We start from the raw sequence: 115,343 nt of genomic DNA, 5'->3' as shown, positions 1-115,343 counted from the left end.
TATTTTTATATTATTATATATAATTTTTAGATAACCATAATAGAACAAAAAGAGAACTTACTCTATCTAAAAGAGAAGTTGACTACTCTATTTATAGAAAGACCGCTGGTCTACCCTAACATCTATATAGCCTGACGATTGACCATTCTTATCTAAATATCCCAGAGTTACTATTGCCTGCCTTACCTGAGAGCGGGCAGATCTATCAACAGTCATTCTTATCTGGGATTCCCTACCCTCAACCTTAAACCAAACTTGGCGTACGGTATTTGCTGGCAAAATAGCTTCCGACACCTTAAGCTTATGTTGCGAGAATTCAGAAACGGCTTGCCCTAGAAAACTTAAAAATTGCCGATTTATGACCTCCTGTCCACCCCGAGTAGGTAATCCACTTTCGTCGCGAACCGCAACCGTAGGCGGGTTAAAATAATTCTGCTCAAACGTAACACCACTATCATCAACAAAATAAACTTTATTTCCAGAAGACCACTGAGCTACTGGCTGACGAAAAGTTAACTTAGCGGCTGAACGCGCCAAGAAATCGCCCTCTACACGAATAGTTTTTACTTCAGGAGCTTTCTGTAAGAAAAACTGCCTCAAATCATTATTGTTCAGAAAAAACCTAAACCGCTCAGCTGGATGGGCATTATAATATTCGTTAAGAACGCTGGCGTATTTACCAGAATTGCTAGAACTTTTAGTGTCAGGAGTCTGGACAGATACACTAATCGTCAGCTGGAACAATAAAAATACCACGACGGACAGACATACCGCAGTTATAAATAATTTCTGCATCATATGACGACGTTTTTTTACTAGATTATGCGCCTCAAGACGTTCAGAGGCCTCTAACGGTGAGATAGTCTGGCGACTATTAAGAGTTCTGTTTCGGCGGTATGACTGCGTCGGTAGATTATCGTAATTCTCAGCCTGCCGACGAGCAGCAATCTCTCGACGGCTTAAATTTTTATCAGATTTTTTTCGAGAAAAAGATAATTTCACCTTCGCCTACCCTGTCTTCGTATAGTAGTCAGAATAATCTTCACCATATCTTTGGCCGCATCAGGCTTAGCAAACTTGCCAAAATTATCACCTAAACCCTTAAGGATCTTCTGCGATTTCAACACGCCAATAATCTTCCGCGCCAAAATTCGATTATCCTTATCTAGCTCGTCCTCTGAGACTATCAAGGCAGCCAACGCATCCTGATACACCTTGGCATTCTTTAGCTGATGACCACCTGTCAGACGGCCGTTAGGGATAATCACAGTAGGTTTATGAAGCGCGGCCAACTCCAGAAGAGTAGTCGCCCCCGCCCTAGTTACAACTATATCTGCTGCTGCGAAAACTTCAGCCATACCATTATGAACAAAGGCTTGAAGGTGCCATCCACTGCGCTCATCAGTCTGCTTAAGAATTTCTTCGTATTGCTGATTGCCAGATATTAAAAACACCGAAGTCTCAGCCAAGAGATCTTCTCTGATCGCTAAAATTGCAGAATTAATACGCCTAGCACCCAGCCCACCACCGGTGACGACAACCAGTGGCTTATTGGAATCAAAGCCTAATTTCGCCTTCAATTTTTGCCGCTCGGCCTCAGAATAAGGACGAAATTCTGGCGCCACTGGTATACCAACATACGACGCTTTTTCAGGAGGATAATTGTAATATTCGAGGGGCGCACCAGTACCAATAGCTTTTGCAAATGGACTAAGTAGGCGATTAGTTAACCCCGGATGAGCATCAGAATCGTGCAAGACTAACGGGATTCGCAATAATCTCGCGGCATACCCTACAGGCAAACAAACGTAACCACCTTTTATGAAAATAACATCCGGCCGCCAGGCTATTAGCTTAAATAAGCTCTGGAAAAATCCGACAACTACCTTAAAGCCGTCACGAAGATTTGGTAGTAATATTGATGGGTGTAAATGGAACGACAGACTCTTACCATGATATCGCCGCAGTTTTCCAGCAGTAATCAGCTCAACTGGAATAGTGTCATCAAATTTAGCAAAAATCCCACGTGCGCTGGCGCCAAACTTTTTGTCGCACCAAAAACGGAGCTCGTGATCACCAGTCTTTTGTAATTCCCTAAATACGGCTACCACTGGCGTAACGTGTCCGCCTGAGCCGCCGCCGACCGCTAAGATCTTGGCCACCTTCACCCTCCTCTAATACTTTATGTGACGTATACTTGGAAATTTGAAAAACTAAACCGAGCGCCGCAGCAATGAACAGCATACTTGTACCACCATAACTTAATAATGGCAACGGAATTCCTGTTAGCGGCATTAGTCCTGTCATTGCAGCAATATTTAAAACTACATGTGAAGCAATCCAGCCAAAGATCCCAGCCACAATCAACCTCAAAGTCGTATCTGGCAGCCGTGCCGCTACGTGTAAAATCGATAATAGCAGCGCAGTAAATAACGCCAATATAGCCATCAGACCAACAAAGCCAAATGTCTCTCCCATAACAGCGAAGATTGAGTCATTAATCGCTTCTGGTAGATATCCGGTCGCCTGAACACTTTTGCCAATACCAAGCCCCAGAAGACCCCCCGAACCAATTGCAATTCTAGCCTGCTGGATGTGATAATTTTTGTCCTCTTGGCCACTCGCGTTTTTATGACTATCGCCCTGAATAAATGTCATGACCCGTTCAATTCGGTGTGGTGAGGTAAATATCAACACTATTCCGCAGAATGCCACCACTCCTAAAATCTTACCAATTATCTTCCAATCCACACCAGATACTATTATCATTGACAGCACTATGGCTATTAAAGACACGCCAGTACCCAAGTCTTTCTGCAAAACCACAATCATCAGCAGTGAAAGTGCAGAAATAATCCCAACCGGAACGAGTGTTTCATGAATATTATTTATCTTCCCTTGAGAAGCACGCCGCCCCAAAAAGCCCGCCAAGAATAATAGAATGCCATATTTCAATAATTCTGACGGCTGAAAACTACCCAGTCCACCCAAATAAAACCATCTATAAGCGCCATTAGTTTCTTTGGCCAATGACAAATGCAGCAGCGAGCCCAGCAAAAACAGCAAGACGCACGACAAGAATCCCGCCCAAAGAACATATTTTGAACGCTCACCCGTAAACCACTTATATGGTACAAAATAAAATACCGAAAACGCCACAACAGCTATAACAACACTAGTTAACTGCTTACCAAAAAAATAAGTATCACTATAATTCGTGCCATAAGCGTAATTCATCACATTGGCGCGTTGTGGCCCCAGTGCATACATAACGATTAGTCCGAGCAGCAATAAAAGACCCATATACAGCACAATCTGGTACATCGGTCGGTGACTGCGAACCGATTGCGTGGAAGTCTGGTGTTTTCTAGCGACTGAATTACGCAATGTGCCCCCCCGCTAGCGCCAGCATAACCCCAACAAACGCCATCACACAGCCAATCACCCAAAACCGCATCGTTACTTTAGTTTCCGGCCAGCCAATTGCTTCCAGATGATGATGAATTGGTGCAGATAAGAAAATTTTTCGCTTAAAAATCTTTTTACTAGCAATTTGCGTCAAACTCGAGCCTGCCTCTACTACAAATAACAATCCAATTACAGGCAACAATAGCAGCGAATCCGTCAGCATAGCTACTACCCCCAAACTCACTCCATAGGCGAAACTACCAACATCGCCCATGAAAAAACGCGCTGGATAAATATTAAACCACAAATAGCTAAGAAGTGCGCCAACTACCGTAAAACAGAACCCTGCCAACAGTACCTGTTGCTGCAACAAAGCAATCACCCCAAAAGCACCAAAGCTAGTACCCAGCAGACCACCAGCCAATCCATCCATGCCGTCAGAAATATTCACCGCGTTACCTGTTGCCACTACCGCAAATGCAAACAGCGGAATAATCAACCAGCCAATATTTACATCACCCATAAACGGCACATGAAAACTCATCACGCCTAATTTGGCGAAGAAGAACCAGCCAAGAACCACGCCGATAAGCGTAATTAGCGCAAACTTTACCGGACTACGTAAACCCGCCGCCCCGCCGCCTAGCCCACGTAGATTAATAACATCGTCAATCAGCCCAACCGCCCCGCCACCGACCAGCGCCGCCAATGGTAGCCATGTCTGAGCTCGGTCCAAGTTAAATAAAAACGTCACAATAAAAATAGAAATCACACCAATCACACCCGCCATTGTTGGAATATTTCGCCGTAGTTTTGCCGCTTGAAACTTAGCAAAAACCTTTAATTTTTTGCCATCAGTACTCTCTGATCTTTGCTTCTTCCAGAACCGATACCTATAAGCAAAAAACGTATAAACTGGCGTCAAAAACATCGCCAATAAAAACGCCCCAACGCTCAGTAAAAACACATGAGTTAATTCATTAGTGACTGTCTGTAAGGCTACTCCCATATCTATTCCTTCGGTGCTATTTTCATATAATCAATCATCCAATTGGATATATCCGTAAAAATTGGCCCGGCATGGAAATTTCCTTGTAGGTTAATCCCCTTACCTGGCGCCGCTACACGTACCATTATGACATATTCGGCACCATTTTTACCACCGCCATAACCAATATAAGTAGCAATCGTTTCCCTCTGAGTGTAAGAACCGTTAACCACCGCCTCGGACGTACCAGTTTTTCCACCGATTTCATAGCCAGGCTTGTCACTTTTTGACAAGAAAGAAGATTGGCGAGCAGTCGCTAACATCGTCCTCATTTGCGACGAGGTATCGCCGCTTACCGTCTGACGAATCGACTTACTTTCTGACGATTTTAGATTACCATAACCATCAATTACCCCTCTAAGGACAGTTGGCTTATAATACTGGCCGCCATTTACCAGCGACGAAAATCCAGCCGCTACTTGCACCATCGTCAGGTTCATACTCTGACCGTAAGTCATTGCTGAATAGCGTACTTCGTTACCTTCAACGCTATCTGGCGGATAAATATACCCTGACGCCTCACCCAGTTCAATTCCTGTCTTCTGACCGAACCCAAATTTATCATGATAATATTCATATAAAACTTGACGAGCAGCAAGATTAATCTGCGAACCATTCCCCAGCCTACGGATTGCTGTAATCGTACCAACGTTAAGAGAATTATTAAACGCTCCTTGAACCGTAGTGGTACCATTTAGACCCCTTAAAGCGTTACACATCGTCCGATCAGCAACCTTAATACAGTCCGTGTTATTATATGTACTAGACGGAGTAACAGCCCCTTTATCTATAGCTGTAGCAAAGCTAAATGACTTGATAATTGAACCCGGCTCAAATGGCACCATTGAAGCACTATTCATAAACACCGCCGCATTCTTTTGCTTATTAAACTCCGCTGGATTATATGTCGGGTAGTTTGCCAATGATAATATTTGACCATTTTTGGGATTCATAATAACCGCACTACCTTCAGTGGCATTTGCCGCTTCAATCCCCTTTTTAAGCGCCAACTCCGCCTGACTTTGAACATTTCGATCAACCGTCAACGCTAAATTATCGCCAGACTTTGCCTCAATTCGCATATTATTTTTTCCAACAGTGAGCGGCACATTTCTCACGTCAGTCACAGACTGCAATAGACCATCGCGTCCCTTCAGTCGGTTATTAAGCGAGCCTTCCACGCCATATTGACCTTCGCCCGCTACATTTACGAAACCCAAAACGTGCGCGCCTAGTCCACCCTCAGGATAGCTCCTGACGGAACCCTGCTGATATAGCACCCCAGCAAAATTTTTCTCTTTTAATTTTTCCGCCTGAGTTCTGGTGATATTTTTTGCCAAAACCTCATATCGTGATTTTTTATTAGCCAAACGTTCAGCCGCCCCATCAGTCATCTCCCCGCCAGCAATCTCCCTCAGGCTCGTAATAATCTGATTCCGCTCCTTATCGTCAACTGCCTGAGGATCCGCAATCACCGTGTAAGTCGCTTGGTTTAGAACTACTGGCACTGGAGTTTTTCCGTCCATCATATAGATTTTTCCACGCTCTGCAGGAATAACAAACTGACGCTGCTGACTAGCACGAGCCAGCTCTGTGTATTTACCATATTGGAGAATCTGCAATTGGAATAATCGCAACACAAAAGCCGCCATCGCTACAAGTAAAACGATGGCCAAATAACCAGTTCTTGAACGAATAATAAGCCGCTGCATACTGCTTATTTTATTATATCACTTATTGAGCATAACGCGTTTCGGTTGTAGTCATGGCTGAAGCAACATTGCTGCTCTTCACCTTTTCTAACGCTGTCAAGCGCGCATTCTGAACTTCCAGTTCTGATTTTTTTGCGCTAAGTTCAGTAATCTTTGAATCTAAATTTTGAGCTTCATAGCCATAGGCTGTTAATCGTGTTGCCTGGGTTAAATAAATCAAGCCCAGTACTGTAATCATCAATGCCACTAACACTGTATGAGCGACAGGACCAAGTTTGACCTGAGACTGAAAGCGTGTCGAATTCTGATTGCGGCGCATTTGACCGTGTGAGCGTCGTGAAGTAAATGTGGTGGTGTTTGTCATTTGTCTCTATCTTTTTATTTTTATCTGTTTTATATTAACATAATAAACCAGCCCGCCCGCTACAGACAGGCTGGTTTTCTAAGGTATATTCCGGAATACGCTTTAGTTTAGCCGCGGCGTACTGAAACAGTCTCTGCCTTGTCTGTATTCTGGAATTCTACTTTGATGTGGATTGGCATATTGCCTCCTTCTTTTTGTTTTATTTTTTCACGGCGTATCGAAACTTGGCACTTCGACTACGCGGATTGTGAACATCTTCAGTTCCAGACACTGGTTTTTTCTCTCGGACAATTAGCTCAGCTTCATATCCAGCCGTCGCCTGCTCCGAAAAGTAACGCTTAATCAATCGATCCTCCAAGCTATGAAAGCTAATTATTCCTACTCGCCCACCCTTATTAAGTAAACGTGGCAAAAGTGGCAATAATTCCTCAATTAGCCGAAGCTCGCGATTGACCTCAATGCGCAATGCCTGAAAAGTACGAGTCGCCGGATGATGCTTCATCCCGCCGCGACCAACGGTTTGCTTGATCAAATCAGCCAGCTCGGTCGTCCCCTGAATTGGTCTGGCGCTAACAATTGCCTGAGCAATCCGCCTGGCCCGCCCCAGGTTCTCCTCACCGTAACGAGTAATCAGCCGCGTCAGCTCATCAACCGAATACGAATTGACGATATCCGCTGCCGTAGTTTCCATCCGATTGTCCATCCGCATATCCAGCGGCCCATCAAACCGAAACGAAAAACCTCTCTCTGCTCTGTCAAGCTGTGGTGACGACACCCCCAAATCAGCCAAAATCACGTCAAATGTACGCCCCTGCTTGACCAAATCCTGCGCTGCGCTCACAAAATCCTTATGAATCAACGTCGCGCCTTTCTCGGCCAAATCACCCAGCGTTTTAATCGCGTTTTCATCGCGATCAACCAACACTGAGTCCAAGTAATTATCCGTCCTTCTCAAAAAAGCCCTGGCGTGGCCGCCGTAGCCAGCTGTCAGGTCAAGATAGCTCTCGCCTCTGGCTGGCTGCAACCTGTCCAAGGTTACCTCAAGAAGTACGGGAACATGAATCGGTTCGCCTGTCTGAGGCTCTTCCGACTGTGGTGGATGTTCTTTAATACTCATCATTATTCCATTATACAGAAATAACGCTCGAGATCACCTAACTGGATATTTAATTCTGGCTTTTTTGTATTTGTGTTTTGTTTGTTTTTGTTGTCTTAGAGTGGAAATTTATTGATTGTCAGTAACAACCATGTTTTCCAAAGAGACTTATGTGTGAGGTGGAGTTTTTTGGGAGGTGTTTTAAGGAATGTGCGTTGCCGTTTTTAATGTGGAGCAAATTGCCACACACCATCTTCAAATACCCAGATAGTTGATCTCGAGAGGTTTTAATTGTTAAGGTACTTAGCTAATCTACTATTCCGCATTTTCAGCCGCTATTAACCGAAAATATTCCCCTGCTCGCACAGCAACGACTTCTCTGTCAATTCCAGCGTAGTCGAGCAAATGCTGCTCAATCGTCACTCGTCCTTGTTTTTGATCGAGCGCCGATGCGGTTTTGCCACGGCGGAATTTAACGTTTAGGTCAGCCACGCGTTCGTCCAGGATACTTCCAGTTAAAGCGCTCTCCACTTCCCGATCCCAAATTTGCTGTGGATATAAGTGAAGATATCTGCCGAACCCGCGAGTTAGTACGACTCCTGATGCAAACTCTGCTCTGAGTTCGGCTGGAATCGTCAAGCGCCGCTTGTCATCCAACTTTCGCTCAAAGTAATCTGTCTGCACGTCGTCCTTCCTCCGTGGTAGATTAGTTGTTTTTATAGTGGATGTTTGTTTTTCGTTGGTGATTGCCATCAACTTTCGTTCCACTGACTCCACTATACTACCCACAACTACCCACTTGCAAGCCCTTTTTATGACTTTTTACCCATTTTTGCGTCAACTAAAAACTTTTCCACATTTTTGTGGAAAAGTCTAGTGTTGATACAAGTTGAAGCTACGCTACGGTATCTTCCCCAAAATGTTTCTGTAACCGTATCCTAATCGAGCCTTCGTGACGTCCAAGTTTTTTACTAAGCTGCTCAATAGTTGCACCTTGTATAAAGTCTTGCTTGAGAATGTTATCGTCGGCTTTTTCCCACGGCATGTATGCTTTCGGGTGGGTTTCGCGCATTTTGGCAATTTTTTGCTGCCAGCTGCCGGATTTGGCAGATTTTTTCGACGCTGACTGCTTTCGCTTCATTTTCTCCAACATCGGACGATAGTGGTTGGCCGCTTCACTACTTGCTCGCTGCAACACCTCGTCAATTGCCAGCGCATCCGGCGAAATTTCCAACGCCTTACGGTTAATTCCATATAGATACAAATTATCCAAATCCCGCACACGACTCAGGGCCACATAGCCCATACCTTCAACAAAGGCCTTTCTCAGGTCAATTTTTGCCGCGTCCAGTGTCATGCCTTGGCTTTTATGCACAGTAATAGCCCACGCCAGCCGCAGTGGCACCTGCGAGATACTGGCGCGCTTGCGCTCACCGTCACGTAGTTCCCAGACATCTGGCACCATGGTTACCTGCTGACCACTGCGAAACTCCACGATCGGATAATCCGTCAGCGGCTCAAAATCCACCACCGTGCCGATGCTACCATTGGCGTACAATTTCTGCGGCGAATTTTTCACGGCCATGACCAACGCGCCCAATTTTAACACGAGTTCACTCGGCGCCAGCACCGACCGCTGCAGACTCTCGACGTACACCTTTGAACCAGTCGTCGTCTGCTGATACGTCCGCTCCTCGCCCGCCAACTCCGCCAGCTTCTGGCTATTGATGGCATCAACATCAACATTGACGGTGTGTAGTTCGGTGATGTCACCATCCGGCACCTGAACTTCCGTTCGCGCCAGCAACATCTCAGCGTGATGCCGCCTAATATCGTCATGTCTCAGCGCCGTCAAAATCTCGAGGAGCTGCTCGTCATTTTGCCGATATTGCCGCTCCAGATACAGCACCGCCGGCTGTAACTCCTGCCACGCTTCCGAATACACCACGAAGCCACCGCCCTGCTCGCCCGGACGATTGATCGGCGGTAATTGAAAAAAGTCGCCGCTCATCACTAGCTGAATACCGCCAAACGGCTGGTCATTTTCCCTGACACCACGCAGCACCCGATCGACCATGTCCAGTCGAAAATCATGCAACATGGAAATCTCGTCAATCACCAGCACATCAGTCTTCGTAATCACCTCACGCCGCGTTTTTGACAGCCGATCAAAAAAGTTGTTCGCCAAATAATCACTGACGCCAATGCCGCTCCAGCTATGAATGGTATTGCCGCCTAAATGCGTCGCCGCCAAGCCCGTCGTCGCCGTTACTGACACCTTTTTACCCTGGTCACGCGCCTGTGCAATAAACGTGTTCAACAAGTGCGTCTTACCAGTACCAGCCGCACCCGTCAGCAGCGCCGACCGACCGCTCATCAAAATCGCCAGCGCCAATTCTTGATCCATACTTAACATCGCGGCGGTTCGCCCTCAGGCTCGCCCAGCAGTTTTTTCGATTTAATTTCGTAGCGCTTGCCGGTAATTTTACTCTCAATGTAATCCTCGTTAATCAAGTTCACGAACATATCCAGATCGTTGCCGTCCATGATGATAATCGCACCGTTATCATCACTCATCAGCTCCAACTGCATCTCGTCAGCATAGTCCAGCACCTGCTCTTGTTTAACCTCGCCGATCTCCAATTTCTGCAATTTATTGATGGTCCTTTTGCGCTCCTTGACCAGCGCATTGAGATCCAGACCTTCAGGAAAACTCAGCTTATATTGCTTTTCAATTTCCGACACTTTCTTATCGGCAATCACCTGCTTCTTGTACTCATAGCCAAACATCCGCTCAAATTTCGAAGGATTAAAGGCAAAAATATCCTGACCGATGATCAGTACCTGGTTATCATCTGGCACCTTAAACCCGACTTCCGCCTTAAACGCACCGAACTTGCCGTCAGAAAACTCCCACGCCAGCGCGCTTTTCAGCGTCTGTCCCTGCTGAATTAGCTTCACCGTGTAAAAGACTTTTTCTGGATCGTTCGGATCGGTGAACCGCGCTATCAGCCCTTTCATCCGCTTGAACTCGTGCTCGGTTTCCGAAAATTCTACGATGTTGTCACGCTCGTGCTCAATCAAATGAATTAAGGTTTCCGCTCGGCCAACCTGACCGAGATCCGTCCGCAGTAGCACATTGTCTTCCGCTTCGCTCAGTTCATAATCCCGCACACTAAGACCAGTGCCCGCGCCCAAATTAACTTGATTGATATAGCCAAACAAAAATAACGGCCGCAGCTGCTGCTCAACGTCGCCCTTCAAGGGCATGAAATACGGCGTGTAATTTTTATTAAATAAAAACAGCTCAATCTGTAGATCATTCTTTTTCGCATCAGTTTGATTCGCCCACAAAAAAATATCAGTCGTTTCCCTCACTTCTTCCATTTTCCTAGTATAGCAATTTTTATCAGATGTCGCCAGCTGTTATTTCGTCAATCTTTTGCCTTCACGCGCTCGATTAGCCCACTCATCCGCCAGCTCATTCCCTTCATCGCCCTCGTGACCGCGCACCCAACGCAGTTCCGCCTGCGAATTTGAATACAGCTCATATAATTCTTGGACGATGTCCAGATTTTTGATCTCACCGCCCTTCTTTGTCCAGCCACGCTGCTGCCAGCCGGGTGCCCACTTGGTCACCACATTGATCCAAAACTCGCTGTCAGTATAAATCACACACGGTGCACCGTCCGCGTCCTGCAGCGCCGCAATCAGCGCCTTACCCTCCATGCGAATATTCGTCGTCTCGCCATCCTCCGAACCCAAAATCCACGGCTGGAGATCACGAATAACCGCAAAACCCCCCGGACCAGGATTTGGTGAAGCAGAACCGTCAGTATAGTAAGTTGTCATTAGTATGATTATATCACGCTCAGGTCGTTAATTTATCAGGGCAAAGCTCAATAAGACTCTCGATAAATTTGTCTTCATTAGACAGAGACTTCGGATTAATACCAAGTTTACCCGTAATCTTACTATTTATCATATCGTAGCGTCGCTTGTGTAGCGCGCCTAAGACCTCTTTCGCAAGACTGACTATTTTCATTCTCTCGACACGTTGACGAGTCGTCTCTTTCCCTAGGTTGTCTTCGCTAAAACCCAGAGACTGTAGATATTTATAGACAAGATGAGACACTTCTTCTGTACGCGCACGACGCCGTTCGTCTTTTGTGATAAACTGTATTTCAACTGGAATCTCAACATCGTCAATATCCACAGCAAATGTTACTTTAGATACTTCATAGATAGAATATCCTCGTTGTTCGCACTTTTCATCGGTATCAATTTTTACCAAATACTCATCCGAACCAACACCCAGTTCACGAAGATTCTGCTCCACGGCATCAACATATTCTTTAGTTCCCTGGATATATACAGGTCTGTTTTTACTCCGAGCACATACTGGTCTAAACTCCTTCAACCTATCAGCAATAAAATGCGCAAAATCACAAGTTGTCGTTTCACGATCTCTAGATATCACCATCATACCGACAATATCCATAATTCCGTCACCGCCCTTAAGTTTATCCGCAAGCGATCCTACAGTTTTAATACGCCAGTTTCCAGCAACCATATTGCCATATTCGGTATCAGCCGCAAATTCCCCCATATGGGTAGAATATTCGCCAGAACCTTTATCTTTAAGAATAGCATAACTGATAGTACCGTCATTCACGCCAAATATCTTGTCTGCAATTTTCTCCATGCCAACTTGGAGAACTCTGTCTTGCGTTTCTTTAGCGTTTTTGACAAGATCTTCCTTGCCTTGACCTATTAAACGTCTAATCTTAGCTACGCTGCGCAATTCTGCAGCAAACGCCTCATATCCCATCGCCTCAAGAATTGGAGCATAAAACGACTCCGCCTCCAAAACATCTTGTAGAATCGCAGACTCTCTCTTTGATGATGGATGCTGTAAGTTATCCATTATTTCAGCACATTTTATTATGAATGCCTCAATATTAATCTTATCCATCTCCAACCTCATATGATCAAGGTCCAGAAGTGGCTGAGCAATCGCCCACTGCTCAGGAGAAACCTTGCCCATATGTCGCTCGGCAACCAAGGGGTATATTTCTCGACAATCTTCATTAGACTCTTCTTCGGCAATTTTAGCCATCAGCCTGCGATGATGAGCCGCACTTTGTTCAATTTTGGCTACATCAGCCAATAAACACCCCGTATAGTTAAGCTGATCATGGCTAGTAGTATTATCATTGTCAAATAAATCATACAATACCTTCGCAGATACTCTAGCCCAATCGTTATTATATTTCATACTCTTCTTATTAAACAACCTGTCCGCTACGTCATGAAGTAGTGACAATGAAACAGCCTCTGAGGGTAAATCATCACCAGTATATTTCTTCACGAGGTCTCGCACTCTATATGCATGCTCTACGAAATCTTCGCGTTCACCCTCTACACTACCAACATATTCAACTAAAGCTCTTTGGCAAGAGTATTCAAACATCTCTTCTGCGGGTATTATTTCTTTTTCGTCCGTTAGGATACATTCTTTACTTGACACAACTTTCACATTATACCATATACTATGGTAATTTGCAAGTGTCAATCAGTTTACGCAAAATAAATCCGCATCAATTCACGCGCCACTCTGTCGGCATCATGGCGAATGAGGCTACGCTGAGCCTCCAATGGGTCGCTGCCAGAGTTTTTATTAACCCAAACAGTGTCAGCAATTAGCCGCTTGCCCGAGGCATAATAATGCTTCTTTTTCAACAAATCCTTATCCCACTCCACTAAATATTCGCCATCATGAGCATATTTTTTAATCAAATCTTCTGGCGGACGATGATCGTTATATAAAACATAGTCCATATTCACTCCTGAAAATCGCTCAATTTCATCCGCAAAATCCGCCACCGTAAAACCATCAGTCTGTGTTGGCTTAGTCACTAAATTACAAACATAGACCTTCTTCGCCTTCGTCTCCGCCAGCGCCCTAGTTACGCCGCGCACCAACAACGCTGGCGCCAAACTGCCATACAGCAAACCCGGTGCAATCACCACCAAATCTGCGTCTAAAATCGCCTGACGCGCCCTTGGGTTGATGCCGGCTGGCGGTTTCAATTCCAGCCACGGACGCTCACCGCGCGGGATTTGCAATGACTCAGCTGCGTGCTGTCCGTTAACAATTGTACCGTCTTTTAGCTTAATCGACATAGTTGTGTCATCTAGAGTAATCGGATATACTCGCCCGTTAACACCCAAAACTTCACTCGCCAGTTCCACTGCCTCGGCAAAGCTCCCCGTCATCTTCTCCAGGGCTGCCATGAACAAGTTGCCAAATGCATGTCCCTTCATACTGCCTTCGTCAAATCGATAATTAAACAAGTCGCGCACCTTTGGCGAAGTACTCAGCGCCACCAAGCACTGCCGGACATCACCCGCTGGCAGCACGCCCAGTTCGTCGCGCAGCTGCCCAGTCGAGCCGCCGTCGTCAACCATATTAACCAACGCCGTAATACTATGCGTGTACTTTTTCAAACCCGACAGCAGTGTAAAACTCCCGGTTCCGCCACCAATAACCACAACTTTTACCCCAAAGTGTTCACTATTCACATCATCAGTCATCATGACTTGAATTATAACACCTTGATGCAATTACACCAATGTACCTTTTGGTAATGCCCATTCTAAAAATGGTTGCTGCTGACAATTGACAGCATTAATTATATGTGTAGCAATTTTAGCTGGGTCATTGAAAAATACATAATCATTCGGCAAATCCCGACCATTCCAAAACGGTGTTTTCATAGCGCCTGGCAGAAATAGCGCAACTTTTACTGGCAATTTCTGCTCATCCGCCTGCATTCCCAAACTGCGCGCCAGCCCCGCCTGAGCATGTTTGGTGGCCACATATACAGCCTCATCAGATCGAGCCTTGACACTACTAGTCGACCCAATGACCGTTAAGACTGATTTGCGGTTCTGAGTCAACATCTTACGCCAAGCCCACTGTACTAGTGGCAAAGCCCCTGAAAAATTCACCTCTGCCATGGAGCGAGCGTCTGGCTGATCTTCAAAATTTCCGCGCCAGCCATAACCTGCCGCCCAGACAAATTGCTCAATATCATCACCATTTAAAATCTGCTCAATTCGCAAAAAAGACGCCTCCACTTGATCTGCATAATAAACGTCCAGAGGAAAACCTTCACCATGTTTTTGCGAGTCGTGAGTTTTGCCTAACACCAATACTCGCTCGCCACGTTTACGCAATTGCTTGGCCATCTCCAGACCAAGCCCGCTCGTCCCACCAAGAATAATATGCATATGGTTATTATAACAACGACAATATTAAATGTAAATTGAGCCTTTGAATCTTGGCCAGGCTTCTTCCAATTCTTCGGCTGAAAATTCCATAGCAGAATCAAGTTTTGGCAAGGGAATTTCCAAGCAAAGTCCGACAGCAACCCCCCAGCAGAAGATATACCAAGCTCATCTCGCCAACTGCGCAACTCAGAGTCCTATCGTAAGGGAATTCATATGGTGATTCTATAGACGTGGATCGACTAGCAAGATGCTTCTCAGCCAACGCCTCGTGTCCTGTACATTTACTACTACGACTAGCCAATAATATACGCATATCAAAAACACCATCCCTGATTTTTAAATCCGTCAATAGAGTAAAAAGTGAATTATTATCAACCTCACCATTAATAAGACTATCAATTTCAACTCTGGCACCGTAATTCTTAGATTTTTTCATACATTAAACCTTAGAGATATGCTACGGTCCTGTAACTACCCTCTTAATATCTCCCCATTCTCTGCCAAAATCCACATTGCCATTAAAACGAGAAACCAATTCGTCTACTTCACCCGAGGGAAAATGCTTAGCGGGAGACTTCCTGAGTTCTTCTAATGATAATCCCGAACAATGCAAAGCTACAGCCCCAACACGCAGAGCGACTCTAACAACCTCCAACTTCTGATCATTTTCAAGAGAATCAGGAACAAAAAGCTTGGTTGGCATCACTCTATGCAAGAAAGAAATTCTGCCGCATAGTATAATAGGATCAACTAACAGCCAACCACTCAACTCCACACTCTCGTCTTCGATATCCAGACATTCTGAAATAGATACTCGCGCCTCAGTCTCACCAACTCCACGGACCTTCTCTATCAAATTGCTGTGACTACGGACACCACCCGCCCTCCTGGCAAACGTCATAGACGCATTTACAGTACCGTCATCCCCCAAAGACCAATCGCCATCATAAATTCCTATCAGGCGCTGACTTTCGCCAGAAGAATTTCCCGGATTATCGCCAGAATTAATAAAATTAACCTTAAAAGATACACCGCCTTTAAGACTTTCCATGATTTATATTCTATACTATTATAGTATAAAAGTCAATGCTACTCTACTGGCTAACTCTTTAAGCTGCACAGCTCCTGCCATTTCATATGCGCCCCATAGGCTCGAGCTGGCGCATCCACTTCGCTTTTCTGAAGCAATAACTCCTCAGGGTTAATAAACATTACTTCATCACCCTCTTCACCTGGCGCAAAGTCAAAATTCTCCGGCCAGACACGGCAATAAAAACAGATTTGATTAGCATCAATCCGCTCAATATACATCTCATCCGACGCGTCAAAAAGCTGATAACGCAAACCGCCCTTGTAGCCAACCTCTTCGTACAACTCACGTTTCAGCGACGACTCAATCGTCTCGCCAAAATCCATACCACCACCCGGCAAATCCCAATACGTCCGATCAATTTCCTTGACGACCAAAATCTGCCCAGCATCGTTATAAATCAAGGCTTTGAGCGAAATGCGATACAAACAATCCAGATGGTCCGTTCCATCTAGATTCTGCGTAATGATATGTCCTTTGGTGATTTTTGTCATGAGAGTTATTATACTACACCCGAACGCCAGATAGCTGATACCATTTCACCTACAGTATATTCTGTCTTTCCAATATCCATGATTAACTACTCATTGGGTGTTAACACGTTGGGGATTATCTAATTGTGATACTCTTTTATTTTACCGGCATATTCAGTCAAAAGACTCTTTGAATAAATCTTTTCATTTCTTGAATTTCTAACTTCTTTCCAAAGAATGGAAGCTATTTTTAATTTGTTTAAATAGTTGCGACTATTTTCGTCTGCACAGAAATCCTTTAAAAATTGATTCCATTGACAAACCGAATTATCATACTTGGCATAATCTGATTTCCCATAATAAACTTTTAGCATATCTTGAATGGTAAAACTCAAATCATTTTCTCTCTTTACTTTTCTCCAAGCGGCAGCCATATCAGCAGTAAATTTAAATGGTGAGATACCTGTTAAAGCAGAAAAATATTCTCTAAATTTTGCGTTAAAGGAAAACTCACATTCAAGTAATGGCGTATCTAAAGTAATATTTTCAACTTGCTTCTTTTCATTTTTTATTAGTGATTTTTTAATCAGATTACCCTTAAAGTACTGCTCAATAATGTGATTGAGTTCTTGTTTTGTACCTCTATATTCTAATCCTAATGACTTGCAAATCTGTGAAAGTTCTTCACGATACCAATAATATTTATTAAACTCGTCAAACGATGTAATTTTATCAAACTCAGGTCTACTTTCTATCAATATTTTAGCTCCTCAAAACTAATTTATTTTTTCATGTCTAGTATCTACAGCTCTCCGACCCTCACCCGCCGCTGCTCCGTCGTATCCCGCTCGCGCACGGTGACGGTGTCGTCCTCCAGCGTCTGGAAATCGATCACCACGCAGTGCGGCGTGCCGATTTCGTCTTGGCGGCGGTAGCGTTTACCGATATTGCCGTTGTCATCCCACATCACCCGTCCGGGGTTGGCTTTGGCAAGTGCGGCGTAGACGTCGCGGGCTTTTTCTACCAATTCTGACTTATTTTTCAGCAGTGGCGAAACGGCAAATTTGACCGGCGCCAAATGCTCTGGCAGCGCCAAATACACCCGCTTTTCACCGTTTTGCTCGTCCTCGCGGTACGCGCCCGACAGCACCGCCATCAGTGCCCGCTCGACACCAAACGACGGCTCAATAACGTGCGGAACAAATTTTGTGTTCGTCCCCTTGACGGTGTATTCCATGCTCTTGCCACTGGCGCGCTGGATGTTCATTAGGTCAAAATCAGTGCGATACGCGATACCCATCAACTCTTCGCGGCCAATTGGATAATCGTACTCAATGTCGATCGTCTTTTTGCTGTAGTGCGCTCGATCCTCCGCTGGCACGTCCAGCTCGTGGATATGCTCTGGTTTCAAGCCCAGTTCTGCCAAAAAATCATGTGTCGCCGCCAGCAGCTCGTCAAACGCCTCCTGCCAATGCTCAGGGTCGACGAAATATTCAATCTCCATCTGCTCAAATTCCCGAGAGCGAAAGACAAAGTCGCGCGGCGCAATTTCATTACGAAAGGCCTTACCCTGTTGAGCGATACCAAATGGCAGATTAGGATAAAAACTATCAACAACGTTCTTAAAATTAGTGAAGATGCCCTGGGCGGTTTCTGGGCGGAGGTAAGAAATGCTATCCTCGCTCTCAGTCGCGCCAACGTGCGTTTTGAACATCATGTTAAACGTTCGTGATTTGCTCAGTGGATTACCATCCGGGCTTTTGATGCCCTGTTCTACAATCGCCGCATCCATCTGCGCCATGGTCATACCGTCCGCGTCGACACCATTATCTTTGAGAATATGATCGGTGCGGTAACGGCGGTGATTGACCGTGTCTTCGCACAGCGGATCGACAAAGGTATCCACATGCCCGCTCGCCTGCCAGACCTTCTGATTCATCAAAATCGCCGCATCGACGCCGTACATATCATCGCGCTCGTCAACAAACCTGCGCCACCACAAATTTATGATATTACGCTTCAGCTGCACGCCCAGCGGGCCGTAATCCCACGTGCCAGAAAGACCGCCATACACATCCGAACCCTGATAAATAAAGCCGCGGCGCTTACACAGGCTGATAATTGCTTCCATTTTTGATTGACCCATCACACAACCTTTCTCCATGTTGGCAACATGGCGATTCATAATTATTAATTAAAGTATACCATTTTTATGGGTAATTTTACACCGCCGCGTGCTGCCGCACTGCCAGCCAGCAATCATTGATCACCTCAGTTATCCCGCCAATTTGTGCCACATTCGCCAGCGGCTTCGCTTGAATAAGTCGAAGCAGCTTAATGGCGTCCGCCGACAAATCGCCCTGCTCCGCCAGCCGCAGACCCTTTTCCGCGCTATCGTACATATATTTTTTATCGGGCGCCAACATCTGAGCTGCCACATCGGTGCGCAAATTCAGCTCATCACCCAGCAAGCTAGCGTATTGCATATAAAACCACGTTTCAATCAGCTTTTGGTCAACCTCTGGATTATTTAATTGCTCTAGCACCTGACTTAGCACAAAATACCATTCCGGCTCGTCAATGTTTTCGCTCGCCGTTGATACCAGCTTCATCGCTGAGTAAGCGAATTGCATTCGCTCGTAATCTTCCAAAATATGCCGATAAAACGCCGCCAGTCGCGCCGAGGTCAATAGCCCCAAATCGCCGCGACCGGAACGAATCACCACGTCACAAATTGCAAATAATTCAATGCCGCCCGCCAATTTCGACCGCTCGCGACGCACACCCTTAGCGATAACGCTGCGCCGACCTTTCGGTGTCAGTAGTTGCAATACCCGATCCGCCTCGGCGTAATTCGTCCGCCTCAGTACAATCGCTTTTAACCGCTCACTCTGCCCCATCCAAAACCTCGCTAAAAACTGCCCGCGCTTCATCTGGTCGCATTGATGCCTTATCTAACAGCGCCGTCACACCAAACGGTCGCAAATCCTCCAGATTAATATCAGAATTACTACAAACCGCGACCGGCAACCTCGCCAAATCCGCATGCGACCTCAGTTCATTCAGCAGCGCCACCGCCGTTTCGCCCGCCAGCAGCATGTCCAGGACAATCGCGTCCGGCTGCCAATCGTCAATCATTTCCATCGCCTGGCCGCCAGAAATTACCACCCGCGTATCCGCACCAACCGCTGCCGCATAGCTGCATAAAATATCCGCCCAATTTTTATCATCCTCAACAATCAGCAACTTTTTCATAGCAAACTCAGCTGCCGGCTAATCGGCATATCCACATAAAATGTTAAACCGTCCCGATGCCTGATTAGCCCGATTTGACCATTCATCGCCTGGGCAAATTGACTAGCCACATAAATCCCCAAACCACTGCTTTCCGGCCGCGTCCGCACCGTTTTTCGTGCGTCCATCTCATCAAGCAGCCGCCGATACTCCTTCAAACCCATCATCGGCCCAAAATCGCGAACGCTTAACCTCACTGCGCCACCAACAGCCGTAACCGACACTTTTATCTCTGAGCCATCCTCAGTATATTTCAAAGCATTGTTTAAGAAATTTGCCAAAATCCGCCCCAGCAACGTCCGATTTGCCAAAATCAATCGACTATTTCGCCCGCTCCGAGGCCAGCTAATTTTCCGCCCATAAAGCACTGCATTAAATCGCGTTTCCGCGGCCATTTGCTGACATATTGCCAACGGATTAACTGGCTCCAGAGGAAATAATGACGGCGTCAAATTTGCCGAATTCGCTAAGTCGACTGTTAACTGCAGCGCCTGTTCGGACGTCTGGACGATACGCTGCTGAATCTGCTTTTTATCAGCTTCACTCGTCAAATCATCGCCGAGCATTAACGTCAATTGCCGTATTAAAGACAGCGGCGTTTTTAGTTCATGTGCCGCCACCAAGACGCTCGGCAACCCTCCAAAATCAGCATCACTCCACTCTCTACCTGCCATACATTTCTAGTATAGCAAAACTTGAGCCGGTTTTTCTATTCAGCAATTTTTACAGTGCCTAATATCGTCTGGAAATCTGGCTTGAATGTGTCTGCATCAGTTGAGAAGCGAATGGTCTTATCACGAACCTTCATCAACACGACAGATCCACGTAGCTCCTTCTCGAACGTACCATCAATGCGCGTAGCAGAGATTCCGTTAAACTCAGTGCTACTTGAGGTCAATTCACCCTTCTTCAGGCGAGACTGATAGTCATTAAGCACTGTATCTAGATTTTTATTTATAATCTCTAGCCTCAAGGCAAATCGACTCGCTTTATTAGATGCTGACGGAACGGCTACTGGATTAAGATATGCTTTATAATCACCCCTGTTACTGCCGTCATTTTCTATATAGACACTCCAAGTTTTTGGATACATAAATGATACGCGTCCATATTCGCTAGGACCAACAAACTCAATCCGCGGATTCTTCGCTTCTTCTGAAAATTTCTTCTGGTCTGATTCAGCCTGCTCGCTCTTACCCTTGGCAACCTCAATCGCTACCTTACTATCAACATTACTTTTTTCATGGGAATATTGCATATACGCCCAAATAGCCAGTGAGCCAGCAATTAAAAATAATATCAAACAGCCGATTGTACCGACCATCCAGCCGTTAACTGAGCCGCGCTCTTTTTTATCTCTTTTCATCATATTTTAGAGTATAGCTTATGCTTTAAGTGATGTAAAGCACTCTATTCTACACTAAAGTCTTCCCCAAGCACTTCAATATCATGTCGCATATCTTCTAACGTAGACGTAATTTTCTTTGACAGCTCTCGTGCTTCGATAAACTTCCGCTTAGCCTCATCCAAATTAAAATCATCGCCTTGAAACCACGCAATTCGCTCGTTTAACTCTGTCATCATCTGCTCAATTGTTATTTCGTCGTTCACTGCTTTCAATCCTCGCTTTCATAATTATATCCTTTGTTGTAATCTTAACAATACTACCAACCTGTAAATCACCGCTAATCATAGCGTAGCCACGCCGTAACGCCATTTCTGGATCGTACTCAGCAATAATCTTTTGTTGCGACAATGTTGCATTTATAGCATCTCTGGCCTGACTTGACCACTGCTCAAGCGCGTCTTTTTGCAACATTGTTGCTCTAAGTATCTGCTCATCAATAGCTCTCTGAATTTCATCTTTTACACCAATTAACCGAAAATGTAGATGCCTGACTAATTCATGTTTATCTGGAAATAGCAGCTGAGCAACATTACTAGGTGTTGCAGCTCGCACATCCGCCGCCAGATCACATAGACTCTCATCAACCTCGTGCCCAATGCCGGTTATTATGGGCACGCGACTACCTGCCACCGCCCGAATCAGCTGTTCGTCATTAAAGCTTGCCAAATCCTCAGCACTACCGCCACCACGAATTAAAGCAATCACCTCTGGCGGTTCTGCCATTTGATTGAAATATGAAATTGCCCGTATAATCTGATCTGCCGCGCCGTCACCCTGAACATTAACATTAGCAACAATAAATTTCGCACCACCCCAACGATCTCTAGAGATTTTCATAAAGTCGGCGTAACCTGCCGCCTTTGTACTAGAAATAACAGCCACCCGCTGTGGATACCGCGGTAATGACCGTTTACGATCAACGTCAAATAGCCCTTCGGTAGCCAATTTCTGCTTCAGAATGTCGAAACTCCGTTTTAGATTACCCTCGCCTAGCGGAAAAACTTTCTGAACTTGCAAATTAAACTTACCGTCGTCCCTCAGGCTTGGTGCCGCCCGGACCACCACTTTCATACCATCCTCGATTGGCGTTCGCAAATTACTAAAGCCCACAAAACAATTAACCGATCCATCCTCATCCTTCAGAGTAAAAAAGGCATATTTTGGCGGATACGACTTAAAGCTGACAACCTCACCCTCCACCTCAATCGCACCAGCAAAAGCCACATCAAAAGTCTGATTAACGACCGCTATAAAATTACTAACGCTAAACCTGGGAGTCATTTGGCTTGCCATATTTAATCAATGCGTGCTGGTAAAAAATATAGCCAAAGACAATGGTGCCGGTTAGTAAAATTGCCCTCGTTAAGATAATTCCAGCAATTGCTAAGTCCGGTGGCGTGCCTGCCATACTTAAGAATATGATCATGATTGTCTCATAAACCCCCGTACCACCGGGCGTAAATACAAAAAGTGCCGCTAATCCTGCAACTCCATAGCCCACCATCAAGATTGCTGGATTAACAAAAACCCCCAACGACATAAACGCTACCGTAAACATTGCCACGTCAAAGGCTGTATAGACAATTCCCCAAATCATGGGCTTCTTTAGCAGCTTTGGATGATTCGCCAAATCCTGAAAATCATCTTGCATGTCAACAAAGAAATCCTCCACCTTCTGAGCATTCATAATCCGTCGTTTTTTACCGAAAGTCACATATTTTACTAGTGTATTAATAAACTTCGAGACACCTGCAGCCGTCGTCTGCATACGCCGCTTGGATGAAAATATAAATATCAATCCAAAAGTCAGCGCCAACACCACTATGATTAACAAAAAGCTCGCCGCTACAATATATCTATTGACTTTACCATCAATAGCCAGAGCCAGCACGGCAATCACCAATAGGATCAAGAGAGATAAAAATCCTGTCACATAACGAATCACCTGGGCAAATGTCGAACGCGCCGAACTCACACCAAGCTTGTGCATTCGCCACGTCGTATACGAAATTCCACTAACTCCGCCTGACGGAAAAATGTGATTGACCAAATTAAGCTCCAGCGCAATCCTTGTCTGTTCTAATCTGGAAATATGGTGGATCAGATTCTTATCCCTAAGATAAGAGAAGATCATTTCGCCGCCAGCAAAATACACGATAATCTGAAATGGTAGCAATAAGAATAGTAGCCATAAATCTGCATTTAAAAATAGTCCCCACGCCTTTACCAGCTCATGTCGCGACAGGAAAATGACAATTGCTAAAACTACCAACGTCAAAACGCTCATAATAGTTCGCGGCGACTTAAATAATTGCAAGACCTTAGGTAGCATAACCTTCATTATACCACGATAAATGGTATAATTACGATATGTTCATAGCTATCCTTGGCCGACAACCAGAAATCTCTATCGCCGAGTTAGAGGCGGTTTATGGCGCTGAAAGAGTTAAAAAAATCTCTAGTCAAGCTGCTACAATCGACTCCGATAACTTTTCTATTGATAACCTGGGCGGAACAATCAAATGTGGCTACATAGTAAGTCGCGTAAGATCACAAAAATCCGACCATCACACCCTACTCCAGGCATCTAAAATTATCACTGAAAAGTACGCAAAAAATCTTTCACATAGCCAGAAAAAAATAACTTTTGGAATTAGCTTTTACGGCAATAAAGTAGATCCCCGAAATATTCAAAAAATCGGAATTATTTTGAAAAATTCCCTAAAAAAATCTGGCGTTAGCCTACGTCTAATTCCCAATAAAACCGCCGCCCTCTCCACAGCCACCTCTCATAATAATAAACTTGGCAGGTCTGAAACAAAGATTGAGATTATCATAGTCAGGGCTATAAATGGAGATTTTTTGATAGCCGAAAGTCGTGGCACTCAAAATATCAATTCATACACCCAACGCGATCGCGAGCGCCCAAAGCGTGATGCCTTTGTCGGAATGCTCCCGCCTAAGCTAGCGCAAATTATGATCAATTTATCCGGCGCTCAATCTAGAAGCTACCTTTGGGATCCGTTTTGTGGTACGGGAACCGTTCTCCAAGAAGCCACTCTACTCAGCATCAACGCCTACGGGAGCGACCTCAGCGATAAAATGGTCGATTATACATCAGAAAACATGCGCTGGCTGGAAAAAACTTTTTCCACAAACACCGCCTGGCAAGTTTTTCAAGCTGATGCCACCCCTGTCAAACTAACCTCCGAGCAAAAACAGCAAATTACCCATATTGTCTGCGAAACATACCTAGGTCAACCCTTCTCCGCCCCACCCAGCCCCGCAAAGCTTAAAGAGGTGGTTGGAAATTGTAATCATATTATTAGTGAGTTTTTGAAGAACATACATGATCAAATTCGCCCAGAATCGACACTGTGTATAGCCGTTCCTGCCTGGCAAAATCAACATGGACAATTTACACATTTGCCCCTGATAAAAAGCCTAAGCAAACTTGGATATCAGCCAATTACTGGTAAAAAGCTCCTATATCATCGTCCAGATCAGGTAGTTGCCAGAGAAATTATGGTATTAAAGCCCATAGACATGACTAAAACCGCTTGACAACTGGCTTTATTTTCGATAAACTAGAACAGATTGTTTTTAGAAAACTATAAGGAGTAAAGAATGTCAAAGGTTAAAGCTGGCGGCTCTAGTAAGAACATCCACAACAATGCTGGTCAACGTCTTGGCGTGAAGCGATTTGGTGGCCAAAAAGTTACTGCTGGACAGGTCTTAGTCCGCCAAACTGGCGCTACAAAGATTGCTGGTGACGGTACATACATTAGCCGCAATTTTACCATTCACGCTGCAAAAGACGGTGTGGTTGGCTTTAAGCAGGTTAAAAAAACCAAGTTTACTGGTAAAACAGAGCGCCGAACACAAGTTGTTGTTCTCTAATCGGTAAAAATTTTGCTTAAAATAACTCCGTTTGCGCGGAGTTATTTTAATTACATCTAACTTTTATCATCTCCCCAAACAGACTTGATCTTATTGACAGCGTCCAAAATATCCCAACGATCTCCACTGACTGTAGATAAATCCACAATAATTTCATCAATCGCTTGCACTAAACTGTCCCTATCAGAATGCCCCGCATACACGCCTCCCAGTATTTTGCCTAAACCCGCAAGCTTGCTCACTAAAATGCCGGTCGCCTCAGCTGGATCTTTTTCACTATCGACAAACATCTCTTTACTAAAACCTTCATCAATGAGACTATTCAAAATCTCAACCCTAGAAGCTTCAAGATTAACAATTATAGATGATGCAGTTGTTACGAATTCTGTAATTCTAGAGTCCTTTAGCGCCGCAGGGTTCCTTTTAATTAACTCCCTAAGCTCGCTAAGGCTGCCCGTTAAACTCCTAGCCACACCACCAAACTGATTATTATTACGTTTAAAACTATTAATCGCATCCTTAAAGCCCTCGGGTAATATGTCGGCATTGGCTTCATTCGTCTCCACTGGGTTTTTAGCCGACTCAACCGCTGGCAAATCTACTAAATCAGCGCTTGCTTTATCCGCCTCTACCGGCTTTTTAACTGGTCCGGCTGCCACCAAATCCGCTGGGTTAGCACCTGCCTTATCTATCTCCGCTGGCTTTTTAGCTGGCTTAACCGCTGGCAAACCTACTGAGTCATTGACTTTAATCGCCCCAATCGACTCCATGGCCTCTTTAGTCATGACCAAGACTGGTGAATCAGTACTTACCTTACTCGTCTCCGCTGGCTTTTCAATTCCAGCAGCCTTAACCGCAGTGCTTCCTGTCTTAGGGCTGACTTCACTAATTGAAGGTCTCTCGTGATCAGAATCGTCCTTTTTCACGACCGAACTATTACTGGAATTTTCCGGATGCTTCTTTGCGACTAAAGGCTCAATCCTCCCACTATCCGGATGCCTCTGTTGCCAAATCCGCCCAGCAGCCTCAACTCCTTCTTTAAGCATTTCCTTAGTAGATTTTCCGTAACGCGCCTGAATATGGGATTCCGAAAAACCTCCATTCACATTTAAGGACTGAAGGCTATCTAGTGCCACAAACCCAGTTATAGGATTATACTCTCCATTAATTTTAATTATCTTATGAACCTCAACAAATAATTTAGGTACACCGACACCTTTCCTAGAATCAGTGTCACATAGACATAGCATATCACCAGGAGTCCACCCTCCATCATGCCTGATACCTCCTCCGTCTTTGCCACTACGAATAACAGTTAACGGACGTATCGTAACGTCTAAGTCAGCAGGAAAAGTCTTAACTGCATAGTCTTCCAATGTTTTTGGTCGTTCTTGTTCGTGGTTTTGTGTTGGTTTTAAGTTTTCCATATATGTTTATTTTATATCAAAAAACTAACAAAAAGTCAACCCCCCAACAGAGGTTGACTTGCTTTTACTGAAATAATTTCTATTTAACACCTAAATGGTGCTTTACGCGCGCTACCACGTCACCAATAACAACCTGAGACTTCACTAAATAGTCATCAACGCCCAAACTCTCAGCCCGTTCCTTATCCTTCGGCTGACTAAGTGCCGTTAGCATAATTATCCTTACATTGGCGGTTTCTGGAGTATTACGTAGGATATCCAGAACGTCAAATCCACTAATCTTTGGCATCATCACATCCAATAAAATTAAGTCCGGGCGATATTCTACAGTTGCAGACAGTGCATCCTCACCGTTATTCGCCTCCCTAACATCAAAACCTTCAATTTCTAGCCGAGACCTATATACCGCAGATAGTGCAATGTCATCCTCAACTAGTAAAATCTTCTTTTTCTGCTCGTTCATCCTACCTCCATTTTATGTCGTATCTCATAAAAACACAAGCTCTATAGCAATTTTGCCCTATCCATCTGTGGATCACGATTATTATTAATGTCATCCGCCGATAAATCAACCTTCACATCAGGCTCTATACCTGTCTTATCTATGTTACTACCCTTTGGCGTGTACCAACGAGCCTCTGTAACTTTCATCTGTGATCCGCCAGGCAGCCCTATTACTATCTGAACACTACCTTTACCGTAGCTCTTTTGTCCGACCAACTTTGCTTTATCATAATCACGGAGCGCCCCAGCAACAATCTCACTGGCACTGGCACTACCGCCATTAATCAGCACCACGGTATTCATGCTACCCAGAATTGGCGAGCCAGTTGTATTAATAGTCTTAACAATTTCAGAACCGCGCCGCTCAGTCATCGCCACTTGCTTATCTAGCCAAAGACCCAACAATCCTTGTGCCGCACTAACTGTACCACCCGGATTATTACGCAGGTCTAGAATAACCTTCTTAACGCCTTTTTCAATAAATTCAGAAGTATATTTTCGAGCCAAGCTTGCTGTATCATCACCAAACCGACTCACCTTCAATATGCCAATTTCCCCATCAATTTTTGCTTCGACAGCAGGCGAAGTTATGTTTTGGCGTACAACCGACACTTCACGAGTCTGGCCATTGCTTAACAAAGTTAGCTTTACAGAGGTACCGACTTCACCACGAATTTTACTAACAACCTTATCAACATCCCAGTCAGAAACGTTTTCATCATTAACTTTGACAATAACTTCACCCGCCTTAATACCAGACTTTTGAGCTGGGCTGTCCTCAAGAGGTCTTATGATAGTCGGCCTACCGTTCCTTGAACCAATTTCCGCACCGATACCACCACCGATAGCACCGCTGAGCGATTTTTGAAACTCCTTTGCCTCATCCGGATCCATATATGCAGTATGTTGGTCTCCAGCTGCCGCCACTAGTCCTCGACTGGCGCCATGGATAAGCTTCTCGGTGTCTAGTTTACCGTCATAATTTGCGAGTAGCTGCCGATACGTCTCCTGAACACTTGATAAGTCAATCTTTTCTCTCGACGTTCTAACGCCAAACAATGGCGCTACTGAAGCAGAAAATTGATCAAAGCGCGTCCCAGCAACAAAACTAATAGTTGCTACAATCATTAGCGTTAAAAACCAACCCAGGCGCTGTTTATTTTCTCCCGTAACCATATACTTCTTTTATTATACTACAAAACGCCCGCCTAGCACGAGCGTTTTATGGATATATAAGATTTTAGAAGTAGACGTAAGTCAATCCTGAAGCCGAACGCGTGTAATATCGATACAGGCCGTCCCACTTCAAATTATAGTCGCTAACAGTAATCGTGCCGTCACCATTGACAGATTCGACATACATGACATGACCGTATTCCCCCTCCATAAACACCGCTGCCGAACCTGCTTTTGGCGTCGAGCCGTTGGAGATACCATGACGGGCTGCTGTTGATGGCCACTGGTTAGCATCACCTGCACCACCAAAGTGAGGCACATACCGACCAGTGCTGTGAATCTTCCAAGCCACATAACTCACACACTCACGGGTGTACAGACCCCACGGGTCAACGTACGCATCCAATGGGGCGCTCGCCCAAGCACCTGGATAACCGCCACCGCCTGGAATGCCGCCCGGGATTGATACACCACTTCTACCAAGAGCCTTTAGGTTGACCGCCGCCTGCTCTTCACGTAATTTAGCGACTTCAGCGTTGCGCTTTTGTGCTAATGCGGCATAATTATTCTGATCATTCTTAGTATCAGCAATAAGCTTTGCTTTCTCGGATTGCTTAGAAGCCATAGCGTTGCGTTGTAATTCTTGATCGCGTAACGTATTCTCGACAGATTTCTTATTTTCTTCCAACTTTTTCTGCAAAGATTTAATCTCTTTAATTTTATCGTTAAGAGAAGATTTTAATGAACTTCGCTGCTCCTGCTTATCGATATAATCACTAATATTCTTTGAGCTGGCTAACATCTCCAGCGGAGAAATCTGATCATCAACATATAGGTCTGCTAAAATCCGACCCATAGCCTTCCGATTTTGTTTAATAGACGCTTCGTTCTTTTTTATCTGGTCATTTAGATTATTAATCTTTGTCTGGCTATCAGAAATTTGCGCCTGAATAGCCGCAATCTGACCATTAATCTTGTCTAATTCTGACTGCAGACTGTCAGCCATCTGCCCCAGGCGTGAAGCCTCGGAGTTATAACTTTCTGCTTCCTTTTGCTTTGCTTGGATTTCGGCATTATAATCACGCGCCAATACGTGCGATGCCAAGCCAAAAACGCCCGACCCAGCGAGCAATACAGACATCGCCACCAGAGACGCTCTGCTGACTAGTGATACCGAAACTGGTGTGGTGGACCGTAGTTTCATACACCTATATTAGCATAAGCGTAATCCGACTGTCAAGGATATTTTATAGTTTAAGATATTTACGTGTTGCCACCCAAGACGAGGCTACGCCAATTGTTGCTCCGACCAAAATCATACCTAAGAAAACCAACCCACCATAAACTGTTAAATGCCCTAAAAGATTATCAACTGGAATACCGTACTTCGTCATTGGGTCGTGAGCAAAAAACAGTAAACTATAGCCAGCCACTGTGGCGATAATTGCTGCAATGAACCCATACATTATTGCCTCAACAATAAACGGACCCCTAATAAAACTACGTTCAGCACCAATTAACTTCATCATTTCAATCTCATCTTTGCGGTTGAAGATTGCCATGCGGATAGTGTTAAAGACCACCAGTGAAGATATCACCACAAACACGACTGTAGCAATCGAACCGCCGATGCTAGCCAGACGCACCCAATTGCCAACTGTCTTAATTGCCTGCTGACGCTCACCTGAGAATGACGGCTCCCTGCGAGGATCTTTATATTTTTTATACAAATCGTCGGTTTTAACAAAATTATTTAATGACTGTTGATTATTCAACTCTTTAACAGAAACACGAAGCGTCGCCGACATTTCGTTGCTAGATTCGCGAATTGCCTCTAATGTATCTGGGTCATCCTTATTTTGCTCAGCCTGCTTTTCTCTAGCCTCCGCGGCGGATACATATTTTACACCATCTACGTTATCTAATCTTTCAACACGAGATTTTATATCTTTAATCACCTTCTCTGGTGTATCTCCCTTGAGATAAATTGACATATCAGCACGTTTAGAGACATTTGAGACGGTATCAACCAGAATCTGTCGCGCCGACAATGTCATAAATACAATTATTAGCGTCACACTCATCACCGCAGTGGCGGCAATAGTTAGCCAGGCATTACGACTAAAGTTATTAATACCATACCGACACATCCGCACAAAAGTCAACCAGCCCCGTCGGCGTTGACGTATACGAATATTATCCTTACTTTTACTGGATTTAGATGATTTCATTATTGCTTGTAACTCCCCCTCGCCTGATCAGAGGTGATTTTACCATGATCAATTGTAATAACGCGCCGCTTCAATTTGTTAACAATCTCCACGTTGTGAGTCGTCAAAATAACAGTTGTGCCATATTTATTAATTTTTTCCAACAAGCGCACGATATCCCAGCTGTGCTTTGGGTCCAAGTTTCCAGTCGGCTCATCGGCAATTAGAATCTTCGGCTGCCGCACCACCGCCCTGGCAATTGCCACGCGCTGACGCTCTCCGCCAGAAAGCTGATGTGGAAATTGCTTCTCCTTACCCTTAAGGCCAACCAGCTCAATCACCTTCGGCACGGTTGATTTAATCTCTCGATTAGTCATCCCGGCAATCTCCAGCGCAAACGCGATATTCTCAAACACTGTCCGATTCGGAAGCAACTTAAAATCCTGAAACACCACACCAATCTTACGACGCAACAACGGAATGTGCTTATCCTTCAAATTATCATAATCAATTCCACCAACCACAATTTTTCCAGAGCTCGGCTTTTCTTCCCTGGTCAAAAGCTTCAATAGTGTTGATTTACCAGCACCCGACGTACCAACAATAATCACAAATTCGCCAGCACCAACATGAATGCTAGCTCGATTCAGTGCCGGCTTATTACTTTTACCATAATTCTTCGTTACTCTATCTAACAGAATCATCAATAGTATTATACCATAAGCTAAATATTTTTAGAATTAGCGTTCTGCTCTAAATATGCCGTGATAAATTCATCAATATCACCATCCAATACTCCCTGGGCATTGCGGTTTTTATGCTTAGTGCGAGTATCTTTGACTAATGTATACGGATGCAAAACATAATTTCTAATCTGGCTACCCCAGTTGGCTGACTCGCCCGCCCTCAGATCAGACAAAGCCTCAGCGTGCTGCTCTAATTTCATGGCTAGCAATTTGGAATGCAAAATCTTTAATGCCGTCTCTTTATTTTGGATCTGCGAACGCTCATTCTGAATCGCCACGGTAATACCCGTCGGCTGATGTGTTACTCGTACCGCCGAGTCGGTCGTGTTCACCCCTTGACCGCCCTTACCCCCCGAGCGGTAAACATCAATCCTCAAGTCATTCGGATCAATCGCAATTTCATCTGGCGTATCGATCTTCGGCAACACCTCCACCAACGCGAAGCTGGTCTGACGCAAATTATCAGCATTAAACGGACTCAACCGCACCAACCGATGCACACCGTTCTCTGAACGCATTTTTCCGTAAGCAAACGGCCCAGAAATTTCCAGCACCACCGTCTTTATCCCGGCATCATCATTGGTCGAACGCTCCAGCGTGTCAGCTTTCATACCCGACTTTTCTACCCAGCGTAAATACATTCGCTCCAGCATCGCCGCAAAATCCTGAGCATCCAAACCGCCCACTCCAGCGGAAATCCGCACAATTGCCGAGCGATTATCGTATTCCCCAGAAAACAACAAATCCGTTTTATGAATTTCAAACGCCTTTTCAATTGCTTCCACTTGCGCCTGAAACTCTGGCAACAGATCGTCATCGCTCAGCTCCATCAATTCAACCATATCGCCCACCTGCACTGTCAACGTCTGCCACGGCTCAACCGTCTGGCGAAGATTGGCGGCCTGCTTGGTCAGTTCTTGAGCGTGATCAGGATTATTCCAAATCTCTGGCTGGTTAAGCTGCTCATCCAACTCTGCCAACTTCTGCTCCAGCTCAGAAAACTTCAGTGCCTCCTTAGCCTGCTCAATTTCCTTTTCCAGCTCTCCAATTTTCTTTTTTAGCGGTTGCATATATATTATTGTATCACGACGGAAGGTCACCGAATGATACGATAACCCATACGAGATCTCGCCCGATCTCGCTGCGACCACGCATCTACGATAATCGGTCGCACCTGCTCATACCATGACCTAATAGATTCTGTCTTCTCTGGGCTAAGATTTTTCACCGCAGCCTCAATCATACGATCTGTAGCATATTGACTAAGACTTTCAATACCTTCTCCCCTAAGCCTAACTGCACCTTCTTGAATTTTATTAGCAATACCATGTCGACTTATATTGAGTTTAACTTCACGCTCGCCGTAATATTGTAAACACTCTACCCTATCAATCCCACCGTCTTCATCAAAATAAGCAGTTGGCGTCTGACGTTCAATATCCGCCGTTCTATAATCCTCTAAATTTGGTTCGCTTCAGCTTCAGCTTCACCTATCTCTCCTGTCCTTAAGGCAAAACCTACAGCAGCTTCAAATTTTTCTGGCGAAGGAAAGTGCCATTTCAATGTATCACCCTCGACAACGCGAAACCCTAACCTCCCCTTCGATTTCGGTGCGCAATAACACATACCGCCTAAGAATATTCTTAGCTCCTCTCTTCGACTAGAGTCCATGTATGTATATCGAACAACTTTGTTCTCTTCTCTGCTAGAATATGAGAATGGATAACGACATTGAAAAGATTTTATTTACCAGCGAAGACATTAAAGCAGCTGTTCAAAAACTTGGGCGAAAATTAACCGCGGATTACCAGGATAAAAACCCAGTCGTTGTAGGGATTTTACGCGGTGCGGCACCGTTTATGATTGATCTGATACGAGCGATGGATTGCTACATGGAAATTGATTTTATGGCAGTTTCCAGTTACGGCGACGACACGGAATCTTCTGGCACGGTGAAGATTATTAAGGATCTGGACACTGACGTTACTGATCGGCACGTGTTGATAGTTGAGGACATCATTGACAGTGGTCGAACCGCCCAAGCGTTGAGGAAATTGTTCGCTGCCAAGAATGCTACCTCGGTAAAAATATGCTCATTACTAGACAAGCCTGAGAGGCGTGAGGTTGAGGCACAGGCGGACTACGTCGGTATCAATACACCGAATGAATTCGTTGTTGGTTATGGTCTGGATTTTCGCCAGCAATACCGAAACTTACCATACATTGGCGCATTAAAGCCAGAGGTTCACCAAAGTTAAAGCTTTTCTACTGCCGCCACGAACTGCTCGCCGCGGTCATTATAACTCTTAAACATGTCAAAACTGGCGGCGGCTGGGCTGAGAATTACCACGTCGCCAGGCTGGGCTTGATTTTTTGCTGTCTCAACCACCTCTGACATCACTGCCATTTTTAAGCCTACAACTCGGCAAGAAACTTTTTCCTCATTTAAAGCCTTGGCGATTTCACTAGCATTTTCACCGTTAATAATCACTGCTCGCATTTGCTGAACTACAATCTCACTAGCCAATTCTCTATAATCCGCCCCCTTATCAGAACCACCCAAAATCAAAACCTTTGGCTCAGCGAAGGCTCTTAACGCAGCAACGGCACTACCAGGCGTAGTCGAAATGCTGTCGTCATAATATTTCACGCCATTTTTCTCGGCGACAAACTTTAAGCGATGCGGCAAACCTGTAAAATTGCTCAGCCCAGCTTTTATGTCATCATCAGAAATATCAGGGATAATCGCACTTGCTGCCAAAATTGCGGCGCAGGCATTATCGATATTATGCTTTCCTGGCAGGTGAATTGCCGAAATTATATCGCCCGAAAGAGTAAACGGATATTCTTTTTTCTGCGCCAAACTGCCATCAGCAATTGACAAGCTAAACTCATTTTTAGAATTGTAAATTAAATAGTCATCTGAGGTCTGGAATCTGGCGATATTCGACTTCGCAGCCAAATAATCATCAAAATCAGTGTGAACATTCAAATGATCTGGCTCAATCATCAGCACCACAGCTACATGCGGCGACTTTTCCAGATCCCACAGCTGAAAACTCGACAGTTCATAAACGACGATGTCATTTTTCTCAATCTCGGGCAAAATATCCAACGCTGGCACGCCGATATTCCCCACCAGATGTACCGTTTTTCCAGCCGCCCGCAAAATACTAGCAACCAGACTACACGTCGTTCCCTTACCCTTCGTCCCAGTTACACCGATAATCGTGGCTGGACATTCTGTAAAAAACTCATTCGTCGCCGACCAAATTTGACCGCTGGTTTTTATTTTTTCTGGCGAAAGACTGGGAGATCTTATGATCAAATCCGCGTCGCCCAAACCAGCAAATCCCGTTTGAAGAGAAACGCCATCTGGCAAATTATCGACGGACTCTCGCTCGTCAGCCACCAAAAAACTGGCACTCGGAAACTTTTTCTGGAAATAACGCAGATTAGATTGACCTTCAACACCATAGCCAGCGATGACAATTCTCATAGAATAATTATATCACGGTCAATCTATCTAATATCTTTAGAAAAGCCTACTTAGCTTATCATGTAGCTTCGTCAGCAGCTCTTTTTCTTCTGAACTTACCGCTGCCAGTGTCCATGTATTTGACGCAAAGAATTGACGAGCCGTTTCAATCATCTGCTCTGAAGTGACTGCCAAAATCGAAGCTGGCACCCCGTCATAATCTCTAACGAAATCATCAGCAAAATACCGGCCTACGTAAAAATTACTAATCTGACCAACCGTCTGAGCGCCCATCTGATAACGGCCCAGCGAGTATGATTTAACACTTTCTAAATCTTCAGCAGAAATAGAGCCAGATAGCACTTTCTTTAACTCTCTGACGATGATATCAAATAGCTTTTCGGCCGTATCAATATTCACTTGCCCGCCAAAATCCCAGGCCGAATCATAAAAACCGACTGAAGTGTCGCTAAATATACTATAAGCTAAGCCTTTTTTACGCGCCGAACCAAAAATCCTTGAACTCATCGTGCCGGTAAGTATATGATTTAAGGCACTCATAGCGTCAGCCTCTTCATCTGTTAATTCACGCGGCACGACCATTGACCAGCCAAATGTCAGATTTGTTGCTTCTTTGCGTCGAATCAGAACCGGATTTGCCCTACGAGGCTCATCATGCGGAATCGCAAACCTCTCACCAGTCTCCAATTGCCACCCCTCCAAATGCTCCTTAATAGCAGACTTTCGCCCTGTCAATTTTCCAGCCACCACAAACCGCATGTTCTTCAAAGTGTGCGTACGCTTATGGTGATTTTTTATATCTTTAAGCTCAATATTAGCAATCGTCTTTAATCGCTGATTATAGGTCAATATATCCTCACCCAGTGCCTGCTGGATGCGTGGCCACATCACACGGTTATGATTATTAAGATAGCCCGTTAATTCAGAACGAACATTGCCCTTTTCTGCCTCCAGCTCATCAGTATTGAAGCGCGGCGTTGTAATTGCTAACCGCTGGAGTTCCAATATCCTATCCCATTCAAAATCAGCGCAGATTGCCTCGTAAACCATCGAATAGTCTGATGTATAGGCATTATGATAAGCGCCATTTTTAGTGAATTCTTGCTCATAATTATGTTCTGAACGGAATTTTTCATTAGCACCAAACGCCATATGCTCCATGATATGCGCCGTTTCATAGATATTTTTATCTAGGACGTAACGATTGCCCGCCCTAAATTGCACCTGAAAACTCATCACTGTAGCGTCTGGGACATCAATCAGCAGACCACGCGCACCATTTTTCAGCCTAACTTCTTCAACTGTATGTTTCATCGCCTAACTTTCTGACTACTTACGATTCTTTTTGCGGTTTTGGCGCTGCGCTTTTTTCTTCTTGCGGGCTTGATTTTTAGCACGATTAGATTCCGCGCTAGTCTTCCCCTTTTTCACCGAAAAGTCATCATCACGATTTTCTTCACCAGAACCAATTTCGTTCACGCCACGCTCGACAGCATTCTCCGCCAAGCGCGTCAGTTCTGTGTCATACTCATCATCCTGTGATTGATGAACCACAGCATCAGCTTTACGAATATTAAATATCGTCGCCAGAACTTCATTGCGTAAATTAGCCTGCAAGCTCTCAAATAACTTCTGAGATTCTGAGCGATATTCAACCAACGGATCGCGCTGACCAACACTACGCCAGTGAATTCCTTCACGCAAATGTTGCATATTTTCCAAATGTTGCATCCACAATGTATCCAGCACAGCCATATAAACCTCGCGCTCAACACCACGCAAATCATCAGAACTAATCTCAGATTCTTTAGCTGCGTAAGCTTCTTCTGCTAGTTTCAACGCCTTTTCGTAGCGAAGCTTATCTTTCTTTTCCTTACCAATTTTTGAAAGTTTGCCCTCATCAACCGGGAAAGTCGCCACAAATTCTTCAACAAACTTTGGATTATTTTTAATTGGTAATGTCGTCAATTCACTAACTTTCGCTCTCAACAAGCGCTCAATTTCTGGCTTAATGTTGTCACCTTCCAAAATCTTGCGGCGCATGACATACACCACGCGGCGGTGACGGTTGATGACGTTGTCGTACTGAACAACATTTTTGCGCGTATCAAAGTTATAGCCTTCGACACGCTTTTGGGCTGCCTCCAGCGTCTTAGACACGGCGCGATTTTGAATCGGCGTTTCTTCATCGACGCCCAGCCGATCCATCAACGCCGCGATACGCTCGCCCTGGAAAATTCGCATCAAATCATCTTCGGTCGATACATAAAACTGCGTTTCACCTGGGTCGCCCTGACGACCACCACGACCGCGCAGCTGATTGTCAATACGTCGTGATTCGTGCCGCTCTGAACCGATCACCACCAGACCACCTAACTCCTTAACGCCCTTGCCGAGCTTAATGTCGGTACCGCGTCCGGCAATGTTTGTCGCTAGGGTAATCGCGCCCTTTTTACCAGCCTTCTCGATGATAGCCGCCTCGCGCTCATTATTCTTGGCGTTCAAAATCTCAAACTTGATGCCTTCTTTTTCCAGATATTTGGCAATCTGTTCGTTCTTAGCGATTGAACCAGAACCAACCAGCACTGGCCGGCCTTGCTTGTGATAATCCTTGATAGCTTCAGCCACTGCCTTCAGTTTGCCTTTTTCGGTCTTGAAGATCAGGTCTTCTTTGTCTTCGCGAATCACTGGTTTGTTCGGTGGAATCTGGATGACGTCCAGTGAATAAATTTGTTGGAACTCTTCGGCCTCGGTGAACGCCGTACCAGTCATACCGGAAAGTTTATTGTACAAACGGAAATAATTCTGGAACGAAATAGTCGCCAGCGTCATGCTTTCTTCCAGCACTGGCACGCCTTCTTTGGCCTCAATTGCCTGATGCAAACCTTCGTTGTAACGGCGTCCTTGCATCAAACGACCGGTGTGTTCATCGACGATGATCACTTCGCCATCATTAGTCACCACATAGTCTTTGTCGCGCTTGAACAAGGTTTGTGCTCGCAGCGCCTGGTCCATATGGTAAACGCTGCGCACGTGGTCTGGCGTGTAAAAATTTTTTATACCCAGCAGTTTTTGGACTTTCTCCACGCCCTCGTCGGTCAAGGCCACACTGCGGCGCTTTTCGTCCAGAACATAGTCATCTGGCACTAATTTACTGGCAACTTTGGCGAAAGTATAGTAATTATCTGGGTTTTCCGCTGCTGGCGCCGAGATAATCAGTGGCGTCCTCGCTTCGTCGATCAAAATTGAGTCCACCTCGTCAACAATGGCAAAGTTCAGCTCGCGCTGCCTGAGCAGATCCATGTCGTTAACCATGTTGTCGCGCAGATAGTCAAAGCCAAACTCGTTATTTGTGCCGTAGGTAATATCCGCCGCATAGGCTTCTTTACGCGTAACCGGGCGGAGCTTGCGCATGCGCGGATCGTCGTGGTGCTCATTATCGTACTCTTTGTCATAGACAAATGATGCTTCGTTAATGATCACACCAGTCGTCAAGCCCAAAAAATCATACACCTGGCCCATCCAGCCCGCGTCACGCTGTGCCAGATAGTCGTTGACAGTCACCACGTGAACACCCTTGCCTTCCAGCGCGTTGAGATATGTCGGCAGTGTCGCCACCAGAGTCTTACCCTCACCAGTCTTCATCTCGGCCACATTACCCTCATGCAGCACCATACCACCGATTAACTGCACGTCATACGGACGCTCGCCGATGACACGCTTGGCTGCCTCACGCGCCACCGCAAAGGCATCCGGCAAAATCGTATCCAAGGTTACGTTTTTCTTATCCAAACGCTTTTTCAGAGCCTCCGTCTGCTCTCGAAGCTCTTTGTCTGACATTTTTTCATATTTGTCATTTAGACCATTGATAACGTCAACTTGTTTTCGCAGTCGTTTCAGAATCTTCTTCTGCGGATCGCCAAAAATCTTACTCAGCGCCTTTTGTTGTGTAATTGCCATAAAACTTAAAACTCCCTCACTTTCAGGCATTTTCAAAAAACTTCTTTTATTATAACGTTTTTAGGTCAATTTGAAAAGAAAAAGCGCCCAGAATATGAGCGCTTCATGCCAACTTCAGCTAATAATTATCTTCTACCCAAGCCTCTCTTCAACTTAGCCAAAATTCCGCGGCTACTACCAACGTGCGCCAACACTTCATCCTTATACTTTCTCACCTGACCGTTCAACTTTGCCTCAACGATGTCCACTGCCGCCAAAACGTTCATGGTTGAATCTTTAGCGGTAATTTTCTTATCTGGCACGTTGATAATAACTTCAACTTCGTATTTATTACCACCAGGATTATCGATTTGCTTAATCTTTACATCAGCGGTCGCGCTCTTACGGGCATGCCGTGGTAAATATTTGCCCAAACCACCAATTTTTCGCTCAACATATTTCTTAGTCGTATCGTTTAACTCGTACTTAACGCCAGTAATAGTAATATTTTTAATCATTTTTCCTCCTACTAACTAATATGTCTTTCATTATATCACGTCACGTCCATTCATATACGGTCGCAATACCTCTGGCACCGTTAAGCTGCCATCTTCGTTCTGGAAATTCTCCAAAATCACCACCAATGACCGCGCCAGCGAAACCGCCGTACCGTTCAGAGTATGAACCGACTCGATACTACCATCCGCGCGCCGCACGCGAATATTCAAGCCACGCGCTTGATAGTCCGTACAATTCGAACAGCTGGTCAACTCACGGAAAGTGCCGTCAACTGGCGACCAATATTCGATGTCGTATTTTTTAGCGGCTGGTGCGCCCAAATCTCCTGCGGCAATATTCACCACATGGTACGAAATGCCGATTTGCTGCCACAACGCTTCCTCGACGCTGAGGATTTTTTCATGGATCTCCTTGGACTGTTCTGGCAAACAAAACGCGTACATTTCCAATTTGTTAAATTGGTGCACTCGGAACAACCCACGCGTATGCTTGCCGTATGTTCCCGCCTCTTTACGGTAGCATGGGCTATACCCTGCATATAGTAGCGGTAAATCTTTATCGTCCAAAATTTCATCAGCGTGATAGCCCGTCAGAGGCATTTCTGCCGTCCCGATTAAGGTCAAATCTTCGCCCTCAACCACGTATTCATTACTACCCTCGCCTTTTGGAGTAAAGCCTGCACCTTCGGCGGTACGTAAATTGACCATATGAGGCACGGTCATGAAAGTAAATCCTTGTTTCGTCACATAGTCCAGCGCGAACTGCGTCACAGCATTTTCCAGTAGCGCCAAGTCGCCCTTAAGGTAATAAAACTTCGCACCAGCCACTTTTGCACCACGCTCAAAATCCACCCAGCCACGCTTAACAGCATAATCCAGATGATCCACGGCACCAGTTTTCTGCTCGCCCCAACGCTTAACCTCGACGCTATCCTCCTCGCCACCGAGCGGCACGTCATCAAAAGTTACATTTGGCACATTTTTCAGAATTGCGGCTATTTTTTCTTCAGTGGCTTTCAAGTAGCCTTCACGCTCTGCTAGCTCAATTTTCAGCTGTTTCCCCCGATCAATCAATTCCTGATCTGGACGACCACCCTTCATCTGTGTCGAAATCACATTACGTCGCTCACGCAAAGCGTCAACTTGTTTTTGCAGATCGCGACGCTCATCATCCAGCTGCAATAATGCCGCAATATCGACCTTATAACCCTTATCATTCGCCGACCTTTGCACAAGATCGACATTATCTCGAATAAACTTGATGTCTAACATGCCTTCATTATATAACAATTTTTGCCTAAACGTGAGAGATAAGCCCGACACCAAGCAGTATCAATAGAAATAGCCCCATCGTAAATCGATAAATTATAAATGGACGGAAATTATTACTCTGGATAAACTTCAGCAGCCATGATACCGCCACATAACCCACGCCAAACGAAACTACGGTAGCAATAATGGTCGATGTCCAACCAACGCCGCCGGAAATGTGTTTATATTTGGTAACAACCTCCAGTAGTCCCGCCGCCATTAAAGCTGGAATGCCCAAGAAGAAGCTCAACTTCGTAACCGAAACACGGTCAAAGCCGCGGAACAGACCAATGGAGATTGTTGCACCAGAACGGCTGATTCCTGGAATTAACGACAGACACTGCCCTACGCCGATGATCAGCGTATCTTTCCAGCTGGTCTCTGCTTCATTGCGCTTATTTTTTATCGCCCGATTATCCGCCAGCCACATCACCAAGCTCCAGCCGACCAGCCCAATCGCCACAAACCACAAACTCCTTAGCACCGTTTCAACTTCGTGCTTGAACAGAAGGCCAACGACGGCAATAGGAATTGAGCCAATGATGATCGCCCAGCCATATTTATAATCAAACTTCCGGCGCGCTCGCTTCCACCACAGGCCGCACCACCAAGCTTGCAGAATGCGCCAAATATCGCTCCAGAAATAAATTACTGCCGCCAAAATTGCCCCAATTTGGATCACCGCCGTAAACGCCACCACGCTAGGATCGTCGATTTTCATCCCCATCAGTTTCTCAGCAATCGTCAAATGTCCGGTTGAAGAAATCGGCAAGAATTCCGTAATTCCTTCAATTACACCAAGAATAATTGCTTGCCACCAAGCCACGCTTAAAAATTACCTTTCATCTTTCAAGTGTAGCATTAGCGGTAAAATCATTCAAATTAATTCTTATCTTAGGCGTCAGAGTGATCTACACTATCAGTGCCATAATACGCTGGACCATCCACATTTACGCCAGCAGGCGCATAAATCTTAAGCCCAATTGGCGTATAGAACATTTGGCAACCGCTGAAAAATATCGTTCGCGGACATTTTTCAGCAATAGACACCATCAATCGATCGCCCTCGCGTCGTACATTGACGTCCGGCTTCTTCATGTTCGGTAATTCTATGTACTCAGCCTCGATTTTCAGCTTATCAGAGTTGGTTCGTTTTACACTTCCCATTGCGCCGTTGATGGAAATTGTTTTTACATTATCTGCGTCTGGAATTTCGACATTCATTCTCTTTGTCAGGTACTGCGACTCATATATAAATTCTGAGCTAGCTTTCATGCCAAATACAATTGAGCTGGCCATACCCATAGATATAACGACCGTAGCAATAATCATCGAGAATGCAGACACACGACTCATCGTCCAAGTAAAAACGCTACGCGACAACATCATACCCAAAACCGCCGCCGAAATGCCGCAAATCACTAGTGAAATCCATAGACCCCAAGCCCATATTTGTGCATTTAATCCACTCAGCAGATCAATCACCGACAAACCAACCGCACCACCTACAATCAGCCCAATCACTACCCCAAGAGTCATCAGAAAAATTATAATTCCAGCAGAATAGCGAAGAATTTTAGAGGCCAAATCCCTACTCTCATTAGCTATTACTGAGCCACCCTCAACGGCTGCTTTTTTAAGGGCCGCCAGAGTTACTGGCTTGCCGCGCATTCTTAATTTATCTGACGCCGTACTCGCCGGAGGCATCGATAGCCACATCACCACGTAAATTAATACAGCCGTACCAAAAGTTGCGAACGACGAGACAATTGCAATTAGCCGTACCCATAGCGGATTGATGTTAAAATATGCCGCCACGCCCGCACAAACACCACCAATAATAGCATTATCAGTATCACGCATTAGTTGCCTTTCTGGCTTTGACTCTGAACCATCACCATCCAGATCATCATCTACTGGGCCATCGCCATCAGCAAAATCACGCGACTCACCCATTTGCTTTTGAATCGCTAAAACATCGTCAACGCTAATGACTCCTTCCTTCATTACGCCGCGCTCTGCCAAAATCTCAACCATCCGTGCCTCGATTTCGCGCATAGCTTCCGGCTCAGCGTGCATGTTTTTTTGAATTGAATTAAGATATTTTTCTAGCGAACTTTTAGCTTCAATTTCTATACTAAAAGCCGTTTTTGCTAGATGAATTCTAGTTATCTCTTTCATTAATTCACACCTTTCTCAAGATCCTTAAGCGAACTATTCAACATTTTTATGCGATGCTTCAACTCATCAACTAGCTGAAACCCGCTATCTGTTAGTGAGTAATATTTTCTGGGCGGCCCCTGCTCACTTTCCCGCCATTCATGCAGTAAATACCCATACTTCTGCAGTCTGTTTAGTAGCGGATAAATTGTGCCCTCAACAACCATTAACTCTGAATCACTTAATCGCCTAACAATGTCACCGGCATACTGCTCCTGCTTAGCACAGGAAAGCAGCACACAGTACACCAAAAAACCTTTACGCAGCTGAATGGTTAGGCTTTCAGCATAATCACTGGGATTCATACCTTTCCTCTTGTGGAATATTAGTACCTTCAATTTGCCCGTCTTTTATACGGATTTGGTAATCGCATTTTTTAGCCAAATCATCATCATGAGTCACCACTATCAACGTCGCGCCTTTTTGTTTGTTATAGTTAAACAGTAGCTCTTCTATCTTAGCGCCAGTTTCGCTGTCTAGATTACCCGTTGGCTCATCAGCGAAGATAATCTGCGGATCACCAACAATCGCCCTGGCAATCGCCAAACGTTGCTTTTGACCACCAGATAAATCTTTTGCGCGGCTTTTACGCTTCTCATACAAATCCACCGCCATCAGAGCCTCGTTGATTTTCGCTTCACGCATTTTTTGCGGCATCTGTGCGATTTCTAGCGGCAAACTAACATTGTCCTCAACACTTTCGTTACCTTGAACGAAAAAGCTCTGGAAAATAAAACCTATTTTTTTAGCCCGGAATTCATCAACTTGCTTCTGCTTCAGTTGCAAAATATCTTGACCATCAATAATCACTCGACCCTGCTGCGGACGGTCAAGTCCAGAAATCGCGTGCATCAATGTCGACTTTCCTGAGCCAGATTTACCAAGAATCGCCACACTAACGCCCGTTGGAATTTTCAAACTGACATCATTTAACGCTACAAATTGATTTTTCTTTTTGCCGTAAATTTTCGTTACGTTCTTAAGTTCAATCATGATATTTCTCCTATTCTGTCCTTAACGCCTCAATTGGGTCTAACTTTGTTGCTTTACGGCTTGGCAACCAACCAGCCAGCACCGCCATCACCATTAGACTGACTATCAATAAAATAATTTGTATTGGATTAATAACCAGAAGATTAGTACCCGCCCCCAGTTTTAGCGCACTAGCAATTACCGGATTAAACAGTGTTATCAAGCTCGCAAAACCAACACCGATTAGTCCGCCCAATAAACCAACCCAAGCTGCTTCATATCTAAATAACCTACCGATATCGCGGCCACTCGTGCCCAACGCCTTCATCAAACCAATTTGACTAGTTCGCTCCAGAACTGAAATATACATAGTATTAATGATTCCAAACACGCTTGCTAATAATGCCAGTCCACCAAAACCTATCAAAGCCATCTGAGCTACATTAACCATTGTCAGAAGCGCCTTGCGAGCATCTTGAATTGACGACGCAGTATAGCTTTTACTGATTTCATCCTTTACAGCGTCAACATTCTTTACGTCATCAACAGACACAATCACCAATGAGTATTCGTTAGATAACCCCTTATAATGACTATATTCGTAAATATCCTTAGCGTCGTCTGATGAGATTCTCACGGCAGGCTGATAGAAGATTGTTGTATCCGACTGTTTATCAACAGCTACAATTTTTAGAGAGATCTCTTTAGAAGCACTAGCACTCCATGACGATCCGCCACGGATACCTAGTGTAATAGTTTTACCGATAGCCGACTTAGCGCTAGCGAAGCCCATTTTTCCTACATAAGACTCTGGAATAATAGCTTCACCCGACTTCAATATAAAATCGTCCAAACTACCAGCCGCCAATTCCGCCCGAGTCCGGTCCGCCTTAACTGCTATGTCTGGAGTAAATTTCTTACCATTCCCCGAACTTTTAACATACACGATTCCAGATGTAGAGTAGGATGGTGTCACTTTTTCTACGTGCGGAATACTTCGTAATTTTGTGAGGTCTTCATCGCCCATTGAATACTTGCTACGCAATGAAGAACGATCCTTTACCTCGCTACTTTTATTTTTATCTTTTGAGTCGCTATATTCTGGTAAAGCCTCCTCCTCTGCTGATGATGAAACAGCTTTTTTATATACTGTAATCACCTTCTTATCGCCAGCAGAATCAACTATGTTATTGGTATATAGCCGACCACCCTCACCCGCCATCATCGCTAGCCCAATCGTAAATGCCCCGACTGAAATCGCCAGTGCCGTTAAAATCGTCCGACCTTTCGACTGGCGAAGGTTGCGCCCGGCTCGCTTAATAATATCTATTCTTCTCATACTACGCTCCTTATAGTTTTGCTATACATAGTACTATGTTATACAAGGTACTGTAAATAGTCAAGTACTTTAACTAATTTTAATTGACACATCGCAAACTAGTCCTGCTGCGAATCCCTCGTTCTTAACCTTAGCTGACTAGTACCATCCTCTTTTTCAGAAACCTCCGAAATCGCAGTACGGTCGCGACCACTAACCGCTTCGTCCACCACCCTTGCCATGTGTATTGCAGCATCATAAAGATCTGGATCACCCCAAACCCCAATTTTCCCATCATCTATATTGTCAATTACCGCAGAAACTATAACCCGATGTTGTATATAGTCAATCTCACCCCAAGCGGTTTCCTGGTCGGTAAAGTCAACTTCCGAATCATTGCCAATCAAGTCAAATTGATCATCACAATATCGGCAATCCGCAATAATATATTCGCGCAATTCCCCTTTACTGTCCTGAGCCCACACCTTCATCAATACAACCATCTCATCCAACGAATCGTCCGACTTGACCAATCTTAGATCCTGCCTACCATCGACAACCAACCTACCCAAACCACTAGCTTGATTTTTATCAATATAAAATATCTCATTCATGTCTGTAAAAGAATCGACAGCCGGCACGTAAAGTGCGTCGGGAAACATCGTTTCAATAGTCTTATTTTGTAGGTGATCAGGAACACCCTCGCCTTCATAGCCTATCCTAGACATATATAATCTCCCTACCCACCACCTTTATTATTAAAATTATCTTTTAGTATACCACGAAACAGAATCCGAACGTCCTACTCCTCGTCATATTCATCCTCAATCTCCTGATCCAAAATCTCTTCAATCACATCCTCCAGCGTGATGATGCCCAGCTCCTTATCATCATCCATCACCACAAACAAATGATTGCGGGTTTGGATAAATCGGCTCAGCACCGTGTCCAGCCGCGACCGCGCGTCAATGTCATGAATCTTGTCACGGTACAATTGGCTAATCGGCAGCGGCAGCTCGCGCCCCACCACATCCTTCACATACAAAATTCCCGCCAACCGGCCGTCATTACAGACGGGGATCCGCGAATGTCCAGCGTGCTTGATCTGCGCCAGCAGCGTCGCATCCAGCTCATCATCCAACTCCACCGTAAATACCTCACTCATCGGCGTTACCAAATCGCCAGCTGTCTTTTTACTAAATTGCAGCGCACCCGTCGCGATCCGGCTTTCGTCATAATCAACCGGGCTATCCGACCGCTCAGCATGTTCGTGAATAATCTGTTCCAGTTCTTGGTGTGAGTATAGCTGTGGCGCTTCCTTACCAACCCAACGGTTCAGTAGCTTTGACATTGGATGAGCCAGTGGCCAAAATAATACATAAATCACATCCAGCAGCCAGAAGAAATAACGCGTGATCTGATAGCCGCGCTGCGTAAAAATCGCCTGCGGCAAAATCTCGCCAAACATCGTGATCAGCAGCGTGGCAATCAACCCACCAATCACGCCGTTCGTCATATTACCTAGCAAAATTGACATCGCCGTATTGACGCCGACATTGCCCAATAAAATACAAAAGATCAGATAATAACCATCCTTGCGGTAGCGATACACCCGCGCAGCGATCACATCGCCCTGTCTGGCTTTGCGCCTCAAATCATCCGGCCGCGCCATCATCAGCCCAATGTTCAAGCCCGAGTACGAGCCCGATAATACCAGCAGAACCGCCGCCAATGCTAACAATAGAACGTCAGGCATAGTGATTACCAGCCGCCACCTCCGCCGCCACCTCCGCCGCCACCAGCGAAGCCGCCGCCAGTTGAGCCACCAGAGGTCGATGAGTAATCACTGGCGCTACTGGCCACGCTCGACAGGCTATTCATCCCAGCCGCAAATGCCGCCGCATTGAACGCGCCCTGACCACTGTACCAATCTGGCTGCTCACCAACCTGCTCATAGTACCGACCCAGCTGCTTACTCCACTCTTTTTCCTGTCCAAACAGCACCGCATACGGCAATACCCGCTCGTACAATTTCACCAATTGCTTCTCATCAGTCGCATCAACCTTCACTTTTTCTGCACCCTCAGGACTCTGAAGCATCTGTAAACGCTCCATCTCAGCTACGCCAATATACAACTTCAGCCCCGCCAAATATCGCCGGAGTGCCAAACCCTCGTCAGTCAGCGACCAGCCAAATGACAAGGCAAATACTATCCCCGCCACGATCAGTAACATCGGCGACAGCAACAATACACTGATAACAAAAACCCACAAAGCCCACTTCTGCACGATCCGCTTATTCGCCAGTTTTTGCTCACACAAGGCATAGTTACCACGGGCCAAATTCTTCAAATTTGTATCATCATCTCGTGTCCGCGCCGCATATGACAAATTATTTTGCAGCTTTTTCAGATTTAGCCGCTGGCCTGGCTTTGGCATTGACGAGCCAAACATATCCCGAACAACTTCGGATTCCTCAGGTCTCAATTCTTTCAAATCTTTAACAATTTCAATTTCGTACTGTGCCGACCGCAAAAACGACGCCTTTTTCACTTCATACAGCTTGATGTAGTGCCGCACTGCCAAATCCAACAACTGCGCCACCTTGGCTGACCCTTTGACCGCCAGAGCCTCGTAATTTTTCAAAATATACGCTGAGATCAGCACACTCGCTTGTTTCGGCGGCAAATACTCTGGCGTGATCGGCTTCAGCTCATTATGTCTGCCAAATAAGCGCTTGTAACGCCAGACCAACAACAGCATCAATATAACCGCCAAACTACTTGCTATCGTCTGCACCGTTGCCCAAATTTTTATCAACTTTTCACCCAACGTCTCTTGATACCCAGTAAACGTACCGCTATTAAAGCCGACTGCCATCGTTATGCCTTCACGGCGATTCAGGCGGCTCACATTTGTAACAATTTCACCCTTATCACCGCTGATATTACACCGCTTAGTTGAACCATGCGCACCAACATAACAAAACGCCTCACTCGCCCGTGCTGCTTGAAGCGACTCATCAAGTTTCACGGACACGCGTACATTTTCCATCGGCACGCGCCACTCATTGCCGATGACGTCCCAGTAGAACTCATCACGCCCCGTATTGTCATAATGCCTGGTCACATCACGCTGGGTGAACTTGATGACGTAGGTTTTTTCACCCTGAACGTAAACGTCTTTCTTGCCAATTCGTAACTCATCGCCATTCCACGTATGCTCCAGCGACACACCCTGTCCATCAGTCACCGATTGCAACGAAAAATTCGTCGGATGATTATCATATTTCTTCACAAATATCGGTACAATTCCACGGTTTTGGTTAGGCGGAAACTGAGCAGTAATTCGCCACGTTGCCGCCAAGGTCGAACGATTTTCGCTGTCACGACCTAGCGAGTACTCTGCGTCAAATTTAGTGATGGTAAAATTGTCTGTCTGCGACGCAAATACCGCTTGGCCAGATCCAACTAACAAAGATCCAACGATTAGTATCCCCAATATAAATCGCTTCATACTCTAATTATAACAAACTATAATCATGCTACAATTACAACTTCACCTGCGGATAGATCGCCCGCGTCGTCTCGTCGATGTCACTTCTTAGCTGTGGGAATGGCACGCCCTCACGCGCCGTTACGCCTTCAAAAATCCAAAATACCCGCTCAGAGTATCCCCAGCCACAAGCTGGCGGCATACCGTACTCCAGCATCTCCACAAAGTCGATATCCAGCATCATCGCTTCTTCGTCTCCAGCATCGCGCATCTGTTGCTGCTCAACAAAACGATTCAACTGATCAATCGGGTCATTCAGCTCAGAGAAGCCATTGCCCAGCTCCGACCCAGCGATTACTGGCTGGAAACGCTCCACCGTCTGCGGATTCTCGGGGTTAGTCTTAGACAGCGGACTGATAAACTTCGGCGTATTCACCAACCACACCGGCCCCGCTACATCTTTACGAATATTCTTCCATAATTTATCGATACTGCGCGGAATGGAATCAGTCTTTTCAACCTCTAAACCATGCTCCTTCAACTTGGCGGCCACCTCGTCAATCGTTGTATTATATACATCAATTCCATAACGCTTTTGAATCACCTCGGCATAATCCCAGACTTCCCATTCGCCGCTCATGTCAACATTAAATTTACCTAGCTGAAATTGCAGCGTACCAAACGTCTTTTGAAGTACGTCTTTATACATCGCCTCCATAAAGCGTATACCCTGCTTCCAATCCCAATACGCAGCATACCACTCCATGGCAATGTGTTCTGGCAAGTGCTCATCGGAATAATTCTCATTGCGGAAACGCGGCCCGAGATCATACACCTTCTCAAACCCAGCACCGATCAGGCGCTTCAGCGGCAACTCGTGAGAAATGCGCAAGTAAAACTGCTGGTCGTCCAGCGCGTCCATATGGGTCACAAATGGATTAGCGTCAGCGCCGCCAGTCGTATGCTCCAATACTGGCACATTAACCTCGGTAAAGCCGTGCTGATTCAGATAATCGCGCGTCGCCTGCCAAAACTTGCTGCGGCGAACAAACCGCTTGCGCACCTCTGGATTGACGTTCATGTCAACGTAGCGGCGGCGAAAACGCTCTTCTTTGTTCTCCAACTTTTCAGGCATCGGTCTGAGCGACTTGGTTAGTAGCCTTAGCTCACGCACGCCAACCGACTTTTCGCCAGTCTGTGTTGTCGTCATTACTCCGCGCGCCTCGACAAAATCACCCGTATCCAAAAGTTTCAGCTGTTTCATGCCCAATACGCCGCGGCTAGCGTCCAATTCCGCCACGTCATCGCGCTGCAAATATAACTGCACCTCACCAGACTGATCGCGCAGTTTGATGAACGCCAGCTTACCAAAACTGCGGATTGAAGCGATGCGACCTGCCACGACCACTTCCCGGCCTGCCAGCTCATCATAATGCGCTAAAACCTCGCCGCAGCCATGCGTCCGCTCCGACCGCGCTGGATACGGATCAACGCCTAGTTCACGCAGGGTTTCTAATTTTCGTAACCGTTCATTTCGATAATCTTGCAGTGTAGCCATAACAGAGATAATTATAGCACATTATCTGTAAATTATTTTAGAGGGCTTAAGAGATGGACTTAACAACGTAAGTGATTTCCGCTTTCGGCGTTTTAATCGTCACTTCATCACCAATTTTCTTACCAATTAGCTCTTTACCAATTGGTGATTGGTCAGAAATTCTTCCCGCCAACGGATCGGCCTCAACCGGCCCAACCACCGTATAGGACACGGTTCTTTCCGGACATTGCAATTCAACTGTACTGCCCAGACCAACACTTGAGGTGCCGCTTGATTTAATGATTTCAGCATTCTGCAAAATATCCTCAATCTCTAAAATCCGTGTCTCCACCAAGCCCTGCTCTTCACGCGCAGCGTCATATTCTGCGTTCTCGCTTAAATCACCAAAATCTCGCGCTACCGCAATTTTTTCAGCAATTTCACCACGCCTGCCTTTTAACTCCGCCAACTCGACTTCCAAGTCAGCTTTTCCAGCTTCGGTAATCTGGTAAGTTTTTTTCATAAAAATCTCCTCCTCTATTACATATAGCGGTATTAGTCTTATAACCTACACTAAATATAGTGTTCTATCTAGTCTTGATAAAGTCTATCTGAGTATAACAACCGCTATTTATTATGTCAATATAGCTAAGCTTAACGACTTAGACAAAACTCAAGTAGTTGCTGATAGTTCATCTTTTTCGTCTCGCCAGTTACTCGCTCAGTTAATTCAAATAATCCATCGCCATCAATTGCCCGATCACCAATCGTAATCCGCCACGGTAGACCCATTAATTCTGCATCAGCAAATTTCACGCCCGGCCGCTCATCACGATCATCAAGCAATACATCCACGCCACTATCCGCTAGTTCACCATAAAGCTTACCCGCTAGCTCTTTGCCCTTTTCACCGATTGCGACAATATGGACCTTAAACGGCGCAATATTTTCTGGCCAAACTAGCCCTTTCTCATCAGCAAATTTCTCAACAATCACCCCCATCACTCGCGTAATGCCGATACCATAGCTACCCATATATGCATACTGCTCTTTGCCATCAGCATCAGTGAACACCAGCTTCATCTCCTCTGATTTCTGTGTACCAAAGTTAAAGATATTGCCAACCTCAGCTGTCTTCACTTTTTCCAACTCACTACGGTCAACGCCAAGCTCCGCAACCGCCTCATCCAAGACTTCTTCATTCACCGCAATATTTTTAGCACGATGTAAATAAATATAGTCCTCACCAGCATCACAAATCGTCTGGAACTCGTGACTAAATTTAGTAAAGGCACCGCCAGAAGCAAAAGTCACATATGTCTCATCACCGATACCAAAACGATCATAACAGCGCTTATACGCCTCAATGACGGTATTATAGTAATTATCTAGGTCCTCTTTGCTAGCATGCACCGAGTACATATCCTTCATGACAAATTCACGACCACGCATAATTCCGCTCTTGGCGCGCAGCTCGTTACGCAATTTGTTCTGAAATTGATAAACACTAATTGGCAAATCTTTGTAGCTTTTTAGATAATTACGCAATAAATCAACAATCGGCTCTTCATGTGTCCAGCCAAAACCGACATCGGTGCCGTCTTGCAATTTAGACTTGAACCAGACGTCAACAACTTCATCGCTCCAACGACCGGTTTCCTGCCATAACTCTTTACGCTGCAAAGTGCTCATTGTTAGCTCTTGGCTATCAACCTTATCCATTTCCTCACGAACAATCTGCTTAATATTCTCAAGCACCCGCAGGCCAAGCGGCAAGAAAGAATAGACGCCTGCCATCGTCTTATGCACATAACCAGCACGGATTAGCAGCTGAGCGTTACGAGCCACCTCACCTGCTGGCGCCTGCTTCAAAGTTCTGGTAAAAAGTTGTGTCATTCGCATATTTTTCCTCCTTTATATAAATGGCAATAAAGCACCTATTTGGTCGACGGCGTTTGTATTGATAAACAGAAAATAAAAAGCTATACCGTTTTTCATCATATGCATCATCATCGGCACCCAAATTGCCCCAGTATACTCCCTGGCGGCACACATGACCAAACTTAAAGTAAATGTGTCAACTGCCACCGCCCACTGCAAAGGCGCGCTCGGGCCAACCCAAAGATGCGCCAAACCAAACGTTATGCTCGTCATAAGAACCGACAACCAAATTGAAAATGAATTGCGTAGTTTACCGTAAAGATACCCACGATATAACAATTCCTCAACAATCGGACCCAATACTACCATTACCGTAAATGCCATTAAGAGCTGCCAGTGCGACGCAAGTATGCTCTGGCTAAACGGTATCTCCTGTCGCTGCTGCATATCAACCGAGAAAACGCCACTAGCGATACTCATCGTGACTATCGTCAAGAGAAAATAAGCCACAAAAGCCAATGGTGAAATAAATATCTCCAGAAACGTCGGCCAGTCATTTACCCCTAAATCCTGAAGAGACGTTCGCCGTTTTTTAATGTATATTGGTACACCAATAACTACAGCCAATGATATACCATAAATAAAAACTGAAATCGCAGTATTAAAAATAACTGGGTTTATCGATTTTAGAGGAACACCAAGCCCGACTAGCTGATTAATCAGAAGCGAAATAATTAGTTCCACTATTAAGAACGCCCCATAAACCCAAATTGGCAGTGCCACCAATAGCCACCACTTTCGGCCTTTTAATTTCTTATAAAAGCTTCCCAACATCGCTCACAGTCACCAAAATTGTTAATATTAATAAAATCAACATGCCGGTAGCTTGAATATTTTCTTCACGCTCTTTCGTCAGCTCTTTCTTAAACAGACGGAATATCGCCATCGTAAACCAACGCCCACCATCAAGTGCTGGAATCGGCAATATGTTCATTACCGCCAGCGTCAGTGAAATCAACGCCGCCACAAAAATAACTTGGGCTATTCCAGAATTAACCACCGACGGAAACAGTACGCCCAATATACCAATTGGTCCGGCCACACTATCGCCAACAGACGACAAATCAGCACGTGCTGACTGCTTTGACTGTTCAGAGCCAAAAATCTGCCCGAATAAACCATGAGTGGTTTTCGCCAGCAGTACACCAACGCCTTTTATCGTCTCATAAGACAACTGACAGGTCGTTGCTATTCCCATAATAGGCGCCGACCAAGTGCTGTATATTTTTTCCGATTGACTAGGAACAACCCCCAAATATCCACCAGTTTTGGCAGCCTGTTCAGAATTTAACTGCACATCAATCAACGACTCTTTGCCATCACGACTATACTTAATCGGCACTTTTTTGCCAGCGTTCTGCTTAGTTATAATTGGCAATTTTTCCGCCTCAGTAAGTGGTTGGTTATTTATGTCAATCAATTGATCACCCACTTTAATCCCCGCTCTATCAGCTGGCGAGTCGGGAGTAATTTTTACCACCGATACCGGCGAACGACGTACTTCAGTGTCAAATGGCAACTGGACCTGATTCGACAACACCTTCGGCAGTCCAATTACCGCCAGAACCGTAAACAAAATAATTGCCGTCAACCAGTTCATCATAACGCCGGCTAGCAAAATCTTGGTTTTCACCCAAAATGTCGAACCACCATACGTACCTTTGCCCTTCGCTGAATCATACTCGCCTTTTAGGCGAACAAATCCACCAAGTGGCAACCAGTTTAGACTGAAAGTCACGTTTTCACCTAAAAAGCTCCGCTTAACTTTCCACTTTTTTGCGACTGGCGGAAATCCAATCCCAAACTCCTCAACCTTAACACCGTTTCGCTTAGCCGCCAGTGCGTGACCCAACTCGTGCAAGACCACCAGCGATATAAGCACAAATAGACCTAAAAGAATCCCCCAAACAATCATTTACCAAACCGCCTATTCCGATTAGCATACTCCTCTAAAATCACCGCCACATCGTCAGTAGTCATGTCTGGCCAATTTTTCTCCACAAACATCAGCTCGCTATAAGCCGAACGCCACAACATAAAGTTACTGAGACGCTGCTCACTAGAAGTCCTAACAATCAAATCACAGGGCGGCACATCTGGTGCGTATATATTTTGCGCCACCAACTCCGGTGTAACATTCTCAGCAGGAACCCCAGATTGAACAATCTTTTTAACCGCATCAGCGATCTCCAAATGTCCTCCATAATTTAGACATAAGACCAATTCACCACTATCTAAATTAGCTGTCTTTGCTTCAGCATCGTCAATTGCCTCAACTAGCGCGTCCGACAACTCATCCCTAGATCCAATCACCCTCAAGCGTATATTGTTCTCAATAAATGCCGGTAAATCAGCCTTTAGCATCTTTAACAGTAATTTCATCAAGTGGCCAACTTCGTCCTCTGACCGTTTCCAATTTTCCGTACTAAAAACATAAGCACTGACATATTTTACGCCACTCTGAAGCGTTTCTAAAGCCACATCTTTCAGTGCATTATAGCCCGCCAAGTGACCTTCGTACGCCGGTAAACCATGCTGCTTGGCCCATCGCCGATTGCCATCCACGATAAAACCAATATGTTGCGGCAACTCTGATTTTCTATTCATTTTTTGCCCTCCACTCATCAATTAATTCAACATCTCGGATATCTTTTTCTCGCCCACGCCAATTTTTCCATCGTCGTAGAAATTCCAGATTAACGAACCTAACGTCATCATATACCACTGAATGGCCCAATAAATCGTCATAGCCAACAACCTGACCATCAAACTCCCAACCGTCCCACAACTCAGCCGAGCCATCAATCTTTACAAAATACGGACGCTGATTACCATCAAGCTTTTTGGTCCAATCGCCATAATCTTTAGAAAGTTTTTTTATCAACTCAGAGCTCGCTGCAATATCAACATCTTCAGCCCGACGAATTCCTAATTGGTCTAAAATACCACTGCCAATAACAATAATCTGCTCAAAAGGCAGCCCCAACTCTTTTACTCTATCAGCAAAAGTTTCGCTCATTAAACAGTCAAGACGTCCTTTTCCTTCGCCTTAAACGCCTCATCAATTTGCGCCTGCATTTTACTCATTAAGCTATCAACTTCCTTCTCGACCAACTTCAAGTCATCTTCGCTTAGCTCTTTTGCGTCCTTCATTCGCTTGGCGTCCTTTAATGCATCCTGACGAATATTTCGCATCGCAATTCGGGCTTCCTCAACCTTCTCGCTCACCTGTTTTACTAGCTGACGACGACGCTCTTCAGTTAAGGCGGGGACTGGCACGTGCACCACTCGCCCATCGTCAGACGGATTAAATCCTAAGCTCTGGTTGTCGCGAATTGCAGAAGTAATTGCAGTAATATTTCCTGGATCAAATGGCGTCACCAGCAGCATCTGAGATTCTGGTGCAGTAATATTAGCCACTTGATTAAGCGGCATTTTTGTACCATAAGCCTCAACCATAACACCATCCAACATTCCAGCATGCGCTCGGCCCGTTCGAACTTTCTTCAATTCATCTTGGAAAAAGCCAAATGCGGCATTCATTTTCTCTTCATAAGGGTTTGTGTCAAACATATATTCCTCCAATTTATCTACCGCTATTATACCAAACTTCAGGCGCCTTGTCTGCTAATTTCACCTATTGACCCGTGATATAATAACAGAGTGATTTCTAAGATTAAGCTATATAATTTCCGATCTTACAGCCTACATGAAGCAACTTTTAGTGATTCTGGCACAGTTATCGTTGGGCCAAACGGCACCGGCAAAACAAATCTACTTGAAGCGGTTTACGTAGCCTTACGCGGTAGCAGTTTTCGTGGCAGTCTTAGTGATTGCATGACATTCAACACCCCTCAAACAATTATTCACTTAGAGGGAGACTTTGGCGCAAGGCGAATTAAATTAAACGCAGCATCAGGAAAAATTAGCAAAGAATTCATCATTAACGATAATAAATCAAAAGCCTTGACCAGAAAAAATCGTTTACCTGTAGTCCTGTTTGAGCCAAGTGAGCTACGTTTAATTTCCTCCTCTCCTTCCCGCAGGCGCGATTTTCTAGACGGGCTAATTGCTCGACTTGACTCCAAATATGACACTGACTTGCGAGCCTTCAATCGCACGCTATTACAGCGCAACGAGCTCCTAAAATCCCATCAAGAAGATTCGCAAATCTGGCGCGATAACCTGTTTGCGTGGGATATAAAATTTGTTCAATACGCAACCAACATCACCCAAAAAAGAGCTAAATTTCTCCAAGCTAACGAGCCTCATATAAAAAATTTATACGAATCACTAGCGGGAAAAAATACACAATTATCAATAGAGTATAGCACCACTGCACCACTAGAAAACTACGACCAATCTTTGCTTAACCGCCTAGAGAAAGCTCGCGAATATGAAATTGCTACAGGCTTCACTTCTGTCGGCCCACACCGTGAAGATTTCACAATTTTTCTCCATGACCAGCCGGCCATTAAGGTTGCCTCACGTGGCGAAATGCGCACCATTATGCTAGCCTTTAAACTACTAGAATTGGAACTCCAAACAGAAATCAGCCAATCGCGACCATTAATTCTACTAGACGACGTTTTCTCGGAGCTAGACGCCACCCGCGAAAAACTCCTCCAGGAAACCATTCAACATCATCAATTTATCGTCACCACAACAGATGCACGACACCAAAAAGATGGCTGCCTCATTATTTCCACGCAATAAAAATCCGCCCTCTCGCGTGAAGGCGGATTTATTTTTCCTAGGCTTATTTATGCTTGAATCGCATCGGAATTTTCTACCAGTTCCCCTAAAACAATCGCCACATTATCTTCGATGATCTCATCATATTCTGGAATTCGCTCACGAATCCATGCGTCAATTTCTTCAGCCGACACATTGCTATCTTGCATTTTTACCAGCTCCGCCAGCTGTTCGTCAGTCAAAGATTCAACGACTTCCTCGCTGATCCGCTCGTTGATTGTCTCTTCTACGTGCTGGATCAACGCCTGCATCTGGTCATCTGGTAAATTGACACCGATTGAATTCAGCTGTGCCTTGGTGACTATTGTTGCTCGAATGTTTAATTGGGTTTGATCGTTATTCATGATTTTATGATATCCTTTTTATTTTTTATTATCAATTATGCTTATTTGTTACTATCTGACTCTACTGGATCAAGCCTGTCTGCCACCCTTCTGGCAGCCCTACCAGCTCCTGATGAAATAATCTTGCCGAGTCGTTTCATCCAGTCAGCACCTTTGCCAGCAACTCGCGCAATTTTCTCTTTGGCAGATTCCCACTTATCACCAAGATACTCCCTACGAGCATCTCTTCGTTTATCCTTACGCTCCTTGGCAGCTGCAGCACGACCTCTTATCTGCTCCCTGGTTTTTCCTATGGAAGCATCAAGCTTATCAATCGTTGAATTAGTCAACCTAACCTCTTTTTGAGCATTTGCAGTATTGACCATTGCAATCTTCAACTCAGTAATCTTCAGCGAGCGATCCAAAGCAGCCCTTTCGACCGTTAGTTTAGACAACTCCGTAGGATTTTCTTCCGCCTCTCTCTCGGCCTTGGCATAATTCTCCTCAGCTTCCTTGAGTTCTTGGCGAGCCTTTGCTTCTGCTTCTCCAGCCTCTATTAACTCTTGCTTTCTCTCTTCTAGCTCTTGCTCCGCCTCAGAGACTTTCTTCTCTTCTTCTTTAATTATTGACTTATCTGTCGCATTATCTTGCTTATCCTGTTCTCGTGCTTGGCGATATTGTTGCCTATCAGTCTCACGCTGAGCACGACCCTCCAGCCTCTTAGCTTTACGCTCACGAGCCTCTGATGCCTTTTGAGAAATAAACTCACGACCACCCGTAAATAATTCCGTAGCCTTATTTTTTGCTACAGTATAGGTGTCGCTGATTTTTTCCTTAGCCTGACCAACCCTTTCTGCAGCCTGTCCGGGCAGCTCAGAACCACGACTCACTCCAATATAAAAGCTCTCGGACAATTTTTTCCACGTCTTAGAAAGACCTTCCTTCACCTTAGCCTTTAATACAGCCACCTTTTCTTTACCATCAGCAATTCGCTCATCACGCGACTTTGGTATATTCCTAAGCTCATATGTCTCTGTATCAGGCACTTCAGCGTTTGGACTAAATTTTACTATTTCTTCGCTCATATTATTCCTTCTTGTTTTTCAATAATTATCCGTGGCTTTACTTTTGATATATAGACATACTAGCATAGATTTGCTATTTTGTCAATATACTTATGGTAAATATTGACAAAATCAAAAATCGGCTACATTGCTGTAACCGATTTCCTTTCTGTATATAGAGGTTATTCGCTGACGCCCAGCTCAATTCGCTTAAATTGGCGAACCACAATGTTCTCACCCAATTTAGCAATCGCTTCCTTGATGTGCTGCTCAACAGTTTTGGAATCGTCCAAGATGTACGCCTGACTCATCAACACTTGCTCAGCAAAGTGCTTGTTCAGCTGACCAGCCACAATCTTCTCGCGCATCTCTTCAGGCTTGCTTGCTAATGCCTCGCTCGCCATCAACTCAGCCTTCACCCGCTCCATTTCCTCAGCTGGAATATCCTCTGTAGAAGCATACTTTGGGTTCATCGCTGCAATCTGCATAGCGATTTCGTGCGCCAATGTCTTAAAATCATCCAAACGTGCCACAAAGTCAGTCTCACAGTTAACTTCGACAATCACACCAATTCGACCAGAGTGAACATAGCTTTCGATCAAGCCTTCACGTGCTTCACGGTCGCCTTTTTTCTCAGCCTTGGTCAAGCCTTTTTTGCGCATCTCTTCCAGCGCCTTATCAAAGTCACCGTCAGCCTCAACCAATGCTTTCTTTGCGTCGGTCAAACCTACACCTGTCAATTCGCGCAGTTTTTTAATGTCGTCAACAGAAACGCCCATCCTATTTCTCCTCTTTTTTCACTGGTTTTTCTTCAGGTTTCACACTACCCGCACCTTCAGCAACAGCTTCGGTGAAGTAGTCTAATAGCAATTGAATACCCTTGATGGCGTCGTCGTTACCTGGGATAACGTAGTCAATACCAGTTGGGTTGACATTCGTATCAACGATAGCAAATACTGGCACACCCAAAGTCTGAGCTTCACGCACTGCATTTGCGTCAGTCAAAGCATCAACCACGACCACCGCACCTGGCTTACCCATCAAGTCTTTGATACCGCCATATTTAACGTTCAAGCTATCGATTTCCTCTTGGAAACGCTGCACTTCCAATTTGTTGTAGCGCTTTTCGAGGTCACCTGACGCCATGCGCTTTTCCAAGTTCTTCAGCTTCTTGATCTGCTGAGCAATCGTTGAGTTGTTGGTCAACATACCGCCAATCCAGCGTTCAACCACATATGGCTGATTGATCTTTTCAGCAGCCTGACGCACCACGTCTTTGGCTTGCTTTTTCGTACCAACAAACAATACTTTGCGGCCTGATGCTGCAATTTTTGTTAATTCTGGCAATGCCTTGTCCAATGCCTCAACCGTCTTGACCAAGTCAATGATGTGACTGTCCTGACGCTTACTGTGAATATATGGCGCCATCTTTGGGTGCCAGCGGCTGGTTTTGTGTCCAAAATGAACACCTGACTCCAGCAAAGCCTTAATGTCTACCTTTACAGACATTCTCTTCTCCTTTTGCCTCATCCGCCCACGATTTGGAGTGTGAAACGGATTGTGTCATTAAAATTAGTTACCTGATGATTATACCACTAATCCCCATCAGAGGCAACCATCCCTTGACGAGATTGAACGAATTTTTCCAATTCCTCGCTAAGCTCTATTCTTTCTAAACTAGTATCTAGAGGTGAATATATAGAAGATACCTTTTTAACATCACAATCTTTAGTAAACTCAAAATACTCAATTCCACTATCCGAAACGACAGCGCCATAAGTACTAGTCTTACGGTTCAAATCTTCCACAGTCATAGGCGGAGTTGGTTCGCCAGATACGTTTGCCGATAGCTTAAAGAATAGCAATGAAACTTTTTCTCCCGAAGGAATTTCATCTTCTACGCATATACGACGCGCATCAAAGGCTACAACCGAAGTATGGATATCTAGCGACACTTCTCTATATGAATCTTGAATCGTCTCATGCGGCCTAAATAATTTTGCAGTTACCTCTTTAGGCTTACCTGGCGTCTGGTCGACTCTAACCCCAAACTCACCACCAACTAGCGCCACCATACGCTCTGGCTCCCCCGAATTATATAGTTCAAAAGATTCGGTTTTATCGGAATTTTCTAATATCATTCCTAACTCTTTTGCTATTGCCAATTCCTTAGAGCGACAAAAAGCCTCTCCCGCTAAACTGCTCAAGCCAGTACTCTTACTCTTATCATATATCAAAGAGCCATTTTCCATAACACATGCTCCTCCTAAATTAGCTTATCTTATCTGTAATTATGCGCTACTTTTTACGTATACGTCAAGGCGTCCGCACGCCCTTTCGGTAAATATTGCAATACCTGCGGTTTTTTGCTAAAATACCAAGGTTATGAAAAGCAGTATTCACCCACAGAACTATCGCCCTGTCGTATTTAGCGACGATCAAGCAGGCTTTGCGTTCTTGACTCAGTCAACAGCGCCAACAACGGAGACTATTAAATGGGAAGACGGCAACGAATATCCGTTAGTCAAAGTTCATATTTCATCAGCTTCACATCCATTCTTTACTGGTGAGGAGAAGATTATCGACACCGAAGGTCGAGTTGATCGCTTTAAGGCGCGTCAGGCAGCAGCTGAAGCTCGCCGTGCCGCATTGGCAAATAAAGCCAAGAAAGCTAACGCCAATAAAGCCACAAAAGCTGATTCTCCAAAATCAGATAAAAAGGCTAAGAAATCTAGCAAATAGTAAGGTGTAGCGCCTTAAAAACCACCCAATAGTTGGGTGGTTTTTTATTCATAAGTAGTGTAATACCACATAAAACTATTCTTCATCAATCAAGGCAAACGCCAGTCAATTTCCCCGCGACCCTGTCGCACCAGAAACTCATTAGCACGCGAGAACGGCCGACTACCAAAGAACCCGCGATGCGCCGAAAACGGCGACGGATGCGCACTAGATATTTTCAAATGTTTCGGATTAGTAATCACCTGTCCGACTTTTTGAGCGTGCGCACCCCAAAGTATAAACACCAGCGGCTGATCATAATTATTCAGCATTTTTAATAAATTTTCGGAAAATTCCATCCAACCATATCCGGCATGACTACCCGCCTGGCCACGACGAACGCTCCAACTGGTGTTCATCATCAGCACGCCCTGCTTACCCCACGGTTCCAAAAAACCACTAGTCGGCATATCACCGCCGATATCATCCACAAGCTCTTTGAATATATTTTGCAAACTTGGTGGCAATTTCACCCCGCTCCGAACCGAAAAACTCATACCATGCGCCTGCCCTGGCCCATGATACGGGTCTTGACCAATGATTACTACTTTTACTCTGTCCAGCGGGCAAGCAGCGAAACATGAAAACATATCCTGACGTGGCGGATAAATATCAAATCTATCACGCTCCGCATCAACCCGATTCATCAATGCCCGAAAATAAGGCTGCTCAGCCTGATCCTCAACAAACTCCCGCCAGGTTGCAAACTTCATATTCTCATTAAACCACGGCTAATCCAACGTGACAATCGTTACGCCGCGACACATTATATCGCGATCTCCGCGCATCTTTGCAGCGCATAAGCCAGCCTACCTGTGGTATAATTTTATAGTATGACTAAAATCGCACTAGATATAGAAGCATTAAACGCTGAGCGATCCGAGCTGGGCGATTTTTTAGCACGACCAGACGCTTATAATGCACCAGATTTTACAGCGAAAAATAAGCGATTTTCAGAGCTGGAAACCTTGATTGCAAAAGCAACTGAGCGTCAGCAGTTAACTAGCAATTTAGCGGAAGCCAAAGAACTCGCTACTGGCGGTGATGAATTGGCGGAGCTAGCAAAAGTGGAAATTGCCGAAACTGAGACAAGATTGACAGAACTTGAAGAAGAGTTATTCATCTTACTCACCCCCAAAGACCCTAATGACGAAAAGAACATCATCATGGAAATACGTGCCGGTGCAGGCGGCGACGAAGCGTCATTATTCGCGGCGGAACTATACCGCATGTATTTACGCTGGTGCGAGGCACACAATTACCGAACTGAGCTGATCGACCAATCACCCAACGATTCTGGCGGCTATAAAGAAGTAATCTTTAGTATTAAGGGAGACTCACCATACGCTCAATTAAAATTTGAGGGCGGCGTGCATCGAGTTCAACGTGTGCCAGTTACCGAAAGTCAAGGACGAGTTCACACTTCAACCGCCACGGTTGCGGTATTGCCAGAAGCTGAAGAGGCTGATGTCGAGATAAATGCGAACGACCTCCGAGTCGACGTATTCCGCTCAGGCGGACATGGTGGTCAGAGCGTCAACACCACCGACTCAGCAGTGCGTATCACCCACCTACCGACCGGTATTGTCGTTACCAACCAAGACGAGAAATCTCAGATTAAAAATAAAGAAAAGGCGCTAAGCGTGCTACGTTCACGACTATTACAGATGAAAATTGACGAGGAAAACGCCAAATTAACCGCCGAGCGTCGCTCTCTGGTTGGAACTGGCGACCGCTCAGAGAAGATCCGCACCTACAACTTCCCGCAAGATCGCATCACAGACCACCGCATTCACTACAGCCGTAGCAATATCCCCGCTGCAATGAACGGGGATATCGACGATTTAATTGAGAATCTACAGAGATATGAACGTGAACTAAAAGCGAAGAACGCTAATCATTAAAGAGATCTAGATGTTTATACTCTAGATCACGTGCAGCATTAGCCCATTTTTCTCGATGCTCCGGACTCAAAGATTTATCACCTGCGCGCTTCATATACTTTTCATATAGACCCCGGATAGCAGCTTCATCAGCAGTTCTCTGTTCTTCAGGAGTCATATTTCTACGCGCCTCTTCCCACCGACTCAACAACCTTTCAGTATCGCTCTCTGCTGCTGTCCCTTCGGTTATTGTATCCATAGGCCTTATTCCACCTCCATCACTCCCCAGACCAAGGCCTATTCCCATAATCACATTACTGGTGGTGGGAAGTTCATACTTTCTTTCTACCATACTATTTAATATCGTCCATTTTTTTCGCTTAATAATACAAACAATATAATACTATCTTTGGCTTTATTTGTCAATATCTTCTACAATCTTAGCCCTTAATTTTGCAAGCATTTTACTTTTTACATTCCATAGATATATGTTATAATTAACAATATGACTATCTCTGATTGGCTAAAGGTGGCCACCAAGTCCTTAAAGAATATCGGTATTTCATCCGCCAGATTAGACGCCGAATTGATATTAGCCAACACTTTGCGGAAAAACCGCACTTACCTACACGCTCACCTGGACGAAAAAATCGATCCCAGGCGACTTGACATCGCCAATGCCAGACTAGATCTGAGGTTAGACCGCGTGCCAATCGCTTATATTCTGGGCTATAAAGAATTTTATGGCCGCAGATTTACCGTATCGCCATCAGTTCTAATTCCCCGCCCAGAGTCCGAAGATTTGATTTATTTATTCTTAGAATTGACCGCTAGTGAGATTACTGAAAAAACCCTCATTGACGTAGGTACTGGTTCTGGCTGTCTGGGAATAACCGCCAAACTAGAGAGGAACAACCTGTCTGTTATTTTGTCCGATGTTAGCAAACCAGCTCTGAAAATTGCCAAAAAAAATGCCGACGCACTGAAAGCAGACGTCACAATTCAGCAGCAGTCTTTACTTAATGGGCAAATTAGACCAGTTGACTATATTTTTGCTAATCTACCTTATGTTGATAAGGATTGGGACGTTTCACCAGAGCTCAAATACGAGCCAGAACTCGCCCTCTTTGCTGAGGACGAAGGGCTTAAACTTATCTTAGAATTAATCTCACAGGTACCAAGGTGTCTCACTTCAGGTGGACTACTATTCATTGAGGCCGACCCTTGCCAGCACAATAGAATTATCGATACTGCTATAAAAAACGGGTTCAACGAAGAAAAAAGACTTAACTATATTCTAGCTCTGCGGCTTATACGCGCCCAAAACCAAATCTAAAACCAGCTCTTTATTACCGCGCAAAACCGTAACTTTAACTGTCTCTCCTGGCAAAAACTCAGACACTAAAGTCGATAAGCTACCATCATCACCGACATTTTTATCATTAATCTTAGTGATAATATCACCACTTTTTATACCAGCTTTATCAGCTGGACCATCTTTTTCTATAGTGGACTCCGACCCTCCAGTGATGTAAGCGCCAGATTTTACCGGCAGCTTATATTCCGACTGAATGTCTGGCGTAATAGATGCGTAACGGACACCCAGATAAGCCTTCTGGACACCATTGCCGCTTATAACACCTCTCACCATGCCTTTTACGGCGTTAATTGGAATAGCAAAACCGATGCTTTGTGCGTCAGAGGCAATAGCTGTATTGATGCCAATCACCTGTCCTGCCATATTAATAAGTGGCCCACCAGAGTTACCAAGATTAATCGGCGCGTCAGTCTGCAACAGGTCAGTCAAGCTTTCTGTTTTAGCCCCCCTAGAGTCAGAACTTGCTACAACTGGTCGTCCTTTACCGGAAATTATGCCGCTAGACACAGTATTCTGATATTGCCCCAGAGAATTCCCGATGGCAACAACTTTTTGCCCAACTTTTACCGTGCCAGAATTACCAAGCTCCGCCACTGGCAGCTTCTTAGCATCTTTAATTTTTAAAAACGCAATGTCATTAAGTGGATCGACACCGACTAATGAAACATCAGTAAATTGGTCTCCATTATGTGTAACTACTCTAATTTTTTGAGAATTTTTAACAACATGCTTATTTGTCAAAACATAACCATCAGCGCTAATAATAACGCCAGTCCCGGCGCCCATCTTCTCAGAATCCTCACTAGAGACAACTATAGAAACGACACTAGGTGAAACTTTATCAACAACTTTTGAGACGTCGCCATCGCTGACTGTTATTGAATTACCGTCATGCTTTACGTCTTGAGATAGACGATTAGCCAGCTGAAGCGTTATCCAACTCGTTAAGAATATTATACTAACCAGTGTGGCAGCGCCCACCACACCACCAACCAACCATAAGGCTAATCTCTTCTGTTTGCCAGAATTTTGCATATATTTTCACCTCCCTATCAATTAAATAGTCACCGAATTGAGAAACGCAAACATCACGAATATAATAGCAATTGTAAGAATTACCGGCCCAGATATATCTGAAAAACGAACAATTTTATGCTTTTTATACGACTGATAGGCCTTGCTGGTAACGAGCGATAGTAGCAGTAAAATTATGGTAATTTGCGGAACGCCACCAAACAACAAGCCACCGTAGACAAACGTCCAATGATAAGCCAACCAGCCCAATTCAGCAAAGACGACCCCCCAAATTGCAGACAATAGTACAGTTTGCCTCTCGTCATAGCTGTGTAGGAAATGACGCGCCGCGCTATAGCCGATTAAGAACATCAAGAAAACGACCACAGAAACTGGCCAATCATAAGACACGGCCATTAGCGCGGTAACTCCAATAAAAATAGCGACAGCCGACTGCAAAGCCACTTGCCAACGCTTCGACATTGGCTTAATTACAATCAGCCAAATAGCGTAGAGTATTGCCAAGAAAGCTCGGAAATATAAACTTGACGTAGACAGATACATCAAGCCAACCACGCCGACACCAACAGTTAGATCAACCAAATTAGCCTGCATGTTTGCCCACCAAAAACGTGGCCGTACAGCGATTATGCGCCATTTACTCAGGACAACAAGCGCTAATGCTGGATATGGCGACTGAATAGTTTGGGCGATAGCAAATAGTACCGCCGCCAAGCCAATATTTAAGACATAGTAAACCAGTTCACTCCAAAATGTCCTGCGTTTAACTGTTTTTAGTAACTCCATAACTCCTTCTATTATACCAAACTACGATCCAGATCCCACCACAACGATAAACTGGGCGTCAACGCTTAGGTTATATTTTGGAGAGTCAGACGAAACTGAACCATACATTTCCTCAAACTTCGATTTTGTAGCAGATTTTTCTTTACCGGCTGGCAATTGATAGACGCGAGTTTTTGTCGACTTCTCGTTGCCCGGGGCGTTGCCAACATGAACTACTTTTAGACCTAACTCCGACAGTCTATCCGCCTCTTTCTGCGCAGCGCCACTTATGCCGCTACCGTTCAAGACAGCAACCGTCGCCTTTTCCTTGGATAGCGGCGTGGAGTAAATTTCTGACTTTATATAAGCACGAATATCGCTATAATCATACAGTCCTGCGGCTGGTTGAACTATACTTGCACCACCTGCTGTACCAGTTGTCATCAATGTATTATCTGACTCCACAAAGCTCAACCGATGAATATCGGATTCTTTGATTTCTGACGCCAGGTTCATAATAGTCCGAATCTCTTTCGTATCTATATTGGTACGCAAATTCTTACCCATAGCATCCATTAGTGAAGTCACTTTACCAAAGTTTGTTAAAGTACCAGTAGAGGTTGCCTTACTCTTAAGAGCCATCAATACCAACTGCTGGTTCTTCTCACGGTCAAAGTTAGACTGTTCCAGGCCGTATGTCGGCGCCACTAATCCACGAGCTCTAGAAAACCACATAGCCTTTTCACCGTCCATCTCATGGCTACCATTAGCCAGCTGCATATAATGTCCAGTTGGGCAACGCGCACGACGCTGCTGAGCATTTAATTCCTTAGCGCGACACATCCAGTCCATGCTTGGATCGAGAATTCCTCGCGGATCACGACTCTGCACATTGACCGTAACGCCACCAACCGCATTAACCGCGTCACGAATCACTGCTGTATTGATATGTGCCACATATTGAATATCCATGCCAAAAATATCACCAATAAATTTCTTTGTTTTGTCCATCCGCTCAGTCTCGGCCTCTGGACTATTGCTATTATTCACACAGCCAAAATATTCGTTAATTTTACCAGCATAGCCGGAATTACATGCCATGCCAAACTTAACGTATAGGTCCCGTGGAATACTAAACATGTAAGCATCCTTTTTCGTCTGATTAACACTAAGGACCATCATCGAGTCAGTGAGTGTTGCACCCGGATGATCTGGATCGTCATCAGTTGTACCGAGAATCAGCACATTACTTCGTCCATAAGAATCCTCTTTTAATTTCTGCTGCGAGAATAGATCGAAGATATTACCATTACCAAATACACTGTGCATTGTTTGCCATACCTTCAAGAGCAACCAGCCAGCAACAATCGCTATTATAATCCCAATAATTGCAAGAATAACCCTCACGATAAGCTTTTTCTTACGTTTTTGCTTCCGCTCCTGTCGATGTGATGGCTTGGTGCTCTCATCAATAGCTGCCAATGATTCGCTAATATTCTGCTTTAATTTATTGGCAGCAGAAGCTGGACGTTGAACATTACCTTGAATATTACTCAAAGCACGTGGCTTGTCCTGGGTATCACTAACACGCCCGATTGTGGTCGTTTTCTTACTAGAAATTTCCCCCAACGAAGCTCGCTGCGGCCGTCCGGTGACAAAACCGTCCATCGACTGTTTGCGTGATTTCATATCTATTGATTATAGCACACGAAACGCTTATAATTAAAGCAATGGACGCTACTTTTATGGATCGTCATCCAAAGTTACAAGATGGCCTAGGGATGGTCATTTTCGTTGTAGGAGTGGTGATTGGCACTATTTTATTGAACACATTTGTGTTTCAAACATTTAACGTCGAAGGCGCCAGCATGGAAACTACCATGTATACTGGCGACCGATTAATCGTCAATCGCTTGCCAGTTACATCTTCAAAATTACAGAATAAGAACTACATTCCCAAACGCGGCGAGATTATTGTTTTTAAGAACCCTAATTTTAACGCCTCGACCGGTAAGGATGAATACATCGTCAAGCGTGTAATCGCCTTTGCCAGCGAACGCGTTACTGTAAAAAACGGTACAGTGACAGTCTACAATAAAGAAAACCCTAATGGCTTCAATCCAGACACTTCTGTTAATAAAAATGAGCCAGGTCAACCAACTTCTGGCGATGTTGATTCAACCGTGCCCGACGGCACCGTGTTCGTTATGGGCGACCACCGACAGGGTAGCTATTCATGCGATTCCCGAAACTGCATGGGACCAATACCCCTATATGACATAGTTGGTCCCGTTAGTTTGCGGATATTCCCCTTCAATAAAATTCGCTCTTTCTAATACCAATAAGAACTATCTTTCAAGCAATTCTCGTATTCGTTCAAACTCAAGACCATCCTTAAATTTGATACTAATCTGGCCCGCTCCACGTCCGTTAGTACGGATCTTCACACCTGTACCAAACCTCTTAGATAGGCTCGCCACCGCGTCCGCATGCGGCATATCCGCCGGACGACGTTTATTCTCAATTGGACTATCCTTAGCCTGCTTCCACAGCGTCACCACCTGCTCAACCCGACGCGCCGACCATTCTTCACGAATCGCCCGCTCCATAATGTCTTCCGCCGCTTCTTCAGGTAGACCAATAAGCGGCCTAGCCTGGCCCTCATTCAGCCTTCCTTCAAATAGTGCTTTCTGTACAGACTTTGGTAATTTCAGCAGTCTCAGCGTGTTACTGACGGCGCTAATGGACTTACCGCCCAAACGCTTGCCGATCTCCTCTAAAGTCATGTTAAACTGGTCACGTAATTTCTGATAAGCTGTAGCCGTCTCCAGAGCATTCAAATCGTGCCGCTGCAAATTCTCAATCAAAGAAATCTCCAGACGATTCTGGTCGTTCATGCTCCTAACAATACAAGGCACCTCTGTTAATCCGGCCTTATTAGCAGCACGCCAGCGCCTTTCTCCCGCCACAATCAAATATTTATCGCCCTTTGGCGTCACCACAATTGGCTGGACCACACCGTGCTCACGCACCGACTCTGCCAGCTCATTCAGGGCAGTCTCATCAAAAAAGCGACGCGGCTGATCTGGATCTGGAACAACTTTATCAATTGCAATATCTCTTAAGCGCGATACCTTCTCGTCCTGCTGTGCTGTCGGATCAAATGTTTCGTCAATCAAATTAGTTGGGATCAACGACTCGAAACCCCTACCTAAACCTTTTTTCATCGCTCCACCCTCTCTATAATTTCCTTCGTTAATGCTTTATAGGCGCGAGAACCCTTTGAAAATCGATCATATGCTCCGACTGGCGCGCCGTGGCTAGGCGCCTCTGCCAAACGAATATTTCGCGGAATGTTATTCTTAAAAATTTTATCTGGAAAATACTTCTTAATTTCCGCGTGAACCTGCCCAGATAGTGTAGTCCTGGAGTCCATCATCGTCAGCAAAACACCCAATAATTCCAAAGGTGGATTAAGCCCCTTCTTTATCAATTTCATACTTTCAAGTAGTTGCCCCAAGCCCTCCAGCGCATAAAACTCCGCCTGAACTGGCAGCAGTACGTAATTAGCGGCAATCATGCCATTAACGGTTAACAGGCTCAGACTCGGCGGACTATCAATAATGATATAATCATAGTCTGTTGCTTTTTTCAGCGCCTCACGCAAACGAATAAACCTACCTTCCGCCTGGGCCAGTTCAACTTCTGTATTTGCCAGGTGAGGCGTGGCTGGTGCAATCGACAGATTTTTATATTCGGTCGGCAGGACAATATTCGCCAAATCAATTTGCCGCATAATCACCTCAGATATCGTTGCGCCCAGATTCTGCTTATCAATCCCCAGACCACTGGTTGCATTGCCCTGAGGGTCAAAATCCACTAACAGAGTCTTCTTACCAGCTTTTGCCAAAAAATATGCTACGTTAATCGACGTCGTTGTTTTACCGACGCCACCTTTTTGATTTGTCACCGCAATGATTTTTGTCATTCGTTCCCCTTTTTACCTGCCCTAATTATAGCATGAGCAAAACAGAAATAACAGACACCAAAAAACCGCTTCTCTGATGGAAGCGGCTCTTTCAATTATTTGATTGACGTAATCTGAATCTTGGTGTACTTCTGGCGATGACCAGTTTCTTTGTGAACGCGTTTTTTGCTCTTGTAGCGGATAACGCGAATCTTGTCGCCCTTAACTTCCGCCTCAACGACCTTCGCCTTCACTACCGCGCCCTTCACCGTTGGCGTACCGACTTTTGTTTTATCACCATCAATCACTAAAAGTGCGTCGAGAGTGAGTTCTTTTGTGCCTTCAGGGAGGAGATCCACCAAGAGGGACTCTTTTTCGCTGACAATATACTGTTTGCCAGAGATTTTTACGACTGCTTTCATTTCGTTCCTTAATATATATTTACTATCAGTGACCAATTATAACAGAGACAGACGATACATGCAACTAGTTTTTCTGCAGCTCAGCCATGGCGTTATTGGCGCGCAGCCAGCCGCTGGGCGAACCGCACTCCATATAGTCACCCTTAGCCTCGCCCACCGCGATGACGCCACCACTGGCAATATACGCGTTGATGGCGTCAGTCAGCTCAAACTCGCCGCGCTGTGGATTGGCAGGCAATGTCCGTGCCAGTTCGAAAATTTCTTTGTTGAGAACGTAAAAGCTTGAATTGCTGAGGTTACTTGGCGCTTCTTCTAGCTTTGGCTTCTCAATGATGCGGACAAAATTGCCCTGCTCGTCAGTTTTGATGATACCCGTCTGCGGGATAAACGCCTCCTCAACAGGATTACCCAACAAACCAGCCGACAAGCTGCGAGCCTCCACCAATTCCGCCAGATCGGCCGCATTTGAACCGCCATCACTGCGCCAAAAGAATTGGTCACCCATAACCACAAATGCCGACTCACCCGGTTCAATAAATTCACTCGCCAATCCCACCGGGATGCTCGTGCCATAACCCCCAGTACTTGGCTGGGTTAAAAAATGTATTCGCACGTCACGGAGCGGCGCTACCAGAGCTAATTTGTCCTGTTTACCAGCGCGCCGCAAATAATCGTTCAGCTGAATATTTGACCGATAATAACTCTGCACCTGAGTGCTCTGCTCACCGACCACGAAATAAATATCCTTCACGCCCGCCCGAACAATATCTTGCACGATATAATCAACCACCGGTCGCGTCCCCACCGGTAGCATACACTTTTCGATTGATTTGGTAATCGGCAGCATCCGCGTACCCCAACCGGCAACTGGAATGATAGCTTTAGTGATCACACTTACCTCCCATATCTTCAACTCTTTATAAGTATACTCATCATCTATAGGCTAATTATAAACCATAGTCATCATAACCACTACCAACACGAGACCAGAATTGACGAATATCCTCTATATCATCGACATCCAAATGAATTGCCTGCGGCTCCTGCTGCTCCTTGATAATTTCCTCGGCAAGACCATCAGCAAGTGGATCAACCGGCAAAAATCCTACTTTACGACCAAATAATTTATTAAATAAATTTTGCATAATTTTTATCTTTACTTATAACTGATTACAATATTAACATAAATATTATAAAAAGTCAATAAAGTAGCCTCTTACGCTAAGGAGGCTACTTATTTCAATTGACAGACTTAAGCTTATTTAGCCTTTTGCAATGATATTGCTACCATTTTATCGTCAATTTTAACGTCATATTTTTCCGCATCATTTACCGTAGAGTCTAATTTTACAGCCAATGTCTCGGCAGTAATAACTTCGGCAAGCATGTTGATGGCTTGAGTAATTTCTGTATCCGCACTAAAAATAGCAAGCTCAATCCGATCGTCTACCTGCAGCCCCGCTTTCTTACGCGCGCTCTGGACGTGGCGAATAATCTCACGTACCAATCCTTCACGCTTCAGTTCAGGAGTAATGACGAAATCATAGACAACACTTGGCTGTGCTGATGGTTCATTAAACTCAAACTCTGATCTGGTGGAAACTTCTACTGATTTAACGTTCAATTCGTCTCGCGCAATATCAACAAAGAACTGAACAACTTCCTCTGGCGTATTCTGAGAAATAGTGCTGACAAGTTTAGCGGAAGCCAGTGGCTGACGAACCTTAATTCCAGCTGCGGCGCGCTTCGACAAACCGTCATTGACGGCAACGCGCAAGGCATTCATGTCACGCAATATCGCCCTATTGATTTCACCTGCTGGCAACCAATCCTTCAAATGAATCGATTCGTCATCACCTGTCAAATTGTGATACAACTCCTCGGCCAAAAACGGTGTAAATGGCGCCAAAATGTAGCTCAAGCGCACCAGCACGTAGTGCAGCGTCCGGTAAGCATCGTTCTTATCGCCATCATCCTCCGACTTCCAGAAGCGGCGGCGACTACGACGAACATACCAGTTGCTGGCATCATCAAGGAATGGCAAAATCGGGCTCAGCGCATCAGGAATATTGTAGGTATCCATGTGACACTCAACTTCTGCCACCAGCTGATGCAACCGACTGATGATCCAGATATCAAGCGGATTAGTCAACTCGCTCAGCGGATCTTTCAATTCGCCATTAAATTCCCAGCCATCAACCTCCGCGTACATGGTGAAGAAATCATACATATTCCAAATCATACTGAGTTTACGTGCCACGTCACCAACGTCTTTGTCGTGCAAAGCAAAGTCTTCGCCGTTGAGTAGCGGACTACTCAGCAGCAGGAAGCGCAAGGAATCAGCACTGAACTTATTCATCAGCTCGTTCGGATCAGTAAAGTTACCAAGCGACTTACTCATCTTACGGCCATCATTGCCCGCAACCACACCAGTGGTGATGACATTGCTGTAGGCATTTTTATGCTGCACGCCTGCCTCACCAAAGGCACCGATTTCTGCCAAGGCAGCATTGACAGCGTGCACGTAGTAGAACCACGCTCGCACCTGACCGATGTACTCAACGATGAAATCCGCCGGGTAATTCTGCTCAAACTTGGCCTGGTTTTCAAACGGATAATGTAGCTGGGCAAACGGCATACTACCGCTCTCAAACCAACAGTCCAGTACCTTATCAATGCGGGTAAACGTTTCGCCGTCGATTTCAAAAGTAATGTCATCCACCCACGGGCGATGGTAATCATCCAGCTCCACGCCGCTCAGCTCCTTCAACTCTGCATAAGAGCCAACCACCTTGACCGTGCCGCGGTCACCCTTCCACACTGGCATAGCCGTCGCCCAGAAGCGGTCACGGCTCAGGTTCCAGTCTGGTGCCTGCTCGATATTTTTGGCAAAACGACCGTGCTTCAGGTGGCTCGGGAACCAATTGATATGCTCGTTCTGCTCCAGCATCAGCGGCTTTTGCCCCTGGATGTCGAAAAACCATGACGGAATCGCCCGATACATGATGCGCTGCTTGCTGCGCGGGTTGAACGGGTATTCGTGACGAATGTACTCAATCTTCCACACCACGCCCTTTTCTTTCAGGTCTTTGGCGATGAACTTGTTATTGTCCCACACCTCGAGGCCTTTGTAATTGGTATCGGTGTAGTAGCCGTTATCATCGATGATGTGGAAGGCGCTAATGCCGTGGCGCTTGGCCAGCTCAAAGTCGTCCTCACCATAAGCCGGTGCGATGTGCACGATACCCGTACCCGACTCGTGCGACACGAAATCCGCCGCGTAGATGGTGTGAATCTTGTCATTCTCTGGCCAATTCGAGCCCGTATCGAGCGGCTGGTAGGTTTTACCCACCAATTCGCTACCGGGGAATTTGCGCAATACTTTGTAATCAAGCGGCTGGTGTTTTTCGTCCTGCAAGACACGCCCCAAGGCCTCCTCGGCGATGATGAGCTTCTCACCCCCCACCAACACTTCGCAATACGTCATCTCTGGATTGACGGCCAACATCAAGTTAGCTGGCAGCGTCCATGGCGTAGTCGTCCAAGCCAAAACAGCAACATCTTCATCAGGCAACTTAAACTTCACATACACACTCGGGTCGGTCACCGTTTGGTAGGCGTCGTTGTCCATGGTCACTTCGGCCTTGCTGACAGGGGTAGCAAACTTGGTGTCGTACATCAGCACCTTTTCGCCTTCATAGATTTTGCCAGCCTCGTATAGCTGCTTGAAGGCCCACCAGACGCTCTCCATAAAGTCCTTGTCCATAGTGCGGTAGGCACCCGTAAAGTCTACCCAACGGCCGATTCGATCGATCACGCCCTGCCAGGTTTCGCTGTTCGCTACCATGCTTTCGCGCGCCTTGGTGATGTATTTTTCCAGGCTGATGGTCGGCAGTGGCTGACCGTCTTTATCCAGCGGTGCTGGCTGGTCGCTACTCGTCACAATCTGCCGCCGATCCACGATATTCAGCTGCTTTTCGACGAAATTCTCCGCCGGCAGCCCATGACAGTCCCAGCCCCAGCGGCGCTCCACACGCTTGCCTTTCATCGTCCAGTAGCGCGGCACGGCGTCCTTGACGATTGAGCTTAGTAGCGTGCCGTGGTGTGGCACACCAGTGATAAACGGCGGACCGTCATAAAAGACATAGGCGTTATCCGCTGGCCGCTGCGCCACCGACTTATCAAACACCTGGTTATCTTTCCAGCGCTGCACCCAATCCTTCTCGTATTCTGCCGCTCGGCGGCGTGTGCCATGTTTGAATTTCATTGTATCTCCTTATTTAAATATAAAAATCACCTCTTTTGACTTCGAGAATCCGCTGGAGGTGTTTCAAACGGACGGTACCATCTCGATTCCAAAAGAAGTGACTCTTTCAGCTCTTTCTTATGCTATTTACGCAAGCTCGCGGCGGGGTCTAATTTCAGCTGATCCAAAATCACACTGATTTCTTCCCGCAGACTTCGCGGTTGATAGCCGCTCATTTCGCCGCGCCGCCACAGCAGCTAGCACACGCAAAAACGCCCTACTCACATTGTAGCGCGTTTTTACCAAAATCCCAAGATATTTTTATTTCCAACCCTGCTAAAATACTAACGATTACCAAATTTAACTGATTTTTTACGGCGCTTAATTGTGACAATAAGACCAATCAATAGCAGAATAACCAACAACAAGGCGCCACCAATTATCGCCAAAGCCATAATTGACGGCCAGAAAAACAGTTCTTTAGGCTCAATATCCTTCGTTATTAGTTCACTCTTATTCTGACCAATCCCCCATTCGCCAGCCTTTTTCTTGTAAGAAATCGAGAGCTCTGCTTTATATTTACCCCCCCAGAAAGGCGCCAGCTTACTTTCATAGCGGAATTGACGTGTTTCATTAGCAATCGTTGCATTTACGCCACCATTCTTATAAACAACATTACCTGCCGCATCCTTGACTACCAATTTAATATCGACATCAGCAGATACATTACCAGAATTCTTCAGTGCAATTTCATACAACTGACTACCGTTTTCATTCTTGATATCAAATTTATCAATTGTCACATCGCGATGAATATCTCCAGGAACAACTATTGCCATGCGAATCGCCTGGCGGGTTTGTATCTGGACTCCGCCCGTTGCTACAGGTTGAGTATTTTTACGCTGTACGACAATGCAGGCGTTATGCTCACCAACATCCACCTTACTAGGGACCTTAACCGTAAAATCGACTAGTTTATTCTCCTTTGCCTCAAGCGTTATCTCCTGCTTAGGGATGTTAACCCATTTACCAGCATCAACCTTATCCTCTACTTTTTGCTTGCAGGTCATATCACCAGTCGCCGTTACCGTGCCATCAACCACATAAACCTCAACCGTTGCTTTTTCATCTAGTCCATTCTGAAGATGTAGTTGATCGGATTTTGCGGCGCCGCCAGATAGATTGTATATAAAAATTGATTGGGTTCTCGGGTTGTTTGGATCTGGATTAGCTGGCCGACCACCAATTCCCGCAGCAGATACTGACGCGGGTAAAATCAGCCCTACAATAATAGCTGCTCCAACTATTTTACGCCACAATAAACTATTCATAACCCTCCTTACAAACTATACTACCTATTATACCAAGATAATCTGCTTATGACTACTGTCTTACGCAAATTAAAAACGGACATCCGCAGTGGTGCCCGTTTTTATAAATGTCTTAACTATTTAGATAGCAGCAACAGTTTGTGTCATTGGCAAGGTGTATGTACCTGCTTTCTGACCAGCTGGAATATCTTGTTTCAAGCTAACCCCTGTGATGTAGCCATTCCAGACAGTATCAGCATCCGCTGAAGCACTCATTAGCGTAACTGGGTTGCTACCAGAAAAAGACATTGGCCCACCTTTAGTGATACGAAAAGCCGTACCAATTACCGGAGTAACTGTGCCAGTTGATGGATCAACCGTTAGACGACCATCAGCGGCAGTGCCGTTATATTTGTAGCTTTTGCCACCGTCTGTCCATTTGCCAGTACCTGGAGTGGTTGCGTTCAAAGTCAGCGTCCAGCCGTTATTAGCACCACCAGGGTTATCAACAGAAATACGCTTGTCATTTTCACCAAACGTGCCTGTTGAGGTCTGAGCTGACGTAGACAATGTCACAGCACCCATCGCAAATGTTGGGTTACTGACAACCGCATTGCTTGAATTACGGATATCAGTACTTAATGCGCCGGCATTAATTGTTTGAGTCAAAGTAGAGTTAGCGGTATTCGCCGCATAAACAGCAGAGCCAGCCAATCCGGCAAGACTAACTGCTCCAAATCCGACAGCTGCCAATAATTTTAATTTCTTCATTTTCCCTCCTTGTTTTGTGAATTTAATTTGTTTATCGTAAATTATTACGCTTATTTCTTCATCCATCCCGCTCCTTTTCTTTTTTATGAATCAACAGCAGGATAGATGCTACAAAAATTGCGGTGACACTAATGGCAATCATCAGCCACATACTAACGCCCGTACTTGCTAAAATTCGGCCAACTTTTTTAACTATATTTGGAACGGCGAAGATCTCTCCAATGCTTTGTTTTGGAATAGTGACTGAAAAATCAGCAAACTGAGTTACCTCTGGTGATAAAGGGTTAGCCCTCATTTTGGCCGTAGCTCGCCCATTATAAGTATGGCCTGGGGCTAGTGGCGTAAAATTATCCCCCGGATGGTCGTTTTGCCAATTTGAGAAATCTAATGTCCAAACGTTACCATTCACCCGAAGTTCGCTATCTCGCCCTAATACAAACGTCCGCCCATTAAACTCCACCACCAGATCATGTTGGCCTGTTGCGGGATTAGTGATTGTATGGACCGCGTCATATACACCATATAAAACTGGATGTTTCTTATCCACCAAATCAAGCTTCATAAACTTTGGTGCAAAGATTTGACAATCAGGATGATTTAATTGATTACCACTCTCCAGCGTAGTGTGCGTACAATCAATATCCCGAATCACCTGCGACAACGTCGAATCTGCAGTCGCAAAAACCGGCGAAGAAATACTCATTGCAACAAGTAGTGTGATAGTAGTGAATATTTTTTTTACTCTGCTCATCATACCCCTACTGCGCCGTCACCGTTAATGTCATTGGTAAATTATACACGCCAGGACTCTGATATGCCGGAATAGTCTGGTTCAGCCTAACATTACGCAATAAAAATGCACAGCCCAGCTGATCGGTTGAGCTACTGCTACTCATCAGCGTAATACTATTTGCATTTGCTCCTCCTGCTTGGAATTGCAAATCAGAACCCTTTTGTACACCACTAGTGTTACACCACGACCCACTCAATGAACGACCCGACGCCGACGTGACGACATAGGCCGCCGCAAACTTAACCGACAAGAACCCTTGGGTGTCACTATTGCCATTGAACATGTAGGACTTCGTGCCACCTGATTGCTGCCAGCGAGCAGTCGACCCATTAGAAGCTGATAATACCACACTCCATCCAGCATCAGTCTGCGTATTAACCACCTCAATTTGCTTTGAACTAGTGTCAGACAGATAAGCGCCCGTGATTACACTGTTTCTACTCGTGGTCGCATTAGTAAATCTCGCAGTTGGATTAACCACTGTTGTTCCCGCACTGTTTGCAAAACGAAGATCCAACGACCCAGGAGCCGTCTTAAACTCTGGATACACCTCATATGTATCAACACTGGTACCCGGCGCAGCGGTAGTGTCTGTGACTAAGCGAACACAATAATTTTCATTCCTATCAAGACCCCTATCAACCAGCATCAAATCCCAAACCCCTACTTCGCCGGCAGCTATATCTTGGGTATTCGCAAACGTTGTCCAAGGACTATTCTTTCTGACAATCGTCTGCGGGCGCGTACCGACAGTATCTTCCGGTAACGTCGGATCATCTGAAATCTTAGTTATAGCTGTACCATCTGCTGGACCGCTTGTGGCGTACCTAAGTTTTGCCGCTCCATTAATCGGCTGCCAAGCCGCACCATTAACTGCCGAACATGTTACCGCACTACCTTTTTTTGCATATTCGGCACGTAATTTAATTGCTGAGTCCCCGATGGTTCGCCCTGGAGTTGATAACGACGTAGGCGTTAGCGCATTAGACGACAAGCTATTACCCAATTGATAATGTGAGTTCTCGCCCCAACAGTAAACATAGCCTCTAGTCGTTAAAGCACAAGAGTAATTACTACCACTAGCTATATCACTTATAGTATTGTCAGCGGTTATTGATGGCATGTTGACTTTTACCGGTGACGTCGAATCTGAGGTTGACCCATTGCCTAACTGTCCCTTGTCGCCGGCTCCCCAACAGTAAACATCTCCGTTGCTAATCAATACACAAGTATGCTCGTAGTTAGCTTTTACCCGTCTAATCGTCTTTCCGCCACCAAGAATTCCACTTACCGAGGCAGGTGAAGGAGCATGGCTGTCCGTAGTTGACCCATTGCCAATCTGTCCCCTATTATTTTTTCCCCAGCAATACAATCCTTGGGAACCCGAAATTACAGCACAAGCATGAGTGGCATGTCCAGAAATTGACTCAACCTTCTTGCCGCCAAAGCTTATCTGTACCGGCCGCGCAGAATAGCCGCTAGTTTGACCGGTACCAATCCGACCATTTTCAGTAGTACCCCAACAAAATACCGAGCCGTCAGTCGTTAAGGCGCACGAGTAGAAAAATCCCGCAATAATCTGCTTAACTCGTCGCCCTCCAAAATCATTCATGGAAGTAGCTACTGGCACATTAGATATGGTCGTTGAATTATTACCTAGCTCACCATAAGCATTCTGCCCCCAGCAATAGATTTTACCATCGGAGTCTAGTGCACAGTTATGATTAAATCCTGTGGCAATTTGCGTAATATTTTTACCTGACATCACCCCCGAAGTACTAACGGCCACCGGTGCATTAGCCTGGTTATAAGTCCCATTTCCTAGCTCTCCATTGCTTCCATAACCCCAGCAATACACTCTGTTATCAGAAGCAATTGCACAAGAATGCCAATCTCCAGTAGCAATCTGCTTAATAGCTTTACCACTTAAGTCGCCGTCAGTATAAATAGGCGTCGGAGTGCTCGAATCGGAAGTTGAGTTAGTGCCAAGCGCCCCCCAAGCATCCTCTCCCCAACAATAAGCCTTATTATCTGACAAGATAGCACAACCGTGGTTATGTCCTTCGCCAACCGCTGCCAGGCTTTTTGTAAACAGTCCTTTATTTTGCACGCCAACTCTCAAACGAAAATCAGCACCAGGCTTTGACAATATGGCCTGAGTATTAGTACCAGCTAATGGAGCTCCTGGATTAGCTGAATTTGACGGACTGTAAAAGCGATATGAGACTTGACCAATTTCATTCTGTTTACCGCCCGCTGGAATTGTCGCATGGCTCTGCTGCGATGTCACAAAAATGAAGCTCATGACCGCAAAAACGGCAATAATACCACCAAAAGTAAAATAATATCCCGTTCGGCGCCTATTTTTAATTAATAATGACTTCTTATTTTTTATCATGCTCTATTGTTCTTAATTGAGCCCTACCCTATGATTACTCATCATCAAGTATAACATAAGCTTTTTAGATAAAACAATGACTCTTTAGAACAGCTGTCCGCCAAACTTAGCGATTATTGCTACAACGACTAAAACAATTACAGATACAGCAATAAGCGCATCATATCCACCACTAACAAATTTCTGCGCACCCCGCCAAGAAATATTTTTCCGCAAAATATTATAACGTGTTAATCCGAAGAAGATTAGCGTCATCCCCACGTCAAGCGTCAAACACCATGGACACAGCGCGCCAATTTCAATGTAGCTCATATAAAACATCCAGGCAGCAAAAACCATCCCCGCTATCGCTCCAGCTTGCGCCGCCTGCATGAACCACTTCGGGAACTTCGCGCCCGCAAGTAACGCCACGGCAATCGTCACCATAACAGGCAGAGTCATCACACCAATGAAGCTGTTTGGAAATCCTAAAATAGTTGCCGACCAATGGCTGGCTACCGTTGAACAGCTTAATACTGAGTTAAGGTCACAGCTCAGCACTGCATGAGAATTCTTTGCTAATATAAGTGCCTCGATAGACAACATAAAAGACGCCAGCAGCCCCAAAGCACTACCTATAAGCATGATAAACGCTGCCAAATTTTGTCGTTTTAAATCCTCGTGAAAAAACCAATTTCGAATTTTATTGAACATAAAAACTCACCTCGCTGATTGTCGGTAAAGGCCGACCACGCCACATATTTTGCATCTGTCCGCTATTACTCAGCGCAATAATCGTTGGGTACTCCACAATATCATATACTTCACAAAAATTATTACCCTCCCTAGAATCAGGATTCATCTCCTCTAAAACCTCGCCTGTCTGTCGGCTAAAATCACGCAAAAAGTCAGTGACTTCACGCGCATGATCGCTCTCTGATCGGTAAACCACAACTATACGCATCTATAAACCCTGCTTATCTTTCTCTCGGCGCTTGGCTAAGATCTCCACGAAATCATCCAATGTCTTAAACTCATAAAAAACACTGGCAAAACGAATATACGCCACTTCATTACGAACAGCTAATTCATCAAGGACTTGATCACCAATCTGCTTTGAAGTAACTTCCGACTCGCCTAGGGCATATAGAGAATCCTCAACTGCCGTAATAATATTGTCGACTTCCTCATCTGACTTGAAAAATTTTCCAACTGAACGACGTGTTGAATTTGCCAATTTTACTCGATCGAACAACTCACGATCGCCATTTTTCTTAATAACGGCCAGGTTTGGTTTTTCAATTCTTTCATACGTTGTAAATCGCTTACCGTCCGGAGCTTCTCGGCGCCGCCGAATTGCCGCACCATCAGAAACTTCCCGCGACTCAATAACGCGACTATTGCCAATGTTAAACACCATTTTATTTACTCCTTATTCTTCTTTCGTCGTCTCAGGAAAGCTGGGGTGTCATCTTCTTCGTCTTCAACTTCAGTAGCTGGTGCGTCCCACATATTCGTCTCTGGCTCAGCCGCAAACTTTTCAGCCGCTTCTTCCTTATCTAATTCCAGATCAATATTCTTAACCATCTCTTCATCAACTTCTTCCTCGGCATGCGACGTAGTTTCACCAACCGTCAAACTGACGTCCTGCTGATGAAATGTATCACTGTCAAATCCCGTAGCAATTACCGTAATCACCAATTCATCTTCCATCTCTGGCTTCAATGTCGCACCAAAGATGATGTTGGCATTTGGACTAACAGCACTAGTAATAATTTCTGCTGCTTCTTGGATTTCTGCCATACTCATATCATAGCCACCCGTCACATTGAACAGCACACCCTTAGCGCCATCAATTGACACCTCGATCAGTGGACTCTCGATTGCCTGTTGCGCCGCCTGGACTGCCCTATCATCACCACTTGCCCGCCCAATTCCCATTAGGGCTGAACCAGCGTTGCTCATAATCGCTTTCACGTCAGCAAAGTCTAGGTTAATTAAACCGTGCTCGGTAATCAATTCAGAAATACCCTGCACACCCTGCCTCAAGACGTCATCAGCAATTTTAAACGTCTCCAAAAGCGGCGTTCGGCGGTCAATTGTTTGCAACAGCCTGTCATTTGGAATAGTAATCAAGGTATCGACTTCTCGACCCAAGTGAGAAATTGCCCAATCAGCATTTACCCGGCGTTTTTCGCCCTCAAAACTAAATGGTCGCGTCGCCACACCAACCACCAAAATACCCAGCTCTCGAGCTACTTCCGCCACAACATAACCAGCACCGGAACCAGTTCCACCACCAGCACCGATAGTCACAAACACCATGTCGGCACCCTCTAGGGACTTTTTAATTTCCTCACGAGATTCATTAGCGGCCGCCTCACCGACAGTCGGGTCAGCACCAGCACCCAGACCATTAGTTACGTCATGACCAAGATGAATTTTTATGTCAGCTTTTGAATTATGCAGCGCCTGAGCATCAGTGTTCATGGCAATAAATTGCACGCCATTCAAACCAGCATCTTTCATTCGATTGATAGCTGAACCACCAGCGCCGCCAACACCGACGACTTTTATACTGGCAAATGTTTGAACTTCACTTGGTTGTATTTGCGGCATATATCCCCTCTCTTAATCCTTACACTCAGTATACCATTTATTTAAATCTGGCAAAAATATTTTTCAAAAAACCACCAGCTTTCTTAGTGACGTCACGCGCACCAGCTAATGATTTTGCGTATTGTGACACGTCCATAGAATCAAGTAGCATTAGTCCGACAGCCGCTGAGAATTCTGTGCCCTTTACCTCATCGCTAGCGCCACTATAGCCCGAAGGCTTACCCAGGCACGCCGCCACACTCAACTGATCCTTTGCAAAATCTACCAAGCCCTTAACCTTTGCTGCACCACCAACCAGGACAACACCGCTCGGTAGTTTCCCTAGTCGTCCAGCACGCTTCAGTTCTTTGGCAATTGCTTCAAAAATCTCCTCATAACGCGCCTGAATAATCTCATCAATCTCTTCTTGATTGAATTTATAATTCTGCTTTGCAATCTTAATCTCAATTTCGCCCAAAGCTTCACCACCAAATCGAGCATGCGCCAATTTGACAACCTCCGCTACCTCTGGGTCTGTCCGCAGCCCAATAGCCAAATCATTAGTTACATTCTGTCCACCCATCGGGATTACCGCCAAATGTTGTAAATCTCCCTCTTCATAAATAGCAACACCAGTAGTTGCCGCACCAAAATCTATTACCGCAACACCATTTTCACGCTGACTCTCTGTCAATACAGCCTGAGCTGCCGCCAACACCGACGGGACAACCGACGACAAATCAACCTTCGCCATTTCTGCAGATTTCTGTAAATTTGTAATATGAGGTACCAAACCAGACACCACATTAGCTTTAATTTCTAATCGCGCACCGGTCATGCCAACAGGATCTTTGATATTATCCTGCCCATCAAGCCTATATGAGTGCGCAACAATCTCTAAAATTTCTCGATTTTGCGGTACTTTTCCTGTTGTCGCCACCTCCTCTAGGCGTAAAACATCATCTGTCGTAACCTCATTACTAACCGTACCGACAGTAATCATACCATCGGCCTTGGTGCTCAATAAATGAGAGCCATTGATACTTACGGTCGCTGCATCAACCTGGTGTCCACTCATCCGTTCGGCCGACTCCAAAGCCTTGTCTATTGCTTCAGCCGGACCAGCTAAATTAGTCACCACACCTTTTCGCATGCCACTATTTGGTGCCTCACTAACGCCAACAATTTTTGGCACGCCGCTCTCTGCATCAGCATAGCCCACAACACAGCGCACATTTTTCGTACCAATATCAATTCCTACCACATATCGAGATTGCTCCTGCATGAGCTTCATTATACAGGTTATGGCTATAGTTTGGCAAGCCAATTACCGCGTTGCTCATAAAAAATATTTTTGCTACAATAGCTTCGATGAAAAGCACAAGCGGTTTTACTATCGTTGAGATTATTATGGCGATCTGTATTATTGGCATCGTCTCGGTCATTTCTGTCGTTTCATACTCCAAATTAAGGGAAAACGCTTACGATGCTACGGCCAAGGAAACACTTCATCAAGTTGAAACTGCCTTTAAAGCATATGTCGCTGGCGGTAATAAAGTCCCACTGAGACATTATAAAAGCACTAGATTTTATGACAGCCCAGGTGGCGGATGGGACGACCTGGGAGTAAAAGCATACAGTGGTGGCGGAATTGGCCTAGCCATGCATAAAGCCAATTATCTCCCTAACGACCTATTAAACTCCCTGAAAAACGGCCCCAAAAAAGACACCGACTTAAAAAATAACATCGGCTATAAAGAGTGCGGTAAGAATAAAGTTTTTTTCTACGTTGAAGTATATAGTGGCGGCATTGAGCAGCGCGAACTAAGAAATAAGATGGATGCGCTGAATTGCACCCAAAAAACTGACAATGACTGGCTAGCTGAGCACGGATTAGTCCGACACGCCGGCGGTTGGGGCGGCGGAGATTTCCGTATTCAGCCACATTATTTGGTTGCTGAAATAGACTTTGACAATGAACCTTTAGAGTCAGATTAACAATTAAAGTTTCGTGATAATCTCCGCACCCGTTTCCGTAATCAGTACGGTGTGCTCGAAGTGTGCCCCCAGACTACCGTCCTTCATGCTAATCGTCCAACCATCAGTATCAGTAACAATTTTCTCACCGCCAAGGCTGGCCATCGGCTCGATAGCGATTGTATCACCAGCGTGCAACACCGGACCAGTACCGCGCTGACCATAATTTGGAATTTCTGGATCCATATGCATACTCAGTCCCACGCCGTGACCAACCAGCTCGCGAATGATGCCCAATTTGGCCTTCTTTAACACCGCTTCAATAGCTGCTGAGATATCACCAACTCGTGTCCCATTGCCAGAAATCGCATCAATTCCCGCGTACAAACTCTGTTCCGTTGCGTGCAGTAAATGCTTTTTAGCACCACGCGGCTCTTCGTCAACTACCATAGTAAACGCACTATCGGTTTTCATACCGTGGTAGCCGATCACCAAGTCAAAACTCACCACGTCACCTTTCTCAAACACATAGTCTGTCGGGAATGAGTGCACCAATTGCTCATTGGTCGACACGCAGATCACCCCTGGGAACTTCACTCCATCTGTCAAATACGTCGCTTCCGCACCAAAATCCTTGATTCGCCTAGCCACAAACTCATTGACATCCAACTCGCTCATGCCAGCCGTTACCCGCTGATGCAGTTCATCATAAATCGTCGCCAGCATCCGCCCACATTCGTGCATATCCTTCATCTGTTGTGGTGTTTTTTCACCAGTGATCAATTGGCTCATTTGGCGCCCTCAACGATTCCGCGACTAACCAGCTCTTTTTCAATTTCATCATGAACCTGTCCTACTGTACCCACACCGCTCATATGGATGATTGGGATATTATTGTCGTTCAAATAGTCCAAGATTGGATAAATTTCGCCCCGGTAAATACTGAGTCGCTTATCAATTGCCTCTGGCGTATCATCAACACGACCACGCACTCGCAAGCGCTCCAGGATCTCATCTCGCGGCACTTCCAGCACGATCACTAATTTGACGTCCTGACCGTGATGCGGCCGCGACTCAATCAGCCACTTCGCCTGCTCCAACTGACGTGGATAACCGTCCAAAATGACACCGTTGATGTCCTTGGCCTTATTTAAAGCCTCGCCCATCAGACCATTGATAATCTCCACCGGCACTAATTCACCAGATTGCATACGATGAATCAATTCGCCATCGTGCGTGTCACGCAGTAGTTGCCCCGCGCTCAGCCAGCGCCAACCGTGTCGCGCCGCTAAAATCTGCCCCTGCACACTCTTACCAGCACCAGCCGGCCCAAAAAAGATAATCATATTTCCTCCTATTTTGTCAGTTTTTCTTTAACAATTTTTGCGATCAACGCACCATCAGCAGCATTGCCAACCTTCTGTTTCACTGCGCCAATAACTTGGCCCATCTTTTGCATGGAAACGTCATCCATACTTGCCACAGCATCTTCAACGATCGCCACAAGCTCTGCTTCGCTCAACTGTTCTGGCAAAAATTCTCGCAAAATTTCCGCTTCTTGTTCCTCAGGCTCCGCCAATTCCGCACGACCATTACTGCGGTAAAGTTCCGCGCTCTCAATGCGTTTTTTCACTTCACGAGCCAGAACTTTTTCAACTTCGGCGTCATTCAGGCCCTCGTCACGCTTGCCTAGTGACACTTCCTCGTTCAAAATTGCTGCTTTGACATTGCGCAACACATCCCCACGAAAACGATGCCGCCCTAGAAGAGCGGCTTTCATTTCATCAGTGATGCGCGCTTTTAGCGCTGACATTAACGCACTCCCAGGCGCATTTTTGCTGTTTTCTCAGCTCGGCGTTCGCGACGAACGATTGCCTTTTTACGGCGCTCGGCCTTTGAAATTGGTTTCTCAAAGCGCATAACATTTTTAGCGCGAGCCAAAACGCCGCTCTGTAAAACCCTACGGTTGAAACGACGAATGATGTTTTCGTTCGCTTCCTTCTGATCTTTACGTGTTACTTGTACCATACTGCAAACATTATAACAGATAAGAAAGTATTTGCCAACTAGGTTTAGTTAAGACCGCCTTGAATAATCTTGAAATCCACTTCTTGGCTACCGTTGGCATCTATTGCCGATATAACATACACCTCGCGTATTGGGTAGAGCTCTCCAGATGGATATTTCTTAAGTGCTGGGCACGTGAATTTATACGACTTATGACTTCTATCCGCATCCACAACACACCTCGTTCTTGACAAGTTTATAAACACCTCCTCAGGTACGGAATTCTCTTCTACAGACATCTCTCCTCTATCATCTAGAAATGCTGTTGCTATAAGCCTTTTTGTATTAATTTTAACTGGAATAGGCTCATAACTATATCCAGCCATTTCTTGTACAGCTTTTGCGAATTCGTCCCAAGAATCAAATGGAACGTCCCCTAATAAGACAGCCTCTTTCCTAATGGTAGTTTTTTTAAGCTCTTCAGTCGCTTTCATGGCTAACGTGCCCATTGTTCGCAACTCACCTTCCGTCAAACCTTCTCCACGCCCAACTTCAGTAAAATTTTCACAGTTTCTCATATTACTACAACTCCTAAAATCACCCTCTACTTAAAAAGTATTACTACACTATAATAATAAACTATTCTATAAGTAACGGCAACTATTACGCCTAAGCCAAATGTAGCAACCGCCCTTCAACCGTCCGCACGCCTTGCCATTCATTTACGGTTGGTTGGAACCACGCCGCCATCTCGTCGCCTGGCTCGCGGAAAAACTCCTCTGGCGCGTTGAACGCCAGCATCTGCAAAACCTTACCGTTTTTATCACGCAGCGATAATTTAACATGTTGTCCATCCGCACCAATTCGCCGCACGCTCAACACGCTGGCTCTAGTAATTTTTAATATTGGCTCTGGGTTGCCATTGCCAAACGGCTCCATTTTCGCCAAATTCTCCACCAATTCCTCATTAATTTCCGAAAAATCATCGATTTCCACATCAGCTTTCGGCAATAAATATCGCTCTTGATTTGTTAGCTGCAGCGAATCATAAAACTCATTCACGCGACGACGAAAATAACCAATTTTTTCAGTCTCCAGCGTCACGCCCGCCGCCGCTCCGTGACCACCACCTTTAATAATGATGTCGTCAGCTGCGCGAACCGCGTCAGCCGCGGAAAAATCACCAAAACTTCGTGCCGAACCCGTAGCCTCGTCACCACGCTCACCGATGATAAACACCGGCTTTTTATATTTCTCCACCAACTTTGACGCCACGATGCCGATAACTCCGTGATTCCAATTGCCGCTATTCACCACCAAAACTCGATCATCAGCCATATTGTCCGCCTGCTGGCAAGCTTCGTCAAAAATCTCATCCTGAATACTACGGCGTTTGATATTTAATTCTTCCAATTTTTCACTAGCTTCCAATGCTTCTAAACCATCACTCGCCGTCAGCATATCCAGAGCATATTGCGCCGTCTCCAATCTGCCCGCTGCATTCATCCGCGGCCCCAGACCGAACCCCAGATGCCTGGCATTAACCTGCCCCGGTTCAATACCTGCCACCGCCATCAACGCTTTCAATCCTGGACGTTGTTGTTTTTTCAACACTTCTAAGCCCCAATAGACATTCGCCCGATTTTCATCTACCAGCGTCACAATGTCGCACACCGTCCCCAGCGCCACCAAATCGAGCAGCCATTTTTCATAGCCATCAGGCAAACCATCCAGCTCAGTCTGCAGTGCCTGCACCAACTTGAACGCCACGCCCGCACCGCACAAATCGCGGAATGGGTATGTATGACCCGAAAACTTTGGATTCACCGCTGCCACGCTCGGCGGCGGCGTCTCGGCCACGTTATGATGATCCGTCACCACCGTATCAATACCCAAGCTGGCGGCATAGGCAATTTCCGCATGACACAAGCTGCCGGTATCCACCGTCACAATCAAATCTGCGCCCATATCGCACACCTTGTCCACCGCACCCATGGTCATACCATAGCCCTCAACAAACCGGTTCGGGATAAAAGCGTCAACATCCTTAAAACCAAACTTACCAAACGCGTCCAGCAGCAGTGCCGTGGCACTCAGTCCGTCAATGTCATAATCACCGTAAATGACGACTTTTTCGCCCCGCTGCCGCGCCTGTTTCAACCGCGCCACCGCCTTTTCCATATCCGGCAGCAAAAACGGATCATGTTTCACCGCCGCATAATCCGGCCGCAAAAAAGCTTCGCGCGCTACCCGCGTCGTCAAGCCCCGAGCTACTAAGATCTTCTCAAATAAATTCATTAGTCCCTATCAGCCATACCGCGCTTTGAGCGTGCCGAATATTGCTGAGACTTGATTACCATACTTTGTAACTCTTTGAAAATTGGAAATTGTTTATTAGTGAAATACGTGCGCGAGTTACCCTGTTTTTCACTTTGCAAAAACCCAACTTTTTCCAGCCGCTTCAATTCTCGTTGGATATTACCAGGATCCTCTTTGATTAGCTTTGCCAAACCACGAACATGTGTATGAAAATCAGGATACTTAGCGTATACTACTACGATTTTTCGCCGCACCCTAGATGTAATAAAAACGTCTAACATAACCTCCCTAACGCATCTTTCTTACTTCAAGTTTATCACAATTTTACAACACCCGACAAGCATTTTACCGCCAATTCAAAATTACCTGATTAATTTTCGCTATAGTCTCCTCTTTTGACGGCAATGTATTGTCTTCATAGTAATGATTTAAGCCCATAAAATTCTCTTTCACATCCAAAATATGCATCTCATCAACCGTCATATGTAATTTATCCACCGCCGCCACGCCACAGAACGGCACTGCAATCACCAATTTCTCAATTCGAACTGATTTTAGAAAACTCAAAGCTACATCCAAAACCGATAAATCATCCCCAAATCCATCACTCGCCAAAATCACCACCCTATCTTTTAACATATCCTTATCAATAATTCCACCATCGCCCAAAAGCCTGTTCATCTTCTGATGTGCCTCACGTTTTTTCTCCTCCAAATAGCCATGAAATTCACTTGTATATTCATGAATCTCCCCGTCAGAGAATTGGCTATTATAAGTGAATTGTCCCGATTGCGACATCCCACCAATGCTCAAACTTTCTCCAGGAATTTCAATACCTTCGCTAAGCAGCATCATTAGTACGCAGTGGAGTTTTACCGCAATTTGCTCGCCAACCAATACGCCACCCTCGCCAATTGCAACCACCGCACAGTTCTCGTAGCGGTATTTTTCCAGCACCTTATCCGCCAGGATTGCCCCAGCCTGCGAACGACTCTCAAAATACATATGCTTATTTTAGCATTTTTTTCGCGATATAATATGAACATGCATTATTATTTGGTTTCACCAACAAGAATTGTCCGTAGTGACGCTGATTCGTTTACTTATTCTTCTGAAGATAGACTACCCACCGGAACAATTGTTGCCATAGAAATCGGTAAAATTAACGCTGTCGGTATAGTTTTACAAGAAGTCCGTAAACCCGATTTTGATGTCAAGCCCATTAGAAGAATCATCGAAGACTATCCTTTACCGATTGAGCTAGTTCAAACAGCATCCTGGATGAGTAAATATTACGCCACCCATCAGGCAACAGTTTGGCAAGCCATTTTACCTAGTGGTTTATCTAAAAAACGTCGCCCAATCAATCTCACCGTCTCAGTTAATTTAACAGAAAATCGAATAAAAAATGTGTTCACTGACGAGCAAAAGGCAGCCCTCAAGACTATTGATAAATTAAGCTCTGGAACTATTCTTTTACACGGAGTAACTGGTTCGGGCAAAACACTAGTGTATATAGAGGCCGTAAAACGAACCCTGGAAGAAGAAAGGTCATCGATAATCCTCGTACCGGAAATAGCTCTCACCTCACAATTGGTCGCAGAATTCTCCGCACACCTACCAAACGTAATCGTCACCCACTCCAAACAAACCGAAGCGCAGCGATATGCAGTTTGGAAAAGAATTATCGGCTCCAATGATCCAGTGGTGATAATAGGACCAAGGTCTGCACTTTTTGCGCCGGTGCAGCAGCTTGGACTAGTGGTGATAGACGAGTGTCACGAACCCAGTTTTAAACAAGAACAGTCACCACGATATTCAGCCCTACGAGTTGCCTCAATTCTTACCAACCAACACCGTGGTAAATTAATTTTAGGCAGCGCCACACCCGCAGTTGCCGACTATTATATTGCCAAAAAATCAAATACTCCCATAGCAACCATGACAAAGCCGGCTCGACCGAACACAGTTCGCCCCCATATTACACTGATTGATATGACAAAGCGCAATAATTTTACTCAACACCATTTCTTATCGGATGCCCTGATAGAATCATTGTCTAAAACCTTGTCCAAGAATAAACAGGCTCTGATTTTTCACAATAGACGAGGTACTGCAGCTACTACTCTCTGTGAAAATTGTGGCTGGCAAGCTGGCTGTCCACGGTGCTTTGTGCCATTAACTCTTCACGCTGACCATCATAAATTATCATGTCATATTTGTAATTTTTCAACTAAAGTCCCTACTAGTTGCCCGGAGTGTAAAAACGCAAACATTATCCACAAGGGCATAGGCACCAAACGTATTGAGAGCGAATTGCAGAGGTTATTTCCGAACAAAAAAATTGCTCGATTTGACAGAGATACCGATACAAAATCTACGGTCGAGGAGCGCTATGATGAGCTAAAAAATGGTGAGATAGATATTATTATTGGCACGCAAGTTATCGCCAAAGGGCTTGATCTACCGCATCTTAGGATAGTTGGAGTCATCCAAGCTGACGCCGGACTAGCCCTGCCCGACTATTCATCAGCTGAGCGAACTTTCCAGCTGCTAGCTCAGGTGATTGGTCGTGTAGGCAGATCGAACGTTTCTACGGAAGTTGTTGTTCAGTCATACCAGCCAAATCATCCATCTATCACAAATGGCCTATCTCAAGATTACTCAGAGTTTTACGATAGGACTATCGGCCAACGGCAAAAAACTAATTTTCCACCCTTTGCATACTTACTAAAATTAACCTGTATTTATAAAACCGAAGCCGCCGCTATTAAAAATAGCAAGAAACTAGCAGACCTATTAAAGGCCAAATCTAACAATATTGAGATACTAGGGCCGACGCCCGCTTTTTACGAGCGACTTCGCGATACATATCGCTGGCAAATCGTCATTAAAAGCCGCCGCCGCCAGGAGCTGCTTAATATTCTAGAGTTTCTACCCTCAACTCATTGGCAATACGAACTGGATCCTGTCAGTCTGTTGTAATTTCTGTTATAATTACAATAATGACTAGAGACGATATTATTACACTACCAAATCCACATCTTCGCCAAAAATCATCAAAAATTCACGTTGTCACAGACGATGTCACAAAATTAGCAGACGACATGACTGCAGCGGCACTTGACTGGGAAGACTCACGACCACACGAAATCAGTGCGGCCCTGGCAGCCGTACAAGTGGATAAACTAGAAAGAGTCGTAATTGTCCGTGCGGATTTTGAAAAAAAATCAACTCGGGAGTTTATAACGCTTATCAACCCAGAAATTGTAAAGTATGAGGGTGAGATTGTTGAAGATTTCGAGGGTTGCCTTAGTGTTAAAAGCATTTATGGCAGAGTTCCCCGCTACAGTAAGGTTCGTGTAAAAGCAATGACCCTGGAGGGTGAGGAAATTCGCATTAAGGCAGAAGGTTTCTTAGCGCGGGTCTTGCAGCATGAAATTGATCACTGTAATGGCCTGGTTTTTATTGATCACATTAAAGATAAAAAAGACGCTTTTTATACGCTCGATAAGAAAGGCGAGCTGCAGCCGCTAGATTATGACAAAGATATCGCCGAAAATAGTATTCTTTGGGACTGAGAATTATAGCCTAATTACCCTAAAAGCTCTTGTTGACAATGGGTTTAATGTTGTTTGCGTTGTTACCAAACCTGACACCAGGCGTGGTCGAGGCCATAAGCTTGCCGAGCCTCCAGTTAAAACATTTGCTAAATCGCATAATATCCCTGTTTTACAGCCAAACAAAGTAAGCGAAATCACCGAACATATAAAGCGGCTTCAGCCAGTAACGGGTATATTAGTCGCTTACGGAAAAATCATTCCGCAATCAATTATTGATTTATTTACGCCAGGAATTATTAATGTTCACCCCTCCTTATTGCCAAAATATCGCGGACCTTCACCAATTGAAGCAGCCATAGCTAACAGAGATCATGAAACCGGAGTGTCAATTATGCAGCTTGATAGCAAAATGGATGCCGGGCCAATATATTCGCAAATTACCCAACCTCTCACAAGAAAAGAAACAAAGCCAGAATTATACGATAAATTATTCCACGACGGAACTGCTCTATTAATAAACAATCTACCAGATATTATCGACAACACCGTCGTCACTCCGACACCACAAAACGAAAGCGACGCAACATACTGCCAGCTATTAACCAAGGAAGATTCACGGATTAACCCAGAACGTATGACAGCCGTAGAGGCCGAAGCTCACGTTCGAGCACATCTGGGATTCCCTCGCAGCCGAATGACTATTAATAACCGAGATATTATCATTACAAAATCTCACTGCAACAATACTCCAAAATCCCCTCTTGATCAAAAATTCTCCGACGGCAATTATCTAATTATTGACGAACTTATCGCTCCAACCAGCGGCAAAAAAATGACCGCAGAGGCGTTTCTCCGTGGTCATCAAGGCTAAGCCTACTGGCTAAGCAGCCAAATCAAAGTCGCTTTGAGTCTGCTGCGGCGCTGAAGGGGCACCCATGCCACCTAAAATAGCATCGCGGTTGGCAATAATTTCCTTCTTCAACTCGTTCATCACCGCTGCCACGACATCACGATAATCTGGACGATTCACCTCCAGCCACTTCGTAGCCGCAAATTCATCTCTTAGGCGAGTATCGTCAGGTGCCGCACCTGAAGCCTGCAGCAACCTCTGAAACATAGGCTCTTGTTGGTAATTTGGCGCATACTTTGCCAAAAATCCCTCCACGACACCCGGAGTCTTATCTATAATATTTGCAAACTCATCCAGCTGAGCATCGCTCATGCCCTGACTAAGTCGTTCGCCAACTCGTAGTTCCAGCTCGCTATAAATATGCTGCAAAAATGGCTTTTGCTGTTCTTGTGGCAATTTATCCAGATCCAGCTCTTTAAGAAATTCCTCATTCAGTTGGAACATAGTCCTCCTTTTCTTTCTTCTATATACATATGTTTAAATTATACCAGTAACAATAAGATATTGCTAACTACAGCTACCTTACAGAACACTATCTCAAAGTCTTCTTCACCAATTCCCTAGTAAAGAATTCTAACCTATCACCAATCTCCAAGGTCATCTTTTTCTTAGTCCTAAGACTTAATCCACACATTTCACCCTCAAAGACCTCCTTGGCCTCCTGTTGTTGACGCTGAACCGAAGAGACTTCAACTTCAGCAATCTGCTCTTTACCTCGCTTAACCCGCGCTAACAAATCTTTAGATACCTTACCACGAGTCACTTCACCACCAGCAATTATCTCTTCACGCATCGTCCTGAAAACACCCTTAACTTCCAGCTCACCAATCTCTGTCTCAACAACTTCCGGCGCCAATAGGGCTTCCATTGAGGCCTTAGCATCATCCAATAGCTCATAGATGACTTTAAAGATTCGTACCTCTACGTGCTCGCGCATCGCCAAACGCTTAACCGCTGGCGGCAGATCGATATTAAATCCATAAATCACCGTATTTTCACCAACCGCCAAATGGATATCATTTTCAGAAATATTACCCACACCCGTGCCAACGACATGCAACTCAACCTCGCCATTTGTATCAATCAATTTCAAACTATCGACTACCGAGGTTACCGAACCCTGAACGTCAGCCTTAACAATAACATTAAACTCTTCCGCGTCATGCTTTCGATTCATCATCTTAAGGATGTCTGCGCCAGTAACATTAGTAGTAGCTGCCATTTTCTCTTGCTCAATTTTCGCTTTTTGCGCCAAATTACGAGCCTCTTTCTCGCTCTTTGCAATCTTGAAACCGTCACCAAATTGCGGCAATTCCTTAAATCCGGTCATATTAACTGGCATGCTTGGACCAGCATCCTTCACTGCCTTACCGCGAAAATCTTGAAGAGTTCTAACTCGTCCGTAAGCCGTACCAGCCACCAAGTAATGACCCGGTCTTAGGTGTCCGTTTTCCACCAATAGACCGACAACAGCACCACGTCCAGTTTCCATATGAGCCTCAATAACTAGACCTTCAGCCGGCACATCCTCGTCTGCGCGCAAATCTTCCATATCTGCCACCAGTAAGACCATGTCTAACAATTTATCTAGACCCTGACCAGTTTTGGCGCTAACTTCAACCATAACTGTATCACCACCCCATTCTTCAGGATTCAAGCCATGCTCAGAAGCCAGCTGAGTCTTCACCAACTGTGGATTAGCGGCTTCCTTATCAATTTTATTAATTGCTACAACAATTTTAGCATTAGCTGAACGAGCAAATCGAATAGCCTCAACGGTCTGCGGCTTAACGCCGTCATCAGCCGCCACCACGATAATGACCACATCCGTTAAGGTTGCGCCGTGCTGCCTTAATGCCGCAAAAGCTTCATGCCCCGGCGTGTCTAGTAATGTAATCATTCGGTCGTTACGCTGAGCTTGATAGGCACTAATATGCTGAGTAATTCCACCAGCCTCACCTTCAACTGTCTTTTTATCCAAAATAGCATCAAGTAGACTAGTCTTGCCGTGATCGACATGTCCCATTACAGCCACAATCGGTGGGCGAGGCACTGCCTTATCCGATAATTTACGTGTATGATGCTTAATTTCCGAAGACGCAGCTTTAAGCTTTAACTGCACATCCAAGCCTAATTCTTCAACAATAATTTGCGCTGTTTCAAAATCTATTCGCTGATTGATTGTTGCAGCAATCCCGTTCTTAAACAATTCACCAATCAGCGTAGTTACTGACAGCCCCAGAGTCTCGGCTAATTCGCCAACCGTTACCGAATCCGCAATATTGACGATTTTTTCTGCCATAATAAGCTCCTCTCACCTCTGGGCGTAACTACGCTTCAGGGGATTTGTATTATTTTTTCTTTGATTTGCCAAGCGAAAGAGAAATCTTGCGATTTTCTTTATCAATATCCAAAACCGTAAATTCTTTGCGCTCATTTAAGGTGAACACCTTTTCAGGATCAGTACCATCACCGCCCAGTTCTGAAACATGTACTAGCGCCTCAACTGCTGGACTCAACTGCACAAATGCACCAAATGGAGTTATACGAGTTACTGTTCCTTCAACTTTTTCACCAGGTTTGAACTGCTCAACCTCATCCAACCATGGGTCTTTGGTCAACTGCTTCATACTTAGGCTTAGACGCTCTTTGTCAATTGCGATAATCTTAGCCTCGATAGTTTGACCAACCTTCACATAATCAGATGGATTATTGACACGCTCCCAGCTAATTTCTGAGATGTGAATCAAACCTTCAATACCTTCAACATTGACAAACACACCGAAATCCACAACACCAGTAACCACACCCTTAACCGTGTCACCAATTGCTAATTTCTGGAATCGCTCTGCCAGACCCTCTTTAACAGCCTCTTTCTCAGAGAAAATCAGTTTATTAGCCTTACGGTCAGCATCTAAGATTCGCGCCTTAATGTCTTTCTTTACCAAGCCGTTCAATCGCTGCAAGATTTCATCCTTGTCGCTAGAACCTACACGAGGATAGTGTTCAGCTGACAACTGTGATACTGGCAAGAATCCGCGAATACCTTCGTATTCCACAAGTAGTCCACCACGGTTAGCGTCGTACGGTACGACAGTGATGATTTCACCAGATTCTAATTTAGCAGCTATCTCATCCCAGCCGCGATCCTTCGCCGCCTTGCGTAGTGATAGTAGAGAATAGCCATCTTCCAGTTCAGAATCAATCACACTAGCGATAACTGAATCGCCAACATTGTAGCTTTTTGAAAGGCTAACTTCACGGCGTGGCACCAAACCAACACCCAAAGGCCCTAAATCGATTAAAATTTCGTGTTTCTTAACTGATAAAACAGTACCGTCGATAGTTTCACCGACTGTAATCTGCTTAACATTATCGCCTGCTTGCGCCAGCAGGTCGTCCATTGTAATTTTGGCATCTGCCATAAGTCTTCTAAAGACCCCTTCCTTAAAATTGATATTGCTCTTCAGAGACACCATAAAAAACATCTCCGTAGATCGTGATAATTATATCACAACAGATAGACGCAAGTCAAAGCTACGCCAGATAGCGAGACCGATAATAAGCAGTTATCAGAAACGCCAGGGTGCCGGCAGCAAACACCGAAACTGCCAAATCCTCAGGGCCAGTTTTCGGCAGATCCTTACCAGACTTTACAGATGGCTGAGCTGGACCCTTATCTACCGATGAGGATTTAGTATCTTCGGTCTTAACATCGGAGCGAGCCTCCCCTCGACCGCCTGACTTACTATCAGCACCCTGCTTATTTGGTTGCTGCTGCGCACTACTGCCTTGTGAATCTTTTTTATCCTTCTTTTCTGTCGCTACTAAATCGCTAGAAATAGGCGATGTGTTCTGCGATAAAGTATTTTGTCTAATTGTGTATAACACTACTAAAGACGCCACTACTAAAATAGCGCCAACTGCCACAAAAACACCAATAGATCCAGCTTGATTTGTCCTCTTCATTACACATTCTCCACTCAAATTTTCTTTATTATATCATAATAGTCCCTTATTAGTAAAACTACTGTTATAATAGATATATGATTATTGGCGTTGACACGGGCGGTACCAAAACACTAGTAGCAAACTTCAATAAAGAAGGCGCTCCTGGGCAAATTATTAAATTTCCTACACCCAAGGATATTAATCAATATATTCAGCGCGTGGCTAATCAAATTCGCCTTATCGCAGACGACCAGTCAATTGAGACTATATCCGTAGCTATACCCGGCGTGGTGCGTGACGGGGTGGCCATTTGGTGTCAAAATTTAGGCTGGAATAATCAACCAATTAGCCAATTATTTTCCGAGCAGTTCCCTATGGCTAAAATAATTATCGCCAACGACGCCAATATGGCAGGCCTAGCGACCATGCGACGGCTACAAACAGTCCCCAGATGTGGGCTATATATAACACTTGGCACCGGTGTCGGCACCTCTCTTATCCTTAATGGCAATCTGCATAAATCGCTCAACGACTGCGAAGGCGGACATATGGCCTTAAATTACCAAGGAAAAGCTACGACCTGGGAAGAAATTGCTGCCACAAGAGTACTGGGAGAACTGCTTGGTGAATTATCATCAGAAACACCAGCCGAAGTCTGGGAGGAAGTTGCAGACAGGATAAAAGCAGGCCTGCAGCCACTTATTGCCTTCGTTCAACCAGACGTAGTTGCCATAGGTGGCAGTATAGGACCGTTTGTCCCTTATTTTTTGCATACATTAAATGGGCTTTTAGCAGAAAGTTTACCAGCAGCTATATCTGTTCCAAAAATTATAAGCGCCCCCAACCCGGAAGAAATTGTACTATATGGATGTTACGACAATGTCGCTAGTCAGCATAGCCAAAATTAAACACGATTTTCCAGATCTAAACTTCGAGAAAGGCGAGGCCTTTTTTTGGAACCCTAATTCACGAACAATTTATTACGAAAAATTATTGTCTAAACAAGATTTAATGCAGCTATTGCATGAGATTGCCCACGCCAAGCTTGACCATAAAAACTATCAACGAGACGTCCAGCTTATTGACATAGAAAGGTCAGCATGGGAATACGCGATTAACAACTTAGCTCCAAAATATAGCTTAAAACTCAACATGGACGATTCTGCTATTCAGGAATTTCTAGATAGTTATCGAGATTGGCTACATAAGCGAAGCCTCTGTCCTCAATGTGATGCTGTAGGATTGCAGAAGGACAATGCAACGTATCGATGCCTAAGTTGCAATACAGAATGGAGAGTCAATCAGGCAAAATCCTGTCAGCTCAAACGCTACCAAATAAAATAAGCCCCCTACGGAGGCTAATTTTAAGAGATTGGAGCGGTCTTATTCTGCAGTTTTTTGTACGGTCTTCTTCGTACGGCGTGAAATGCGTCCGCCCTTAGCGCCAGCGATGCGAGCCAAAGCTGGGTTTGCAGCAAAGCCACCAGTTCGACCATTTTTACCGCCCTTGCGTCCAATTTTTGCATAAAAATCTGGATCACGAGCTAGATTTTTTTGAGCAGCCTTTAAGCCGCCAGCCTTTGTTCCTGCCATGGAAACGTTTTCCTCCGTTTTAAAAAAGATTTCCACATAAAATCCATGGAAACCCTCACCTTTATATATCACACATGGTATGTGTTATGTTCATATACTAGCATATTGTTAATACTTTGTCAATATTTACATAAGTTGTTTTTATTGTGAATAAAATATTGCGTTTCGTTAACGCATTAGCTATACTAATAAAGTCAGTTACTGACGGCACCTGTTGGAGCTTTAGAAATTATGAGTTCCACCACAAAAATTCTCGTTTTCTGCGAGATTCGAGAAGAAAAATACCCCTAGTCATAAAGGGGTATTTTTTACTTATATAAGCCCTATATCTTCTAGAAACCTTTGAGAAGATTATCTATCCTAGACTGCGCCTCTTGCGTTAGCTCATTTTGCATGCCAATTAGAGAATTAATAGCTACAGTCATTTTGTCCTTAGCTATAGTAAATTGACCACTGTCTTTCTTCTCTTCAGCAAGCTTCAAATCACGCACAGACAGCAAAATAGCGTCAATCCTCTCAGCCGCTAGCTTGCGTAACTTAGCCTCATTCTTGCCGGATTCTATCTTATTCTTTACGCCCGACCACCCCTTTTCAATAGACGTAAAATCATTCGGTTGATACTTAGCAAGCTTGCCAGATAGTGTATCAATTTCATCGCTTAATTCTTTATCAAACTGCATAAAATCAATGATTTTATCAATATTATGCGCAATGCTTTGGGTAGCCTCCATTGACTCCTGGCAATCTGTCTTATACTTTTTAAACTTATTATTAATATTCTCTTGCCATGATACTAAAAACACCACATTGCAGTCATTAACTCTACTCTTTAAATTAACTGAATATTCACTAAGTTTTTCAATGGATACTTTATCCTTTTGTAACTTAGAAAATATCGAAGCCCTCTTCTCGTTAGTATTTTTTGTCACATACTGGATATTCTCCCAAGATTTCCAGCTAACAAATCCATATGCCAAAATAATCACTAGATTCACAAGACCAATGATAATAGCAATTTTAATTCGACGCCGATCCTGAAGTATTTTCATAGTCCTATCCCCAGTGTCGTCGACCACAGTTCACTATCAAGCGGCCACGGATTGAACGCACACCCCTGAAGATCAATCGACTGCTGTTGCATAACCGCCGCTGGATTATTTGCGCCAGAACAGTTCAGATGACCATGCCCCAGCCAATGTCCAACTTCATGATTAATCACCATATGTCTATAATTACGCATATCACCGCCCGCATTATTCCAAGCTATAGTCGCACCAGACCACCGATTATCGTTTATAATTACAGACTTACCCACTCGACAGCTCCACTCCGCATCACAACCCGACGAAAATGTCGGCAATAATTCTGCTTGGGATAAAACCAAATCAAAATCGCCACCAGATGTTACTTCCCGAAAAACAACCCCCATTCGCGACCAGCCCCTAGAATCATTTAACGTTTCGCTAACCTGTTTGGAAAATTCAACTAAATTTGAACGGACATTACCCTTGGTGGATATTGTATAACTTACTTCTTTTTTGACGGCTGATTTTATTTTTTTAGCAGATTGAGAACTAGAGTGCCAGCTCGGTGTTTCTATACTCGGTAATTTAAGAGAAGCTAGGGATGATGGAGATCTCATTTCAGCCAAAATCTTAGCGCTAACAACCCTTTTCGCTTCAGTTTTAGCATCTTTAGGTACTGACGCATTGATAACTGGCGTCAAAGCAATTGCAGTCGCCACACCGCCAGTAGCCACCCTACATACTATACACATGCTTATATTTTATCACTCCCCAAAACATACCACAAACATTTTAAAACAAAGAAGAAAGCCACCCTATTAGGATGGCTTTCTTATAATTCGGCACCGTGCTAGTTTCCCACTTTCGCAGTATAATCGCCGCTGGGGAGCTTAACTTCTGTGTTCGGAACGAGAACAGGTGTTTCCTCCTCGCCATGGGCACCGAAGGAGGGGGTTTAAAGCGCTTGGTTCCACATATACTCGCGTGGTGGGCCAAACCCCTTTCTTCGATGTCCAAATATCAGCACGGAATTGATTTTTAATTGACTGGCACTAGTTGAAAAGCACCAATTACTAGTCAAGTCTACCTTATCCGTAATGTTTATGCAAGCATAAACTCCACAGACAAGGACATAAAAAGGCAATGGGACTATTAGTACGCTTTAGCTCCATGCATTGCTGCACTTCCACCTTGCGCCTATCAAACAGATAGTCTTTCTGTGTCCTCATAGGGAAACCTTATCTTGAGGTTAGTTTCGCGCTTAATATGCTTTCAGCGCTTATCTAGTCCGCACATAGCTACTCGACAATGCAGCAGGTGGCCACAATCGATACACCAGAGGTGCGTCCGCCCCGGTCCTCTCGTACTAGGGGTAGATCCTCTCAAGTTTCCTATCGTCCATACCGGATATAAACCGAACTGTCTCACGACGTTCTGAACCCAGCTCGCGTACCACTTTAATCGGCGAACAGCCGAACCCTTGGAAGGTGCTCCCCCTCCAGGATGTGATGAGCCGACATCGAGGTGCCAAACAGCGCCGTCTATGTGAACTATTGGGCGCTATAAGCCTGTTATCCCCAGGGTAACTTTTATCCGTTTGCGCTGTCGATCCCACATTCATGTACAAATGTACGTACAGCGGATCACTTGCTCCGACTTTCGTCTCTGATTGGAATGTACTCCTCACAGTCAAGCTGGCTTATGCGCATACACTATCACTTCGATTTCCATCCGAAGTTAGCCAACCTTTGAACGCCTCCGCTACTCTTTAGGAGGCAACCGCCCCAGTTAAACTACCCACCATACACGGTCCGCTAACCGGATAACGGTCAGCGTGAGAACACAATCACAACAAGGGTGGTATTTCACTTGGTGACTCCACAAATACTGGCGTATCTGCTTCAACGTCTCCCACCTATGCTACACATGTTGAAACCGTATTCAATGTAAAGCTGTAGTAAAGCTCCATGGGGTCTTTTCGTCCTGGTACGGACAGACGGCATCTTTACCGCCAATGCACTTTCACCGAGTCCTTCGCTGAGACAGTGCCCACATGATTACTCCATTCGTGCGGGTCAGAACTTACCTGACAAGGAATTTCGCTACCTTAGGACGGTTATAGTTACCGCCGCCATTGACTAGGGCTTCAGTTCGCACCGTGAAGCGCTCCCCTTAACCTTCCAGCATTGGGCAGGAGTCAGCCCCTATACATCCACTTTCGTGTTAGCAGAGACCTGTGTTTTTGATAAACAGTTCCGTGGGCTCTTTTGCTGCGGCCCCCACATCGTTAGATGCCAGAGATTCGCGTTCAAAAGAACAGTTTGTTTGCTCTATCTCAGAAAATTCGTTTTGTGATTAAAAATGTACTCTTTAACCTATTATTCACTGAGTGAACGCGGCTGATATCCACCGAAGTGGGGGCAGACCTTATCCCGAAGTTACGGTCGCTGTATTGCCGAGTTCCTTAGCGAAGGTTCGCTCGTAAGCCTGAGTCTACTCGACTCGAGCACCTGTGTTGGTTTGCGGTACGGGCGGCTAAGTCCACGCGTACACCTGCTTTTCTAGCCAGGGCTTTCACCAAAATCGCGACTCCGAAGAATCACTTTCACTCCCTTTGCGTTCCCGCTCGGTTGGACGGATAAACCATGAATCCGCTTCGATTACTTCCCCGTGAACAGTGTACAAAACTTAACCGGTTCAGGAATATTAACCTGATGTCCATCGCCTACGCTCTGCGCCTCGGCTTAGGCCCGACTAACCCTGAGATGATTACCATGGCTCAGGAAACCTTGCTCTTACGGCCGAGAGGATTCTCACCTCTCTTATGGTTACTCATTCCAGCATTCTCACTTCCTACCGCTCCACCGAACCTTCCGATTCGACTTCACCGCTGATAGGAACGCTCCTCTACCACGCCAGATAAATCTGACATCCATATCTTCGGTATAACGTTTTAGCCCCGTTACATTTTCCACGCAAGATCTCTTGACTAGTGAGCTGTTACGCACTCTTTAAATGAATGGCTGCTTCTAAGCCAACATCCTAGCTGTTTAAGAAATCTCACCTTGTTTCCCACTGAACGTTAATTTAGGGACCTTAGATGATGGTCTGGGCTGTTTCCCTTTCGAGCACCGATCTTAGCACCGATGTTCTAACTGCCGTGGTTACACACATGGTATTCGTAGTTTGTTAAGGGTGGGTACAGTTGCCCGCCCCAGTCCTTTACAGAGCTCTACCCCCATGTGCTACTAACACAACGCTAGCCCTAAAGCTATTTCGAGGAGAACCAGCTATCTCCGAGTTCGATTGGCATTTCACCGCTAACCACAAGTCATCCAAACACTTTGCTGCGTATCCTGGTTCGGTCCTCCACCACCTGTTACAGTGGCTTCAACCTGCTCATGGTTAGGTCACCCGGTTTCGGGTCTAATCCTTACAACTAAACGCCCTATTCAGGCTCGCTTTCACTGTGGCTCCGTCAATTGACTTAACCTCGCTGTAAAAATTAACTCGCTGGATCGTTCTACAAAAAGCACGCCGTCACCGGACAAGCCGGCTCCGACTCCTTGTAGGCACTAAATTTCAGGATCTATTTCACTCCCCTCCCGGGGTTCTTTTCACCTTTCCATCGCTGTACTAATTCACTATCGATCGTATACTATATTTAGCCTTGGCTGGTGGTCCAGCCAGATTCAAACAGGGTTTCTCGTGCCCCGTCCTACTCGATAAAACATACATAAGGTCAGCGTCGTTTTCGCGTACACGGCTTTCACGCTCTTTGGCTAGTCATTCAAACTATTCTGCTAACCACGCCATTTTCTTACCTTACTACCAGTTGATAGCCTGGTATCGCAAATCAGATACCTTCAAATTGCTCTGAAGTTCTCTGACTTGGTCATATGTAATATCACAACCCCTTATAAGTATTCGTCTATCAACTTATTTGCCTAAATAAATAGGCAAAAACTTAAAAGGTTTGGGCTGTTGCGATTTCGCTCGCCACTACTTTCGCAATCGTTATTTACTTTCTCTTCCTCATCCTACTAAGATGTTTCAGTTCAGATGGTTCCCGCTCGCTTGCCTATGTGTTCAGCAAGTGGCAACATGACATGACTCATGCTGGGTTTCCCCATTCGGAAATCCCCGGATCAAAGCTTGTTGACAGCTTCCCGAGGCTTATCGCAGTCTTCCACGTCCTTCATCGGTAATATACGTCTAGGCATCCATTTAGTGCCCTTGAGTACCTTTTTATGCATTGACTTAACTAGTAGTTGCTACTTTGCAATTACTATTACCGTCAATTAAAAACTCAATTTCTTTTACTCTCAAATTGTTAATGATCAGTGCCTCACACTTTGAGTGCACAATTGATTAGTCAAGAATTTGACACATCTATCTACACTCGATTAATTTTTTCACTGCCCTCGCACGTTCTGCAGTGTATCGCCAGAGGTTCATTTGAACATTCGCGTAACTAGTAATTAACTATACAGCAGCTGAAGTTGTTTTGCAAGAGTTTTTTTAAAGTTTTTTCAACTTTTTTGGCTTTTTCTTAAAATCCGCACCAACCGCCTCAGAAATGCTAGAAAAACCATCGTTTTTTAGTAATTTTACTAGCTCACGATTTGCCCGGCCAATCAGCTGCGGACCCTCAAAAAATAGCCCAGTAATCAAGCCGACTAGGCTAGCACCAGCCTTGATTTTAGCGTAGGCGTCTTCAGCCGAAAAAATTCCGCCCACACCGACGATTGTTAACTTATTACCGTAGTTTTTATAGGCATAGCGAATTAACTCAAGGCTATGTTTGCGCGTCGGCTCACCACTCAAACCACCACGTATTTCATCGGTCAACAGATCTTTTATCTCTACCCTAGTACGATCTTTTACTAAATTAGCTATAGTCACACCTTGAATATTATGCTTCACGATAACTTTTAGAAGCGAATCAAATTGATTAATGTCATATAGGTGTGGCATTTTTATCCAAAAAGTAATATTTCTATCTACAGCGTCAATCTCTTTTAGCAAAATCTCTAAAGTTTCTGGGTAAATAAATGGCTCCTTGCCGGCATTTGGACAAGATATATTAATTTCCACAATACTTGCCAATTTATTATCTATAATATAATTTACTGCCTTTTTTACGTCCTTAACTATATATTCTTCTGGAACTTTTGGTCCAAGTTTGTCCTTAGTAGATTTATTGGCAACAACCGCCACCGAGACAACTGTCGGCATTGATTGTATCTTAATCCGATTAGCTTTGACGTAATTACCTATCTTTTCTAATCCATAATTTGGCATACCCGCATACACTACCACAGACTTCGTCTTTGGCAAGCGATGAAACCACGGTCGTCGATTCCCCTTTCTCGGCTCTAGCGTCACCGACCCGCCTGAGGCAAAACCAAAACCGACATCCTCCATCAGTGGCGATAATTGAATATTCTTATCAAATCCAGCAGAAAGCCCAATTGGATTACAGAAATTAACACCGTCTATTTCCTGCTGAAGTAACTTGTCTTGAAAACTCAACATTTTACGGACAAACCACCTAGCTGGCGGCAAAGATTGTGCTACACGCCCGCAGAAAATAATTAGTTTGTGAGTTGCATCGGGGGACAATAGAAAAAGAACAGGCTTAATAAAACACTTATACATAACCTTTATTATACTTAAACGCACTAAAAAAAGAAAACTCACCACATTGGTGAGAAATACGTGGTGGGCGCTGAGGGGCTCGAACCCCCGACCCTCTCGGTGTAAACGAGATGCTCTAGCCAACTGAGCTAAGCGCCCATGCGATCAAAAAGATCATAAGTGGTGGGCGATGAGGGACTTGAACCTCCGACCTCGTCATTATCAGTGACGCGCTCTAACCAGCTGAGCTAATCGCCCTCATTGCAGTCTTGGTGGAGTGTCGTAGACGTAAGCCTACTTCACCCCATATGGTGGAGACACAGGGACTCGAACCCTGGACCCCCTGCTTGCAAAGCAGGTGCTCTAGCCAACTGAGCTATGTCCCCATTGCCAAGACTTTTTAATTGTACAGTATCTTTTTAATTATGACAAGTGTATAATTTAAATAATATGTTGTATCAATTTAGTTTTGGCGCATTATTTTTTGGAATTTTAATTATGGCAGCTGGTGGACTGGTCGTCATTTTTCATCAGAAATTAGCTGACAACCTAGGGGGTGGCGTCAGCAGTTACGAGCGCTTCAAATTCTGGGGACTCATAACCTGCGGGGTGGGATTTGTCATCATGCTCAGCCTACATACCATACCACTGAACTGGCTGCTAAATTCGCTCTTTGGTGGCGGCCTCTAGTAAAACCACACGCTCTTTAAGTGGCTAGATGTACTCAGCTGTTTTTCTATTAGTATATCCAGAAGAATCCCACCACACTCACATCACAAAAAAGCCCCTCATGAAGGGGCTTTTCTAGTTTAACAACTTGATTGTGCAATCCATCAATCGGCTTATCGTAGAGAAGGTTTTTGAACTTTGTCTCGTCCTCGAGAGGACTGTTGTAAATATGTAAGCTCAGCATATTTACGAGACCGACCTAGCTCAACTTGTGATTACTCGACAAGTTGGCATCTATTCTCCCTAGAAAGGAGGTAATCCATCCGCACCTTCCGGTACGGATACCTTGTTACGACTTAACCCCAATCATGCCCCCCACCTTAGGCCGACGAATCGGACTTCGGGTGTTGGTCACTTTCATGGTTTGACGGGCGGTGTGTACAAGACCCGGGAACGTATTCACCGCAACTTGCTGATTTGCGATTACTAGCGATTCCGACTTCATGGAGGCGAGTTTCAGCCTCCAATCCGAACTGGGACTAGCTTTGATGCGATTTGCTTCACCTCGCGGCTTCGCTGCGCATTGTACTAGCCATTGTATTACGTTTCTAGCCCAGGACGTAAGGGAAATACTGACCTGACATCATCCCCTCCTTCCTCCCCGTTACCGGGGCAGTCTGAATAGAAAAATACAACTATTCACAAGGGTTGCGCTCGTTGAAGGACTTAACCTAACATCTCACGACACGAGCTGACGACGGCCATGCATCACCTGTCACAGGGTTCCAAAAGGCACAGTCTACTTTCATAGACCTTCCCTGGATGTCAAGCCCTGGTAAGGTTCTTCGGTTATCATCGAATTAAAGAACATAATCCACCGCTTGTGCGGGTCCCCGTCAATTCCTTTATGTTTTAGCCTTGCGGCCGTACTCCACAGGCGGGATACTTAACGCGTTAGCTTCGCTACTGAAGGGGTCGATACCTCCAACAGCTAGTATCCATCGTTTACGGCGTGGACTACCCGGGTATCTAATCCGGTTCGCTCCCCACGCTTTCGTGCCTTAGCGTCAGAAATGGCCCAGTAACCTGCCTACGCCATCGGTGTTCCTTCTAATATCTACGGATTTCACTCCTACACTAGAAATTCCAGTTACCTCTACCACTCTCGAGTTTAACAGTTTGAATAATAGTCTGTATGGTTGAGCCACCAGGTTTCACTATTCACTTATTAAACCGCCTACGCAACTCTTTACGCCCAGTCACTCCGGATAATGCTTGCACCCTACGTATGACCGCGGCTGCTGGCACGTAGTTAGCCGGTGCTTATTCATGAGTTACCGTCATATTCTTCACTCATAAAAGAAGTTTACAACCCGAAGGCCTTCATCCTTCACGCGGCGTTGCTCCATCAGGCTTTCGCCCATTGTGGAAGATTCCTCACTGCTGCCTCCCGTAGGAGTCTGGACCGTGTCTCAGTTCCAGTCTGGCTGATCATCCTCTCAGACCAGCTATGGATCGTCGGCTTGGTAGGCCATTACCCTACCAACGACCTAATCCAACGCAGGCTTCTCCCAAAGCGGATAAATCCTTTAATCCGAAGACCATATGCGGTATTAGCTACCCTTTCGGGCAGTTATCCCTCACTTTGGGGCAAATTCCTACGCGTTACTCAGCCGTTCGCCGCTCGCCGGCATTCTGCACTATCAGTTTGAAATCACCCCAGACACTCATCTCTTTCGAAATGATGCGGCTGATTTCCCTTGGAAATCCCCGCGTCCAGGCTTCAAGTTGATAGTGCAGAACCCGCTGCCGCTCGACTTGCATGTGTTAGGCACGCCGCCAGCATTCATCCTGAGCCAGGATCAAACTCTCCGTTAAAAATCTACTTTGTATCAAAGTATTAAGGCTCTACAAAATATAAACTGACGATGATATTGCACAATCAAATTGTTAAGGTTCAATTTAAGCCGGCCTGAAGTATTAATTACTCCACTTTACAGATTGTAAAACGTTGCTTAACTCGCACTCCAGCAACCAGACTTAATACCAATCTTACCCTATCTAATTAGATAGGTCAATAGGTTTTCTTAATTATTTTGTTGCGAAAAACACAACAATAGCTACAACGGCGCCTATACTCGCTCCAGCAAGCACTTCTACAGGGGTATGACCATGAGCGACACGCAGTTTTTTTAGCTTGCTGCCCTGCTCCATAATTAACTTATTCAACGCTTCGCCCTGCATACCCGACGAATACCGGACCATCATGGCATCATACATTACAATAATAGACAACCAAACAGACAACCCAAAAACTGAGCTATTCAATCCGTCCTGTAGCCCCAAGAACACCGCCATCGACACAACAATCGCACTATGCGCACTCGGCATACCACCAGACAGCAGTATCTTCGGATTGGTATCGCCGCTAAATACTCGACGATTACGCCCCATAAGGTGAAAGACCTGCTTCAATCCCTGAGATATCACCCACGCGATTACTGGGACTACCAGAACTTTCATTGCTACTTGCCTTCATCCTGCGGACGATCCGCCATTAAACCAATCGACGATACAGCATCACCGTCAGACAAGCGCATAATTGTCACCCCCTGAGTAGTCCTGCCAAGCAGCTTAATGTCGCTCAGACTCAAACGAATCGTCTGACCATTCTGAGAGACCAACAGCGCCTCAGTCACCTCTGGATCAATAGTTTGTACAGATATAATCGGACCTGTCTTGGCAGTTACTACCGCAGCCTTTATGCCAACTCCGCCACGTTTATGACTTGGGAAATTAGAGACCTTAGTGCGCTTACCAAATCCCTTCTCACTAACAACCAGTAAAGTCTGATCATCGCCAGTAACAATATCCATACCGACAACAGAGTCATTTGGACGCAGTCTCACGCCACGAACGCCACGCGCCGATCGGCCCATTGGCCGCGTATCTTTTTCATTAAAGCGGATAGCCTGTCCTGCCGATGTAGATATGATTACGTCATTATCACCACTCGTTCTCTTTATCCAGCGCAGTTCATCGCCCTCATCAAGCTTAATGGCAATTAATCCATTTGTACGAACATTAGCATAATCTTTCACAGGAGTTTTCTTCACTGTACCTTTCTGTGTTGCCATGAAGAGATAGCCATCATCATTAGCGTTCTTTTCATGCTTGATGATTGCCGTTATTTTCTCTTCTGGCTGAAGTTGCAAGAGGTTTACCGCAGCAACACCCTTAGCGCTCAAACTTGCAGCTGGAACCTCGTAAGCCTTCAATCGGAAAATTCTACCCATATTAGTGAAGAACAGTAGATAGTCATGAGTACTTGCCTGAACCACCTGGTCGATAACATCCTCTTCCTTGGTTGTCATGCCACGCTTGCCCTTACCGCCACGGTTCTGCCTACGATAGTCGCTAACCAATGTTCGCTTAATATAATTCTCGCTAGTCAGCAAAATAACCGACTCCTCTTCTGGAATCAGCTCCTCGTCAGAGAACTTACCTAGCTCGTGATTGATAATTTTACTGCGCCGCTCATCACCATATTTGTCTTTCATAGCTAACAGCTCAGCTTTCACCACATTGAGGATTTCCTGTTCACTTGCCAAAATTGCTTCCAATTTCTTAATCAATTCATGAAGCTGCTTCAATTCGTCTTCAATTTTATCGCGTTCCAAACCCTGCAATCGTCGTAGCTGCATTGCCAAGATTGCTGCTGCTTGAATTTCAGAGAGGCCAAAGCGCTCCATCAATCGCTTGTCAGCATCGTCATAGCTCTCACGAATTGTCTTAATAACCTCATCAATATGATCAAGCGCAATCTTCAGACCTTCAAGAATATGAGCTCGCTCTTTAGCCTTACGCAGTTCAAACTCAGTCCTACGACGAATCACCCCTTGACGGTGCTTAATAAACTCCGCCAAAATCTCTTTTAGGCCCATCACCTTTGGCTGGATACCATTAACCAAGGCTAAGACGTTATAGTGGAATGATGTTTGTAACCCAGTTAATTTATACAGCTGGTTAAGAATCTTCTTTGGATAAGCATCCTTCTTTAACTCAACAACAACCCTAACCTTACCACGGGCACTTTCGTCTCGCGCATCAGCGATGTGGGTTATTTTCTTTGCCAAAACCAATTCCCGGACCTTATCAACAAACCCTTCCTTGCTCATGCCATAAGGAACTTCGGTGATAATAATACTATAGCGACCGTTTTTACGCTCTTCAATAGTCGCAACCGCCCTAATCGTTACCGATCCGCGCCCAGTCTCATAGGCTTGTCGCATTGGCGCACCGCCATACACCTCTGCGCCCGTTGGAAAATCAGGTCCCTTAATATGGGTTAGAAGTTCGTCAAGTGTAATCTCAGGATTATCTATCTGCGCCACCGTAGCATCAACGACCTCGCCAAGGTTGTGCGGTGGAATATTTGTCGCCATACCAACAGCAATACCCATCTGCCCATTCAGCAGAATATTCGGTACAGCAGACGGCAGAACTACTGGCTCCTTCTCCGTTCCGTCAAAGTTATCACGAAAATCAACCGTCTCTTTGTCAATATCAGCCAGCAACTCACCACCAACCTTATCCATTCGTGCTTCAGTATAGCGAGAAGCCGCCGGCTCATCTCCGTCCATAGAACCAAAGTTACCCTGACCTTCAACCAGCGTATAGCGCATTTTCCATGGCTGAGCCAAGTTCACCATAGCGTCATAAATCGAAGAATCACCGTGCGGATGATAATTACCCATAACTTCACCGACGATCTTGGCCGATTTAACGGTAGCATGAGGAGCGCGCCAACCATTTTTATTCATTGCGTATAAAATACGACGATTCACAGGCTTCAGTCCATCGCGCACATCAGGCAAAGCTCGATCAATAATAACCGACATGGAGTACTTTAAGAAGGAGTCCTCCATGACACTTTCAACTGTCGACTTCTCAATACCGCGAATTTCTGGCTCTTCGTTCAGAATTTCTGGTTCTACTATATTTTTATTATCGTTATCCGCCATATCTCCTCCTTAAAAGTCCAAATCTTCCACGTTAACCTTAGCGGCATTTGTTTGAATAAAATTTTTCCTCAATTCTACACTGTCGCCCATCAGCTTCGTAAATATCGCATCCGCCCGCTCTGCGTCCTCGATATTCACCTTCACCAAAGTTCGATTCTCTGGATTCATGGTCGTTTCCCACAACTGAGACGCGTCCATCTCACCCAGACCTTTGAAACGTTGTTGCGCTGTAAATCCAGCTTGCTTAAATCTCTCAGCCGACTCGTCTATCTTAATGCCAGAAGCTCGACGCTCCTCAATTCTCTGGCTCAGCGTCTGCTCCAGTGCCGCCTCATCATAAACGTATTCAATTTTACGATTACTACCTGTACCCTTAATCAAGCCAAACAGAGGTGGCTTCGCTAAGTACACATGTCCCGCCTCAATAACTTCAGACATATAGCGGAAGAAGAAGGTCATAAGAAGAGTTGAGATGTGAGCGCCGTCAACATCAGCATCCGTCATAAAGATTATCTTATCGTAACGGATTCCACTAATATCAAACTGGTCACCAATACCAACACCCATAGCCTTAATTAATGAAACAATCTCAGCATTAGCAAACATCTTATCAAACCTTGCTCGCTCAGTGTTCAATACCTTACCACGCAGAGGAAGAATAGCTTGAATAGTCGAATCACGACCGTCTTTGGCCGAACCAGCCGCCGAGTTACCCTCAACGATAAATAACTCACAATCTTTTCGATTACGCGACGAACAGTCAGTTAATTTAGAAGGTAAATTCAGCCCCTCAAACGCACCCTTACGGATAACGTTATCGCGAGCCGCCCGAGCTGCCTTACGCGCTCGCGCTGCCAAGGCCGCCTTGCCAACAACCTTCTTAGCTGTAGCCGGATTCTCTTCTAAGTAGTACGCAAAATACTCGCTCATCACCTGATCTACATAGCGACGCATCTCAGGATTACCAAGCTTATTCTTTGTCTGGCCTTCAAACTGCGGGTCGGGTAACTTCACTAATATTACTGCTGTCAGACCTTCGCGAATATCATCACCAGTCAGGTTATCTTCTTTTTCTTTTAGTAGATTATTTTTACGGGCGTAATCATTAATAACTCGCGTTAGTGCCGTTCGAAAACCAACCAAATGAGTACCGCCATCAGGAGTTAAGACGTTATTAGCAAATGGCTTTACCACCTCAACATAAGTATCGTTATACTGTACAGCGATCTCCACCATACAATCCTCAACCTGCTTCTCAACATAAAATATATCTTCTGACAAGACTTCTTTACCGATATTCAAGTTCTTCACATAACTCTTAATGCCACCCTCAAAGTAGAAAGCTTTTCTCTCACCGGTTCGCTCATCAACAACTGATGTGTAAACGCCCTTCGTTAGATACGCCTGATGTCGAAGATAATTAACAACCCATTTATAGTCAAAGCTAACGGTCTCTTTAAAAATAGTTGGGTCTGGATAAAACGTAATGGTGGTTCCAGAGGTATCAGACTTACCAACAACCTCTAAATCAGTTTGTGGCACGCCAGTCGCATATTCCTGACGATAGACTTTACCATTTTTCCGAACCTCGGCAATCATTCGCGTAGACAACGCATTCACGACACTCGAACCAACACCATGAAGACCAGATGAAACCTTGTAGCCGCCGCCGCCAAACTTACCACCAGCATGCAATATAGTTAAAACTGTCTCCAGGGTACTTTTACCTGTCTTTGGGTGCTTATCAACAGGGATTCCGCGTCCGTCATCAGAAATACGCACCCCACCATCTTCCAGCAGCGTCACTTCAACTTTTGTAGCATAGCCAGCTATTGCTTCGTCAATAGAGTTATCGGCAATTTCCTTAATTAAGTGATGCACACCATCATAGCCAGTGCTACCGATGTACATACCTGGACGCTTGCGAACCGGCTCAAGCCCTTCCAGGACCTGAATTTGCGAGCCATCATAAGATTGTTCATTTTTTTGTTTAGCCATATCTCCCTCACTATTATCTGAATTATCAGCTCTTTTCAACACATCTATTATACATAAAAATAGATACATTATCAAACTATTTACTTTTCTAGTATGCTTATGCTAAAGTTGAATTAAAGTTCTATAATAAAAACAAAAGAGGTCAAAATGTTCAAAAAAATTATCTCGCGCCTACCGTACAGCCCTTCAATGATTCACAGTCTGGGCTTTTACGCAAAACGCCTTCGTAAAGAGGAAGCTACACGAAAAATCGGACTTATTTTGACCGCCCTAGCCCTTATCGTGCAGTCTTTTACAATATTCTCTCCGCCAGAATCCGCCAATGCCGCTGATTCTAGCGACCTGATTTATGGCGGAATCTCCAGCGGTTCCCAATTATTAGCCCACTATGATGCTAACACTAACAATATCCACGATCTCTATAACCATCTGGGGATTAGTCGCTCCGACCTAGAAGCCGCCACAGGAAACTTACAGACCTTAAATAGCAATATGGGGACTTATTCATGGGGCCTCACTCCTCATTTTGGCGCCTCAAGAGGCGAAGGATCTTACGTTGTTCGCACCTCACAAGGCGGCGCTCGAACTTTTTACTATCGACCACACAACCTATGGGGGAATTTTACCTATAGGGCATTCGTCGGCTATTCAGCTGGGACCGGCTGGTTTGCAATTATGCTAAACTGCGGCAACCTAATCTTAAAATTTGCACCACCTAACCACCACTGCCCAACCGGACAAGTTGGAACATACCCAAACTGTTCAACTCCACCAAAGCCAGTAGCAACCTGTAACGCTCTAGATATAAAAAAGAATGGTGACGCCTATCAGTTAACTGCTGATGCAAGTGCAGCCAATGGCGCAACTATTCAACAGTATATATATAATATATATCGAAATAACACGCTGATAAAAACTATCACCAGTAATGATAAAATCGTCACCTATACCGAAAAAACTCCTGGCTCCTATAAAGTAGTTCTAACCGTTAAAAGCTCACTGGGAGACAAAACTTCAGATGCCTGCGTGAAGACATTCACTATACCAGAGCCAGAAAGGTGTCCACAAAATCCTAAACTACTGAAAGACGATCCTCAATGCCAACCATGCCCCGGTGACTCTACAATATGGATTAACGATAGCCGATGCTCAGCTTCATTTGTTCAAACAAAAAATGCAACCAATCTTACCCAGAATAACGCCAATGCAACGACAACAGTTGCTAAATCTGGAGATCGCATTACCTACACCCTATCAGTAAAGAACAAAGGCCTAAAAGAAGAGGAGTTTGTTTTTAAAGATCAAGTTAGCGATCTACTGGAATATGCCGATATATTCGATCCCGGTGGTGGCAACCTAACAGATGATAAAGGCGCCAGCACTGGTAGCGGTAATGCAAAAACTCTAGTATGGAACCCAGTTAAGATTAAACCTGGTGAAACCCAACAGCGCAGCTTTACTATCCAAATAAAAAGTAACATACCAGCTATGGCTAGCGGCAAGAGTAATCCAACGTCTTATGATTGTCGAATTGACAACACCTTCGGCAATACCGTCAGTACGAAGGTAGATTGCCCTGCGCCAAAAGTTATCGAGCAAACAACTTCTCAGCTGCCAAAAACTGGTGCTAGTGAAAATATGCTATTTGCCGGAATTGTCTCAGCCGTAGTAGTGTTCTTCTACACCCGGTCACGTCAATTAAACAAAGAAGTTAGAATTGTTCGGCGAGATATGTCCGCAGGAACACTATAGGAGGTTAAAATGAGTGAAAAATTAAAATCTACCTCAGAAAATTCTATTGACAACGAAGCATGGCATAACGTCAATAACGAAAAATCTGCTGAGATTGCCGAATCTCTAGAAAAAGCCATAGAAAAAGAAAAATCTAATGCCGAAAATGAGAATAATATCAAGCACGAGGCTATCAAACTAGCCACCCGCCACGAAAATGAGCAAACAGAAAAGCATCAGTCTAAAGAAACTAAAGAAGACAAACCTCTCACTAAAAAAGACATTGATAACTCATACAGAAAGACTCTGACCAACGTCCAAAATCAATTATCAGCTCCATCCAGGGCATTTAGTAAGGTTATCCATAATCCAGTTGTTGAGAAAACCAGTGACGCCATTGGCAATACTATTGCCCGCCCTAATTTAATTATTTCTGGCGCGCTGGGTGCAATAGCCTCTGTTTTTGTGTACTTTATTGCGAAAAGATACGGCTATTTATTATCAGGATCAGAGGTGATGGTGTTATTTGTAGCAGGTTGGTCTATCGGCGCAGTCATTGAATACGC

Annotated in this window: 115 protein-coding genes, 3 tRNA genes, 3 rRNA genes and 1 pseudogene (1 of these 122 cut by a window edge); 17 read left to right on the top strand and 105 right to left on the bottom strand. The window is 45.0% G+C overall.

Annotated features, from left to right (window positions below; genetic code table 11):
- Positions 1-87 precede the first annotated feature (87 nt).
- The 26 genes from TM074_RS01230 to TM074_RS01105 all read right to left on the bottom strand — a co-directional run bounded on the left by TM074_RS01230 (position 88) and on the right by TM074_RS01105 (position 23,530).
- Entirely contained in the window at positions 88-1,002 is a 915-nt protein-coding gene (locus TM074_RS01230) for a cell division protein FtsQ/DivIB (protein ID WP_369000577.1), read from the bottom strand.
- Complete coding sequence (locus TM074_RS01225) at positions 999-2,168, bottom strand: glycosyltransferase (RefSeq protein ID WP_369000576.1); 1,170 nt, start codon at positions 2,166-2,168, stop codon at positions 999-1,001. The genes TM074_RS01230 and TM074_RS01225 overlap by 4 nt, the downstream gene beginning before the upstream one ends.
- Entirely contained in the window at positions 2,095-3,387 is a 1,293-nt protein-coding gene (locus tag TM074_RS01220; RefSeq protein ID WP_369000575.1) for an FtsW/RodA/SpoVE family cell cycle protein, read from the bottom strand. The genes TM074_RS01225 and TM074_RS01220 overlap by 74 nt, the downstream gene beginning before the upstream one ends.
- Entirely contained in the window at positions 3,380-4,417 is a 1,038-nt protein-coding gene (locus TM074_RS01215; protein WP_369000574.1) for a phospho-N-acetylmuramoyl-pentapeptide-transferase, read from the bottom strand. The genes TM074_RS01220 and TM074_RS01215 overlap by 8 nt, the downstream gene beginning before the upstream one ends.
- Before the next feature lie 2 nt (positions 4,418-4,419).
- Complete coding sequence (locus tag TM074_RS01210; RefSeq protein ID WP_369000573.1) at positions 4,420-6,168, bottom strand: peptidoglycan D,D-transpeptidase FtsI family protein; 1,749 nt, start codon at positions 6,166-6,168, stop codon at positions 4,420-4,422.
- Between the two features lie 22 nt (positions 6,169-6,190).
- On the bottom strand, positions 6,191-6,532 hold the full coding sequence (locus TM074_RS01205; protein WP_369000572.1) for a hypothetical protein: 342 nt from the start codon (positions 6,530-6,532) through the stop codon (positions 6,191-6,193).
- A 199-nt stretch (positions 6,533-6,731) separates the two neighbouring features.
- Positions 6,732-7,652 (bottom strand): 16S rRNA (cytosine(1402)-N(4))-methyltransferase RsmH, encoded by a 921-nt coding sequence (gene rsmH, locus TM074_RS01200; protein WP_369000571.1) that lies wholly within the window; start codon positions 7,650-7,652, stop codon positions 6,732-6,734.
- 291 nt (positions 7,653-7,943) lie between these two features.
- Positions 7,944-8,396, bottom strand: coding sequence for a division/cell wall cluster transcriptional repressor MraZ (locus tag TM074_RS01195; RefSeq protein ID WP_369000570.1), 453 nt, complete (start codon positions 8,394-8,396; stop codon positions 7,944-7,946).
- 127 nt (positions 8,397-8,523) lie between these two features.
- Positions 8,524-10,044 carry an ATP-dependent RecD-like DNA helicase gene (locus TM074_RS01190; protein ID WP_369000569.1) on the bottom strand — a complete coding sequence of 507 codons (1,521 nt, stop codon included), beginning with the start codon at positions 10,042-10,044 and terminating at the stop codon, positions 8,524-8,526.
- Positions 10,038-11,015 carry a Kiwa anti-phage protein KwaB-like domain-containing protein gene (locus tag TM074_RS01185; protein ID WP_369000568.1) on the bottom strand — a complete coding sequence of 326 codons (978 nt, stop codon included), beginning with the start codon at positions 11,013-11,015 and terminating at the stop codon, positions 10,038-10,040. Before TM074_RS01185 ends, TM074_RS01190 begins: the two co-directional genes overlap by 7 nt.
- A 39-nt stretch (positions 11,016-11,054) precedes the next feature.
- Entirely contained in the window at positions 11,055-11,480 is a 426-nt protein-coding gene (locus TM074_RS01180; RefSeq protein ID WP_369000567.1) for a ribonuclease H, read from the bottom strand.
- Positions 11,481-11,499: 19 nt separating this feature from the next.
- Positions 11,500-13,158, bottom strand: a complete 1,659-nt coding sequence (locus TM074_RS01175) for a hypothetical protein (RefSeq protein ID WP_369000566.1) — start codon at positions 13,156-13,158, stop codon at positions 11,500-11,502.
- A gap of 50 nt (positions 13,159-13,208) precedes the next feature.
- Positions 13,209-14,228: a uridine diphosphate-N-acetylglucosamine-binding protein YvcK gene (gene yvcK, locus TM074_RS01170; protein WP_369000565.1), complete on the bottom strand. Its 1,020-nt coding sequence runs from the start codon at positions 14,226-14,228 to the stop codon at positions 13,209-13,211.
- 27 nt (positions 14,229-14,255) lie between these two features.
- Positions 14,256-14,924 carry an SDR family NAD(P)-dependent oxidoreductase gene (locus TM074_RS01165; RefSeq protein ID WP_369000564.1) on the bottom strand — a complete coding sequence of 223 codons (669 nt, stop codon included), beginning with the start codon at positions 14,922-14,924 and terminating at the stop codon, positions 14,256-14,258.
- Between the two features lie 97 nt (positions 14,925-15,021).
- Positions 15,022-15,360, bottom strand: coding sequence for a hypothetical protein (locus tag TM074_RS01160; protein WP_369000563.1), 339 nt, complete (start codon positions 15,358-15,360; stop codon positions 15,022-15,024).
- A 21-nt stretch (positions 15,361-15,381) separates the two neighbouring features.
- A complete protein-coding gene (locus tag TM074_RS01155) occupies positions 15,382-15,975 on the bottom strand; it encodes a hypothetical protein (RefSeq protein ID WP_369000562.1) in 594 nt (197 codons plus the stop codon).
- Between the two features lie 50 nt (positions 15,976-16,025).
- The gene (locus TM074_RS01150) at positions 16,026-16,508 is read right to left on the bottom strand and encodes an NUDIX hydrolase (RefSeq protein ID WP_369000561.1); all 483 of its coding nucleotides are present in this window, start codon (positions 16,506-16,508) and stop codon (positions 16,026-16,028) included.
- 119 nt (positions 16,509-16,627) lie between these two features.
- A complete protein-coding gene (locus TM074_RS01145) occupies positions 16,628-17,245 on the bottom strand; it encodes an SAP domain-containing protein (protein WP_369000560.1) in 618 nt (205 codons plus the stop codon).
- A gap of 44 nt (positions 17,246-17,289) precedes the next feature.
- Complete coding sequence (locus TM074_RS01140; RefSeq protein WP_369000559.1) at positions 17,290-18,672, bottom strand: glycine--tRNA ligase; 1,383 nt, start codon at positions 18,670-18,672, stop codon at positions 17,290-17,292.
- Positions 18,673-18,709: 37 nt separating this feature from the next.
- Complete coding sequence (gene recO, locus TM074_RS01135) at positions 18,710-19,387, bottom strand: DNA repair protein RecO (protein WP_369000558.1); 678 nt, start codon at positions 19,385-19,387, stop codon at positions 18,710-18,712.
- A complete protein-coding gene (locus TM074_RS01130; protein WP_369000557.1) occupies positions 19,374-19,742 on the bottom strand; it encodes a response regulator in 369 nt (122 codons plus the stop codon). Before TM074_RS01130 ends, recO begins: the two co-directional genes overlap by 14 nt.
- Positions 19,739-20,455: a sensor histidine kinase gene (locus TM074_RS01125; RefSeq protein WP_369000556.1), complete on the bottom strand. Its 717-nt coding sequence runs from the start codon at positions 20,453-20,455 to the stop codon at positions 19,739-19,741. Before TM074_RS01125 ends, TM074_RS01130 begins: the two co-directional genes overlap by 4 nt.
- 35 nt (positions 20,456-20,490) lie before the next feature.
- Positions 20,491-21,150, bottom strand: a complete 660-nt coding sequence (locus TM074_RS01120) for a hypothetical protein (protein ID WP_369000555.1) — start codon at positions 21,148-21,150, stop codon at positions 20,491-20,493.
- A 41-nt stretch (positions 21,151-21,191) separates the two neighbouring features.
- On the bottom strand, positions 21,192-21,392 hold the full coding sequence (locus TM074_RS01115) for a hypothetical protein (protein ID WP_369000554.1): 201 nt from the start codon (positions 21,390-21,392) through the stop codon (positions 21,192-21,194).
- Positions 21,370-22,482: an exodeoxyribonuclease VII large subunit gene (xseA, locus tag TM074_RS01110; RefSeq protein ID WP_369000553.1), complete on the bottom strand. Its 1,113-nt coding sequence runs from the start codon at positions 22,480-22,482 to the stop codon at positions 21,370-21,372. Before xseA ends, TM074_RS01115 begins: the two co-directional genes overlap by 23 nt.
- Positions 22,454-23,530, bottom strand: a complete 1,077-nt coding sequence (locus tag TM074_RS01105; RefSeq protein ID WP_369000552.1) for a YbhN family protein — start codon at positions 23,528-23,530, stop codon at positions 22,454-22,456. Before TM074_RS01105 ends, xseA begins: the two co-directional genes overlap by 29 nt.
- Before the next feature lie 29 nt (positions 23,531-23,559).
- Between TM074_RS01105 and TM074_RS01100 the strand changes: the two genes are divergently transcribed.
- The gene (locus TM074_RS01100) at positions 23,560-24,753 is read left to right on the top strand and encodes a TRM11 family methyltransferase (RefSeq protein WP_369000551.1); all 1,194 of its coding nucleotides are present in this window, start codon (positions 23,560-23,562) and stop codon (positions 24,751-24,753) included.
- Between the two features lie 63 nt (positions 24,754-24,816).
- On the top strand, positions 24,817-25,089 hold the full coding sequence (locus tag TM074_RS01095) for a 50S ribosomal protein L27 (RefSeq protein WP_369000550.1): 273 nt from the start codon (positions 24,817-24,819) through the stop codon (positions 25,087-25,089).
- A gap of 56 nt (positions 25,090-25,145) precedes the next feature.
- Here the strand turns inward: TM074_RS01095 and TM074_RS01090 are convergent, their stop codons facing one another.
- The 8 genes from TM074_RS01090 to TM074_RS01055 all read right to left on the bottom strand — a co-directional run bounded on the left by TM074_RS01090 (position 25,146) and on the right by TM074_RS01055 (position 32,395).
- Positions 25,146-26,516: a hypothetical protein gene (locus TM074_RS01090; protein WP_369000549.1), complete on the bottom strand. Its 1,371-nt coding sequence runs from the start codon at positions 26,514-26,516 to the stop codon at positions 25,146-25,148.
- 79 nt (positions 26,517-26,595) lie between these two features.
- Positions 26,596-26,979, bottom strand: coding sequence for a PleD family two-component system response regulator (locus TM074_RS01085; protein ID WP_082001324.1), 384 nt, complete (start codon positions 26,977-26,979; stop codon positions 26,596-26,598).
- Between the two features lie 41 nt (positions 26,980-27,020).
- A complete protein-coding gene (locus TM074_RS01080) occupies positions 27,021-28,196 on the bottom strand; it encodes a S41 family peptidase (RefSeq protein WP_369000548.1) in 1,176 nt (391 codons plus the stop codon).
- Positions 28,197-28,260: 64 nt separating this feature from the next.
- Positions 28,261-29,400: a CHAP domain-containing protein gene (locus TM074_RS01075; RefSeq protein WP_369000547.1), complete on the bottom strand. Its 1,140-nt coding sequence runs from the start codon at positions 29,398-29,400 to the stop codon at positions 28,261-28,263.
- A 43-nt stretch (positions 29,401-29,443) separates the two neighbouring features.
- Positions 29,444-30,427 (bottom strand): cell division protein FtsX, encoded by a 984-nt coding sequence (locus TM074_RS01070; protein WP_369000546.1) that lies wholly within the window; start codon positions 30,425-30,427, stop codon positions 29,444-29,446.
- Positions 30,427-31,110, bottom strand: coding sequence for a cell division ATP-binding protein FtsE (gene ftsE / locus TM074_RS01065; protein WP_369000545.1), 684 nt, complete (start codon positions 31,108-31,110; stop codon positions 30,427-30,429). The genes TM074_RS01070 and ftsE overlap by 1 nt, the downstream gene beginning before the upstream one ends.
- A 20-nt stretch (positions 31,111-31,130) precedes the next feature.
- Complete coding sequence (gene prfB, locus TM074_RS01060) at positions 31,131-32,222, bottom strand: peptide chain release factor 2 (RefSeq protein ID WP_369000544.1); 1,092 nt, start codon at positions 32,220-32,222, stop codon at positions 31,131-31,133.
- A 26-nt stretch (positions 32,223-32,248) separates the two neighbouring features.
- Positions 32,249-32,395 (bottom strand): hypothetical protein, encoded by a 147-nt coding sequence (locus TM074_RS01055; RefSeq protein ID WP_369000543.1) that lies wholly within the window; start codon positions 32,393-32,395, stop codon positions 32,249-32,251.
- 475 nt (positions 32,396-32,870) lie between these two features.
- Here TM074_RS01055 and hpt point away from each other — a divergent pair, with 475 nt between their 5' ends.
- On the top strand, positions 32,871-33,410 hold the full coding sequence (hpt, locus tag TM074_RS01050; protein WP_369000542.1) for a hypoxanthine phosphoribosyltransferase: 540 nt from the start codon (positions 32,871-32,873) through the stop codon (positions 33,408-33,410).
- On the opposite strand, the gene murD is transcribed toward hpt, so the two are convergent.
- The 21 genes from murD to frr form a co-directional block, all read right to left on the bottom strand.
- On the bottom strand, positions 33,407-34,651 hold the full coding sequence (gene murD, locus TM074_RS01045) for a UDP-N-acetylmuramoyl-L-alanine--D-glutamate ligase (RefSeq protein ID WP_369000541.1): 1,245 nt from the start codon (positions 34,649-34,651) through the stop codon (positions 33,407-33,409). The two genes, hpt and murD, sit on opposite strands and share 4 nt — an antisense overlap.
- A 36-nt stretch (positions 34,652-34,687) precedes the next feature.
- Positions 34,688-35,965: a M16 family metallopeptidase gene (locus TM074_RS01040; RefSeq protein ID WP_369000540.1), complete on the bottom strand. Its 1,278-nt coding sequence runs from the start codon at positions 35,963-35,965 to the stop codon at positions 34,688-34,690.
- A 15-nt stretch (positions 35,966-35,980) separates the two neighbouring features.
- On the bottom strand, positions 35,981-38,611 hold the full coding sequence (secA, locus tag TM074_RS01035; protein ID WP_369000539.1) for a preprotein translocase subunit SecA: 2,631 nt from the start codon (positions 38,609-38,611) through the stop codon (positions 35,981-35,983).
- 125 nt (positions 38,612-38,736) lie between these two features.
- A complete protein-coding gene (raiA, locus tag TM074_RS01030) occupies positions 38,737-39,108 on the bottom strand; it encodes a ribosome-associated translation inhibitor RaiA (protein WP_369000538.1) in 372 nt (123 codons plus the stop codon).
- Between the two features lie 30 nt (positions 39,109-39,138).
- The gene (gene serS, locus TM074_RS01025; RefSeq protein WP_369000537.1) at positions 39,139-40,380 is read right to left on the bottom strand and encodes a serine--tRNA ligase; all 1,242 of its coding nucleotides are present in this window, start codon (positions 40,378-40,380) and stop codon (positions 39,139-39,141) included.
- 25 nt (positions 40,381-40,405) lie between these two features.
- On the bottom strand, positions 40,406-41,245 hold the full coding sequence (locus tag TM074_RS01020) for an undecaprenyl-diphosphate phosphatase (protein ID WP_369000536.1): 840 nt from the start codon (positions 41,243-41,245) through the stop codon (positions 40,406-40,408).
- A gap of 68 nt (positions 41,246-41,313) precedes the next feature.
- Positions 41,314-42,600: a PspC domain-containing protein gene (locus tag TM074_RS01015; RefSeq protein WP_369000535.1), complete on the bottom strand. Its 1,287-nt coding sequence runs from the start codon at positions 42,598-42,600 to the stop codon at positions 41,314-41,316.
- A complete protein-coding gene (locus TM074_RS01010; RefSeq protein WP_369000534.1) occupies positions 42,600-42,944 on the bottom strand; it encodes a PadR family transcriptional regulator in 345 nt (114 codons plus the stop codon). The genes TM074_RS01015 and TM074_RS01010 overlap by 1 nt, the downstream gene beginning before the upstream one ends.
- Positions 42,931-43,632 carry an ABC transporter ATP-binding protein gene (locus TM074_RS01005; protein WP_369000533.1) on the bottom strand — a complete coding sequence of 234 codons (702 nt, stop codon included), beginning with the start codon at positions 43,630-43,632 and terminating at the stop codon, positions 42,931-42,933. Before TM074_RS01005 ends, TM074_RS01010 begins: the two co-directional genes overlap by 14 nt.
- Positions 43,633-43,642: 10 nt before the next feature.
- Positions 43,643-44,950 (bottom strand): ABC transporter permease, encoded by a 1,308-nt coding sequence (locus TM074_RS01000; protein WP_369000532.1) that lies wholly within the window; start codon positions 44,948-44,950, stop codon positions 43,643-43,645.
- Positions 44,951-45,048: 98 nt separating this feature from the next.
- On the bottom strand, positions 45,049-45,657 hold the full coding sequence (locus TM074_RS00995; RefSeq protein ID WP_369000531.1) for a hypothetical protein: 609 nt from the start codon (positions 45,655-45,657) through the stop codon (positions 45,049-45,051).
- A gap of 74 nt (positions 45,658-45,731) precedes the next feature.
- The gene (locus TM074_RS00990) at positions 45,732-46,685 is read right to left on the bottom strand and encodes a CNNM domain-containing protein (RefSeq protein WP_369000530.1); all 954 of its coding nucleotides are present in this window, start codon (positions 46,683-46,685) and stop codon (positions 45,732-45,734) included.
- Between the two features lie 5 nt (positions 46,686-46,690).
- A complete protein-coding gene (locus TM074_RS00985; RefSeq protein WP_369000529.1) occupies positions 46,691-48,445 on the bottom strand; it encodes a DUF2207 domain-containing protein in 1,755 nt (584 codons plus the stop codon).
- Positions 48,446-48,479: 34 nt separating this feature from the next.
- Complete coding sequence (locus TM074_RS00980; protein WP_369000528.1) at positions 48,480-49,982, bottom strand: lysine--tRNA ligase; 1,503 nt, start codon at positions 49,980-49,982, stop codon at positions 48,480-48,482.
- Between the two features lie 46 nt (positions 49,983-50,028).
- On the bottom strand, positions 50,029-50,490 hold the full coding sequence (gene greA, locus TM074_RS00975) for a transcription elongation factor GreA (RefSeq protein ID WP_369000689.1): 462 nt from the start codon (positions 50,488-50,490) through the stop codon (positions 50,029-50,031).
- 125 nt (positions 50,491-50,615) lie between these two features.
- On the bottom strand, positions 50,616-51,857 hold the full coding sequence (locus TM074_RS00970; protein WP_369000527.1) for an aminoacyl--tRNA ligase-related protein: 1,242 nt from the start codon (positions 51,855-51,857) through the stop codon (positions 50,616-50,618).
- Between the two features lie 18 nt (positions 51,858-51,875).
- On the bottom strand, positions 51,876-52,676 hold the full coding sequence (locus TM074_RS00965) for a lysostaphin resistance A-like protein (protein WP_369000526.1): 801 nt from the start codon (positions 52,674-52,676) through the stop codon (positions 51,876-51,878).
- Positions 52,657-53,817, bottom strand: coding sequence for an RIP metalloprotease (locus TM074_RS00960; protein WP_369000525.1), 1,161 nt, complete (start codon positions 53,815-53,817; stop codon positions 52,657-52,659). Before TM074_RS00960 ends, TM074_RS00965 begins: the two co-directional genes overlap by 20 nt.
- A complete protein-coding gene (gene uppS / locus TM074_RS00955; protein ID WP_369000524.1) occupies positions 53,814-54,509 on the bottom strand; it encodes a polyprenyl diphosphate synthase in 696 nt (231 codons plus the stop codon). Before uppS ends, TM074_RS00960 begins: the two co-directional genes overlap by 4 nt.
- A complete protein-coding gene (locus TM074_RS00950) occupies positions 54,502-54,921 on the bottom strand; it encodes a hypothetical protein (RefSeq protein ID WP_369000523.1) in 420 nt (139 codons plus the stop codon). The genes uppS and TM074_RS00950 overlap by 8 nt, the downstream gene beginning before the upstream one ends.
- Entirely contained in the window at positions 54,921-55,475 is a 555-nt protein-coding gene (gene frr, locus TM074_RS00945; protein WP_369000522.1) for a ribosome recycling factor, read from the bottom strand. Before frr ends, TM074_RS00950 begins: the two co-directional genes overlap by 1 nt.
- Before the next feature lie 90 nt (positions 55,476-55,565).
- Between frr and TM074_RS00940 the strand changes: the two genes are divergently transcribed.
- Positions 55,566-56,618, top strand: a complete 1,053-nt coding sequence (locus tag TM074_RS00940; RefSeq protein ID WP_369000521.1) for a DNA replication/repair protein RecF — start codon at positions 55,566-55,568, stop codon at positions 56,616-56,618.
- A 47-nt stretch (positions 56,619-56,665) separates the two neighbouring features.
- On the opposite strand, the gene TM074_RS00935 is transcribed toward TM074_RS00940, so the two are convergent.
- The 5 genes from TM074_RS00935 to TM074_RS00915 form a co-directional block, all read right to left on the bottom strand.
- Positions 56,666-57,001, bottom strand: a complete 336-nt coding sequence (locus TM074_RS00935; protein ID WP_369000520.1) for a DUF5663 domain-containing protein — start codon at positions 56,999-57,001, stop codon at positions 56,666-56,668.
- A gap of 41 nt (positions 57,002-57,042) precedes the next feature.
- Positions 57,043-58,065: a hypothetical protein gene (locus TM074_RS00930; RefSeq protein WP_369000519.1), complete on the bottom strand. Its 1,023-nt coding sequence runs from the start codon at positions 58,063-58,065 to the stop codon at positions 57,043-57,045.
- A gap of 161 nt (positions 58,066-58,226) precedes the next feature.
- On the bottom strand, positions 58,227-58,823 hold the full coding sequence (tsf, locus tag TM074_RS00925; protein WP_039326988.1) for a translation elongation factor Ts: 597 nt from the start codon (positions 58,821-58,823) through the stop codon (positions 58,227-58,229).
- Position 58,824: 1 nt separating this feature from the next.
- On the bottom strand, positions 58,825-59,553 hold the full coding sequence (rpsB, locus tag TM074_RS00920) for a 30S ribosomal protein S2 (protein WP_369000518.1): 729 nt from the start codon (positions 59,551-59,553) through the stop codon (positions 58,825-58,827).
- A gap of 86 nt (positions 59,554-59,639) precedes the next feature.
- Complete coding sequence (locus TM074_RS00915) at positions 59,640-60,296, bottom strand: hypothetical protein (protein ID WP_369000517.1); 657 nt, start codon at positions 60,294-60,296, stop codon at positions 59,640-59,642.
- Positions 60,297-60,429: 133 nt separating this feature from the next.
- On the opposite strand from TM074_RS00915, the pseudogene TM074_RS00910 reads away from it, so the two are divergent.
- Positions 60,430-60,669: pseudogene (locus tag TM074_RS00910) on the top strand (type B 50S ribosomal protein L31); the annotation flags it as partial.
- Positions 60,670-60,875: 206 nt separating this feature from the next.
- Here TM074_RS00910 and TM074_RS00905 read toward each other — a convergent pair.
- Entirely contained in the window at positions 60,876-61,538 is a 663-nt protein-coding gene (locus TM074_RS00905) for a uracil-DNA glycosylase (protein WP_369000516.1), read from the bottom strand.
- A 120-nt stretch (positions 61,539-61,658) separates the two neighbouring features.
- On the opposite strand from TM074_RS00905, the gene prfA reads away from it, so the two are divergent.
- Complete coding sequence (prfA, locus tag TM074_RS00900; protein WP_369000515.1) at positions 61,659-62,729, top strand: peptide chain release factor 1; 1,071 nt, start codon at positions 61,659-61,661, stop codon at positions 62,727-62,729.
- Here prfA and TM074_RS00895 read toward each other — a convergent pair.
- Positions 62,719-62,967: a hypothetical protein gene (locus tag TM074_RS00895; RefSeq protein WP_369000514.1), complete on the bottom strand. Its 249-nt coding sequence runs from the start codon at positions 62,965-62,967 to the stop codon at positions 62,719-62,721. The two genes, prfA and TM074_RS00895, sit on opposite strands and share 11 nt — an antisense overlap.
- Before the next feature lie 246 nt (positions 62,968-63,213).
- Here TM074_RS00895 and prmC point away from each other — a divergent pair, with 246 nt between their 5' ends.
- Positions 63,214-64,044: a peptide chain release factor N(5)-glutamine methyltransferase gene (gene prmC, locus TM074_RS00890; protein WP_369000513.1), complete on the top strand. Its 831-nt coding sequence runs from the start codon at positions 63,214-63,216 to the stop codon at positions 64,042-64,044.
- Here the strand turns inward: prmC and TM074_RS00885 are convergent.
- The 3 genes from TM074_RS00885 to TM074_RS00875 are packed head-to-tail and all read right to left on the bottom strand — an operon-like array spanning position 64,006 to position 67,575.
- The gene (locus TM074_RS00885; protein WP_369000512.1) at positions 64,006-65,121 is read right to left on the bottom strand and encodes a S1C family serine protease; all 1,116 of its coding nucleotides are present in this window, start codon (positions 65,119-65,121) and stop codon (positions 64,006-64,008) included. The genes prmC and TM074_RS00885 overlap by 39 nt on opposite strands.
- Before the next feature lie 21 nt (positions 65,122-65,142).
- A complete protein-coding gene (locus TM074_RS00880) occupies positions 65,143-65,907 on the bottom strand; it encodes a hypothetical protein (RefSeq protein WP_369000511.1) in 765 nt (254 codons plus the stop codon).
- Between the two features lie 21 nt (positions 65,908-65,928).
- Positions 65,929-67,575: an LCP family protein gene (locus TM074_RS00875; protein WP_369000510.1), complete on the bottom strand. Its 1,647-nt coding sequence runs from the start codon at positions 67,573-67,575 to the stop codon at positions 65,929-65,931.
- A 41-nt stretch (positions 67,576-67,616) separates the two neighbouring features.
- On the opposite strand from TM074_RS00875, the gene lepB reads away from it, so the two are divergent.
- Positions 67,617-68,222: a signal peptidase I gene (lepB, locus tag TM074_RS00870; RefSeq protein ID WP_369000509.1), complete on the top strand. Its 606-nt coding sequence runs from the start codon at positions 67,617-67,619 to the stop codon at positions 68,220-68,222.
- 12 nt (positions 68,223-68,234) lie between these two features.
- Here the strand turns inward: lepB and TM074_RS00865 are convergent, their stop codons facing one another.
- The 15 genes from TM074_RS00865 to ftsA all read right to left on the bottom strand — a co-directional run bounded on the left by TM074_RS00865 (position 68,235) and on the right by ftsA (position 83,655).
- Positions 68,235-69,113 (bottom strand): ParB/RepB/Spo0J family partition protein, encoded by an 879-nt coding sequence (locus tag TM074_RS00865; protein ID WP_369000508.1) that lies wholly within the window; start codon positions 69,111-69,113, stop codon positions 68,235-68,237.
- Complete coding sequence (locus TM074_RS00860; RefSeq protein WP_369000507.1) at positions 69,110-69,874, bottom strand: ParA family protein; 765 nt, start codon at positions 69,872-69,874, stop codon at positions 69,110-69,112. Before TM074_RS00860 ends, TM074_RS00865 begins: the two co-directional genes overlap by 4 nt.
- A 95-nt stretch (positions 69,875-69,969) precedes the next feature.
- Positions 69,970-70,275 (bottom strand): 50S ribosomal protein L21, encoded by a 306-nt coding sequence (gene rplU / locus TM074_RS00855; protein ID WP_039326959.1) that lies wholly within the window; start codon positions 70,273-70,275, stop codon positions 69,970-69,972.
- A gap of 64 nt (positions 70,276-70,339) precedes the next feature.
- Positions 70,340-71,167: a sugar phosphate nucleotidyltransferase gene (locus TM074_RS00850; protein WP_369000506.1), complete on the bottom strand. Its 828-nt coding sequence runs from the start codon at positions 71,165-71,167 to the stop codon at positions 70,340-70,342.
- A 55-nt stretch (positions 71,168-71,222) separates the two neighbouring features.
- Positions 71,223-71,420, bottom strand: a complete 198-nt coding sequence (locus tag TM074_RS00845; protein WP_369000505.1) for a hypothetical protein — start codon at positions 71,418-71,420, stop codon at positions 71,223-71,225.
- Between the two features lie 113 nt (positions 71,421-71,533).
- Positions 71,534-74,542 (bottom strand): isoleucine--tRNA ligase, encoded by a 3,009-nt coding sequence (gene ileS, locus TM074_RS00840; protein ID WP_369000504.1) that lies wholly within the window; start codon positions 74,540-74,542, stop codon positions 71,534-71,536.
- Between the two features lie 323 nt (positions 74,543-74,865).
- Positions 74,866-75,852, bottom strand: coding sequence for a DUF916 domain-containing protein (locus TM074_RS00835; RefSeq protein ID WP_369000503.1), 987 nt, complete (start codon positions 75,850-75,852; stop codon positions 74,866-74,868).
- A gap of 120 nt (positions 75,853-75,972) precedes the next feature.
- Positions 75,973-76,602, bottom strand: a complete 630-nt coding sequence (locus TM074_RS00830) for a hypothetical protein (RefSeq protein WP_369000502.1) — start codon at positions 76,600-76,602, stop codon at positions 75,973-75,975.
- A 58-nt stretch (positions 76,603-76,660) separates the two neighbouring features.
- On the bottom strand, positions 76,661-77,356 hold the full coding sequence (locus tag TM074_RS00825; RefSeq protein WP_369000501.1) for a hypothetical protein: 696 nt from the start codon (positions 77,354-77,356) through the stop codon (positions 76,661-76,663).
- Positions 77,357-77,360: 4 nt separating this feature from the next.
- Positions 77,361-79,793: an RCC1 domain-containing protein gene (locus tag TM074_RS00820; RefSeq protein WP_369000500.1), complete on the bottom strand. Its 2,433-nt coding sequence runs from the start codon at positions 79,791-79,793 to the stop codon at positions 77,361-77,363.
- Between the two features lie 84 nt (positions 79,794-79,877).
- Positions 79,878-80,486: a vitamin K epoxide reductase family protein gene (locus tag TM074_RS00815; RefSeq protein WP_369000499.1), complete on the bottom strand. Its 609-nt coding sequence runs from the start codon at positions 80,484-80,486 to the stop codon at positions 79,878-79,880.
- Entirely contained in the window at positions 80,476-80,736 is a 261-nt protein-coding gene (locus TM074_RS00810) for a hypothetical protein (protein WP_369000498.1), read from the bottom strand. Before TM074_RS00810 ends, TM074_RS00815 begins: the two co-directional genes overlap by 11 nt.
- On the bottom strand, positions 80,737-81,192 hold the full coding sequence (gene nrdR / locus TM074_RS00805) for a transcriptional regulator NrdR (RefSeq protein ID WP_369000497.1): 456 nt from the start codon (positions 81,190-81,192) through the stop codon (positions 80,737-80,739).
- A 5-nt stretch (positions 81,193-81,197) separates the two neighbouring features.
- The gene (gene ftsZ / locus TM074_RS00800) at positions 81,198-82,391 is read right to left on the bottom strand and encodes a cell division protein FtsZ (protein ID WP_369000496.1); all 1,194 of its coding nucleotides are present in this window, start codon (positions 82,389-82,391) and stop codon (positions 81,198-81,200) included.
- A 37-nt stretch (positions 82,392-82,428) separates the two neighbouring features.
- Positions 82,429-83,655: a cell division protein FtsA gene (gene ftsA, locus TM074_RS00795; protein WP_369000495.1), complete on the bottom strand. Its 1,227-nt coding sequence runs from the start codon at positions 83,653-83,655 to the stop codon at positions 82,429-82,431.
- An 86-nt stretch (positions 83,656-83,741) separates the two neighbouring features.
- Here ftsA and TM074_RS00790 point away from each other — a divergent pair, with 86 nt between their 5' ends.
- Positions 83,742-84,368 carry a prepilin-type N-terminal cleavage/methylation domain-containing protein gene (locus TM074_RS00790; RefSeq protein ID WP_369000494.1) on the top strand — a complete coding sequence of 209 codons (627 nt, stop codon included), beginning with the start codon at positions 83,742-83,744 and terminating at the stop codon, positions 84,366-84,368.
- Between the two features lie 3 nt (positions 84,369-84,371).
- Here TM074_RS00790 and map read toward each other — a convergent pair whose 3' ends face one another.
- From map to TM074_RS00750, 8 genes are all read right to left on the bottom strand, one after another.
- Positions 84,372-85,139: a type I methionyl aminopeptidase gene (gene map / locus TM074_RS00785; protein ID WP_369000493.1), complete on the bottom strand. Its 768-nt coding sequence runs from the start codon at positions 85,137-85,139 to the stop codon at positions 84,372-84,374.
- A complete protein-coding gene (locus TM074_RS00780; RefSeq protein ID WP_010165528.1) occupies positions 85,136-85,693 on the bottom strand; it encodes a nucleoside monophosphate kinase in 558 nt (185 codons plus the stop codon). Before TM074_RS00780 ends, map begins: the two co-directional genes overlap by 4 nt.
- Positions 85,694-85,701: 8 nt before the next feature.
- A complete protein-coding gene (locus tag TM074_RS00775) occupies positions 85,702-86,160 on the bottom strand; it encodes a GatB/YqeY domain-containing protein (protein WP_369000492.1) in 459 nt (152 codons plus the stop codon).
- Positions 86,160-86,375 carry a 30S ribosomal protein S21 gene (locus tag TM074_RS00770; RefSeq protein WP_010165525.1) on the bottom strand — a complete coding sequence of 72 codons (216 nt, stop codon included), beginning with the start codon at positions 86,373-86,375 and terminating at the stop codon, positions 86,160-86,162. Before TM074_RS00770 ends, TM074_RS00775 begins: the two co-directional genes overlap by 1 nt.
- Positions 86,376-86,419: 44 nt before the next feature.
- Positions 86,420-86,932, bottom strand: coding sequence for a hypothetical protein (locus TM074_RS00765; protein ID WP_010165524.1), 513 nt, complete (start codon positions 86,930-86,932; stop codon positions 86,420-86,422).
- Positions 86,933-87,023: 91 nt separating this feature from the next.
- Entirely contained in the window at positions 87,024-88,652 is a 1,629-nt protein-coding gene (gene recJ / locus TM074_RS00760; RefSeq protein WP_369000491.1) for a single-stranded-DNA-specific exonuclease RecJ, read from the bottom strand.
- A complete protein-coding gene (locus TM074_RS00755) occupies positions 88,652-88,954 on the bottom strand; it encodes an ArsR family transcriptional regulator (RefSeq protein ID WP_010164263.1) in 303 nt (100 codons plus the stop codon). The genes recJ and TM074_RS00755 overlap by 1 nt, the downstream gene beginning before the upstream one ends.
- A gap of 64 nt (positions 88,955-89,018) precedes the next feature.
- The gene (locus TM074_RS00750; RefSeq protein ID WP_369000490.1) at positions 89,019-89,678 is read right to left on the bottom strand and encodes a phosphoribosyltransferase; all 660 of its coding nucleotides are present in this window, start codon (positions 89,676-89,678) and stop codon (positions 89,019-89,021) included.
- Between the two features lie 39 nt (positions 89,679-89,717).
- Between TM074_RS00750 and priA the strand changes: the two genes are divergently transcribed.
- The 3 genes from priA to fmt are packed head-to-tail and all read left to right on the top strand — an operon-like array spanning position 89,718 to position 93,107.
- Positions 89,718-91,658, top strand: coding sequence for a primosomal protein N' (gene priA / locus TM074_RS00745; RefSeq protein WP_369000489.1), 1,941 nt, complete (start codon positions 89,718-89,720; stop codon positions 91,656-91,658).
- A 20-nt stretch (positions 91,659-91,678) separates the two neighbouring features.
- Positions 91,679-92,254 (top strand): peptide deformylase, encoded by a 576-nt coding sequence (def, locus tag TM074_RS00740; protein ID WP_369000488.1) that lies wholly within the window; start codon positions 91,679-91,681, stop codon positions 92,252-92,254.
- Complete coding sequence (fmt, locus tag TM074_RS00735) at positions 92,214-93,107, top strand: methionyl-tRNA formyltransferase (protein WP_369000487.1); 894 nt, start codon at positions 92,214-92,216, stop codon at positions 93,105-93,107. Before def ends, fmt begins: the two co-directional genes overlap by 41 nt.
- 9 nt (positions 93,108-93,116) lie before the next feature.
- Here the strand turns inward: fmt and TM074_RS00730 are convergent, their stop codons facing one another.
- The 4 genes from TM074_RS00730 to TM074_RS00715 all read right to left on the bottom strand — a co-directional run bounded on the left by TM074_RS00730 (position 93,117) and on the right by TM074_RS00715 (position 97,115).
- A complete protein-coding gene (locus TM074_RS00730) occupies positions 93,117-93,590 on the bottom strand; it encodes a DUF5663 domain-containing protein (RefSeq protein ID WP_369000486.1) in 474 nt (157 codons plus the stop codon).
- A gap of 88 nt (positions 93,591-93,678) precedes the next feature.
- The gene (gene infB / locus TM074_RS00725) at positions 93,679-95,448 is read right to left on the bottom strand and encodes a translation initiation factor IF-2 (RefSeq protein ID WP_369000485.1); all 1,770 of its coding nucleotides are present in this window, start codon (positions 95,446-95,448) and stop codon (positions 93,679-93,681) included.
- Positions 95,449-95,497: 49 nt separating this feature from the next.
- Positions 95,498-96,571 carry a 30S ribosomal protein S1 gene (locus TM074_RS00720; protein ID WP_369000484.1) on the bottom strand — a complete coding sequence of 358 codons (1,074 nt, stop codon included), beginning with the start codon at positions 96,569-96,571 and terminating at the stop codon, positions 95,498-95,500.
- A 112-nt stretch (positions 96,572-96,683) separates the two neighbouring features.
- Positions 96,684-97,115 (bottom strand): hypothetical protein, encoded by a 432-nt coding sequence (locus TM074_RS00715; protein ID WP_369000483.1) that lies wholly within the window; start codon positions 97,113-97,115, stop codon positions 96,684-96,686.
- 77 nt (positions 97,116-97,192) lie between these two features.
- Between TM074_RS00715 and TM074_RS00710 the strand changes: the two genes are divergently transcribed.
- The gene (locus TM074_RS00710) at positions 97,193-98,005 is read left to right on the top strand and encodes an ROK family protein (protein ID WP_369000482.1); all 813 of its coding nucleotides are present in this window, start codon (positions 97,193-97,195) and stop codon (positions 98,003-98,005) included.
- Positions 97,962-98,441 carry an ImmA/IrrE family metallo-endopeptidase gene (locus tag TM074_RS00705; RefSeq protein WP_369000481.1) on the top strand — a complete coding sequence of 160 codons (480 nt, stop codon included), beginning with the start codon at positions 97,962-97,964 and terminating at the stop codon, positions 98,439-98,441. The genes TM074_RS00710 and TM074_RS00705 overlap by 44 nt, the downstream gene beginning before the upstream one ends.
- 39 nt (positions 98,442-98,480) lie before the next feature.
- On the opposite strand, the gene TM074_RS00700 is transcribed toward TM074_RS00705, so the two are convergent.
- From TM074_RS00700 to TM074_RS00660, 9 genes are all read right to left on the bottom strand, one after another.
- Positions 98,481-98,690, bottom strand: a complete 210-nt coding sequence (locus TM074_RS00700; protein WP_039327966.1) for a general stress protein — start codon at positions 98,688-98,690, stop codon at positions 98,481-98,483.
- 332 nt (positions 98,691-99,022) lie between these two features.
- On the bottom strand, positions 99,023-99,739 hold the full coding sequence (locus TM074_RS00695; protein WP_369000480.1) for a hypothetical protein: 717 nt from the start codon (positions 99,737-99,739) through the stop codon (positions 99,023-99,025).
- Positions 99,736-100,467 (bottom strand): DUF3152 domain-containing protein, encoded by a 732-nt coding sequence (locus tag TM074_RS00690; protein ID WP_369000479.1) that lies wholly within the window; start codon positions 100,465-100,467, stop codon positions 99,736-99,738. Before TM074_RS00690 ends, TM074_RS00695 begins: the two co-directional genes overlap by 4 nt.
- 85 nt (positions 100,468-100,552) lie before the next feature.
- A 5S ribosomal RNA gene (gene rrf / locus TM074_RS00685) occupies positions 100,553-100,661 on the bottom strand.
- A 185-nt stretch (positions 100,662-100,846) separates the two neighbouring features.
- Positions 100,847-103,966 (bottom strand): 23S ribosomal RNA (locus TM074_RS00680).
- A gap of 270 nt (positions 103,967-104,236) precedes the next feature.
- Complete coding sequence (gene pyrD, locus TM074_RS00675; RefSeq protein ID WP_369000478.1) at positions 104,237-105,376, bottom strand: dihydroorotate dehydrogenase (quinone); 1,140 nt, start codon at positions 105,374-105,376, stop codon at positions 104,237-104,239.
- A 61-nt stretch (positions 105,377-105,437) separates the two neighbouring features.
- A tRNA-Val gene (locus TM074_RS00670) sits at positions 105,438-105,514 on the bottom strand.
- Between the two features lie 22 nt (positions 105,515-105,536).
- Positions 105,537-105,613 (bottom strand) — tRNA-Ile (locus TM074_RS00665).
- A gap of 51 nt (positions 105,614-105,664) precedes the next feature.
- A tRNA-Ala gene (locus TM074_RS00660) sits at positions 105,665-105,741 on the bottom strand.
- A gap of 64 nt (positions 105,742-105,805) precedes the next feature.
- Between TM074_RS00660 and TM074_RS00655 the strand changes: the two genes are divergently transcribed.
- Positions 105,806-106,045: a hypothetical protein gene (locus tag TM074_RS00655; RefSeq protein WP_369000477.1), complete on the top strand. Its 240-nt coding sequence runs from the start codon at positions 105,806-105,808 to the stop codon at positions 106,043-106,045.
- 286 nt (positions 106,046-106,331) lie between these two features.
- Here the strand turns inward: TM074_RS00655 and TM074_RS00650 are convergent.
- The 4 genes from TM074_RS00650 to TM074_RS00635 form a co-directional block, all read right to left on the bottom strand.
- Positions 106,332-107,902 (bottom strand): 16S ribosomal RNA (locus TM074_RS00650).
- Between the two features lie 213 nt (positions 107,903-108,115).
- Positions 108,116-108,547 (bottom strand): divergent PAP2 family protein, encoded by a 432-nt coding sequence (locus tag TM074_RS00645; RefSeq protein WP_369000476.1) that lies wholly within the window; start codon positions 108,545-108,547, stop codon positions 108,116-108,118.
- Positions 108,548-108,549: 2 nt separating this feature from the next.
- Entirely contained in the window at positions 108,550-111,048 is a 2,499-nt protein-coding gene (gene gyrA / locus TM074_RS00640) for a DNA gyrase subunit A (protein WP_369000475.1), read from the bottom strand.
- A gap of 9 nt (positions 111,049-111,057) precedes the next feature.
- Complete coding sequence (locus TM074_RS00635) at positions 111,058-113,046, bottom strand: type IIA DNA topoisomerase subunit B (RefSeq protein WP_369000474.1); 1,989 nt, start codon at positions 113,044-113,046, stop codon at positions 111,058-111,060.
- Positions 113,047-113,193: 147 nt separating this feature from the next.
- Between TM074_RS00635 and TM074_RS00630 the strand changes: the two genes are divergently transcribed.
- Together TM074_RS00630 and TM074_RS00625 are read left to right on the top strand one after the other, a co-directional pair.
- The gene (locus TM074_RS00630; RefSeq protein WP_369000473.1) at positions 113,194-114,798 is read left to right on the top strand and encodes a hypothetical protein; all 1,605 of its coding nucleotides are present in this window, start codon (positions 113,194-113,196) and stop codon (positions 114,796-114,798) included.
- A 9-nt stretch (positions 114,799-114,807) separates the two neighbouring features.
- A protein-coding gene (locus TM074_RS00625; RefSeq protein WP_369000472.1) for a hypothetical protein crosses the window boundary here: on the top strand, positions 114,808-115,343 show its 5' portion. 37 nt of this gene lie beyond the right edge of the window; the window shows 536 of its 573 coding nt (coding positions 1-536); its start codon is at positions 114,808-114,810; its stop codon lies off the right edge, out of view.

Origin of the sequence: Candidatus Nanosynbacter sp. TM7-074 (assembly GCF_041006295.1) — a bacterium.
Taxonomy (GTDB): Bacteria; Patescibacteriota; Saccharimonadia; order Saccharimonadales; family Saccharimonadaceae; genus Nanosynbacter.
The sequence above is the reverse complement of the archived record's forward strand: the minus strand, read 5'-3'. Positions and strand labels throughout refer to the sequence as shown.

Bases quoted from the DNA above. Each gene is read 5' to 3' on its own strand.
- TM074_RS01215 (WP_369000574.1), bottom strand. From the start codon at position 4,417: ATGGGAGTAGCCTTACAGACAGTCACTAATGAATTAACTCATGTGTTT.
- TM074_RS01210 (WP_369000573.1), bottom strand. From the start codon at position 6,168: ATGCAGCGGCTTATTATTCGTTCAAGAACTGGTTATTTGGCCATCGTT.
- TM074_RS01205 (WP_369000572.1), bottom strand. From the start codon at position 6,532: ATGACAAACACCACCACATTTACTTCACGACGCTCACACGGTCAAATG.
- rsmH (WP_369000571.1), bottom strand. From the start codon at position 7,652: ATGATGAGTATTAAAGAACATCCACCACAGTCGGAAGAGCCTCAGACA.
- TM074_RS01190 (WP_369000569.1), bottom strand. From the start codon at position 10,044: ATGTTAAGTATGGATCAAGAATTGGCGCTGGCGATTTTGATGAGCGGT.
- TM074_RS01185 (WP_369000568.1), bottom strand. From the start codon at position 11,015: ATGGAAGAAGTGAGGGAAACGACTGATATTTTTTTGTGGGCGAATCAA.
- TM074_RS01180 (WP_369000567.1), bottom strand. From the start codon at position 11,480: ATGACAACTTACTATACTGACGGTTCTGCTTCACCAAATCCTGGTCCG.
- yvcK (WP_369000565.1), bottom strand. From the start codon at position 14,228: ATGATGACTGATGATGTGAATAGTGAACACTTTGGGGTAAAAGTTGTG.
- TM074_RS01165 (WP_369000564.1), bottom strand. From the start codon at position 14,924: ATGCATATTATTCTTGGTGGGACGAGCGGGCTTGGTCTGGAGATGGCC.
- TM074_RS01160 (WP_369000563.1), bottom strand. From the start codon at position 15,360: ATGAAAAAATCTAAGAATTACGGTGCCAGAGTTGAAATTGATAGTCTT.
- TM074_RS01155 (WP_369000562.1), bottom strand. From the start codon at position 15,975: ATGGAAAGTCTTAAAGGCGGTGTATCTTTTAAGGTTAATTTTATTAAT.
- TM074_RS01150 (WP_369000561.1), bottom strand. From the start codon at position 16,508: ATGACAAAAATCACCAAAGGACATATCATTACGCAGAATCTAGATGGA.
- TM074_RS01140 (WP_369000559.1), bottom strand. From the start codon at position 18,672: ATGAATCGCCATGTTGCCAACATGGAGAAAGGTTGTGTGATGGGTCAA.
- recO (WP_369000558.1), bottom strand. From the start codon at position 19,387: ATGGGGCAGAGTGAGCGGTTAAAAGCGATTGTACTGAGGCGGACGAAT.
- TM074_RS01130 (WP_369000557.1), bottom strand. From the start codon at position 19,742: ATGAAAAAGTTGCTGATTGTTGAGGATGATAAAAATTGGGCGGATATT.
- TM074_RS01125 (WP_369000556.1), bottom strand. From the start codon at position 20,455: ATGGCAGGTAGAGAGTGGAGTGATGCTGATTTTGGAGGGTTGCCGAGC.
- TM074_RS01120 (WP_369000555.1), bottom strand. From the start codon at position 21,150: ATGATGAAAAGAGATAAAAAAGAGCGCGGCTCAGTTAACGGCTGGATG.
- xseA (WP_369000553.1), bottom strand. From the start codon at position 22,482: ATGGCAAGCCAAATGACTCCCAGGTTTAGCGTTAGTAATTTTATAGCG.
- TM074_RS01105 (WP_369000552.1), bottom strand. From the start codon at position 23,530: ATGAAGGTTATGCTACCTAAGGTCTTGCAATTATTTAAGTCGCCGCGA.
- TM074_RS01100 (WP_369000551.1), top strand. From the start codon at position 23,560: ATGTTCATAGCTATCCTTGGCCGACAACCAGAAATCTCTATCGCCGAG.
- TM074_RS01095 (WP_369000550.1), top strand. From the start codon at position 24,817: ATGTCAAAGGTTAAAGCTGGCGGCTCTAGTAAGAACATCCACAACAAT.
- TM074_RS01090 (WP_369000549.1), bottom strand. From the start codon at position 26,516: ATGGAAAACTTAAAACCAACACAAAACCACGAACAAGAACGACCAAAA.
- TM074_RS01085 (WP_082001324.1), bottom strand. From the start codon at position 26,979: ATGAACGAGCAGAAAAAGAAGATTTTACTAGTTGAGGATGACATTGCA.
- TM074_RS01080 (WP_369000548.1), bottom strand. From the start codon at position 28,196: ATGGTTACGGGAGAAAATAAACAGCGCCTGGGTTGGTTTTTAACGCTA.
- TM074_RS01075 (WP_369000547.1), bottom strand. From the start codon at position 29,400: ATGAAACTACGGTCCACCACACCAGTTTCGGTATCACTAGTCAGCAGA.
- TM074_RS01070 (WP_369000546.1), bottom strand. From the start codon at position 30,427: ATGAAATCATCTAAATCCAGTAAAAGTAAGGATAATATTCGTATACGT.
- ftsE (WP_369000545.1), bottom strand. From the start codon at position 31,110: ATGATTCTGTTAGATAGAGTAACGAAGAATTATGGTAAAAGTAATAAG.
- prfB (WP_369000544.1), bottom strand. From the start codon at position 32,222: ATGCAACCGCTAAAAAAGAAAATTGGAGAGCTGGAAAAGGAAATTGAG.
- TM074_RS01055 (WP_369000543.1), bottom strand. From the start codon at position 32,395: ATGATTGAGGCTGCGGTGAAAAATCTTAGCCCAGAGAAGACAGAATCT.
- hpt (WP_369000542.1), top strand. From the start codon at position 32,871: ATGGATAACGACATTGAAAAGATTTTATTTACCAGCGAAGACATTAAA.
- murD (WP_369000541.1), bottom strand. From the start codon at position 34,651: ATGAGAATTGTCATCGCTGGCTATGGTGTTGAAGGTCAATCTAATCTG.
- TM074_RS01040 (WP_369000540.1), bottom strand. From the start codon at position 35,965: ATGAAACATACAGTTGAAGAAGTTAGGCTGAAAAATGGTGCGCGTGGT.
- secA (WP_369000539.1), bottom strand. From the start codon at position 38,611: ATGGCAATTACACAACAAAAGGCGCTGAGTAAGATTTTTGGCGATCCG.
- raiA (WP_369000538.1), bottom strand. From the start codon at position 39,108: ATGATTAAAAATATTACTATTACTGGCGTTAAGTACGAGTTAAACGAT.
- serS (WP_369000537.1), bottom strand. From the start codon at position 40,380: ATGTTAGACATCAAGTTTATTCGAGATAATGTCGATCTTGTGCAAAGG.
- TM074_RS01015 (WP_369000535.1), bottom strand. From the start codon at position 42,600: ATGAAAGAGATAACTAGAATTCATCTAGCAAAAACGGCTTTTAGTATA.
- TM074_RS01010 (WP_369000534.1), bottom strand. From the start codon at position 42,944: ATGAATCCCAGTGATTATGCTGAAAGCCTAACCATTCAGCTGCGTAAA.
- TM074_RS01005 (WP_369000533.1), bottom strand. From the start codon at position 43,632: ATGATTGAACTTAAGAACGTAACGAAAATTTACGGCAAAAAGAAAAAT.
- TM074_RS01000 (WP_369000532.1), bottom strand. From the start codon at position 44,950: ATGAGAAGAATAGATATTATTAAGCGAGCCGGGCGCAACCTTCGCCAG.
- TM074_RS00995 (WP_369000531.1), bottom strand. From the start codon at position 45,657: ATGTCTAGGATAGGCTATGAAGGCGAGGGTGTTCCTGATCACCTACAA.
- TM074_RS00990 (WP_369000530.1), bottom strand. From the start codon at position 46,685: ATGCCTGACGTTCTATTGTTAGCATTGGCGGCGGTTCTGCTGGTATTA.
- TM074_RS00985 (WP_369000529.1), bottom strand. From the start codon at position 48,445: ATGAAGCGATTTATATTGGGGATACTAATCGTTGGATCTTTGTTAGTT.
- TM074_RS00980 (WP_369000528.1), bottom strand. From the start codon at position 49,982: ATGGCTACACTGCAAGATTATCGAAATGAACGGTTACGAAAATTAGAA.
- TM074_RS00970 (WP_369000527.1), bottom strand. From the start codon at position 51,857: ATGACACAACTTTTTACCAGAACTTTGAAGCAGGCGCCAGCAGGTGAG.
- TM074_RS00965 (WP_369000526.1), bottom strand. From the start codon at position 52,676: ATGTTGGGAAGCTTTTATAAGAAATTAAAAGGCCGAAAGTGGTGGCTA.
- TM074_RS00960 (WP_369000525.1), bottom strand. From the start codon at position 53,817: ATGATTGTTTGGGGGATTCTTTTAGGTCTATTTGTGCTTATATCGCTG.
- uppS (WP_369000524.1), bottom strand. From the start codon at position 54,509: ATGAATAGAAAATCAGAGTTGCCGCAACATATTGGTTTTATCGTGGAT.
- TM074_RS00950 (WP_369000523.1), bottom strand. From the start codon at position 54,921: ATGAGCGAAACTTTTGCTGATAGAGTAAAAGAGTTGGGGCTGCCTTTT.
- frr (WP_369000522.1), bottom strand. From the start codon at position 55,475: ATGTTTGACACAAACCCTTATGAAGAGAAAATGAATGCCGCATTTGGC.
- TM074_RS00935 (WP_369000520.1), bottom strand. From the start codon at position 57,001: ATGAATAACGATCAAACCCAATTAAACATTCGAGCAACAATAGTCACC.
- TM074_RS00930 (WP_369000519.1), bottom strand. From the start codon at position 58,065: ATGAGCGAAGAAATAGTAAAATTTAGTCCAAACGCTGAAGTGCCTGAT.
- tsf (WP_039326988.1), bottom strand. From the start codon at position 58,823: ATGGGCGTTTCTGTTGACGACATTAAAAAACTGCGCGAATTGACAGGT.
- rpsB (WP_369000518.1), bottom strand. From the start codon at position 59,553: ATGTCTGTAAAGGTAGACATTAAGGCTTTGCTGGAGTCAGGTGTTCAT.
- TM074_RS00915 (WP_369000517.1), bottom strand. From the start codon at position 60,296: ATGGAAAATGGCTCTTTGATATATGATAAGAGTAAGAGTACTGGCTTG.
- TM074_RS00905 (WP_369000516.1), bottom strand. From the start codon at position 61,538: ATGAAGTTTGCAACCTGGCGGGAGTTTGTTGAGGATCAGGCTGAGCAG.
- prfA (WP_369000515.1), top strand. From the start codon at position 61,659: ATGACTAAAATCGCACTAGATATAGAAGCATTAAACGCTGAGCGATCC.
- TM074_RS00895 (WP_369000514.1), bottom strand. From the start codon at position 62,967: ATGGATACAATAACCGAAGGGACAGCAGCAGAGAGCGATACTGAAAGG.
- prmC (WP_369000513.1), top strand. From the start codon at position 63,214: ATGACTATCTCTGATTGGCTAAAGGTGGCCACCAAGTCCTTAAAGAAT.
- TM074_RS00885 (WP_369000512.1), bottom strand. From the start codon at position 65,121: ATGCAAAATTCTGGCAAACAGAAGAGATTAGCCTTATGGTTGGTTGGT.
- TM074_RS00880 (WP_369000511.1), bottom strand. From the start codon at position 65,907: ATGGAGTTACTAAAAACAGTTAAACGCAGGACATTTTGGAGTGAACTG.
- TM074_RS00875 (WP_369000510.1), bottom strand. From the start codon at position 67,575: ATGAAATCACGCAAACAGTCGATGGACGGTTTTGTCACCGGACGGCCG.
- lepB (WP_369000509.1), top strand. From the start codon at position 67,617: ATGGACGCTACTTTTATGGATCGTCATCCAAAGTTACAAGATGGCCTA.
- TM074_RS00865 (WP_369000508.1), bottom strand. From the start codon at position 69,113: ATGAAAAAAGGTTTAGGTAGGGGTTTCGAGTCGTTGATCCCAACTAAT.
- TM074_RS00860 (WP_369000507.1), bottom strand. From the start codon at position 69,874: ATGACAAAAATCATTGCGGTGACAAATCAAAAAGGTGGCGTCGGTAAA.
- rplU (WP_039326959.1), bottom strand. From the start codon at position 70,275: ATGAAAGCAGTCGTAAAAATCTCTGGCAAACAGTATATTGTCAGCGAA.
- TM074_RS00845 (WP_369000505.1), bottom strand. From the start codon at position 71,420: ATGCAAAATTTATTTAATAAATTATTTGGTCGTAAAGTAGGATTTTTG.
- ileS (WP_369000504.1), bottom strand. From the start codon at position 74,542: ATGAAATTCAAACATGGCACACGCCGCCGAGCGGCAGAATACGAGAAG.
- TM074_RS00835 (WP_369000503.1), bottom strand. From the start codon at position 75,852: ATGAATAGTTTATTGTGGCGTAAAATAGTTGGAGCAGCTATTATTGTA.
- TM074_RS00830 (WP_369000502.1), bottom strand. From the start codon at position 76,602: ATGAAGAAATTAAAATTATTGGCAGCTGTCGGATTTGGAGCAGTTAGT.
- TM074_RS00825 (WP_369000501.1), bottom strand. From the start codon at position 77,356: ATGATGAGCAGAGTAAAAAAAATATTCACTACTATCACACTACTTGTT.
- TM074_RS00820 (WP_369000500.1), bottom strand. From the start codon at position 79,793: ATGATAAAAAATAAGAAGTCATTATTAATTAAAAATAGGCGCCGAACG.
- TM074_RS00815 (WP_369000499.1), bottom strand. From the start codon at position 80,486: ATGTTCAATAAAATTCGAAATTGGTTTTTTCACGAGGATTTAAAACGA.
- TM074_RS00810 (WP_369000498.1), bottom strand. From the start codon at position 80,736: ATGCGTATAGTTGTGGTTTACCGATCAGAGAGCGATCATGCGCGTGAA.
- nrdR (WP_369000497.1), bottom strand. From the start codon at position 81,192: ATGGTGTTTAACATTGGCAATAGTCGCGTTATTGAGTCGCGGGAAGTT.
- ftsZ (WP_369000496.1), bottom strand. From the start codon at position 82,391: ATGCCGCAAATACAACCAAGTGAAGTTCAAACATTTGCCAGTATAAAA.
- ftsA (WP_369000495.1), bottom strand. From the start codon at position 83,655: ATGCAGGAGCAATCTCGATATGTGGTAGGAATTGATATTGGTACGAAA.
- TM074_RS00790 (WP_369000494.1), top strand. From the start codon at position 83,742: ATGAAAAGCACAAGCGGTTTTACTATCGTTGAGATTATTATGGCGATC.
- map (WP_369000493.1), bottom strand. From the start codon at position 85,139: ATGAGCCAATTGATCACTGGTGAAAAAACACCACAACAGATGAAGGAT.
- TM074_RS00780 (WP_010165528.1), bottom strand. From the start codon at position 85,693: ATGATTATCTTTTTTGGGCCGGCTGGTGCTGGTAAGAGTGTGCAGGGG.
- TM074_RS00775 (WP_369000492.1), bottom strand. From the start codon at position 86,160: ATGTCAGCGCTAAAAGCGCGCATCACTGATGAAATGAAAGCCGCTCTT.
- TM074_RS00770 (WP_010165525.1), bottom strand. From the start codon at position 86,375: ATGGTACAAGTAACACGTAAAGATCAGAAGGAAGCGAACGAAAACATC.
- TM074_RS00765 (WP_010165524.1), bottom strand. From the start codon at position 86,932: ATGAGAAACTGTGAAAATTTTACTGAAGTTGGGCGTGGAGAAGGTTTG.
- recJ (WP_369000491.1), bottom strand. From the start codon at position 88,652: ATGAATTTATTTGAGAAGATCTTAGTAGCTCGGGGCTTGACGACGCGG.
- TM074_RS00755 (WP_010164263.1), bottom strand. From the start codon at position 88,954: ATGTTAGACGTTTTTATTACATCTAGGGTGCGGCGAAAAATCGTAGTA.
- TM074_RS00750 (WP_369000490.1), bottom strand. From the start codon at position 89,678: ATGTATTTTGAGAGTCGTTCGCAGGCTGGGGCAATCCTGGCGGATAAG.
- priA (WP_369000489.1), top strand. From the start codon at position 89,718: ATGCATTATTATTTGGTTTCACCAACAAGAATTGTCCGTAGTGACGCT.
- def (WP_369000488.1), top strand. From the start codon at position 91,679: ATGACTAGAGACGATATTATTACACTACCAAATCCACATCTTCGCCAA.
- fmt (WP_369000487.1), top strand. From the start codon at position 92,214: ATGACAAAGATATCGCCGAAAATAGTATTCTTTGGGACTGAGAATTAT.
- TM074_RS00730 (WP_369000486.1), bottom strand. From the start codon at position 93,590: ATGTTCCAACTGAATGAGGAATTTCTTAAAGAGCTGGATCTGGATAAA.
- infB (WP_369000485.1), bottom strand. From the start codon at position 95,448: ATGGCAGAAAAAATCGTCAATATTGCGGATTCGGTAACGGTTGGCGAA.
- TM074_RS00720 (WP_369000484.1), bottom strand. From the start codon at position 96,571: ATGGCAGATGCCAAAATTACAATGGACGACCTGCTGGCGCAAGCAGGC.
- TM074_RS00715 (WP_369000483.1), bottom strand. From the start codon at position 97,115: ATGAAGAGGACAAATCAAGCTGGATCTATTGGTGTTTTTGTGGCAGTT.
- TM074_RS00710 (WP_369000482.1), top strand. From the start codon at position 97,193: ATGATTATTGGCGTTGACACGGGCGGTACCAAAACACTAGTAGCAAAC.
- TM074_RS00705 (WP_369000481.1), top strand. From the start codon at position 97,962: ATGGATGTTACGACAATGTCGCTAGTCAGCATAGCCAAAATTAAACAC.
- TM074_RS00700 (WP_039327966.1), bottom strand. From the start codon at position 98,690: ATGGCAGGAACAAAGGCTGGCGGCTTAAAGGCTGCTCAAAAAAATCTA.
- TM074_RS00695 (WP_369000480.1), bottom strand. From the start codon at position 99,739: ATGAAAATACTTCAGGATCGGCGTCGAATTAAAATTGCTATTATCATT.
- TM074_RS00690 (WP_369000479.1), bottom strand. From the start codon at position 100,467: ATGTGTATAGTATGTAGGGTGGCTACTGGCGGTGTGGCGACTGCAATT.
- pyrD (WP_369000478.1), bottom strand. From the start codon at position 105,376: ATGTATAAGTGTTTTATTAAGCCTGTTCTTTTTCTATTGTCCCCCGAT.
- TM074_RS00655 (WP_369000477.1), top strand. From the start codon at position 105,806: ATGTTGTATCAATTTAGTTTTGGCGCATTATTTTTTGGAATTTTAATT.
- TM074_RS00645 (WP_369000476.1), bottom strand. From the start codon at position 108,547: ATGAAAGTTCTGGTAGTCCCAGTAATCGCGTGGGTGATATCTCAGGGA.
- gyrA (WP_369000475.1), bottom strand. From the start codon at position 111,048: ATGGCGGATAACGATAATAAAAATATAGTAGAACCAGAAATTCTGAAC.
- TM074_RS00635 (WP_369000474.1), bottom strand. From the start codon at position 113,046: ATGGCTAAACAAAAAAATGAACAATCTTATGATGGCTCGCAAATTCAG.
- TM074_RS00630 (WP_369000473.1), top strand. From the start codon at position 113,194: ATGTTCAAAAAAATTATCTCGCGCCTACCGTACAGCCCTTCAATGATT.